Raw genomic sequence first — 114,622 nt, 5'->3', positions numbered from 1 at the left:
TAACGGCGATGAAGTCGTCTACAGCAAAACTTATTATTCCATCGGCGGCGGTTTTATCGTCGATGAAGAACACTTTGGTCAGGATGCCGCCAACGAAGTGAGCGTGCCGTATCCGTTCAAATCTGCCACCGAACTGCTCGCGTACTGTAATGAAACCGGCTATTCGCTGTCTGGTCTCGCTATGCAGAACGAACTGGCGCTGCACAGCAAGAAAGAGATCGACGAGTATTTCGCGCATGTCTGGCAAACCATGCAGGCATGTATCGATCGCGGGATGAACACCGAAGGCGTACTGCCAGGCCCGCTGCGCGTGCCGCGTCGTGCGTCGGCCCTGCGCCGGATGCTGGTTTCCAGCGATAAACTGTCTAACGATCCGATGAATGTCATTGACTGGGTAAACATGTTTGCGCTGGCAGTTAACGAAGAAAACGCCGCCGGTGGTCGTGTGGTAACTGCGCCAACCAACGGTGCTTGTGGCATTGTTCCGGCAGTGCTGGCTTATTATGACCACTTTATTGAATCGGTTAGCCCGGACATCTATACCCGTTACTTTATGGCTGCGGGCGCGATTGGTGCACTGTATAAAATGAACGCCTCTATTTCCGGTGCGGAAGTCGGTTGCCAGGGCGAAGTGGGTGTTGCCTGTTCAATGGCTGCTGCGGGCCTTGCCGAGCTGTTGGGCGGTAGCCCGGAACAGGTTTGTGTGGCAGCGGAAATTGGCATGGAGCACAACCTCGGTCTGACCTGTGACCCTGTTGCAGGGCAAGTTCAGGTGCCGTGCATTGAACGTAACGCCATTGCGTCAGTCAAGGCGATTAACGCCGCGCGGATGGCCCTGCGTCGCACCAGTGCGCCGCGCGTCTCGCTGGATAAAGTCATCGAAACGATGTACGAAACCGGTAAAGACATGAACGCCAAGTACCGCGAAACGTCTCGTGGTGGTCTGGCAATTAAAGTCCAGTGTGACTAATACTTTATCCTCGCCCATCTGCAACGGATGGGCGAATTTATCCCTGCTTTCTCGTCTGCTGTAATTTTCCCCACTACACTTCCACTGTTGCGTCAGGCGTTTGTCGCCATACGCTTACAGGGTGGCCCGCATGCAAAAAGCACAACGGATCATTAAAACCTATCGCCGTAATCGAATGATTGTTTGTACGATTTGCGCACTCGTTACGCTCGCTTCGACCCTGAGCGTGCGATTTATTTCACAGCGTAACTTAAATCAACAACGGGTAGTACAATTCGCCAATCACGCTGTAGAGGAATTAGATAAAGTACTGCTTCCCCTACAGGCAGGTAGCGAAGTCTTACTTCCGCTAATTGGTCTGCCCTGCTCTGTCGCCCATTTGCCATTACGTAAACAGGCGGCAAAACTCCAAACTGTGCGATCCATTGGCCTGGTGCAAGACGGCACACTTTATTGCTCCAGCATTTTTGGTTATCGCAATGTGCCCGTCGTGGACATTCTGGCTGAACTTCCTGCACCGCAACCACTTTTACGACTGACGACCGACCATGCCCTGATTAAAGGCAGTCCGGTTTTGATTCAATGGACGCCTGCAGCGGGCAGTAGCAATGCTGGGGTCATGGAGATGATCAACATCGACTTACTGGCGGCAATGCTGCTTGAGCCACAACTGCCGCAAATCAGTAGCGCCAGCCTGACGGTGGACGATCGGCATTTGCTCTATGGTAATGGGCTGGTAGATTCCCTTCCGCAACCTGAAGACAATGAAAACTATCATGTTTCTTCGCAACGCTTTCCTTTTACCATTAACGTTAATGGTCCGGGGGCTACGGCGCTGGCATGGCACTATCTTCCAACACAATTACCGCTGGCGGTGCTGCTAAGTTTACTTGTGGGCTATATCGCCTGGCTGGCGACCGCTTACCGGATGAGTTTTTCCCGTGAAATCAATCTGGGCCTGGCGCAACATGAGTTCGAATTGTTCTGCCAGCCTTTGCTTAATGCGCGCAGCCAGCAATGTATTGGTGTAGAGATTTTGCTACGCTGGAACAATCCACGTCAGGGCTGGATTTCACCGGATGTGTTTATTCCTATCGCGGAAGAACATCATTTAATTGTGCCACTGACCCGCTATGTGATGGCAGAAACCATCCGTCAGCGGCATGTTTTCCCAATGAGTAGTCAGTTTCATGTTGGCATTAACGTCGCACCCAGCCATTTTCGCCGTGGTGTGCTGATAAAAGATCTCAATCAGTACTGGTTTAGCGCTCACCCGATTCAGCAACTGATCCTCGAAATCACCGAACGCGATGCCTTACTGGATGTTGATTATCGGATTGCCCGCGAGCTACATCGTAAAAACGTCAAACTGGCGATTGATGACTTCGGCACCGGCAACAGTTCATTTTCCTGGCTTGAAACATTACGTCCTGACGTGCTGAAAATTGATAAGTCATTTACCGCAGCTATAGGTTCTGACGCGGTTAACTCGACGGTGACCGATATCATCATCGCACTGGGGCAAAGACTGAATATTGAACTGGTGGCGGAGGGTGTGGAAACACAAGAACAGGCGAAGTATTTGCGCCGTCATGGCGTGCATATTTTGCAAGGGTATTTGTACGCACAGCCGATGCCGCTACGTGATTTTCCCAAATGGCTGGCGGGCAGCCAACCGCCGCCCGCCCGGCATAATGGACATATCACGCCCGTTATGCCGTTACGTTAACGCTTACTCATCTTCATCGTGCGCCGGTTGCTCTTTAACAATGCGAACCAGATCAACACGATAATCATTGGCTTCAATGATGGTGATATGCAGTGGCCCTACATCAATCACATCGCCCACACGGGGAATGTGACCATTTGCCGAGATCACGAGGCCCGCGACCGTCGCGATATCATCGTCATCGGCAAGGTGCTCAACATCAAGCGCCTGCTGCAAGGCATGCAAATCTGTACCGCCTTTTACCAGCCAGCCGTCACCATCGGTAATGATTTCCGGCGTTTCGTCAGCGTCCGGGAATTCACCCGCAATGGCTTCCAGCACATCCAGCGGCGTGACCAGACCTTGTACCACACCAAACTCGTTGGTCACGATAACAAAGCTCCCGCGAGCACGACGCAGCACGCCCAACAGGTTGATCGGATCGAGGGTTTCCGGGACGATAATCGCCGGAGACGCCGAAGCAATCGCCGCCACATCAACGCCCTCTTCCAGCGCCACCAGCAGTTCTTTAGCACGTACAATACCGATGATTTCATCCAGTTCACCGCGACATACCGGGAACAGACTGTGCGGTGAAGAGAGCAGTTGCTCGCGGATTTCATCGACCCCGAGATTAGCGTCAACCCAGCTTATTTCACCGCGCGGCGTCATGATCCCGCGCAGAGAACGCGACGCCAGCGTCAGTACGCCGTTAATCATGTAACGTTCTTCTTCGGCAAATGCACCTTCCGGGATCGGCATCGGCATCGGGTTATCGGCATCGTGCTGAACATTGGCCTGACGTTTCCCGCCCATCAAACGCAGGATGGCATCGGCAGTACGCGCTCGCAGCGGCAAAGTCGACTGGTGGCGAATAAAGTTGCGACGCGCAATCTGGTTAAACACTTCGATGATGATCGAGAAGCCAATCGCGGCATACAGGTAACCTTTCGGAATGTGGAAACCGAAACCTTCTGCCACCAGACTCAGACCAATCATTAACAGGAAGCTCAGACAGAGCACCACCACCGTGGGGTGCTGGTTAACGAATCGCGTCAGCGGTTTGGATGCCAGCAACATAACCGCCATCGCAATCACTACCGCCGCCATCATCACCGGCAGATGGTTAACCATCCCTACTGCAGTAATTACCGCATCCAACGAGAAGACGGCGTCAAGGATGACAATCTGTGTGACGACCACCCAGAAACTGGCGTAGCCTTTACCGTGGCCGGAATCATGATCGCGGTTTTCCAGCCGTTCATGCAGTTCGGTTGTTGCTTTGAACAGCAAGAATATCCCCCCGAACAACATAATCAGGTCGCGTCCGGAGAAGGAGAAATCCATGACGGTAAATAGCGGTTTGGTCAGCGTGACCATCCATGAAATCAGCGACAGCAGCCCCAGACGCATAATCAGCGCCAGTGATAACCCCAGCAAACGCGCTTTATCGCGTTGTTTTGGCGGCAGTTTGTCAGCAAGAATGGCGATGAAGACCAGGTTATCGATACCCAGCACAATTTCGAGAACAACAAGCGTGAGTAGCCCCGCCCAAATTGAGGGGTCCATTAAGAATTCCATGACAAGCTCCTGCTTAAGGAATAGCTATTCGACGCCAGAAATAATGCAGGCGTAACGACAAAATGCAAACGAAAGGTGCGGCATAGAGTGCCAGAAAGGCAGGCGTTAAAAGGCCTGATGCTGAAATGACGTCGGTGACGATCCATACTGCGGGCTACTGCCCTATACTCCATGGTTGTTAAACGGGAGTTAAACATATCAGAGACACATCTGATTTGGCAAAGATTTACCTTCCTTTGCAAACGAATGTGACAAGGATATTTTACCTTTCGAAATTTCTGCTAATCGAAAGTTAAATTACGGATCTTCATCACATAAAATAATTTTTTCGATATCTAAAATAAATCGCGAAACGCAGGGGTTTTTGGTTGTAGCCCTTATCTGAATCGATTCGATTGTGGACGACGATTCAAAAATACATCTGGCACGTTGAGGTGTTAACGATAATAAAGGAGGTAGCAAGTGACCATTGCTATTGTTATAGGCACACATGGTTGGGCTGCAGAGCAGTTGCTTAAAACGGCAGAAATGCTGTTAGGCGAGCAGGAAAACGTCGGCTGGATCGATTTCGTTCCAGGTGAAAATGCCGAAACGCTGATTGAAAAGTACAACGCTCAGTTGGCAAAACTCGACACCACTAAAGGCGTGCTGTTTCTCGTTGATACATGGGGAGGCAGCCCGTTCAATGCTGCCAGCCGCATTGTCGTCGACAAAGAGCATTATGAAGTCATTGCAGGCGTTAACATTCCAATGCTCGTGGAAACGTTAATGGCCCGTGATGATGACCCAAGCTTTGATGAACTGGTGGCGCTGGCAGTAGAAACAGGCCGTGAAGGCGTGAAAGCACTGAAAGCCAAACCGGTTGAAAAAGCCGCGCCAGCACCCGTTGCCGCAGCACCAAAAGCGGCTCCAACTCCGGCAAAACCAATGGGACCAAACGACTACATGGTTATTGGCCTTGCGCGTATCGACGACCGTCTGATTCACGGTCAGGTCGCCACCCGTTGGACCAAAGAAACCAATGTCTCCCGTATTATTGTTGTTAGTGATGAAGTGGCTGCGGATACCGTTCGTAAGACACTGCTCACCCAGGTTGCACCTCCGGGCGTAACAGCACACGTAGTTGATGTTGCCAAAATGATTCGCGTCTACAACAACCCGAAATATGCTGGCGAACGCGTAATGCTGTTATTTACCAACCCTACAGATGTAGAGCGTCTCGTTGAAGGCGGCGTGAAAATCACCTCTGTTAACGTTGGTGGTATGGCATTCCGTCAGGGTAAAACCCAGGTGAATAACGCGGTTTCGGTTGATGAAAAAGATATCGAGGCGTTCAAGAAACTGAATGCGCGCGGTATTGAGCTGGAAGTCCGTAAGGTTTCCACCGATCCGAAACTGAAAATGATGGATCTGATCAGCAAAATCGATAAGTAACGTATTGTGTTGATTATCACTCAGTTTTCACACTTAAGTCTTACGTAAACAGGAGAAGTACAATGGAGATTACCACTCTTCAAATTGTGCTGGTATTTATCGTAGCCTGTATCGCAGGTATGGGATCAATCCTCGATGAATTTCAGTTTCACCGTCCGCTAATCGCGTGTACCCTGGTGGGTATCGTTCTTGGCGATATGAAAACCGGTATTATTATCGGTGGTACGCTGGAAATGATCGCGCTGGGCTGGATGAACATCGGTGCTGCAGTTGCGCCTGACGCCGCTCTGGCTTCCATCATTTCTACTATTCTGGTTATCGCAGGTCATCAGAGCATTGGTGCGGGTATCGCACTGGCAATCCCTCTGGCTGCTGCAGGTCAGGTACTGACCATCATCGTTCGTACTATTACCGTTGCTTTCCAGCACGCTGCGGATAAGGCTGCAGATAACGGCAACCTGACAGCGATTTCCTGGATCCACGTTTCTTCTCTGTTCCTGCAAGCAATGCGTGTGGCTATTCCAGCCGTCATCGTTGCGCTGTCTGTTGGTACCAGCGAAGTACAGAACATGCTGAATGCGATTCCGGAAGTGGTAACCAATGGTCTGAATATCGCCGGTGGCATGATCGTGGTGGTTGGTTATGCGATGGTTATCAACATGATGCGTGCTGGCTACCTGATGCCGTTCTTCTACCTCGGCTTCGTAACCGCAGCATTCACCAACTTTAACCTGGTTGCTCTGGGTGTGATTGGTACTGTTATGGCAGTGCTCTACATCCAACTTAGCCCGAAATACAACCGCGTAGCCGGTGCGCCTGCTCAGGCAGCTGGTAACAACGATCTCGATAACGAACTGGACTAACAGGTGAGCGAAATGGTTGATACAACTCAAACTACCACCGAGAAAAAACTCACTCAAAGTGATATTCGTGGCGTCTTCCTGCGTTCTAACCTCTTCCAGGGTTCATGGAACTTCGAACGTATGCAGGCACTGGGCTTCTGCTTCTCTATGGTACCGGCAATTCGTCGCCTCTACCCTGAGAACAACGAAGCTCGTAAACAAGCTATTCGCCGTCACCTGGAGTTCTTTAATACCCAGCCGTTCGTGGCTGCGCCGATTCTCGGCGTAACCCTGGCGCTGGAAGAGCAGCGTGCTAATGGCGCAGAGATCGACGACGGTGCTATCAACGGTATCAAAGTTGGTTTGATGGGACCGCTGGCTGGTGTGGGCGACCCGATCTTCTGGGGAACGGTACGTCCGGTATTTGCAGCGCTGGGTGCCGGTATCGCGATGAGCGGCAGCCTGTTAGGTCCGCTGCTGTTCTTCATCCTGTTTAACCTGGTGCGTCTGGCAACCCGTTACTACGGCGTAGCGTATGGTTACTCCAAAGGTATCGATATCGTTAAAGATATGGGTGGCGGCTTCCTGCAAAAACTGACGGAAGGGGCGTCTATTCTCGGCCTGTTTGTCATGGGGGCATTGGTTAACAAGTGGACACATGTCAACATCCCGCTGGTTGTCTCTCGCATTACTGACCAGACGGGCAAAGAACACGTTACCACTGTCCAGACTATTCTTGACCAGTTAATGCCGGGCCTGGTACCACTGCTGCTGACCTTTGCTTGTATGTGGCTGCTGCGCAAAAAAGTTAACCCGCTGTGGATCATCGTTGGCTTCTTCGTCATCGGTATCGCTGGTTACGCTTGCGGCCTGCTGGGACTGTAAGACTGTTGTACACTACCGGGGCCTTTTGGCCCCGTTTTTTTATCTGGAGGATTAATGACAATCACGGACCTGGTACTGATTCTTTTTATCGCCGCACTCCTGACCTTCGCGATCTACGATCAGTTCATCATGCCCCGCCGCAACGGCCCCACCCTGCTGGCAATTCCTTTGCTCCGACGTGGCCGCATCGACAGCGTTATCTTCGTAGGACTGATTGTCATTCTTATCTATAACAACGTCACGAATCATGGCGCGCAAATAACGACATGGTTATTAAGTGCACTGGCTCTAATGGGGTTTTATATATTCTGGATCCGCGTTCCGAAGATCATCTTTAAACAAAAAGGTTTTTTCTTCGCCAATGTCTGGATTGAATATAGCCGAATCAAAGCGATGAACTTGTCGGAAGATGGCGTGTTGGTGATGCAATTAGAACAGCGCCGGCTGTTAATTCGCGTTCGAAATATCGACGATCTGGAAAAAATTTATAAGCTTCTCGTTTCAACTCAATAAGTTATCAATTTAGCCAAAGCTATGTTTAGTGTATTTTTAATAATCAGACATAGCTTAGGCTATATTACCCCTTCCCTTATTTGTTATTTATTTTAACGTTTCATTGATATATAAATCTAAATGACAATCGTTATCAATTAACTGCTGAAATAATATATCCCAACAGTTGTTTTATATTCTAAAAATATGTTAATGTTGCGCCCTCATTTGGGGAGTAGCCGATTTCCAGATTCCGGAAATGTACGTGTCAACATACTCGTTGCAAAACGTGGCACGTACGGACTGAACACTTTCAGTCAGGCGAGACCATATGCACATCAATCGCTATGCCTGCATGAACGCGAAAATCATCGCAGTTTGTTGTTCATGTATGCATGTTTGCTGGGGGCGATGATGTGTTTTATGGATACCCCGGTCAGGACGTTGTCATGAATATCACTGCTACTGTTCTTCTTGCGTTTGGTATGTCGATGGATGCATTTGCTGCATCAATCGGTAAAGGTGCCACCCTCCATAAACCGAAATTTTCTGAAGCTTTGCGAACTGGCCTTATTTTTGGTGCCGTCGAAACCCTGACGCCGCTGATCGGCTGGGGAATGGGCATGTTAGCCAGCCGGTTTGTCCTTGAATGGAACCACTGGATTGCGTTTGTGCTGCTGATATTCCTCGGCGGGCGAATGATTATTGAGGGTTTTCGTGGCGCAGATGATGAAGATGAAGAACCGCGCCGTCGACACGGTTTCTGGCTACTGGTAACCACCGCGATTGCCACCAGCCTGGATGCGATGGCTGTAGGTGTTGGTCTCGCCTTCCTGCAGGTCAACATTATCGCGACCGCATTGGCCATTGGTTGTGCAACCTTGATTATGTCGACATTAGGGATGATGGTTGGTCGCTTTATCGGCTCAATTATTGGGAAGAAAGCGGAAATTCTCGGTGGGCTGGTACTGATCGGCATCGGCGTCCAGATCCTCTGGACGCACTTCCACGGTTAATAAGAACGCTGCCAGAGGTGAATATTAAAGTCCGTCTGGCAGTCGAACACTTCTTTTGCTGCCAGCGTTTGCCAGACTTCTGGCTTCGCACGCCAGGCAAACGGCGTCATCTGCAATAACGCGACGGCTTCGTCACCGCGAAGACGCATCGGATAACACAACTCATCACTCTGCTGTAATGTAAAACCTTCCAGTTGTTCTGCATGAGGTGCGTGAAGATGTACTTCATTGTAAATCAGCCCCTTCAGCTCCATCAAATGTCGCGGTCCCGGCGTGGCAGTAATGACCCAACCGCCGGGCTTCACTACTCGCGCTAATTCTTCTGCTTTACACGGCGCGTAAATACGTATTATGGCGTCCATACTGGTATCGGAAAACGGCAAACGGTGGCTGGAAGCAACACAAAAAGTGACCTGCGGATAGCGTTTCGCCGCCGCTTTTATCGCTACCTTCGAGACATCCAGGCCAAACGTGGTGATTTCGGGCAGCGCATCGGCAAATGCGTGTGTGTAATACCCTTCACCACAGCCAATATCCAGCACCGCCGTGGCCTTTTCATCAAGCCGTTCCCGCAGTTGGGCGACAATTGCATCACGCAGCGGCTGATAATGTCCGGCATCTAAGAATGCGCGGCGTGCTTGCATCATTTCCGCGCTGTCGCCCGGATCACGAGACCGTTTATGCTGAACGGGCAGCAGATTGACATACCCTTCTTTCGCCATATCAAACTGATGTCGCTGGGGACAGATATAGCTGTTTTTTTCACGCGAAAGAGGCTGATGGCAAAGTGGACAGGAAAACGACATGACAACTCCGGCAGGATACTAAAGGCCGCAAGTGTAACGCGAATCACGCGGCGGGCAAATATCCGAACGCCAGGAGCGAAGATAAAACAAAGTAAAAAGCCTCGCATTCGACGAGGCTTTATAGCGAGATTGAAGTGTCTTCACACTTCAGATCAGTGGATTCGATCAGATAGCTGTTACGTTAACAGCTGCCGGACCTTTCTGACCGTCCTGAATTTCGAACTCAACGTTCTGACCTTCAGCCAGAGTTTTGAAGCCATTACCCTGGATAGCGGAGAAGTGTACGAACACGTCTTTGCTGCCATCAGCCGGAGTAATGAAGCCAAAACCTTTAGACTCGTTGAACCACTTAACCTGACCTTTAATCTTTGCCATTTGAAAAATTCCTTAGATTGTTTTCTTCGCCCGCAGGCATAACATAGATAAAACTGACACATTACTGCATGAGGCACCAATATAAGGCTCGGCAGAGAAGCGGTATTCAACGTCAACGTGTTTACTCAGGACTTCTTTACTGAAAATGCCACACATAAACAGAACTGTACCTCGTTTAACCCGAAATCTGTTATCACATACAACGTTAATTATGGCAAGCCATTTTTAAACATGTCTCGATCAGACGCACAAATCTCGATACGTCTTCCACTTTTTTTGCACACTTATGCAACGGAATACGCGCCGATATATCATTGTGCTTAACCTTGCCAGTTCAGGCAGATACTTAAACTGACGTATTTTCTAACATAGTTCAATAAGTTCAGTTGTTCCAGGCCAATGGGAGAAGTTATTACATAGTGCGTGCAATATCACATTTTCTGCTATGCAATGAATAAAAAGTTATATCACTTTTTCTCATAAAACAGTCAGTTAACGGCTATCAATCACCCCAAAGAGAAGTCAATCCCCAAAGGTATTGTAAATTTAAAATAAGAAAAATTGATGAATGCGCAAAAAAATCAAGAGAGAAACGTTTCGCTAATAAATAATAACACGCTTAATCACAAATCCGATGTAAACATCCTAATAAATTAATGGGCTAAATATCTTTTTCTGATATCCCGTTACGCAAATAAATAATATGATAATTATTTGAAGTCAGACCAGAGTTTTAAATTGAAGCAGTTGCACCATGACAGTGCGTATAATCAGGATGAATTGAGTAACCCTTCAACGACGGGGTTACTCAAGATTGAGGAAGGATTACCGTTCGGCGACCAGACGAATAATATCTTCGTCTTCAACCGATTTTTGACTCTCAACGGTCTTTTTATCTGCTTTCTCAGGTTCGTTTGCTTCGCACAAACGACGTAACAGTGCATTTTGACGTTTTTGCTGATCCAGCAACGCCTCAAGCAGTTCAATCTGTTCGTTAGTTCGTGAACTGGCACGATTGATAAAAAACCACAAGATGAGCCCGATAAGAAGAACCACCACCGATACAACCAAAGACGCAATGTTCATCACGCCTGAATTTACAACTTCGTTCATTTCACCACCTCTGAGTAGAGGCGCTATTCTACCACTGCTGGAGAGGAAGAAAATCTAGTGCTGAAAAAATGATATCACCACGGGATAAACTGGTTAATGGCACAAATTCCGCTGAAAAATTGTACATCCTGATCGCACATCATGTTGAATACCTGCGCCCAAAGCAGCAAGCAAGCCAACACCACGACAACCAGAACGACCCATCGAAACTTTTTCACTCCAATCTCCGTTTCACCTACCTTATGTCATTAAACTAGCATGTGTTAGTTAAACAGCGCCTAACTATGTCGATATTCGTGCTTTTTCAGAATGAGTCGCTTGCTTCAGCGCATATTGCCGCTACGATTAAGCGAACATAAAAAGAGAAGAGGTTGTAATGCGATTCATCATTCGCACAGTTATGCTGATAGCACTGGTATGGATAGGATTATTACTCAGCGGATATGGCGTTTTGATTGGAAGCAAAGAGAATGCCGCGGGATTAGGTTTGCAATGTACCTATCTGACCGCCAGAGGCACCAGCACGGTACAATACCTGCACACTAAAAGTGGTTTTCTGGGGATAACAGATTGCCCGTTGTTACGTAAAAGCAATATTGTGGTCGATAATGGTTAAGGGTAATAAATAACCAGATTCTCACTCATAAGTAAAATATTCTTATCGCAAGTGCGTTTAATATAACGCCACCTTCAACTTTATTTTTCTCATGCTAAATAAAGAACCTGTCTGTTTGATATTCAGACAGGTTCTTACTCTCATCAGAACGGATAGTCGTGATAACCCATTTGGGCAGAAATTTTGCGCGCCGCGGTATGCAACATTGCGACATATTCCTGTAAACGCTCTTCAGAGAAACGCAACGTCGGGAAGGAGATGCTCAGACCGGCAATGACCACGCCAAAGCGATCAAATACCGGAACCGCAATGCAACGCAGTCCTTCTTCCTGCTCTTCGTTATCTTCGCCATACCCCTGCTCGCGCACCTGGTCCAGAACGGGTAATAACGCTTCTGTACTGGTGATGGTCCGTTCGGTACTGCGTTTATACTCCACGCCCTCGAGAATTTGCTTCACTTCATCGCGATCGCGCCATGCCAGCAGTACCTTACCAATCGCGGTGCTGTACAGCGGATTACGACGACCAATCCGTGAATACATGCGCAAATTGTACATAGAGTCAATTTTGTGGATGTAAACAATACTGTCTTCGTCCAGTGCGCCGAGGTGGATAGTTTCTTTCGTCAGGCGGGAGATCTCACGCATCTGGATATCTGCGCTACGAATTAAATCGACGTTTTGTAACGCGCGAGCGCCCAGTTCAAACAATTTCAAGGTCAGCGAATATTTCTCCGACTCCCCTTCCTGCGCCACATAACCCAGGGTTTTCATGGTCTGTAAAAAGCGATAAACGGTGCTTTTTGACATCATGACGCGCTGCGACAGCTCGGTTATCCCTATTTCGCGCTCTTCACCCAGCGCCTGCAAAATGCCAAAAACTTTCAGCACGGAAGATACAGAATCAGGCTGTTTATCCAGATCTGCGTTAGCCATTTATCACCTCGTTGCGAGTGTTTTATAAAAATCAGAACTGTTTTTTATTATAATTTCGCACCTGGGTGGTCGCAATCCATCTTTTGCCGGTTAGTTACAATTCTGCGACATCCACCGTGAATATCAGTGCTAGAATCTTACCCCTGTTGATTATTCACCAAAGATATAAAATTCCTATGCCAAAAGTTCAGGCCGACGGCCTGCCGTTGCCCCAGCGATACGGTGCGATATTAACCATTGTGATTGGTATTTCGATGGCTGTGCTTGACGGCGCAATCGCCAACGTCGCCTTGCCAACAATCGCCACAGACCTTCATGCCACACCGGCCAGTTCCATCTGGGTAGTGAACGCCTATCAAATCGCCATTGTCATCTCCCTGCTCTCGTTTTCGTTTCTGGGCGATATGTTTGGCTATCGACGTATTTATAAATGCGGTCTGGTCGTTTTTCTGTTGTCTTCACTGTTCTGTGCCCTTTCTGATTCGCTACAAATGCTCACCCTTGCGCGTGTCATACAAGGTTTCGGCGGTGCAGCGTTGATGAGCGTTAATACCGCACTTATCCGCCTGATCTATCCACAACGTTTTCTGGGTAGAGGGATGGGCATAAACTCGTTTATTGTTGCCGTCTCTTCTGCTGCCGGGCCGACAATTGCTGCAGCAATCCTCTCCATCGCATCCTGGAAATGGTTATTTTTAATCAACGTACCGTTGGGTATTATCGCCCTGCTTCTGGCCATGCGTTTTCTGCCACCCAATGGCTCTCGTGCCAGTAAACCCCGTTTCGACCTGCCCAGCGCCGTGATGAACGCGTTAACCTTCGGCCTGCTTATTACTGCATTGAGTGGTTTCGCTCAGGGGCAATCGCTGACGTTGATTGGCGCGGAACTGGTGGTAATGGTTGTCGTTGGTATTTTCTTTATTCGCCGCCAGCTTTCTCTTCCCGTACCGCTGCTACCGGTGGATTTACTGCGTATCCCGCTGTTTTCACTTTCTATTTGCACATCTGTTTGCTCTTTCTGCGCACAAATGCTGGCAATGGTTTCCCTGCCCTTTTACCTGCAAAACGTGCTCGGGCGTAGTGAAGTCGAAACAGGTTTACTTCTGACACCGTGGCCGTTAGCAACAATGGTGATGGCTCCGCTGGCAGGCTATTTGATTGAACGCGTACATGCAGGATTGCTGGGTGCTTTAGGGTTGCTCATCATGGCTGCTGGGCTTTTTTCCCTGGTTCTGCTGCCCGCGTCACCTGCGGATATCAATATTATCTGGCCGATGATCTTATGTGGCGCTGGATTTGGCTTATTCCAGTCACCCAATAACCACACCATTATTACCTCCGCTCCGCGCGAACGTAGCGGTGGGGCCAGTGGCATGTTAGGGACGGCTCGTCTATTGGGTCAGAGTAGTGGCGCGGCGCTGGTGGCGCTGATGCTAAATCAGTTTGGTGATAATGGTACACACGTCTCGCTGATGGCTGCGGCTATTCTGGCAGTGATTGCTGCCTGTGTCAGTGGCTTACGTATTACCCAGCCACGATCCAGGGCATAAAAAAAGCGCGTCGATCAGGACGCGCTTTTTAGTATTTACTTCATATTACTTCAGGTATTCACCCGTACGCAGAGCTTCAATACGTTTATCCAGCGGCGGGTGAGTCATGAACAACTCACTGAGCGATTTCGACTTCCCGTTAATACAGAAAGCCATCATGCTGGTTGCTTCTTGTGGTTCATAGCTGGTTTTCAGGCGTTGCAGCGCGGCAATCATTTTCTCACGACCAACCAGTTTTGCTGAACCCGCATCGGCGTGGAATTCACGGTGACGCGAGAACCACATGGTGATAATGCTCGCCAGAATACCAAACACCAGTTCCAGAACCGTTGCAACCGCAAAGTAGATCAGTGGGTTGCCGTTGCTCTCTTCACCTTCGTCACGGTTACCGCCCATGAAGCCAGCAGCCAACTGCGCCAGAATACGGGAAATAAAGATAACGAAGGTGTTCACCACGCCCTGAATCAGCGTCATGGTGACCATATCACCATTGGCGATGTGACTGATTTCGTGAGCAATTACCGCCTCAGCTTCATCCGGGCTCATGTTCTGCAGCAAACCGGTGCTGACAGCAACCAGAGAGGCATCACGGCGCGCACCGGTTGCAAAAGCGTTGATGTCCGGCGCATGGTAGATAGCCACTTGCGGCATAGCGATCCCCGCCTGACGAGCCTGGGTTGCTACAGTATTGACCAGCCAACGTTCCCTTTCGTTACGCGGTTGCTCGATCACTTCCCCGCCAACAGATCGTAATGCCATCCATTTGGACATCAGAAGCGAAACGAAGGAACCACCAAAACCGAACAGCAAGGCCATGATCATCAGCCCCTGAACGCTGCTCGACTGTATCCCTGTCAGGCTCAGTACCAGCCCGAAAACGACCATTACGGCCAGGTTCGTTAGCAGGAAGAGCGCGATTCGCATCATAATTTTCTTTTTACCTCAGTTTAACAAAACGCAATATGCGATACCCACATCGTATGGGTTACGCGACTATTTTCAAGTCTGGATAGTGCGTAAGTCACCAGAAAGACACAACTTTACATTTTGTAGCATCTGATTTACGGCATCTTGCCGCTGTTAAAAAATCAGGCACAATTTCTTGTGCCTGATTGATGTTACTTGACGGGAGCGGGTTGTTCCGCGGGTCTGGCTTTTTCAAGCTTCGCCAAATCGAGTGCGATATTCACCGTCTCATCCAGATAAGGATCCGGTTCCTGGTAATCTTTCGGTAGATCATCCAGCTTCTTCAACTCCGGTTTACCTTCGCGTTTAAAGCGTTCGTTCAAACGCGCCAGACGCGTCGCATCATCTTCATTATTCTCTTTCTCACGCACCGCGTAATTTAGAGAAACGATATTGCGCTTGTCCTTCATGGCGTTGAAGCGCGCGATATCCTTCATGATGTTCTGGAACTCAGGATCTTTCGCGATACGCGCATTATGCGCCTTCAGCAACTCCGGTTCAAAGGCCGTTAAATCGCCTGATTTCACATAGGTTGCAGCATCAATGCTATCCCACGGCAGCGCGTTATCTTCAAATTTCTCTCCCGTTTCCGTTTCTTCATTACCTGTCGGCATGATGATGTCTGGCGTTACGCCCTTACGTTGCGTACTGCCGCCGTTAACGCGATAGAATTTCTGGATCGTGTATTGAACAGAACCCAAAGCTGGCCATTCAGGACGTAACATCTGATCGTAAATACGGTTCAATGAACGGTACTGCTGGACAGTGCCTTTACCAAATGTCGGTTCACCCACAACCAGCGCACGACCGTAATCCTGCATTGCCGCAGCAAAGATTTCTGAAGCCGAAGCACTAAAGCGGTCAACCAGCACCACCAGCGGGCCTTTATAGAAGACCTGACCGTCGGTATCGCTGTCTTCACGAACTTTACCGTTGTTATCACGAACCTGAACAATCGGACCTGCAGGAATAAACAGGCCTGAAAGCGATACTGCCTCGGTCAACGCCCCACCGCCATTGCTACGCAGGTCGATGATCACACTGCTGACATTCTGTTTTTCCAGTTTCTGCAGTTGTACTTTGACATCATCTGTCAAACCCACATAGAAGCCAGGAATATCCAGCACGCCAACTTTCTCTTTACCGACGGTCTTCACCGACATTTTAACCGCGCGGTCTTCGAGGCGAATACGTTCACGGGTCAACGTTACAGTACGGGTCTTGGTCCCTTTACCAGCAGGTAAAATTTCCAGACGAACTTTACTGCCCTTCGGCCCTTTAATTAAGGCAACCACGTCATCAAGACGCCAGCCAATCACGTCAACCATCGGCTTGCCTGTTTGACCAACACCGACAATTTTGTCACCAACGCTGATAGCTTTACTCTTCGCTGCCGGGCCACCTGCCACCATCGAATTGATAACGGTGTAGTCATCATCCATTTGCAGCACTGCGCCAATACCTTCCAGCGACAAACTCATTTCAGTGTTGAACTGTTCGGTATTACGCGGGGAAAGATAGTTGGTATGCGGGTCGATTTCACGTGCAAACGCCGTCATTGCCAGCGAGAAAACATCTTCGCTGTTGGTTTGCGCCAGACGACGAATAGCAAATTTATAGCGGCGAGTCAGGGTTTCACGAATTTCTTTATCCGTTTTTCCTGTCAGCTTAAGACTTAACTCGTCGAATTTGACTTTACTGTCCCACAGCGCGTTCAACTCAGCCTCGTTTTTCGGCCAGGGCGCTTTGCTGCGGTCAAGGTTATAAGTGTCGTTGCCGGTGAAATCCATCGGCTTTTCCAGTACCGACAAAGCGTACTGGTAACGTTCAAAACGGCGCTTTTGTGCCAGATTGTAGAGACCGTAGAAAACGTCGAGTTTGCCTGAACGCAGTTCATCACCCAACTCGGTTTTCTTTTTTGCGAACTGTTCAACATCGCTTGCCAGCAGCACGTTGTGGCTGTAATCGAGCAGATTCAGGTAGCGGTCAAAGATTTTAGCCGAAAATGCCTGATCGAGGTCGAACTGGCGATAATGAGAACGGGTGAAGCGCGACGTTACGCGCTCACTCACCGTCGCATGCTGCGTCTCTTCCTTTAACACCGGAATTTGATCAGCACGCGTGATATCTTCTACAGCGAAGGTCTGGCCTGCTATTGCAAGCAGGCCAGCTAACGCGGTAAGCCTAAAAAACATGTTCATGCCTGGCCCGGCCTCCGTTTCAGAACACCAGGTGTTCTGCGCGCACAATCAAAGACATACCCGAATTCAGTTGGACGCGGACGCCGTCTTTGGTGATTTCTAATACGGTGGCATCCATCGCGTTTTGACCCGCTTTCACCTTCAGGGCTTGTCCGACAGTCAGAGCTGAAATGTCAGAAACTGGGGTGTGCTGTTCTTCGCGAGGTGCTTTTGCTGTTTTTGGCGCTTTCTCTACCGGCTTTTGCGCACGTGGTTTACGCTCAGCGCCTTCTTTGCGGCGTGGCGTGGTCGGACGTGGCTTGCGTTCACGGCGCGGTGCGTCTTCTTTCTCACCAGCAGCTGCGGCAGCTTCGCGTTTTTTCGCTTGCTGCTCAGCACGCTGTGCCTGAACACGTGCTTTCGCTTCTTCAAGCTGCTTGCGAGCATGCTCTACATGTTGCTCGTCCAGCTCACCGCATGGGTTGCCGTCAAGATCGACACGCGTTGCGCCGGGTTTAACACCGTAAAGGTAACGCCAGCTCGAGGTATAGAGACGTAAAGCGGATCGCAATTGCGTTTTGCTCAGGTTCATTTCCCCGGCAACACGATCGACCAAATCCTGAAAAATACCGATTTTCAGCGGACGCGCTTCACCTTCCGCACTGAAACAGTGGGGAAAACGTTCGGCCAGAAACGCGATTACTTCTTTACTGCTATTCAACTTAGGTTGATTTTCCATGAAATTTCCTGATTACAACGGACGTAGCCAACAAGCGCAGGCATGAACAGGCGTCATTATAATGACGCCATCAGTAAATGCTACGTTATCCGTTGATTATCCTGCGACGCTCGCAAAGAATTTTTTGTAATCCGTCATTGCAAGCACCTTTTCAAGCTGTGCCACAAGCTGACGTAAGCCCTGCTCGTCCTCGTCTGTAAAGCGACCGAAGACGGTACTGTCGATATCGAGAACACCAATAATCTGATTTTTCACCACCAGCGGTAGGACAATTTCAGAATTACTTGCTGCATCACAGGCAATATGTCCGTCAAAAGCGTGAACATCCTCGATTCGCTGCACTTCATTACGGGCAACTGCAGTGCCACACACACCTCGCCCGACGGGGATGCGTACACAAGCAATTTTGCCCTGAAACGGTCCGAGAACCAACGTCTCGTCCTCAAGTAAATAAAAACCTGCCCAGTTTACGTCAGTGAGACGCTCATATAACAACGCACTGGTGTTTGCCAGCGTTGCCAGAAAACTGGTTTCTCCTGCCATCAGCGCGTTAAAGTCACGGTTTAAATCCGCGTAAAATTCTGTTTTGTTCATTATATAATCACTTGGTTGTCTTACCTGGAACTGCCAGCCTATTAAAATAAGCATTAAATGCGTTAATGCTCAAGATCATTCCCATCATGGGTTAAGATTAATGTTAATTCTTATTACATTTGGCACGTCATGGCTCTTAACACACCACAAATTACGCCGACAAAAAAGATAACAGTGAGGGCAATTTGCGAGGAACTGCCGCGTGGTGATTACCAACGTTGCCCGCAATGTGACATGCTGTTTAGCCTACCCGAGATAAACTCTCATCAAAGTGCCTATTGTCCGCGCTGTCAGGCAAAAATTCGTGACGGGCGCGACTGGTCGCTAACGCGCCTGGCAGCAATGGCATTCACCATGCTGTTGCTGATGCCGTTTGCCTGGGGCGAACCGCTGTTGCATATCTGGCTGTTAGGTATTCGTATTGACGCCAATGTCATGCAAGGCATCTGGCAAATGACCAAACAGGGCGATGCAATAACGGGGGCGATGGTCTTTTTTTGCGTTATTGGTGCCCCCCTTATTCTGGTGACCTCCATAGCTTATTTATGGTTTGGTAACCGACTGGGAATGAATCTACGCCCGGTACTGCTGATGCTTGAGCGATTGAAAGAGTGGGTGATGCTGGACATCTATCTGGTCGGTATTGGCGTTGCTTCTATAAAGGTGCAGGATTATGCGCACATTCAGGCGGGTATTGGTCTGTTCTCTTTTGTTGCATTAGTGATATTGACCACGGTGACGTTGTCACATCTTAATGTCGAGGAACTGTGGGCGCGATTTTATCCACAGCGCCCCGCTACGCGTAGGGACGAGAAACTTCGTGTCTGCCTGGGATGCCATTTTACCGGCTATCCCGATCAGCGTGGTCGCTGCCCGCGTTGCCATATCCCGCTACGCCTGCGTCGCCGTCATAGTCTGCAAAAGTGCTGGGCGGCGCTGTTAGCATCAATCGTGTTGTTGTTACCTGCCAACCTGTTACCTATTTCTATCATTTATCTGAATGGTGGCCGGCAGGAAGATACGATTCTTTCCGGGATTATGTCGCTGGCAAGTAGCAACATTGCGGTCGCCGGAATCGTGTTTATCGCCAGTATTCTGGTGCCATTTACCAAAGTGATCGTCATGTTCACTTTACTGTTGAGCATTCATTTTAAATGCCAGCAAGGTTTACGCACACGGATTCTGTTACTGCGGATGGTGACCTGGATCGGTCGCTGGTCGATGCTCGACCTGTTTGTCATATCTTTAACCATGTCGCTGATTAATCGCGATCAGATCCTCGCTTTTACTATGGGACCGGCTGCGTTTTATTTCGGCGCAGCGGTAATTTTGACTATTCTTGCTGTGGAATGGCTGGACAGCCGCTTACTTTGGGATGCACATGAGTCAGGAAACGCCCGCTTCGACGACTGAAGCGCAGATTAAAAATAAACGCCGTATCTCACCTTTCTGGCTGCTGCCGTTCATCGCGCTTATGATTGCCGGTTGGCTGATTTGGGACAGTTATCAGGATCGGGGTAATACCGTCACCATCGACTTTATGTCGGCGGACGGTATCGTCCCGGGCCGCACACCTGTTCGTTATCAGGGCGTTGAGGTCGGAACAGTGCAAGATATCAGCCTGAGCGACGATCTTCGTAAGATTGAAGTCAAAGTCAGCATCAAGTCCGATATGAAAGATGCGCTGCGCGAGGAGACACAGTTCTGGCTGGTGACGCCAAAAGCCTCGCTGGCAGGAGTCTCCGGGCTGGACGCCCTCGTCGGGGGTAACTATATCGGCATGATGCCGGGTAAAGGTAAAGAGCAGGATCACTTTGTCGCACTCGATACCCAACCGAAATATCGGCTGGATAACGGCGATCTGATGATCCACCTGCAAGCCCCCGATCTCGGTTCACTGAACAGTGGTTCATTGGTATATTTCCGTAAGATCCCGGTGGGTAAAGTCTACGACTATGCCATCAATCCCAATAAGCAAGGCGTAGTGATTGATGTCCTGATCGAGCGACGTTTTACCGATCTGGTGAAAAAAGGTAGCCGTTTCTGGAACGTTTCCGGCGTTGATGCCAACGTCAGTATCAGTGGCGCAAAAGTGAAACTGGAAAGTCTGGCGGCACTGGTTAACGGTGCAATTGCCTTCGATTCGCCAGAAGAGTCAAAACCTGCCGAGGCGGAAGATACCTTTGGTCTGTATGAAGATCTCGCCCACAGCCAGCGTGGCGTAATAATAAAACTGGAACTGCCGAGTGGGGCCGGATTAACCGCCGACTCTACGCCGTTAATGTATCAGGGGCTGGAAGTCGGACAGCTGACTAAACTGGATTTAAATCCTGGCGGTAAAGTCACCGGAGAAATGACCGTTGATCCCAGCGTCGTAACGCTGTTACGGGAAAATACCCGCATCGAATTACGTAATCCAAAATTATCCCTTAGCGATGCTAATCTCAGTACCTTGCTGACCGGCAAAACCTTCGAGTTGGTGCCGGGCGACGGTGAGCCACGTAAAGAGTTTATTGTTGTTCCTGGCGAAAAAGCCCTGCTCCATGAGCCAGATGTTCTGACGCTGACCCTGACTGCGCCGGAAAGTTACGGTATTGATGCTGGTCAGCCGCTCATTCTTCACGGCGTGCAGGTAGGCCAGGTTATCGATCGTAAACTCACCAGCAAAGGCGTCACCTTTACCGTCGCCATCGAGCCTCAGCATCGCGAACTGGTAAAAGGCGATAGCAAATTTGTCGTCAACAGCCGTGTCGACGTGAAGGTGGGGCTGGATGGCGTTGAGTTTCTCGGTGCCAGCGCCTCAGAATGGATTAACGGCGGGATACGTATTCTGCCAGGCGATAAAGGCGAGATGAAAGCCAGCTATCCACTGTATGCCAATCTGGAAAAAGCGCTGGAGAACAGCCTTAGCGATTTACCCACCACAACCGTGAGTTTGAGTGCAGAGACGCTGCCGGATGTGCAGGCAGGATCGGTAGTGCTGTACCGTAAATTTGAAGTTGGTGAAGTTATTACTGTGCGTCCGCGAGCTAACGCGTTTGATATCGATCTGCATATTAAGCCGGAGTATCGCAACCTTCTGACCAGCAACAGCGTGTTCTGGGCAGAAGGTGGGGCGAAAGTTCAGCTAAATGGTAGTGGTCTGACTGTACAGGCATCCCCGCTCTCCAGAGCATTAAAGGGAGCTATTAGCTTCGATAACCTCAGCGGTGCCAGCGCCAGTCAGCGTAAAGGCGACAAGCGTATTCTGTATGCTTCCGAAACAGCGGCCCGTGCGGTTGGCGGGCAAATTACGCTTCACGCTTTCGATGCCGGAAAACTGGCGGTCGGGATGCCAATTCGCTATCTCGGTATTGATATCGGGCAAATCCAGACGCTGGATCTGATTACCGCGCGCAATGAAGTACAGGCAAAGGCGGTACTCTATCCGGAATATGTCCAGACCTTTGCACGCGGTGGTACACGCTTCTCAGTGGTCACACCGCAAATTTCGGCAGCTGGCGTTGAGCATCTTGATACTATCCTCCAGCCGTATATCAACGTCGAACCAGGCCGGGGCAATCCTCGCCGCGACTTTGAATTACAAGAGGCCACCATAACTGATTCGCGTTACCTGGATGGCTTAAGCATTATTGTTGAAGCGCCGGAAGCCGGTTCGTTAGGCATCGGTACGCCTGTGCTGTTCCGTGGTCTGGAAGTCGGTACGGTTACCGGAATGACGCTGGGGACATTGTCAGATCGCGTGATGATTGCGATGCGCATCAGTAAACGCTATCAACACCTGGTGCGTAACAATTCCGTCTTCTGGTTGGCATCGGGTTACAGTCTGGACTTTGGTCTGACGGGCGGCGTCGTGAAAACCGGCACCTTTAACCAGTTTATCCGTGGCGGCATCGCCTTCGCTACGCCTCCGGGTACGCCGCTGGCACCGAAAGCCCAGGAAGGCAAGCACTTCCTGTTGCAGGAAAGTGAACCGAAAGAGTGGCGTGAATGGGGAACAGCGCTTCCCAAATAATGCCCACTGCTCCGGCGTGCCTGCGCCGGAGCGTTTATGCTAAACTGCGCACCTGTTTTTTTTGCCAGTGGTACATGCTCGTGGCCCAACACACCGTTTATTTCCCGGACGCCTTTCTGACACAAATGCGCGAAGCAATGCCTTCGACGCTCTCATTTGATGATTTTCTTGCCGCCTGTCAGCGCCCGTTGCGCCGCAGTATTCGCGTTAATACGCTGAAAATCTCCGTTGCTGATTTCCTGCAATTAACCGCCCCTTATGGCTGGACGCTTACGCCAATTCCGTGGTGTGAAGAAGGTTTCTGGATTGAACGCGACGATGAAGATGCCTTGCCATTGGGTAGTACCGCCGAGCATTTAAGTGGCCTGTTTTATATTCAGGAAGCCAGTTCAATGTTGCCCGTCGCCGCCTTGTTTGCTGACGGTAATGCACCACAGCGGGTGATGGATGTCGCTGCCGCGCCCGGCTCCAAAACGACGCAAATTGCCGCGCGGATGAATAACGAAGGGGAGATCCTTGCCAATGAGTTTTCCGCCAGTCGGGTAAAAGTGTTACATGCCAATATCAGCCGCTGTGGCATCCGTAATGTTGCGCTCACGCATTTTGATGGCCGTGTATTTGGTGCGGCAGTGCCAGAAATGTTCGATGCCATTTTGCTGGACGCTCCCTGCTCCGGCGAAGGCGTGGTGCGTAAAGATCCCGATGCGCTAAAAAACTGGTCACCAGAAAGCAATCAGGAAATCGCAGCTACCCAACGGGAACTGATCGACAGCGCCTTTCATGCATTACGCCCTGGCGGTACGCTGATTTACTCGACCTGTACCTTAAACCAGGAAGAAAATGAAGCCGTCTGCCGGTGGCTGAAAGAGACTTACCCCGACGCAGTAGAGTTTATACCGCTTGGCGATCTCTTCCCTGGTGCAAATAAGGCGCTGACCGAAGAAGGCTTTTTGCATGTTTTCCCACAAATTTACGACTGCGAAGGCTTCTTCGTTGCTCGTCTGCGTAAAACTCAGGCGATCCCCGTCTTACCCGCCCCAAAATACAAAGTGGGCAATTTCCCGTTTAGCCCGGTGAAAGATCGCGAAGCCGGTCAAATTCGTCAGGCGGCTGCAAGTGTTGGCTTAAACTGGGATGGAAACCTGCGACTCTGGCAACGCGACAAAGAACTGTGGTTGTTCCCGGTGGGCATTGAAGCCTTGATCGGTAAAGTCCGATTTTCTCGGTTGGGGATTAAACTTGCCGAAACACATAACAAAGGTTATCGCTGGCAGCATGAAGCGGTTATTGCCCTTGCCTCCCCCGACAATGTGAACGCTTTTGAACTGACACCGCAGGAAGCGGAAGAGTGGTATCGCGGGCGCGATGTTTACCCGCAAGCCGCGCCAGTCGCGGATGATGTATTGGTTACTTTCCAGCATCAGCCGATTGGTTTAGCCAAACGGATTGGTTCGCGACTGAAAAACAGCTACCCGCGTGAACTGGTGCGGGACGGGAAACTTTTTACAGGTAACGCCTGACAGCGCACAAAAAAAGCGCACTTTTTGACTGGCACATTCGGCTGCCTCAACTAGGCTGAAAAATGGTGCGATCGGACTGGTCGTACCACAACCGGCAGCTAAATGGAGAGCACGAAGATGAAAACCAGTGTGCGCATAGGCGCTTTTGAAATCGACGACGGCGAATTACACGGCGAATCGCCGGGTGATCGAACGTTAACCATTCCTTGTAAATCAGACCCCGATTTATGTATGCAACTGGATGCCTGGGATGCTGAAACCAGTATCCCTGCCCTACTAAATGGCGAACACTCTGTCCTTTACCGTACCCGTTACGATCAACAATCTGATGCCTGGATTATGCGTCTTGCCTGATCCAAAAAGAACCCGTCGGCATGGCGGGTTATTTGTCCTGGTTATTCCCCCGTTGTAAAATCTCTCCTAAACTTAACGGTACGGCACCACACTTCGGGGATGAAATGTTCGCGCTGGTACTTTTTGTTTGCTACCTGGATGGCGGTTGTGAAGATATTGTTGTGGATGTCTACAACACGGAACAACAGTGTCTTTATTCTATGAGCGATCAACGGATCCGCCATGGCGGTTGTTTTCCGATTGAGGATTTTATAGATGGTTTCTGGCGACCTGCACAGGAGTACGGTGATTTTTAATTATTGCAATTGCACAAGAGTCAGTTCTCCCCCAAAGACAGCACCGGTATCAATATAATGCAGGTTGCCAATATCCACGCGATGGCGCAACGGTGTATGACCAAACCAGAAATGATCAGCACCTGTAATTCCCTGCCCTTTTTGGCCTTCAAGTAATCGTGAGCGGCTCCACAAGACCTGATGCAAATCGACGTCCTTTTGCCATTCATAAACATCATCCGGATAATCGGCATGGGCAATAACATGTTTGCCGGTGCGACTGTGTACTTCAAGAATAAAGGGCAAATACTGACATTTTTCCAGCGCCGTTTTCGCTTGTTTCTGTTGATTATCTGCCAGCGCAATAAACCAGTCGCCGCCATTCATCAACCACAAAGACATCTGCTGGGATGCCAGCGCATCCATCGCCATCTGTTCATGATTGCCTCTTACCGCACGAACCCAATGTTGTTCCAGTAACTGCAGGCAACGTAAACTTTGCGGCCCACGATCGATAACGTCTCCCACTGAGATAAGTAAATCTCGCCACGGTTCAAAACGACAATGCCATAATTTGCGGCGCAACTGCTCAAGACAACCGTGTATATCGCCTGAAAGCCAGATATGTCGCCATTGATGACCCGCAATTCTCTGATAAACGGGCGCAGGCTGTTTCATCAATATTTTCCTCCCGCGCTAAAGATCACATAATCTTAACAAGAATGTTAAAAAACGCTGGACTCAGACAGTAGAGTGTGTGTTATGGTTGACTATAAAGTCAGCGAAGGGAATGCTTCTGGCTTTTAACAGATAAAAAGAGACCGAACACGATTCCTGTATTCGGTCCAGGGAAATGGCTCTTGGGAGAGAGCCGTGCGCTAAAAGTTGGCATTAATGCAGGCTTAGTTGCCTTGCCCTTTAAGAATAGATGACGACGCCAGGTTTTCCAGTTTGCGTGCAAAATGGTCAATAAAAAGCGTGGTGGTCATCAGCTTAAATGTTAAAAACCGCCTGTTCTGGTGAAAGAACTGAGGCGGTTTTTTATTGGAAATCAAAAGGCTATTTTAGGTAATTAACAGAGTTTTTCAGCTCGCTCTATAAACGGTGCCAGACTCATTTTTTCACCTGGATTGTTAGGATCATCAATCTGAATCACCGAAATGGGCTGGGCATTGGTCTTCCCGCTGGCGACTTCCTTTTGTGCGATATCGTTCAAAGGATACTGCACGAGGGTACTCGGATTAATAACATACAACGCATGGCCCGGTCGGCATGTCAGCATCACCTCTTCGCGGTTAAATGCCCATTTGTCTTTACCCACTTCAAAACGACTGACGGTAATCACCTGCGGTGCCGCCAGCGCCGCTGCAGAACTGGTGAGTAACAGAAACGCCAGAATACTTTTTTTCATCATTTTCGTAATCCATCAAAAAGGTTCGAGAGTCGCAAGCAGGCTGATGATCACCAGCACTACCGCACCTATCGCCCATTCGAGTTTAGTCATCCACACAAACCAGGGAGCCGCACGATCTTCATCCTGCCTCATGCGCGGTACAAGAACATAACGATTAGCCAGCGCGATGACCACCATAATCATCACCAGTATGGCTTTGAGCAATAAGAGTTGGCCCCAGTAAGTCGTAAGCGTGGGGGGAAATCTGGTAATCAACAATGCATTAAGCACGCCGCTTGCCAGTACGCCGATCACCGCAAAATGCCCGCACCAGGAAAAACGCATCAGCGCCTGAATAGCCTGGTGTCGCCAACGGCCTTTGATGAGTTGCATACACCAGAGCACCGGAAGTAATCCTCCAAACCACGCCGCCGCACAGATCAGGTGAATCGCGTGATTAGTCTGATGGATTTTCGCCGTTACCCCTTCATTCAGCGTCGCATGCCCGACTCCCGCCAGCAGAATAAATTGCGCGGTAGTGAGCATAAACAGCAAACGTGGCATATTCCGCGGTTGCATAAGGGCGACGATCAACGTTACGAGGGCGAGAACAATTTGCCATAACCAGACACCACCAAACTGCGTTTGCAAAACAGCCTGCCAAATGTTTGGCGAAAATACATCTGACCATCCCGTTCCCATCAACCCGCCCTGAACGGCGAGCATTGCAGTGGCACTGATCAAACTCCAGACGGCAGCGTGCTGTTGTAAACGCAGAAAACGCTTCGTCAGCAAGCGACGAATCGTTAAGGGGGCCAGCCAGGCACCGTACATTGCGAAGCCAAAAACCAGCATCAGCGAGGTGAAATGGATAAATCGCAGCGCGATCCAGGTAAACGCCAGCATGATTTATTTCACGCTAAAGGTGTAGTGTCCTTTCGTTTTATGCCCGTCCACCGAAACAACATGCCAGTCAACGGTGTAGGTTCCGGGTTTCAGCGAATCGGCCAGTGGAACAATCAGTTGCTTTTGGTCCTGCTCATTCCGCTTCGCCGGTAATGTTTTAATATTTTCGTTTTTTGGCCCCGTGATTTTTGCACCACTGAATCCTGTTTCAACGCCTTCCGAGAAGTTTAAAGTGATTGCCTGCGGGGCAGCTGTCACTTGCGCGTTTGCCGCAGGATACTGATGCGTTAAATGCGCATGTGCCCAGACGGAAGGTGTCACCAACGTAGTGGTCAGGATTGCCAGCGCGTAGCGAAGGGAGCGTGCAGTTGAAGTCATATTATCTATTCCTTTTTGTAATAACTTTTTTACAGAGCATAACCTTGTCTAATGTCTGAGTCGAGGATCATCAATTCCGGCTTGCCATCCAGGCTCACTCTTAGTAACTTTTGCCCGCGAATGATGAGGAGATTAAGAATGCTGAAGAATCTGGCTAAACTGGATCAAACAGAAATGGATAAAGTGAATGTCGATTTGGCGGCAGCCGGGGTGGCATTTAAAGAACGCTACAATATGCCGGTGATCGCTGAAGCGGTTGAACGTGAACAGCCTGAACATTTGCGCAGCTGGTTTCGCGAGCGGCTTATCGCCCACCGTTTGGCTTCGGTCAATCTGTCACGTTTACCTTACGAGCCCAAACTTAAATAAAACTTATACAGAGTTACACTTTCTTACATAACGCCTGCTAAATTATGAGTATTTTCTAAACCGCACCCATAATTTGCAGTCATTTTGAAAAGGAAGTCATTATGTCGTTCTGGAAAGTTGCAGCAGCGCAATATGAGCCTCGTAAAACCTCACTGACCGAACAGGTAGCTCATCATCTGGAGTTTGTGAGGGCCGCTGCCAGGCAACAATGTCAGCTGTTAGTTTTTCCATCGCTTTCTTTACTGGGGTGTGATTATTCGCGACGTGCCCTTCCTGCCCCACCCGATCTCTCGCTGTTAGACCCGCTTTGTTATGCTGCAACGACCTGGCGAATGACCATCATTGCCGGCCTTCCCGTTGAATATAATGATCGCTTTATTCGTGGAATTGCGGTGTTCGCACCGTGGCGAAAAACGCCAGGGATCTACCATCAGAGTCATGGTGCATGTCTGGGCCGTCGTTCCAGAACCATCACGGTGGTCGATGAACAACCGCAAGGTATGGATATGGATCCGACCTGTTCACTATTTACGACAGGGCAATGTCTGGGGGAACCCGACCTGCTGGCGTCGACCCGCCGCTTACAATTTTTTTCACATCAGTACTCAATTGCCGTGCTGATGGCAAATGCCCGTGGTAACAGTGCACTATGGGATGAACATGGTCGTCTCATCGTTCGCGCCGATCGTGGTTCATTATTGTTAGTCGGTCAGCGTTCATCACAGGGTTGGCAAGGCGATATCATTCCATTACGCTAGGCTTTTTCGGCCTGGAGCATGCCATGTTGCGCATTATCGATACAGAAACCTGCGGTTTGCAGGGAGGGATCGTTGAGATTGCCTCTGTTGATGTCATTGACGGAAAAATCGTCAACCCCATGAGCCACCTGGTGCGCCCCGATCGTCCTATTAGTCCACAGGCGATGGCGATTCATCGCATCACCGAAGCCATGGTCGCCGATAAACCGTGGATTGAAGATGTGATCCCGCACTATTACGGTAGTGAATGGTATGTCGCGCACAACGCCAGCTTTGACCGCCGCGTACTGCCTGAGATGCCCGGTGAGTGGATTTGCACTATGAAACTGGCCCGTCGTCTGTGGCCAGGGATCAAGTACAGCAATATGGCGTTATATAAAACACGGAAGCTCAATGTACAGACGCCGCCGGGCCTGCATCATCACCGCGCGTTGTATGACTGTTATATCACCGCTGCGTTGCTTATCGATATTATGAACACCTCCGGCTGGACGGCAGAACAGATGGCCGATATCACCGGACGTCCATCGTTGATGACGACCTTCACCTTTGGCAAATACCGTGGCAAAGCGGTTTCCGACGTTGCCGAACGCGATCCGGGCTATCTGCGCTGGTTATTTAATAACCTGGACAGCATGAGCCCGGAGCTGCGTTTAACACTGAAACATTATCTGGAAAATACTTAATCTACTGGCTTAGCGGGTAATGTTCCCTGTGCCAGCGCGACCAGAAAAGCATATTCCATCGCTACGCCTTCATACGATTTAAAGCGACCAGATTTACCGCCATGGCCTGAGTCCATGTCGGTACAGAGCAATAAAAGATGGTTATCGGTTTTCAGCTCGCGCAATTTAGCGACCCATTTTGCCGGTTCCCAATATTGCACCTGAGAATCGTGCAAACCGGTCGTTACCAGCAAATGCGGATAAGCCTGGGAGGTAACGTTGTCATACGGGCTGTAGCTTTTCATGTACTCGTAATATTGCGGATCCTGCGGATTCCCCCACTCTTCAAACTCACCAGTGGTAAGAGGAATTGATTCATCAAGCATCGTTGTTACAACATCAACAAATGGTACCTGGGCGATAACGCCGTGGAACAATTCCGGGCGTTGATTAATTGCAACGCCCATCAACATGCCCCCCGCACTCCCGCCCATCGCATAACAGAGCGAAGGAGAGCCATAGCCCAGTTTTAACAATGCATCGCAGGCATCAAGATAATCATTAAACGTATTTTTCTTCTTCAGAAATTTTCCGTCTTCGTACCATTGTTGCCCCAGCTCACCACCGCCGCGAACATGGACAATGGCGTAGACAAATCCACGATCCAACAAACTCAAGCGGCTAAAACTGAAATCGGCATCAATACTTGCGCCGTAAGAACCGTAGCCATACACCAGTAGCGGGTTATGTCCTTTGCGAAAATGTTTGCGATGATAAACCAGCGAAACCGGGACTTCGACGCCATCACGGGCGACTATCCACAGGTGTTCACTGCGGTAATTCGCCGCATCAAAACCGGGAACTTCCGTTTGTTTTAATACACGACGCTCACCGGTATTCATATCCAGTTCAAACAAAGTATCTGGTGTGGTCATGGAAGAATAACCATAACGCAATCGCGCGGTTTCAGGTTCTGGATTGTAGGCAATCCAGGTCACATAGGCTGGATCATCAAAGGCAATGCCAATGACTTCCCGGGTCTTGCGGTTGATTTGGCGCAAACTGGTTAACCCGCGCTGACGCTCTTCAACCACCAGCCAGTCGGTAAACAGCGTAAACCCTTCCAACATAATGTTATCGCGTGGCGGAATTAACTCTTCCCACTGTTGTTCATCACGCATACGGGTACGGTATAAGCCAAAGTTTTTGCCGTGGCGGTTGGAACGCAGATAAAACCGATGCTGGTAGTGATCAAGGCTGTATTCGTGATCTTTGCGTCGCGGCAGAAAAACAAACGGCTCGGCATCGGCCATTTCCGCGTCCAGCAGGCGAACTTCACTGGTGGTGGCGCTGGCCAGATGAATGACTACATAGTGCTTCGAGGTCGTTTTATGCAGGCTGACGTAATAGGTATCGTCTTTTTCTTCGTAGATCAGTTTATCCTGCGATGCTGGCGTACCGATGGCGTGACGCCAGACCTGATAAGGCAGCAGTGTCACCGGATGCTTACGTACGTAGTAAAACGTCCAGGAGTCATTCGCCCAGACAAAGCTGGGTTCAACGTTATCGAGCAGTTCCGGGTACCAGTTACCTGTTTCCAGATTACGAAAACGAATGCCGTACTGGCGTCGGGAAAGAAAATCTTCTGCCAGTGCCATAATGGTGTTATCGGGCGTAATCGCCATTCCGCCCATCGAATAAAACTCACTGTGCGCCGCGCGCTTGTTGGCATCGAGCAATGTTTCCCACTCATCCCACTCTTCGCTGAACGCCGATTGACGCTGGTAGATAGCATATTCACAGCCTGGTTCATAAATATGCCGATAGCGGTAGCCATTTTTGATGTAGGGCGCAGAAACTTCTCTTTGCGGAATGCGGTCGATGATTTCCTTTAAGATGCGATCCTGTAAGGCTTGTTGCGAGGCCATCACCCGATGACCGTAACTATTTTCTTGCTGCAGGTAGTCCAGGACTTCCGGCTGAGAACGCGTATCGTCCCGCAGCCAGTAGTAATTATCGATGCGCGTATCGCCATGAAGCGTCATGGCGTGGGGAATGCGAGCGGCTTTTGGTAGCATGTTATTGTTCTTTCTGGTTGAAACATCTTATAAGGGTGGCAAAACTCACCGGGGATGCAAGCGAAACAGGGGAGTCATTGCTTAGATGATGACAGGTAATGGCGCGGATTTCGAATGTTATGCAGACAGAGAAGATCAGCCTGTTCAAATGGCTGTGCGGTTCTGGATAGCCCGAAATAGTCAACTTCAGGCTATCCAGAGAGCGGAATTATTCCGCCAAAGTACGTTTTTGCTGTTCGAGATCGCGTTCAATACCTTCACGAACATCCTGGGGGATTTTCAGCGCGTCACCCAGGGCATTCAGGTAACTGCGTTCCATAAAATGGTCAATATCAATAGCCGCGCAGCTCAGGAAATAGATTTCCAGCGCCTCTTCTTCATTGCGGACCCCGGTAGCCAGGCGTTGTGGATCCAGCGGTTGTTCGATTGCCTGCTCAATGAGTAAACGCCCCTGCTCTTCCACGCCGGCTTCACGCAATTGCTGGTCGATTACCGCACGTTCTCTGGCATCAATATGACCATCACTTTTAGCGGCAAAGACCAGCGCAAGGATCAAACGTGCCGTACGCTCATCCAGCGGCGTACTTTGCGCGCCAAACTGCGGTTCGTCCTGATGCGCCGCGCGAATTTTATCTTTGTATTTATTCCACAGCACCGTACCCGCTACCGCTCCGCCGCCAAGCAGCAACGCGTTGGTGCCATATTTCGTAAGAAGTTTACGTGCTGATTTATTTGCGACCAGCAGCCCAGCCAGTCCGCCTAATGCGCCAGGCACTAAAAGTTTGCCCAATCCCTGATCCGCAGACGAGGAGGTAGAAGAACTGCTTTGCCCAAGCAGGGATTGCAGTTGATTTAACCAGTTAGCCATATTTGCTCCTCAATAACCATTTTTAGTGCCTGTAGCATAGCGGATGAGGATGTCAGAAAATGTATATCGAGACAAAAGATGCGCAAATAAGCGGGTCGGCAGGCCGTTATTCAAAGAAATTCGCGCCAGGTAAGGTGTTCACTGTATATCAGGTGATAAGGGTATTTTAGGTGAACGTAATTTGACGTTTTGAGTGGCATTGTTTGATGCTGATTGCCCGATGCGACGCTGTTGCGTCTTCTCAGGCCTACAATTGAGGTGCCTTGTAGGGCGGACCAGGCACTCGCGCCGCATCCGCCGACGGTCAATCGAATTATCAGAGGCCATTAACGCCGCTGATATTCCGCCATTCCCGCTTTGCAGTCCACGCTGACCTGGTAATGAATATCGGCACTTTTACCACGCACGGTTAGCGGTACTGACCATTTATCATCTTTACCCTGAATGTCCTGCAAACTGACCCATGCCACAGGATCGGCCTGACCGACAATTTTTTGATCATCTGCCCAGCGCGCCACGCGATTTTGTTGATAATCACGTTTTACGCTCGCGGCAATTCCGGCAGCATCCAGACCTTCACACTTTGGGAAAGTGACCGACTTGCTGGTTTCATTATTGGCAGCGAAAACTGATGCGCAGGCAGAAACCAACAACAGCCCTAAAAACGCCCCTCTTTTTTTCATGTTTTTCTCCATAGCACAATGATTCAGGAGAAAGCATGGTACAAATTGTCAGGAGCGCAAGTTGCTTCAGGCCGCGTGTGAGGCATCTTCCTCTTCGGATTCAGCACCGACGACCTGTGGGGACGGTAATTTGCCGGTTTTCAGAATGGTGCTCAGCACATCTTTTTGTTCTGCCAGCCATAGCGAAAGGGCTTCACGTTGCTCGTCTTCCATTTGCACTGGAGAATTTGTCAGCCAGGTGTCAAGCAGATCCGCCGTATCAAGCATTTTGTCATAAGCATCGGCTTCCTTTTTGCTGGTAAACGACATTTTCTCTTCGCCCTCACGAATGACTACGTATTTAACTTCAACCGCCATTTGCAGCCTCTCATAATAACTGTGATTTTATACAGTATATTTCTTCTCGATTGGGAAATCAACATCAACAATAAAGACACGCGCAAACGTTTTCGTTTATACTGCGCGCGGAATTAATCAGGGGATATTCGTTATGACGTTATTAGGCACTGCGCTGCGTCCGGCAGCAACTCGCGTGATGTTATTAGGCTCCGGTGAACTGGGTAAAGAAGCGGCAATCGAGTGTCAGCGTCTCGGCGTAGAGGTGATTGCCGTCGATCGCTATGCCGACGCACCAGCCATGCATGTCGCGCATCGCTCCCATGTCATTAATATGCTTGATGGTGATGCATTACGCCGTGTGGTTGAACTGGAAAAACCACATTATATCGTGCCGGAGATCGAAGCTATTGCCACCGATATGCTGATTCAGCTTGAAAAGGAAGGACGGAATGTTGTCCCCTGCGCTCGCGCAACGAAATTAACGATGAATCGCGAGGGTATCCGTCGCCTGGCGGCAGAAGAACTGCAGCTACCCACTTCAACTTATCGTTTTGCCGATAGTGAAAGTCTTTTCCGCGAAGCAGTTGCCGCTATTGGCTATCCCTGCATAGTTAAACCGGTAATGAGCTCTTCCGGCAAAGGGCAGACGTTTATTCGTTCCGCCGAGCAGCTTACACATGCGTGGGAATACGCTCAGCAAGGTGGACGCGCCGGAGCGGGCCGCGTGATTGTTGAAGGCGTCGTTAAGTTTGACTTCGAAATTACCCTGCTAACCGTCAGCGCAGTGGATGGCGTCCATTTCTGTGCACCGGTAGGTCATCGCCAGGAAGATGGCGACTATCGTGAATCCTGGCAACCGCAGCAAATGAGTCAGCTGGCTCTGAAACGTGCGCAGGAGATTGCCCGCAAAGTAGTACTGGCACTGGGCGGTTATGGTCTGTTTGGTGTCGAGCTGTTTGTCTGTGGTGATGAGGTGATTTTCAGTGAGGTCTCCCCTCGCCCGCATGACACCGGGATGGTGACGTTAATTTCTCAGGATCTCTCGGAATTTGCCCTGCATGTGCGTGCTTTCCTCGGACTTCCGGTTGGCGGGATCCGCCAGTATGGCCCTGCAGCTTCTGCCGTTATCCTGCCACAACTGACCAGTCAGAATGTCACGTTTGATAATGTGCAGAATGCCGTAGGCGCAGGTTTGCAGATTCGTTTATTTGGTAAGCCGGAAATTGATGGCAGCCGTCGTCTGGGTGTAGCGCTGGCGACCGCTGAGAGTGTTGATGAAGCGATTGAGCGCGCAAAGCACGCCGCAGCACAGGTAAAAGTACAAGCTTAACCCCGGCGAAAAACGCTACAAAAATGCCCGATTCACGATCGGGCATTTTGACTTTTATAGCTTAGCGCCTTCTACAGCTTCACGCGCCAGCTTAGTAATGCGGTCGTAATCGCCCGCTTCCAGCGCATCTGCCGGAACCAGCCAGGAACCACCGATGCAGAGCACGCTTTTCAGCGCCAGGTAGTCACGGTAGTTAGCCGGAGAAATACCACCAGTCGGGCAGAAACGGACCTGGGAGAACGGACCCGCGATCGCCTGCAGGGCTTTCACGCCGCCGTTAGCTTCAGCCGGGAAGAATTTGAACTCTTTCAAACCGTAGTCCATACCCAGCATCAGTTCGGAAACAGTGCTGATCCCCGGAATCAGAGGAATAGTCCCTTCGGTAGCAGCTTTCAGCAGCGGCTCGGTCAGACCCGGGCTAATTGCGAACTGTGCACCCGCTTCGGTGACTTCTGCCAGCTGCTGTGGATTCAGCACCGTACCGGCACCCACAATCGCTTCAGGCACTTCTTTGGCGATAGCACGGATAGCGTCAACTGCACACTCGGTACGCAGAGTCACTTCCAGAACGCGCACCCCACCAGCAACCAACGCTTTTGCCATCGGCACCGCGTGTTCCAGTTTTTTTACCACGATAACCGGTACAACCGGGCCGGTGGTGAGGATTGATTCTGCACTTGTTTTCCAGTTTTTCATCAGAGTTTTCTCTCGCCTGATTACAAATTTGTCGTCTTAAAAAGTGATACAGGTTGCGCCCTGTTCGGCACCGGACAGTTTTTCGCGCAAGGCGCTGAATAATTCACGTCCTGTTCCCACGCGTGACGCGCTCAGGTCAGGAATGTGTGGTTCGCGAGCAGCCAGTTCCGCTTCGTCTACCAGCAGCGTCAGTTCGCCTGTCTGTCCATTCACACGAATGATGTCCCCGTCGCGCACTTTTGCCAGCAGCCCGCCATCGTAGGCTTCTGGTGTTACGTGGATAGCTGACGGCACTTTACCTGAAGCGCCGGAGAGTCGTCCATCGGTAACTAACGCAATTTTGAAACACCGGTCCAATAATACACCAAGTGGCGGCATGAGTTTATGTAATTCTGGCATTCCGTTCGCTTTTGGCCCCTGATGACGGACAACAACGACACAATCGCGGTCCAGCAAACCCGCTTCAAAGGCCGGCATAACGTCATGCTGGCTTTCAAAAACAACCGCAGGCGCTTCAATCACCTGGTTCTCTACCGGCACGGCAGAGGTTTTCATAACCGCTCGGCCCAGGTTACCGCTTAACACTTTTGTCCCGCCATGATGAGAGAAAGGTTGTTCGAAGGAAGCGATCACATTGTTGTCGAGTGATTTTTCTGCCCCTTCCCGCCAGTCCAGTTCACCATTATTCAGCCATGGTTCAAGGGTATAACGAGACAGACCAAAGCCTGCCACCGTATTGACATCTTCATGCAGCAGGCCTGCTTTGAGCAGTTCACGCACCAGAACCGGTACGCCACCTGCCGCCTGGAAGTGGTTAATATCGGCCGGACCGTTCGGGTAGAGACGTGCCATCAGCGGTACAACATCAGAAAGGTCAGAGAAGTCATCCCAGTTAATCTGAATACCGGCTGCGCGCGCCATCGCCACCAGGTGCATGGTGTGGTTAGTGGAACCACCGGTCGCCAGCAGTGCAACGATACCGTTCACCACCACTTTCTCATCGATCATCTTACCGATCGGCATCCATTCATTACCATTGCCGGTCATGCGTGTAACCTGGCGCGCAGCGGCAGCGGTCAAAGCATCGCGCAGCGGGGAGTCCGGATGAACAAAAGAAGAGCCCGGCAACTGCATCCCCATAAACTCCACCACCATCTGATTCGTATTGGCGGTACCGTAGAAAGTACATGTCCCTGGAGCATGATAAGACGCAGCTTCTGACTCCAGCAGCGCCATGCGGTCCACTTTACCTTCAGCATAAAGCTGGCGAATCCGCACTTTTTCTTTATTTGGCAAACCGCTTGCCATCGGACCTGACGGCACAAACACCGCAGGCAAATGCCCAAACGACAGGGCTGCCATCGTCAGCCCGGGGACAATCTTGTCGCACACACCGAGGAACAGCGCACCATCAAACATGTTATGGGACAGCCCCACCGCCGCAGACATCGCAATCACTTCGCGGCTTAACAGCGACAATTCCATTCCATCCTGCCCCTGGGTGACACCATCACACATCGCCGGAACACCGCCCGCAACCTGACCAACCGCATTCGCTTCATGCAGGGCTTTACGAATGATTTCTGGATAGTGTTCATAAGGCTGGTGTGCGGAGAGCATGTCGTTATAGGAAGTGATGATGGCGATATTGTTACGCAACATGCTTTTCAAAGAGGCTTTGTCTTCTGGCTGGCAGGCAGCGAAACCGTGTGCCAGGTTACCACATGCCAACTGCGAACGATGAACGGTCGAAGTTTTCGCTTGTTCTATCCGGGCGAGGTAAGCAGAGCGAGTCTCGCGCGAACGTTCAATGATTCGATTTGTTACGCGTAACAATTGTGGATTCATAAAGGCTCCTGAAATTGAGTTGTCAGAGCAGGATGATTCACAACGCGTTTCATTCAGAGGATTTATGACTGAAACGCCTGTAACCGGAGCTCATAGGGCAAAAACGTTTCAGTCAGTGTAATAAAAAAAGCCTCGTGGGTGAATCCACACGAGGCCTGAAAGTGTAAAAATTGTTCTACAATCTGTGCAAGATCATGTTACCGGTAAAATAACCATAAAGGATGAGTGCAGATATTACTCAAACTCATTCCAGGAACGGCCATCACGAGTAATCATCGCCACCGAGGCAACCGGCCCCCAGGTTCCGGCCTGATACGGTTTCGGCGCATCATTGTCCATCGCCCACGCCTCAGTAATGGAGTCCACCCATTTCCAGGCTTCTTCCACTTCATCGCGACGTACGAACAGTGCCTGAATACCACGCATGGTTTCCAGCAGCAGACGTTCATAGGCATCTGCCAGATGCGTTTGATTAAAGGTTTCTGAATAGCTCAGATCCAGCTTGGTGATTTGCAGGTTATGTTTGTGGTCAAGGCCAGGAACTTTATTCAGTACCTGGATATCCACGCCTTCATCAGGTTGCAGACGGATAGTCAGTTTATTCTGCGGCAGATCCTGCCACGACTCTTTGAACAGATTCAGTTCAGGTGTTTTGAAATAGACCACGACTTCAGAACATTTGGTCGGTAGACGTTTACCAGTACGCAGGTAGAATGGCACACCGGCCCAGCGCCAGTTATCAATGTCGACGCGGATCGCCACGAAGGTTTCTGTATTGCTGCTCTTGTTCGCGCCCTCTTCTTCCAGGTAGCCCGGAACTTTTTTGCCCTGGGCGAAGCCCGCTGTGTATTGCCCACGGACGGTTTTTTCGCGTACGTTGGAGCGATCGATGCGGCGCAGAGACTTCAGTACTTTCACTTTTTCATCGCGGATGCTGTCTGCACTCAAATCAGACGGCGGAGACATCGCAATCATGCAAAGAATTTGCAGCAGGTGGTTTTGGATCATATCGCGCATCTGACCGGCTTTATCAAAATAGCCCCAGCGCCCTTCGATCCCCACTTCTTCTGCCACGGTAATCTCAACATGATCAATAGTGCGATTGTCCCAGTTATTCACAAACAGGGAGTTAGCAAAACGCAGCGCCAACAGGTTCAGCACCGTTTCTTTACCAAGATAGTGGTCGATACGGTAAACCTGGCACTCCTCGAAGTATTCGCCAACTTGATCGTTGATTTCCCGCGAGGTCGCCAGCGACGTCCCCAGCGGTTTCTCCATAACTACGCGTGCCGGTTTAGCATTCAGTTTTGCCTCGCCAAGCCCTTTGCAGATTGCACCAAAAGTGCTGGGCGGCATGGCAAAGTAGTTAATGGTGATACGATTTTTTTGATCCAGCATCGCGCCGAGACGGCTGAATGCAGCTGTGTCATTGACATCGAGATTACAAAAATCCAGACGTGCACTCAGGGTGTCCCATAAACCTTCATCAATGGTTTCTTTCATGAAAGTTTCGAGCGCCTCGCGGACAACTTTGGTATAAGCCGCTTTATCCCAGTCAGCACGCCCTACGCCGATAATCCGGGTGTCCGGGTTGAGCTGACCGGCTTTTTCCAGTTGATACAGGGAAGGCAGCAATTTACGACGCGCAAGGTCGCCTTTCGCGCCGAAAATGACCAGGTCACAGGCCTGGGCTGTTTGCGTTACCGCCATATCATTCTCCTTAAGTTAACTAACCCGGTACTTAAGCCAGGGTATACTTGTAATTTTCTTACGGTGCACTGTACTGCTTTTACGAGCTTGCGAAAACTGTAAACGCTTATCCACCCGTGCGATTACAGTAAAAGCGCGCAAAGTGCGGCAAAACTGATAAAAAAATCATCGTTTTCCATTGGGTAAAAATCTGACACTGATCATGTTATGAAAAAAAATAACAACTTTTTTATCTGCTTTTGTCATTAACACAGCGCACAGGCGTAATATCTGTCAAAACTGCATTTCGATTTCTTTCAGTGCGGAAATCGTCATTACCCGTGAGTCTCTTTACATCATGAATATGCTGGAAAAAATCCAGTCTCAGCTGGAACATTTGAGCAAATCAGAGCGCAAAGTTGCCGAGGTCATTCTGGCTTCGCCCGATAACGCGATCCATTCGAGTATTGCTGCTCTGGCGCTGGAGGCCAATGTTAGTGAACCGACGGTGAATCGTTTCTGTCGCAGTATGGACACGCGCGGTTTTCCTGATTTTAAACTGCATCTGGCACAAAGTCTGGCGAATGGCACCCCCTATGTTAATCGCAACGTCAATGAAGATGACAGCGTTGAATCATACACGGGAAAAATATTTGAGTCGGCAATGGCGACGCTCGATCATGTCCGTCATTCACTGGATAAATCTGCCGTTAACCGCGCCGTCGACTTGCTCACTCAGGCCAAAAAAATCGCGTTTTTTGGATTAGGCTCTTCTGCCGCCGTTGCCCACGATGCGATGAATAAGTTCTTTCGTTTTAATGTTCCGGTGGTGTACTCCGATGATATCGTGCTGCAACGCATGAGTTGTATGAATTGTAGCGACGGAGACGTGGTGGTGCTGATTTCTCACACTGGAAGAACAAAAAATCTGGTCGAGTTGGCGCAGTTGGCACGGGAAAACGACGCCATGGTGATTGCCCTCACCTCTGCGGGTACCCCGCTTGCCCGAGAAGCAACGCTAGCAATTACCCTCGATGTACCGGAAGATACTGACATTTATATGCCCATGGTTTCTCGACTTGCACAGCTGACCGTGATAGATGTGCTGGCAACAGGTTTTACTTTGCGACGCGGTGCAAAATTCAGAGATAACTTGAAGCGGGTCAAGGAAGCGCTGAAGGAATCGCGTTTTGATAAGCAGTTACTTAATTTAAGTGACGATCGCTAAAAACGACTGTCACTGTTCTAATCTTATACGACATCCGAATGAGATTACTTTATCGCCATAACGGCGTTATTTCATTCGGATTTCATGTTCAAGCAACACCTGGTTGTTTCAGTCAACGGAGTATTACATGTCCAGAAGGCTTCGCAGAACAAAAATCGTTACCACGTTAGGCCCAGCAACAGATCGCGATAATAACCTTGAGAAAGTTATCGCTGCGGGTGCAAACGTTGTACGGATGAACTTTTCTCACGGCTCTCCTGAAGATCACAAAATGCGCGCGGATAAAGTTCGTGAGATTGCCGCAAAACTGGGGCGTCATGTGGCTATTCTGGGTGACCTCCAGGGGCCCAAAATCCGTGTATCCACCTTTAAAGAAGGCAAAGTTTTCCTCAATATTGGGGATAAATTCCTGCTCGACGCCAACCTAGGTAAAGGTGAAGGCGATAAAGAAAAAGTCGGTATCGACTACAAAGGCCTGCCTGCTGACGTCGTGCCGGGTGACATCCTGCTGCTGGACGATGGTCGCGTCCAGTTAAAAGTACTGGAAGTTCAAGGCATGAAAGTATTCACCGAAGTGACCGTCGGCGGTCCGCTCTCCAACAATAAAGGTATCAACAAACTCGGCGGTGGTTTGTCGGCTGAAGCGCTGACCGAAAAAGACAAAGCAGACATTAAGACTGCGGCGTTGATTGGCGTAGATTACCTGGCTGTTTCCTTCCCGCGCTGCGGCGAAGATCTGAACTATGCACGCCGCCTGGCTCGCGACGCAGGTTGTGATGCGAAAATTGTTGCCAAGGTTGAACGTGCGGAAGCCGTTTGCAGCCAGGATGCAATGGATGACATCATCCTCGCCTCTGACGTGGTAATGGTTGCTCGCGGCGACCTCGGTGTGGAAATTGGCGATCCGGAACTGGTCGGCATTCAGAAAGCGTTGATCCGTCGTGCACGTCAACTAAACCGCGCGGTAATCACTGCGACCCAGATGATGGAGTCAATGATTACTAACCCGATGCCGACGCGTGCAGAAGTCATGGACGTAGCAAACGCCGTTCTGGATGGTACTGACGCTGTGATGCTGTCTGCAGAAACTGCTGCTGGTCAGTATCCTTCAGAAACCGTTGCAGCCATGGCGCGTGTTTGCCTGGGTGCGGAAAAAATCCCGAGCATCAACGTTTCTAAACACCGTCTGGACGTTCAGTTCGACAATGTGGAAGAAGCTATCGCCATGTCAGCAATGTACGCGGCTAACCACCTGAAAGGCGTTACGGCGATCATCACTATGACCGAATCGGGTCGTACCGCTCTGATGACCTCCCGTATCAGCTCCGGTCTGCCGATTTTCGCTATGTCGCGCCATGAACGTACGCTGAATCTGACTGCTCTCTATCGTGGCGTTACGCCGGTGCACTTTGATAGCGCCAATGACGGCGTCGCAGCTGCCAGCGAAGCGGTTAATCTGCTGCGCGATAAAGGTTACTTGATGTCTGGTGACCTGGTGATTGTCACCCAGGGCGACGTGATGAGTACCGTGGGTTCTACTAATACCACGCGTATTTTAACGGTAGAGTAAGTACGTTGCCGGATGCGGCGAAAACGCCTCATCCGGCCTACAGTTCAATGATAGTTCAACAGATTTCGAATCTTCTGAAGCAAACTTGAACTTATCACACGGCGGAAGCCTCTCCTCGCGAGAGGCTTTTTTTATTTGATGGGATAAAGATCTTTGCGCTTATACGGTTGGATTTCGCCCGGTTTGCGAGTTTTCAGCAATTTTAATATCCAGGTGTATTGTTCTGGTCGCGGACCAACAAAAATCTCGACTTCTTCATTCATCCGCCGCGCAATCGTATGGTCATCCGCCTCTAACAGATCATCCATCGGTGGGCGCACCTGAATCGTCAGACGATGCGTCTTGCCATCATAAATTGGAAACAGCGGTACAACGCGCGCACGACACACTTTCATCAAACGACCAATCGCGGGCAACGTCGCTTTATAGGTGGCAAAGAAATCAACAAATTCGCTGTGCTCTGGACCATGATCCTGATCGGGTAAATAATATCCCCAGTAGCCCTGACGTATCGACTGGATGAATGGTTTAATACCATCATTTCTCGCATGCAGACGACCGCCAAAGCGACGACGCACCGTGTTCCAGACATAATCAAAAACCGGGTTGCCCTGATTATGGAACATCGCTGCCATTTTCTGCCCTTGCGAGGCCATCAGCATGGCCGGGATATCGACGGCCCAACCGTGCGGCACCAGAAAAATCACTTTCTCGTTATTACGCCGCATCTCTTCGATGATCTCCAGCCCTTGCCAGTCAACGCGCGGCTGAATTTTCTCCGGCCCGCGTATTGCCAACTCAGCCATCATTGCCATCGCTTGCGGCGCAGTGGCAAACATCTCATCAACAATCGCTTCGCGTTCAGCTTCACTACGTTCTGGAAAGCAGAGCGACAGATTGATTAACGCACGACGGCGTGAGCTTTTTCCCAGTCGTCCGGCAAAACGTCCCAGCCGTGCCAGAATGGGATCGCGGAACTTTGGCGGTGTTAAAGCGATACCCGCCATCGCTGCTACGCCCAGCCATGCTCCCCAGTAGCGAGGATGGCGAAAGGATTTATCAAACTCAGGAATGTATTCGCTATTATTTTTTTTCGTTTCCATGCTTTTCCAGTTTCGGATAAGGCAAAAATCAATCTGGTGATAGTGTAGCGGCGCAACTTGCCCCGCACCAAATAAAAAAGCCGGTACTGACTGCGTACCGGCTGCGAATGGATGTTAATTAATCAAACCGTAGCTGCGGCACAATCTCTTTGGCCTGCGCCAGGAATTCGCGACGATCGGATCCAGTCAGTCCTTCGGTACGCGGCAGTTTTGCCGTCAACGGGTTTACGGCCTGCTGGTTGATCCAGACTTCATAGTGCAAATGCGGCCCGGTTGAACGCCCAGTATTACCGGAAAGCGCGATACGGTCGCCACGTTTCACTTTCTGTCCTGGTTTCACCAGAATCTTACGCAAGTGCATATAACGCGTGGTGTAGCTACGACCATGACGAATAGCCACATAATAACCTGCTGCGCCACTGCGTTTGGCAACCACCACTTCACCGTCACCCACTGAAAGCACTGGCGTACCCTGTGGCATGGCGAAATCAACACCTCTGTGCGGTGCAACGCGACCAGTCACCGGGTTAGTACGACGCGGGTTAAAGTTAGAAGAGATACGGAATTGTTTCGCCGTCGGGAATCGCAAGAATCCTTTCGCCAGACCAGTGCCGTTACGGTCGTAGAATTTGCCATCTTCAGCGCGGATTGCGTAATAATCTTTACCTTCAGAACGCAAACGTACGCCCAGCAGCTGACTTTGCTCACGTTTGCCATCAAGCATTTCTCGTGACATTAACACCGCAAATTCATCGCCTTTTTTCAGTTTGCGGAAGTCCATTTGCCACTGCATAGCTTTAATCACAGCGCTCACTTCGGCGCTGGTTAAACCGGCGTTTCTGGCGCTGGCAACAAAACTTCCTCCGACGGTACCTTTCAGCAGATTGTTAACCCATTCCCCTTGCTGCATTTCGCTGGTCATTTTAAAACCGTTAGCGGCAGTGCGGTCATAGGTTCGGGTTTCCCGACGAGATACTTCCCAGGTAAGGCGCTGCAATTCGCCGTCCGCGGTTAATGTCCAGGAAAGTTGTTGACCGATTTTCAGGTTACGCAATTCTTTGTCGGCAGCAGCCAGTTGGGTGATATCACCCATATCAATACCATACTGATTGAGAATGCTGCTTAGCGTATCGCCAGTGGAAACAACATATTCATGCACGCCCGCTTCACCGGCGATTTTGTCATCCAGTTCATCCTGGGGAATGGCTTCATCTTCTTGTGCAGCTTGATCAATCGGCTCACTGGCTTCAGGTAAGAGCGAACGAATTTCGTTCTGTTCCAGCTCAATGGTTTTGACAATTGGCGTGGCATCGCGGTGATAAACATAGGGCCGCCAGACAGCGACGGCCAGAGTAAGAACGGTGAGCGACCCCAACATAACGCGGTGTGGTCGCGGTAAATTATTAAACGCCAGGGCGACAGAGCGGGCTATCTGTTGCACGTAATCACTTCCTCATTAATCTCCTTTCAGGCAGCTCGCATACTGGTTGGCTAATTGATTCAGGAATTCTGAATAGCTTGTTTTACCCAGTTTGATATTCGTCCCCAGGGGATCCAACGTTCCCATACGAACGGATGTCCCTCGTGCGACGCTCTCAACGACCGCTGGCCTGAACTGTGGCTCAGCAAAAACGCAGGTTGCTTTTTGCTCAACCAACTGTGTTCTTATTTCATGTAAACGCTGCGCGCCAGGTTGAATCTCAGGGTTAACGGTAAAATGACCAAGCGGTGTCAGTCCGAACTGTTTTTCGAAATAGCCGTAAGCATCGTGAAAAACGAAATAACCTTTCCCCTTGAGCGGCGCGAGCTCGTTACCAACCTGCTTTTCGGTTGAGGCTAATTGTGCCTCAAAATCCTTCAGGTTGGCGTCAAGTTTGGCTCGACTTTGCGGCATAAGTTCCACTAATTTTCCATGGATTGCAACCGCTGTAGCCCGCGCTATCTCTGGGGAAAGCCAAAGATGCATGTTGAAATCGCCGTGATGGTGATCTTCGTCACTTTTTTCCGCGTGGTCGTGATCATCATCATCGCCGTGAATACTTTTCATCAGCAGCGGTTTCACATTCTCTAGCTGCGCAATCGTTACCTGTTTGGCTTCAGGTAATTTACTTACCGGTTTTTGCATGAACGCTTCCATCTCCGGGCCAACCCAAACAACTAAGTCCGCGTTCTGTAAGCGTTTTACATCTGATGGACGCAGTGAATAATCATGTTCTGAAGCGCCGTCAGGAAGTAAAACCTCCGTTTCTGTTACCCCATCAGCAATGGCAGATGCGATGAACCCAATGGGTTTAAGCGAAGCGACAACGGCAGCATCTGCGGCCTGTGTTGCACCACCCCAAAGAGCGGCGGATAATGCTGCGAAAAGAAGCGTTTTTTTATGTAACATAATGCGACCAATCATCGTAATGAATATGAGAAGTGTGATATTATAACATTTCATGACTACTGCAAGACTAAAATTAACATGACAAGTCTGGTTTCCCTGGAAAATGTCTCGGTTTCTTTTGACCAACGCCGCGTCCTCTCTGATGTGTCGCTGGAACTTAAACCTGGAAAAATTTTGACTTTACTTGGGCCAAATGGCGCAGGTAAGTCGACACTGGTACGGGTAGTGCTCGGACTGGTAACACCCGATGAAGGGGTTATCAAGCGCAACGGAAAACTGCGCATCGGCTACGTACCGCAGAAGCTGTATCTCGACACCACATTGCCACTGACCGTAAATCGATTTTTACGCTTACGCCCTGGCACACATAAAGAAGATATATTGCCTGCACTGAAACGTGTCCAGGCCGGGCATCTGATTAACGCACCGATGCAAAAGCTCTCGGGTGGCGAAACACAGCGTGTATTGTTAGCGCGAGCATTGTTAAATCGACCGCAATTATTAGTGCTGGATGAACCCACTCAGGGCGTGGATGTGAATGGTCAGGTGGCGTTATATGACCTTATTGACCAGTTGCGTCGCGAACTGGATTGTGGCGTTTTAATGGTGTCTCACGATCTGCATTTGGTAATGGCAAAAACCGATGAAGTGCTTTGCCTGAATCACCACATTTGTTGTTCCGGCACACCGGAAGTTGTTTCCCTGCATCCGGAGTTTATTTCTATGTTTGGTCCTCGTGGTGCTGAACAACTGGGTATCTATCGCCATCATCATAATCATCGTCACGATTTACAGGGACGAATTGTTTTGCGTCGGGGAAATGATCGCTCATGATTGAATTATTATTTCCTGGTTGGTTAGCCGGGATCATGCTCGCCTGTGCCGCGGGTCCGCTGGGTTCGTTTGTGGTCTGGCGTCGTATGTCTTATTTCGGTGATACGCTGGCTCATGCCTCGTTACTTGGCGTCGCGTTTGGTTTGCTGCTGGACGTTAATCCATTCTATGCGGTGATTGCGGTTACGCTGCTGCTTGCGGGTGGTCTGGTATGGCTGGAAAAGCGCCCACAGCTGGCGATCGACACGTTATTAGGGATTATGGCACACAGTGCCCTCTCGCTGGGCCTGGTAGTCGTTAGTCTGATGTCTAACATTCGTGTTGACTTGATGGCTTACCTGTTCGGTGATTTGCTGGCAGTGACGCCAGAAGATCTCATCTCTATTGCGATTGGCGTGGTCATCGTGGTAGCGATTTTGTTCTGGCAATGGCGTAATTTACTGTCGATGACGATTAGCCCGGATCTGGCGTTTGTTGATGGTGTGAAATTACAGCGCGTGAAATTGTTGTTGATGCTGGTGACAGCATTGACGATTGGTGTAGCGATGAAATTTGTCGGCGCGTTGATTATTACTTCGCTGCTGATTATTCCTGCAGCTACAGCGCGTCGCTTTGCCCGCACGCCGGAACAGATGGCCGGTGTCGCTGTTTTGGTGGGAATGGTGGCAGTAACTGGCGGTTTAACCTTTTCCGCATTTTACGATACGCCGGCGGGTCCGTCGGTAGTGCTATGTGCGGCACTGTTATTTATTATCAGTATGATGAAAAAGCAGGCCAGCTAATCTGTCGCTGAACACATTTGTCGGATGCGGCGCGAGCGCCTTATCCGACCTACGGTTCGCTACTTTTGGTAGGCCTGATAAGACGCGAACAGCGTCGCATCAGGCTTATCGCCAATGTCGGAAGCGGCTTGAATGCCTTATTCAACTTAAGGCATTTCTGGTGGCGTGATGCCGAAGTGGTTCCACGCCCGCACTGTCGCCATACGCCCGCGCGGTGTACGCTGCAAAAAGCCTTGCTGAATCAAATAAGGTTCCAGTACATCCTCAATGGTTTCACGTTCTTCACCAATGGCTGCCGCCAGGTTATCCAGGCCTACCGGCCCACCAAAGAACTTATCGATTACCGCCAGCAACAATTTGCGGTCCATATAATCGAAACCTTCAGCATCAACATTCAGCATATCCAGTGCCTGGGCGGCGATATCCGCCGAGATGGTGCCATCGTGCTTCACTTCGGCAAAATCGCGAACACGACGCAGCAGACGGTTGGCAATACGTGGCGTACCACGCGCCCGGCGAGCAACTTCCAACGCGCCATCGTCACTCATCTCAAGCCCCATAAAACGGGCACTACGACTGACGATATATTGCAGATCCGGCACCTGATAAAACTCCAGACGTTGCACAATACCAAAACGATCGCGCAGCGGTGATGTCAGCGAACCTGCGCGCGTGGTTGCACCAATCAGAGTAAACGGCGGCAAGTCAATTTTAATGGAGCGTGCCGCCGGACCTTCACCAATCATAATATCCAGTTGGTAGTCTTCCATTGCCGGATACAACACCTCTTCCACCACTGGCGAAAGACGGTGGATCTCATCAATAAACAGCACGTCATGCGGTTCAAGGTTAGTGAGCATCGCTGCCAGATCGCCCGCCTTTTCCAGTACTGGACCGGAAGTCGTGCGTAAATTCACGCCCATTTCATTGGCGACAATGTTGGCAAGCGTAGTTTTACCTAAACCCGGAGGACCAAAAATCAACAGATGATCGAGGGCATCGCCGCGCAGTTTCGCTGCTTTGATGAAAATCTCCATCTGTGAACGAACCTGCGGCTGACCAACATACTCTTCCAGTAATTTGGGGCGAATGGCGCGATCTGCCACATCTTCCGGCAAAGTGGTACCGGCAGAAATCAGACGGTCTGCTTCAATCATCCTTTACCTCATAACGCGGCGCGCAGGGCTTCGCGAATTAATGTTTCACTGCTGGCGTCAGGGCGAGCGATTTTGCTCACCATGCGGCTTGCTTCTTGTGGTTTATAGCCCAGCGCCACCAGCGCGGCAACCGCTTCCTGTTCAGCATCGTCGGTCGCCGGGCTCGCAGGTGACGTGAGTACCAGGTCGGCAGCTGGCGTAAAGAGATCGCCATGTAAACCTTTAAATCGGTCTTTCATTTCGACAATCAAGCGTTCGGCGGTTTTTTTGCCAATACCCGGCAGTTTCACCAGAGCCCCGACTTCTTCACGCTCAACGGCATTAACGAACTGCTGCGCTGACATTCCGGAGAGGATTGCCAATGCCAGTTTAGGCCCAACGCCGTTGGTTTTGATCAACTCTTTGAACAACGTGCGCTCTTGTTTATTGTTAAAACCGTACAGCAGTTGCGCGTCTTCACGCACCACAAAGTGGGTGAAAACGATCGCTTCCTGACCCGCTTCAGGGAGTTCATAAAAACAGGTCATCGGCATATGCACTTCATAGCCTACGCCGCCCACTTCAATTAATACCAGCGGGGGTTGTTTTTCAATGATGATGCCTCTGAGTCTGCCTATCACATGACGCTCCTGCGTAATGAATCAAAGATAATGCTGTATGATAAAAAAATGCTGGATAGATATCCAGCGAGGGATGATATTAAATCATTTCAGAACTGATAATCCTTTGGCTCACGGTATCTGAAATTTTCTATGAATCACCTTACATCGCACTCTTTCTTTGACTTCTAATGGCCAATTTTTCCACGTTCCTTGCTGGCGTGCTTCCATTCGCGGCATTTTTTTAGTTGGTGAAGGAGTAAGACCGCAAATATAAATGCGCTTATTGCCCATATAGCTATCAGAATCGGCAAAGGGCTGATATTGAAAAACACGTTTTCACAGGGTTTCCCGATGGCGGGGCGATCTTTTACAACCTTCACGCACATGGTGATTCCTGGTTTTATACGCTTGTCCTCAACATGCAAATTCCAGGTCTTACCGTCAATCTGCCAGGTCAGGTCATAGGCATACAGCCCCGAGCAATCAATCCTTCCTCCCCGCAGTAAATTGCAGGAGTGCGAGGCGCTACGCTTAAAATTACTGGTATAACGAATCGAAGAAACTTTTGCGAGCGTAGTCAAGCTATTGCGGTGGTACTCATACTCCTGAACGGCAGCATAACTGGTATAAATCGCTAAAAAGAAGTAAAAGAGCGCAATTGGCTTCCTGAAACGTGGGTAGTGAGCTTTCATGAGATAGCTGCTTAATATCAACGTCCCGGCAAGAGCAAATGAGATTAAAAGCTGATTGAATACGCTTGATAAATTCATCCGCGCCTCTGTATCTGGCAAGCAGGTAGAGGACGATTCATTCAGCGAGTCCCTGAACGCTGAATTTTTCCGGGATCATTCCGCTATCAATTCGCCACTGATAGGACTCCGTATGTGCTAACTCGTCACCATTAAGATCAATCGACACCTGGTTTGAGTAAATTCGATACTCATCCATTCTTTTATCCCCCGAGTATTCAGGCAGTACATAAGTCCCTGCCATTAAATCCCACTTCGACACCCTTTCATAACTTTTTAGCACATAGCCATATCGCCAGTTAATCAAATCAAAAAGAATGCTTTCGGCGTCCTCTCTTGCAAAAATATCATCCCCGACTCTGATGATAAAACTTCCGGCATTAATTTTATAATGATGTTTTCCCGGCAGAAATTCAAAAGCCTGAGTGAGTGAAAATGATTCTTTATAATGATCACCCGCAGGAATAACTTGCCAGCCATCGACCCCATCATAAATTCCACACATCCCATCAAGGACAATGTTGCTTGTTGTGATGTCAAAGGCTTTATTGCAAGGCATCAAACCACCTTCAAAGATATAAGCAGGTTGATTATTGCTATTGTAGAAATCCAGTAAAGCATTCACCACCTGCCCCTGCTGTATAACGCTAAGCCTCACGGCGACACCACTTTGCGCCATTCTCGCATCGTTAAGGCTTGCACCAGCTTCACCCACGCCGTAGATATCATCACGCATATGAATAATTTGAGGCACAAACTCATTATTCTCATTTAAAGAAATACGTCCATATCGCCAGGGATAGCGGATGACATTATCTTGAGCAAATACATTCACGCATTGACTGATCGAAACTATAATTATCACATTAATAAATAACCGCATAAAACATTCCTTGTCATTATTATAATACAATGCTAATGCTTTACCATCACGAAAGATAGATGCTGTTTTATATATAAATAATGGATTGATATAGTGAAAATAAATTACCCAGCTAAATATGAAACCGGTGATATTGTTTTTACCTGCATCGGTGCTCGCCTGTTTGGGCAAATCTCTGCAGCCTCGAAATGCTGGAGCAACCATGTGGGGATAATCATCGGACATGACGGTGATGATTACCTGGTTGCGGAGAGTCGAGTTCCGCTCTCCACAATCACAACTTTGTCACGATTTATTGAACGGTCGACCGATCAACGCTACGGTGTTCGCCGCCTCGCAGGAGGTTTAACCGCAGAGCAAAAACTTGCTCTGGTCGAAAAGGTCCCCGGACGGTTGCATAAGCTCTACCACACCGGCTTTAAATACGAATCTTCCCGCCAGTTCTGCTCAAAATTCGTTTTTGATATTTATAAAGAGGCGTTATGTATTCCGGTGGGTGAAATAGAGACGTTTGGAGAACTGCTAAATAGCAATCCGAACGCAAAACTCACTTTCTGGAAATTCTGGTTTTTAGGTTCGATTCCGTGGGAGCGTAAAACCGTAACACCAGCCAGTTTGTGGCATCATCCGGGTTTGGTGTTGATTCATGCGGAGGGAGTAGAAACGCCTCAGCCTGAATTGACTGAGGCGGTATAACTTAACGCAGTCGCCCTCTCGCCAGGTTCAGCCGCGATTCGCTCATCTGCATCGCATTCTGACTAACGTGGCAGTGGGTGATGGCAATTGCCAGCGCATCAGCGGCATCCGCCTGAGGATTAGCGGGGAGTTTCAGCAAGGTGCGAACCATATGCTGCACCTGGCTTTTTTCGGCACTACCAATACCTACCACCGTTTGCTTTACCTGACGTGCCGCGTATTCAAATACCGGTAATTCCTGATTCACCGCCGCCACAATCGCCACGCCACGCGCCTGCCCCAGCTTCAGGGCCGAGTCGGCATTTTTAGCCATAAAGACTTGTTCAATGGCGAAATAATCAGGCTGGAACTGGGTGATGATTTCCGTCACGCCCGCATAGATGAGCTTAAGACGAGACGGTAAATCATCTACTTTGGTGCGTATACATCCGCTACCCAGGTAGGACAGCTGCCTGCCCACCTGGCGGATGACGCCATAGCCGGTCACGCGCGAACCCGGGTCAATGCCGAGAATAATAGCCATCACGCGTCTCCGTTTTGCTGTTTAGCAGGCCTCATCAGAGAGTCGCTGCAACCTCATCAGAGATTTCACCGTTATGGTAGACTTCCTGCACGTCGTCGCAATCTTCCAGCATATCGATCAGACGCATCAGTTTCGGTGCGGTTTCTGCATCCATATCAGCTTTGGTGGACGGGATCATGGAAACTTCCGCGCTGTCTGCTTTCAGACCTGCCGCTTCCAGAGCGTCGCGTACTTTGCCCATTTCCTCCCATGCAGTGTAGACGTCAATCGCGCCATCATCATAGGTCACAACATCTTCAGCACCAGCTTCCAGAGCTGCTTCCATGATGGTGTCTTCATCGCCTTTCTCGAAGGAGATCACGCCTTTTTTGCTGAACAGATAGGCTACGGAACCATCAGTACCGAGGTTACCGCCACATTTGCTGAATGCGTGACGCACTTCAGCAACCGTACGGTTGCGGTTATCAGACAGACATTCAATCATGATTGCCGTGCCGCCAGGACCGTAACCTTCGTAGATGATGGTTTCCATGTTTGCATCATCATCACCGCCCACACCACGTGCAATTGCGCGGTTCAGGGTGTCACGGGTCATGTTGTTAGACAGTGCTTTGTCAATGGCTGCTCGCAGACGCGGGTTAGCATCCGGATCTCCACCGCCCAGCTTCGCCGCGGTTACCAGTTCACGAATGATTTTAGTGAAGATTTTACCGCGCTTAGCATCCTGCGCAGCTTTACGATGTCTGGTGTTGGCCCATTTACTATGACCTGCCATAAAAATATCTCCAGGTAGCCCTGCCTGTTCAGGCAGCGTTAATTACAAACTGTTCAATCGCCTGCCGGTTGCTCCATGACTTTGTGAGCGCCGCCGCAGCATGCGCATCAAGCCACTTGTAGGCCAGATGTTCAGTGAAAACGATCTGGCGCTCGTGCGGGAGTGCAAGACAGAACCAAGATTCCGTATTACGCGTTACGCCCGGCGCATAGCGATGACGTAAATGTGAAAAAATTTCAAACTCCACCGTGCGCTGACAGTCAATTAAGGTCAGTTGTTCAGCGACAACATCAATGGTGACCTCTTCCTTTACTTCGCGCATGGCGGCTTGCGGCGCGGTTTCCCCCTCTTCCACACTGCCGGTTACCGACTGCCAGAAATCGGGATCATCACGCCGCTGTAACATCAGCACCCGTTTCGTATCTTGCGCATAAATAACCACCAGAATAGAAACGGGACGCTTATAAGTCATATCAATTATTCTCTGCCTTCTTCACAACCTGAATGCTCAGCTCGGACAGGGCAGTCGGGTTAGCAAAGCTTGGCGCTTCGGTCATCAGACATGCTGCCGCCGTGGTTTTCGGGAAGGCGATAACGTCACGGATGTTGTCGGTACCGGTCAGCAGCATGGTCAGACGGTCAAGACCGAATGCCAGACCTGCGTGCGGCGGAGTACCGTATTTCAGGGCATCGAGCAGGAAGCCGAATTTCTCGCGCTGTTCCTCTTCGTTGATCCCCAGAATGCCAAACACCGTCTGCTGCATATCACCATTATGGATACGCACAGAACCACCGCCCACTTCGTAACCATTGATGACCATATCGTAAGCGTTCGCCACCGCATTTTCCGGTGCAGCTTTCAACTCTGCCGCCGTCATGTCTTTCGGTGAGGTGAACGGATGGTGCATTGCCGTCAGGCCGCCTTCACCGTCGTCTTCAAACATCGGGAAGTCGATAACCCACAGCGGTGCCCATTTGCTTTCGTCGGTCAGACCAAGGTCTTTACCCACTTTCAGACGCAATGCGCCCATCGCGTCGGCAACAATTTTCTTGTTATCAGCACCGAAGAAAATCATATCGCCATCTTGCGCGGCAGTACGATCCAGGATGGCTTCGATGATTTCAGCGTTGAGGAACTTCGCTACCGGGCTGTTGATACCTTCCAGACCTTTCGCACGTTCGTTAACTTTGATGTACGCCAGACCTTTCGCGCCGTAGATTTTAACGAAGTTACCGTATTCGTCGATCTGCTTACGGGTCAGCGATGCGCCACCCGGAACACGCAGAGCAGCAACGCGGCCTTTCGGATCGTTCGCCGGACCTGCGAATACCGCGAACTCAACGGATTTCAGCAGATCAGCAACGTCAGTCAGTTCCATCGGGTTACGCAGATCCGGTTTATCAGAACCATAACGGCGTTCTGCTTCCGCAAAGGTCATTACAGGGAAATCACCGAGATCCACGCCCTTCACTTCCAGCCACAAATGGCGTACCAGCGCTTCCATCACTTCACGCACTTGCGGCGCGGTCATGAAAGAGGTTTCCACATCGATCTGGGTGAATTCAGGCTGACGATCAGCACGCAGGTCTTCGTCACGGAAGCATTTTACAATCTGATAGTAGCGGTCAAAACCAGACATCATCAGCAGCTGTTTGAACAACTGCGGAGACTGCGGCAGTGCGTAGAATTTCCCTTTGTGCACACGAGAAGGCACCAGGTAGTCACGCGCGCCTTCCGGCGTGGCTTTGGTCAGCATCGGAGTTTCGATGTCGAGGAAGCCGTGGTCATCCATAAAACGGCGCACCAGGCTGGTGATTTTAGCGCGGGTTTTCAGGCGCTGAGCCATTTCCGGACGACGCAGGTCGAGGTAGCGGTATTTCAGACGCGCTTCTTCGGTGTTGACGTGGTTAGAGTCAAGCGGCAGAACGTCTGCGCGGTTGATGATGGTCAGCGAGGAGGCCAGCACTTCGATTTCGCCGGTCGCCATATCGCGGTTGATATTTTTTTCGTCACGCGCACGTACGGTGCCCGTGACCTGAATGCAGAACTCATTACGCAGTTCAGAGGCCAGCTTTAACGCGTCCGCACGATCCGGATCGAAAAATACCTGCACGATACCTTCGCGGTCGCGCATATCGATGAAGATCAGGCTACCAAGATCACGACGACGGTTGACCCAACCACACAGAGTCACCTGCTGCCCCACGTGGGACAAACGGAGCTGTCCACAATATTCTGTACGCATGAGATATCCCTTAACTTAGCTGCCGGCGGATGCCCCCTGCTGCGCAGGTGACCAAGTCGCAGCGTTAGCTGTATGTCACAACTGAATGAAAAAAGGCGGCTATTATACTGGAAATTCTGCCGCACCGTAAGAGCCTGGCCCGCGCTGGAACGCCTCGTTACCACTTTATATCGGGCCTGAAATCAGACTCTACGCCAGTTTGCTATAAAGGTGTTGCCCGAACTCATAAAAATTAACAAAATTTGTCGTTCCGCCATCGGCTAATTGCATTAAGGTGAGAGGCACGATTTTGTTTTGTCAGGAGTCATCATGCTTGAACTGAATGCTAAAACCACTGCGCTGGTGGTAATTGACTTACAAGAAGGCATCTTACCTTTTGCCGGTGGTCCTCATACTGCCGATGAGGTGGTTAATCGAGCAGGGAAGCTGACGGCGAAATTTCGCGCGAACGGTCAGCCCGTGTTTCTGGTGCGCGTTGGTTGGTCTACCGATTACGCCGAAGCATTAAAACAGCCGGTTGATGCCCCCTCCCCCGCTAAAGTGTTGCCCGAAAACTGGTGGCAACATCCTGCTGCATTAGGTGCAACCGACAGCGACATCGAAATCATCAAACGTCAATGGGGTGCGTTTTACGGTACGGATCTGGAGTTGCAGTTACGCCGCCGGGGTATCGATACAATAGTGTTATGTGGGATCTCGACCAATATCGGTGTTGAATCCACCGCCCGCAATGCCTGGGAACTCGGTTTTAATCTGGTGATTGCCGAAGACGCCTGCAGCGCCGCCAGCGCCGAGCAGCACAATAACAGCATCAACCATATCTACCCACGCATCGCCCGTGTGCGCAGTGTGGAAGAGATCCTCAACGCATTATGATTTACATCGGTCTGCCGCAATGGTCGCATCCTAAATGGGTGCGGTTGGGGATCACCAGCCTTGAAGAGTATGCCCGCCACTTTAACTGTGTGGAGGGCAACACCACGCTTTACGCCCTGCCAAAATCCGAGGTTGTCCTGCGCTGGCGTGAGCAGACCACAGATAATTTTCGCTTCTGTTTTAAGTTTCCGGCGACCATTTCGCATCAGGCAGCATTACGGCATTGCGATGATTTAGTAACTGAATTTTTGACTCGCTTGTCACCGTTAGCGCCGCGCATTGGGCAATACTGGCTGCAACTGCCTGCCACATTTGGCCCACGGGATCTGCCTGCGCTTTGGCATTTTCTCGACTCTCTTCCCGGCGAGTTTAATTATGGTGTGGAAGTCCGCCATCCACAGTTTTTCGCCAAAGGGGAAGAGGAACAAACGCTTAATCGCGGTTTACATCAGCGCGGCGTTAATCGGGTGATTTTAGACAGCCGCCCGGTTCATGCAGCACGCCCACACAGTGAAGCTATTCGCGACGCTCAACGGAAAAAACCTAAAGTTCCCGTACATGCTGTGCTGACGGCGACAAATCCGCTGATCCGTTTTATCGGTAGTGATGATATGACGCAAAACCGAGAGTTGTTTCAGGTTTGGTTACAAAAATTAGCGCAGTGGCATCAGACCACTACGCCTTATCTTTTTTTACATACGCCAGATATTGCCCAGGCACCGGAACTGGTACATACCCTGTGGGAAGGCTTACGTAAAACACTTCCAGAGATCGGAGCAGTTCCGGCTATTCCACAGCAATCTTCTCTTTTCTGAATTTGCCACCTATCATAGACAGGTGCCATCGGCCATTTTAAAGGGAGTTTGTATGGTAAGCGCGCTGTATGCCGTTTTAAGTGCGTTGTTATTAATGAAGTTCTCTTTTGATGTCGTTCGCCTGCGTATGCAGTACCGCGTTGCCTATGGTGACGGCGGTTTTAGCGAACTGCAAAGCGCTATTCGCATTCATGGTAACGCGGTGGAGTATATTCCCATCGCGATTGTGTTGATGCTGTTTATGGAAATGAATGGCGCCGAAACCTGGATGGTGCATATTTGCGGCATCGTTTTGCTTGCTGGTCGTCTGATGCATTATTACGGTTTTCATCACCGTCTGTTCCGCTGGCGACGTTCTGGCATGAGCGCCACCTGGTGTGCGCTGTTGCTGATGGTGCTGGCGAATCTTTGGTATATGCCCTGGGAGTTGGTTTTCTCCCTGCGTTAGCGCACAATACGCCACTTTCTTTTTCCCGGATTTTTACGTTATGTCTCACCGCGACACGCTATTTTCTGCCCCTATCGCCAGACTGGGCGACTGGACCTTTGATGAACGGGTAGCCGAAGTCTTCCCGGATATGATCCAGCGTTCCGTTCCCGGCTACTCCAATATTATTTCCATGATTGGTATGTTAGCCGAACGCTTCGTTCAACCTGGTACGCAGGTTTACGATCTGGGTTGTTCTCTGGGCGCGGCGACGCTCTCAGTGCGTCGCAATATTCATCATGATAATTGCAAAATTATCGCCATCGACAACTCTCCGGCGATGATTGAACGCTGCCGTCGTCATATTGACGCTTATAAAGCCCCTACGCCAGTAGACGTTATTGAAGGTGATATTCGCGATATCACCATTGAAAACGCATCGATGGTTGTGCTGAATTTTACCCTGCAATTCCTGGAACCTTCAGAGCGTCAGGCGTTACTGGATAAAATTTATCAAGGGCTGAACCCGGGCGGTGCGCTGGTGCTTTCGGAAAAATTCAGTTTCGAAGATGCCAAAGTTGGTGAATTGCTGTTCAACATGCACCACGACTTTAAACGTGCCAACGGTTACAGCGAACTGGAGATCAGCCAGAAGCGCAGCATGCTGGAAAATGTGATGCTAACCGATTCTGTGGAAACCCATAAAGCTCGCCTGCATCAAGCCGGTTTTGAACATAGCGAGCTATGGTTCCAGTGCTTTAACTTTGGTTCACTGGTGGCATTAAAAGCAGAGGACGCTGCATGATCGACTTTGGTAACTTTTATTCTCTGATTGCCAAAAATCATCTTTCACACTGGCTGGAAACGCTGCCCGCGCAGATTGCCAGCTGGCAGCGCGAACAGCAGCATGGTCTGTTTAAACAGTGGTCCAATGCGGTGGAATTTCTGCCTGAAATTAAACCGTATCGTCTTGATTTACTGCATAGCGTGACGGCAGAAAGCGAAGAGCCACTGAGCGCAGGGCAGATTAAGCGCATTGAAACACTGATGCGCAACCTCATGCCGTGGCGCAAAGGGCCGTTTTCGCTGTATGGCGTTAACATCGATACCGAATGGCGTTCTGACTGGAAATGGGATCGTGTTCTGCCCCATCTTTCTGATTTAACCGGGCGCACCATTCTTGATGTCGGCTGCGGCAGCGGTTATCACATGTGGCGCATGATTGGCGCAGGCGCACATCTGGCGGTGGGTATCGACCCTACGCAACTGTTCCTATGCCAGTTTGAAGCGGTGCGTAAACTATTGGGTAACGACCAACGGGCGCATCTGTTGCCCTTAGGGATTGAACAACTTCCGGCGCTGAAAGCCTTTGATACCGTCTTTTCGATGGGCGTACTTTATCATCGTCGTTCACCGCTGGAGCATCTCTGGCAGTTAAAAGATCAACTGGTGAATGAAGGTGAACTGGTGCTGGAAACACTGGTTATTGATGGCGATGAAAATACCGTCCTGGTGCCAGGCGATCGTTACGCGCAAATGCGTAATGTTTATTTCATCCCGTCAGCCCTGGCGTTGAAAAACTGGCTGAAGAAGTGTGGTTTTGTTGATATCCGCATTGCGGATGTGAGCGTTACCACGACCGAAGAGCAGCGACGCACCGAATGGATGGTCACCGAGTCTCTGTCCGATTTCCTCGACCCACATGATCCGGGTAAAACGGTGGAAGGCTATCCTGCGCCTAAACGCGCGGTACTGATTGCGCGCAAGCCGTAAAGGTCTGGTATTACTGCCGGATGCGGCGTGAACGCCTTATCCGGCCTACAAAGCCTTTTTAATTCAATATGTTGCAGGGACTATGTAGGTCTGATAAGCATAGCGCATCAGGCAGTTTTACGTTTGCATAACCTCAGCGCCCGTTTCCGGGCGCTTTTCACGTCTTATGCCTGAACAGCTGGCTGATCAAACGCCGTTAACTTCGGTGCATTGCCCGTATATTTTTCGATATACACCAGCGCAGAGTTACCGGCACAGGCATTTGCCAGCTGAGAGCTGGGGATATCCGCCGTTAACACGTTCGCACTGCCGTTTTTACACAAGCCATTTTCCAGATCTGGCCATGCACCTTCATGCACGCATACCACGCCTTTTTTGATCCCGTCAGTCACCACCGCGCCTGTCAGAATCTGACCACGTTTGTTCCAGACACGCACCAGATCGCCATTCGCAATACCAAAGCGAGCAGCATCTTCGGTGTGAATAGTGATCGGTTCACGATCGGCAACCGCATATTTTTTACGCAGTTCCGCATAGTTAAGCTGACTGTGTAAACGGTGTGCCGGATGTGCGGTCAGAAGCTGCAACTGCTTCTCGTCGGCGGAACCTTTCCACTCATCAGGCGCAAGCCAGGTTGGGTGTGCCGGGCAATCCTTATAGCCAAATTTTTCCAGCGTTTTGGAGTAAATCTCAATTTTGCCGCTTGGCGTACCCAGCGCATTTTTCACCGGATCGGCGCGGAAATCAGCATAACGAACGTACTGTTCGTTCTTCTCGCTGCGGCGCATTTCGATCAGTTTATTTTGCTGCCAGAAAGCATTAAACATCGGCATAGTCACGCGTTGCGCACGCGCACCTTTCTGAGCGGCATCATAGAAAAATTTCAGCCACGCCATTTCATCTCTACCTTCGGTATAGATCTCTTTTCCGCCAGGTTTGAGTAATTCAGCAAGATCGGCAAACACATCAAAATCGTTACGCGCTTCAAATTGCGGAGCGACAGCCTGCTTCATCGGTACAATATGCTGGTTGCTGTAATCACCGGTCATCGTCAAGTCATTGCGCTCAAACGATGTGGTGATCGGTAATACGATATCTGCATGTTTAGCAGCTGCGGTCCAGTAGCATTCAGAAACGACGATCATCTCCGGTTTCTGCCATGCTTTAATCAGACGATTAGTATCCTGGTGATGGGTAAAGTTACCGCCACCCGCCCACCAGATCATTTTGATATTCGGATACGTTTGTTCTTTACCGTTATGCTGATATTTGCCGCCAGGATTTTCCAGCGCATCGACGATACGGGCAACAGAAATCGCCGTCATTCCGCCATCATCAGCGGCCTCGCTGGCCTGTCCGGCAATCGCCGCAGACATTTCCGGCAGCACTCCGCCAACACGCGTCGGGTTGCCACCGTTTGAGTAATGATAAGAGAAACCAAACCCGCCGCCCGGTGTACCAATCTGCCCTAACATCGCCGCCAGCGTCACCAGCATCCAGTGTTTCTGTTCACCATATTGCTGGCGCTGAATTCCCCAGCCTGCCATCAGCATTGTGCGATTTGCCGCCATCAGTTCAGCGAGTTTGACTATCTGCGCTTCCGCTACGCCAGTAATTTCCGCCGCCCAGGCCGCGCTCTTCGGCGTATTATCGCTCTTACCTGTCAGATACTCTTCAAACTGCGGATACCCGGTGGTGTATTTTTCAAGGAACACTTTATCGTGTTTGCCTAGTGTCATCAGGGTATGTGCAATCCCCAACATCAGCGCCACGTCGGTGCCCATATTTGGCGCGATCCAGGTAGCATTGTCGCCAAAGAATTCGATGGTTTCGGAGCGGATAGGATCAATGGCAATCACTGGTTTGCCAGATTTTTTCAGCTGATGGAAGTATTCCAGCCCTTGCTCATCGGTACTGCTCCAGGCAATTTTTAAGGTATTCAGCGGGTTCATCCCCCACAACACCACCACCTGACTGTTTTCCAGAATCAGTGGCCAGGAGGTCTGCTGTTCATACACCTCCACGGAACCCACCACATGCGGCATGATTACCTGTGCCGCCCCGGTTGAATAATCGCCGCTATGCCCTGAATAACCGCCCGCAAGATTCATATAACGTTGCAGTAAGGTTTGCGCTTTATGTAACACGCCAGAAGAGCGCCAGCCGTAAGATCCGGCAAAAATGGCCGATGGTCCGTTAGCTTTGCGAATGCGATCGTGTTGCTCATGAATAAGTTTTAATGCTTGTTCCCAGCTCACCTGTACATAAGTATCTTCGCCACGACCTTTCGCCGGTTGTAGTGGATTATCGAGATAGCTTTTTCTCACCATCGGATGCTGAATACGCGCCGTTGTATGTACCTGATCCGCCGCCGTAGACTGTAAGGAGTTCGGTATGGTTTTCGCCAGCGCGCCTGTCGAAGAAACAATCTTCCCGTCCTTCACTTCTACGTTCATCGCTCCCCAACGGCCCGCGGTGAGGATTTTGCCCCCCTTCTCTTCTGCCCATGCGGGTAGCGGTGCAGCCGATGTCACCACCAGCGCCCCAGCGGCAATACCGCTGTGTTTAATAAATTCACGTCTTGTTAATGTCATAACTTCCTCCCTGATCAACGAGGATCACTGTTTCTCGGTAATATCTTTGGCGTTGTACTGGAAGTACCGCGTCAAAATGTCCAGTTCGTTTTCGCTCATGCTGGTTCGCGCACCCATTCCTTTGGCAATGGACGGCCATGCATTGACGGTGTAATGGTCGGAGGCAATAGGGGCATGGCAACCAGCGCAATAGGTATCGTCAAGTTTTTCAGCGTATTGCCATAGCGGTTTACGGTCCGCTAATGCGGGATCGGTAAGCACACCCTGTAAAGACGCCTGACGCCATTGATTGCCGTATTCGTCAGCCTGCCATTCCCCGTTTACCGTTAACGCCTTGATACCTTCTTCACTTAATGTGGCTAGCGCCAGCCGTTGACCTGCCGACAGGTAGAGCGTGTTTTCACTGCCCTGCATTTGATAACCCTGCAACAGAACGATCGGCTGTTTGCCACTGGCATCAACGACGGTGAGATCGGTACCAGGATTCACGGTAGCCAGCTCGCCTATGCGAGAAGTTTTGAAAGGATAAATATGTGCGCCATTGGTAACTGAAGTAGCGGCCTGACTTTCCAGCTCATGCGCCGCGTTGTCATCCATTTTTATTTCTGGTGGAAAATGGGCAATGCCTTTATGACAATCGATACAGGTTTCGCCGTCCTTTTGCGCTTTGTTATGCATTTTCTGCGCAGATTCACTTTGCGAGGCAATATCCATGGCATCAAAAGAATGGCAACTACGACACGTTGCAGAATCAGTTGCTTTTAATTCTTTCCATACTGTTTCGGCCATTTCCTGACGATGCGCTTCGAACTTATCGTCACTGTCTATTTTGCCGCTAACAAATTCATGATAAATATCTTTAGAAGCTTTTAATTTAGCAAATAAATAATCCACCCCTGACTTTGGAATATGGCAATCGGCACATTCCGCACGTATCCCTTTCTGGTTAGAAAAGTGGACAGTTCCCTGATATTCCTCAAAAGGTTTACTCATCGAGTGGCAGGAAAGGCAAAATGCGGTATCCGACGTTTTATGTAAGGCTTTTTGCGCCAGTAATAACCCGCCGCCACCAACCACAACCGTTATCAGCAAAAATAATAACCCAATGCGTTTTTTCCCTCGCATAGATTCCTCTAATTAATTCCAGAACACCGAAATCATTGTATAATTAAATACACAACGAATTGACCGCTTGCATAATTCGGCACAACACTGCCTGAAATAATCGATAAAGAATATGATTTATTACAATGTAATCATTAATTGCTAAGGAATAACCCAGTTGTTATTTAGAATATATATTTGTCAGTTTTAGTAATTTAAATTACATAATTAATATGAATATATAAAAATTTTTAGCACAACGCTATGCGCACTGTCACGCGCTCAACTGATCACAGAAATCGTTCGTTTTTTATACTTCTCGGGGATAAAAAAAGGCCCCTGTTGAAATTGCAGGGGCCTGGTACGAGCAAGCATCATATTGGGCGACATGATGCAACGGTAAAAATCATTTGGCCTGACGGCGTTCAATGATTCCTTTCATTTCAGCAACCGCCGCCCCGTCTACGACATAACGCGAATACTCGTCCGCGTGTGCATCTGATGACATGGACAATCCTTGATTACGATAACGCATTGGTGAGGCTTGCCACGCTCCCGCGGAGCTATGGACTTCCAGCACTCCGGCATCGAGGAAGTGGTGCAGGTTTTCTGCACGGACTCCTGCTCCGGCCATAATGATTGGAGCATCACCATGGGCAATAAGTTCCATAATTTTTGATAAACCTTGCAGTGCGTCTGATTTTTGCCCTGATGTCAGTACCCGAGCAACGCCCAATTCCGCAAGATTATTGAGTGTATTTAAAGGGTTAGCGCACATATCGAAGGCGCGATGAAAAGTCACTGCCAGCGGACCGGCAACAGCCATTATTTTTTCCATTCGTGGCATATCGACATTCCCGTCAACATCGAGAACGCCCGTCACCAGTCCAGGAAAACATAATTCGCGGACTGTGCGCACATCCTCAAGAATGGCGGCAAACTCACCGTCGCTGTAGCAAAAATCACCACCGCGTGGGCGAATAATTGGATGCACAGGGATCGTCACCCGCTGGCGCACGGATTTCAATACCCCCAACGACGGCGTTAAGCCCCCCTCTTTTGGGGCTGCGCATAATTCAACTCTGTCTGCGCCGTTTTGCTGCGCCGTTAGCGCGCATTCCATGCTGTAACAGCAAATTTCCAGTAATGCCATTTTTGCTCCTTAATTACGCCGGCTGCTCGCTGGCAACGATCTCTTCAATGGACCACGGATGAAATTTAATCGTCGTTTTGCTATCGGTGACCGCCAGTGTCGGATTCGGTAATCGCTCATGCTCACCTTTTGGCGAACTGGTTTTAACCGAGATCCCCGGAAGGCTGAGTCCTTCATCAGAAAGCAATGCCAGCGCACGGGCATTCAACGTTTCAGGATCACCTGGCAGAACGATTTCAATATGTTCCCAACCTTCGTGCGGGTAACGTTTTTCCCCAGGCCACGGTAGCTCTACAATTGAAAACTGCCAGTGCGCAACCTGTACCGGTTCATGCAATTTAAACAGACAAATCGGCCTGCCATTGATCATATTTTCTGACAAAAGCTCGCCGCACTGTTCAAACCCGCGACGCCAGCGTTCAGCGGTGACGTTTTGATGGCAACGCAAAGAAATGTGATCGGCAGTCAGTGGAGTGATATCCAACCCCAGACGGCGGGAAAGTTCATCTAATGCGTGGGTAAATCGCGGTAAATCCGATGCAATATCCTGCAGCTCGTCGATAGATTGCCAGTTCGCCATAATCACTCTTCGTCTTTCAGTAAAAGCGTTAATTTACCCTGTTGCCCTGCGCCAACCAACCGCTGATTTCACGCCACTTCTGATGCAATGGTGAAAACGGCAATACGCCACGCGCACGTTGCTGACGAAAACAGCCATTTGCAGTATACTCCCGCCCTAATTTCTTTAACTGGTGCGGGTAATTTTTGCTCGCTTCATCAATGTAAGGTATTCCGGTGAATATTCAGGCTCTTCTCTCAGAAAAAGTCCGTCAGGCCATGATTGCGGCAGGCGCGCCTGCGGATTGCGAACCGCAGGTTCGTCAGTCAGCAAAAGTTCAGTTCGGCGACTATCAGGCTAACGGCATGATGGCAGTTGCTAAAAAACTGGGTATGGCACCGCGACAATTAGCAGAGCAGGTGCTGACTCATCTGGATCTTAACGGTATCGCCAGCAAGGTTGAGATCGCCGGACCAGGCTTTATCAACATTTTCCTTGATCCGGCATTCCTGGCTGAACATGTTCAGCAGGCGCTGGCGTCCGATCGTCTCGGTGTTGCTACGCCAGAAAAACAGACCATTGTGGTTGACTACTCTGCGCCAAACGTGGCGAAAGAGATGCACGTCGGTCACCTGCGCTCTACCATTATTGGTGACGCAGCAGTGCGTACTCTGGAGTTCCTCGGTCACAAAGTGATTCGCGCAAACCACGTCGGCGACTGGGGCACTCAGTTCGGTATGCTGATTGCATGGCTGGAAAAGCAGCAGCAGGAAAATGCCGGTGAAATGGAGCTGGCTGATCTTGAAGGTTTCTACCGCGATGCGAAAAAGCATTACGATGAAGATGAAGCGTTCGCTGAGCGTGCACGTAACTACGTGGTAAAACTGCAAAGCGGTGATGAATACTTCCGTGAGATGTGGCGCAAACTGGTCGACATCACCATGACGCAGAACCAGATCACCTACGATCGTTTGAACGTGACGCTGACCCGTGATGACGTGATGGGCGAAAGCCTGTACAACCCGATGCTGCCGGGTATCGTGGCTGATCTCAAAGCCAAAGGTCTGGCTGTAGAAAGCGAAGGCGCAACCGTCGTATTCCTTGATGAGTTCAAAAACAAGGAAGGCGAACCGATGGGCGTGATCATTCAGAAGAAAGATGGCGGCTATCTCTACACCACCACTGATATCGCCTGTGCAAAATATCGTTATGAAACATTGCATGCCGATCGCGTGCTGTATTACATCGACTCCCGCCAGCATCAACACCTGATGCAGGCGTGGGCTATCGTCCGTAAAGCAGGCTATGTGCCGGAATCCGTACCGCTGGAACATCATATGTTCGGCATGATGCTGGGCAAAGACGGCAAACCGTTCAAAACGCGTGCTGGCGGTACGGTGAAACTGGCCGATCTGCTGGATGAAGCCCTGGAACGCGCACGCCGTCTGGTGGCAGAGAAGAACCCGGATATGCCAGCCGATGAGCTGGAAAAACTGGCTAATGCGGTTGGTATTGGTGCGGTTAAATACGCAGATCTCTCCAAAAACCGTACCACTGACTACATCTTCGACTGGGACAACATGCTGGCGTTTGAGGGTAATACCGCGCCATACATGCAGTATGCTTACACGCGTGTATTGTCCGTGTTCCGTAAAGCAGAAATTGACGAAGAGCAACTGGCTGCAGCTCCGGTAATCATCCGTGAAGATCGTGAGGCACAACTGGCAGCTCGCCTGCTGCAGTTTGAAGAAACCCTCACTGTGGTTGCCCGTGAAGGCACGCCGCACGTGATGTGTGCTTACCTGTACGATCTGGCCGGTCTGTTCTCTGGCTTCTACGAGCACTGCCCGATCCTCAGCGCAGAAAACGAAGAAGTGCGTAACAGTCGTCTGAAACTGGCACAACTGACGGCGAAGACGCTGAAGCTGGGCCTGGATACGCTGGGTATTGAGACAGTAGAGCGTATGTAATCGATTTTTCGTGAGAGTGAAGCCTGATCAGGGTTACCTGATCAGGCTTTTTTATTGCCATCTAAATGTATTCTGAAAATGGACATGCCACTGTTTTCTCACTATTGGATAAGAGGCCAGAAGCGTAATATCCGGCCCCAGGGAAACGATAACGGTTGAATTTAAGGAATACCGCAGTGTTTAAATTTCTTGTATTAACATTAGGCATTATCTCTTGCCAGGCTTACGCAGAAGATACGGTTATAGTCAATGACCATGACATTTCAGCCATCAAAGATTGTTGGCAAAAAAATTCAGATGATGATACTGACATTAACGTGATCAAATCATGCCTGCGACAAGAATACAATCTCGTCGATGCGCAATTAAATAAAGCTTATGGTGAAGCTTATCGTTATATAGAACAAGTACCACGCACAGGTGTCAAAAAACCTGATACCGAACAACTTAACTTGCTTAAAAAATCACAACGAGCCTGGCTGGATTTTAGGGACAAAGAATGTGAATTAATCCTTTCAAATGAAGACGTTCAGGATTTAAGTGCCCCTTATTCTGAATCAGAATGGCTCTCATGTATGATCATACAGACCAATACGCGAACTCGCCAGTTGCAGTTATACCGTAACTCTGAAGATTTTTATCCAAGCCCTTTGACAAGAGGATAATTCACATATTTTTGGCATGTTTTGTTGCAAGCTATTCCTGATAAATAATTGCAACAAAACATCGAGCCTTTTTCACTGAGTTATTAAACATGCCGCGAGCGCGTAATTTTTATTTGTCCTTCAGCGATAATTCACAATCACTTCATTACGTTGTACTTTTAGCGGCGGAGTTAACCGCCCGCCGCCAGGCACTTCCCAGATAAATCGCAACGGTTCTGCCGCCGGTATACCGGAAAAGGCCACGGTGGTTCCGCTCTGCCCCTCTAATTCGACACAACGAGATTGTGAACACAAGCGAACCCGCAGCCCTACGGGAGTTGGGCCGATAAGCTGATAACGCCACGCAACCAGCGTCATCAATCCTGATGCAGGTTGTCGCGAAGAAAGAGGCGCTGACGACATCGATTCACCACGGTGATTTAACGTAACGCCCACACTGCTCGCCTGCCACATCCCCTCCCCGGCGGCTTGCGCCAGCAGCGGAAACAATAATATTGCTAATAAGGCTCTCATTATTTGCCGCCAATCGTCGCCGTCATACGGATATGTCGGTTATCTGATAGTTCCAGATTCGACAGCACCACTAACTGCGGCAGGCTGCGACGCAGGAAGCGAGACAATAATGGTCGCAGCGCGTGGTTCACCAATAATACTGGCGGCGCACCCAGCATCTCCTGACGGGATAGCGCTTCCTGAGTTTGTGCCAGTAAACGATCCGCCAGCCCAGGCTCCAATCCGCCCCCACCCTGCAAGGCCTGTAGTAACAAACGTTCCAGCGGTGTATCGAGGCCAATAACATGGACTTCATCTTTGCCAGGAAACCACTGCTGGGTTATAGCCCGTCCTAACGCCACGCGCACGACGGCGGTTAATTCATGTGGATCGCTTTGGATGGGCGCATGTTCCGCCAGCGTTTCGAGAATAGTGCGCATATCGCGAATCGGGACTTTTTCATCGAGCAGATTTTGCAGCACTTTATGCAGTGTGGTGAGCGTGACGACGCCAGGCACGAGATCTTCCGTCAGCTTTGGCATCTCCTGAGCGACACGATCCAGCAACTGTTGCGCCTCCTGACGACCAAACAGCTCTGCGGCATGCTGGCTTATGAGGTGGTTAAGATGCGTAGCCACCACCGTGCTGGCCTCAACCACGGTATACCCTTGAATCTGCGCCTGTTCTTTTAGCGCACTTTCAATCCAGATAGCATTCAGACCAAATGCCGGATCGACGGTCGCCTCTCCAGGTAACGTTCCAGCTGCGGTACCTGGGTTTATTGCCAACCAGCGCCCCGGATATGCATCACCACTGCCTATCTCCACGCCTTTCATCAAAATACGGTAGCGGGCAGGTTGCAGATCCATATTGTCGCGAATGTGTACTACCGGCGGCAGAAAGCCCATTTCCTGAGCAAATTTCTTGCGAATACTGCGAATACGACCCAGTAGTTCACCATCCTGCTGAAAATCGACCATCGGGATCAGTCGATAACCCACTTCCATTCCCAGAGAATCTTCCAGTTGAACATCGTTCCACGTTGCTTCGACAACGGCATTATTCTCTGCCATTTTTACCGGTTTTGGTTCGGCAGGCGCTTTTTGTTCGCGTCCGCGGATCCACCAGGCCAGCCCCAGCAATCCGGCAGTGAACAGCAAAAATACCAGGTTCGGCATTCCAGGCACCAGGCCGAGTAAACCGAGCACGGCGGCGCTTAACAACATAACGCTCGGGTTACTGAAAAGCTGATTCACCATCTGTTCGCCAACATCCTGATCAGTGCTGACGCGCGTAACGATAACCCCCGCGGCGGTAGAAATCACCAGCGCCGGGATTTGTGCTACCAGACCGTCACCAATGGTCAATAGCGTATAACTTTCCGCCGCATGTCCCATGCTCATGCCATGTTGCAGCACACCGACCAGCAATCCGCCGACAACGTTAATGACCATGATGAGGATCCCGGCGATGGCATCGCCGCGAACAAACTTACTTGCTCCGTCCATTGAGCCGTAAAAATCGGCTTCCTGAGTGACTTCACTGCGGCGTTTTTTCGCCTCATCTTCACCAATCAGTCCGGCGTTAAGGTCGGCATCAATCGCCATCTGCTTTCCTGGCATACCATCGAGAACAAAGCGCGCGCCTACTTCTGCGATACGCCCGGCACCTTTGGTAATAACCATAAAGTTGATGATCACGAGAATGACGAACACCACGATACCGATAGCGAAATTGCCACCAACGAGGAAGTGACCGAACGCTTCGACCACCTTCCCTGCCGCCGCCGCGCCAGTATGCCCTTCCATCAAAATGATACGGGTTGAAGCCACGTTAAGTGCCAGACGTAACAGGGTGGTAAACAACAGAATGGTCGGAAACGCAGCAAACTCGAGCGTGCGCTGGGTAATCATCGCGACCAGCAACACCATGATCGACAAGGCAATATTGAAGGTGAACAGCAGGTCGAGTATGAATGCGGGCAGTGGCAGCACCATCATCGACAAGATCAACAGGATCAAAATCGGTCCGGCAAGGATCTGCCATTGTGTCGATTTCAGGTTTGCGGGCAGGCGCAGCATCGCGGCCAGATTACTCATGGGTCGGTTTCTCGTTAATAAAATCCAGGGCTTCCGGCACCGGAAGATGAGTAGGTTGTACAGGGCGCTGTCCACCAGCCAGACGCCAGCGTTTCAGTTGCCAGACCCAGGCCAGCACTTCCGCCACTGCGGCGTACAGTTGGCCTGGGATTTGTTGACCGATCTCCGCATGTCGATACAGCGCTCGCGCCAGCGGCGGCGCTTCAAGCGTAGGGACGTTATTTTCAGCGCCAATTTCACGAATGCGCAGTGCGACCAGCCCTGCACCTTTAGCGACCACTTTCGGTGCGCTCATTTTGTGTTCGTCATACTGCAACGCTACCGAATAGTGGGTCGGGTTATTGACAATGACATCCGCTTTCGGCACATCGTTCATCATCCGACGCCGTGCGGCAGCTCGCTGCATCTGACGGATCCGCCCCTTAACATGAGGGTCGCCTTCGCTTTGTTTAAACTCATCACGAATATCCTGCCGCGACATACGCAGTTTTTTCAGGTGGCTAAAGATTTGGAAAAAGACGTCAAATCCCACCATCGGAATAACACCAAGCACCACCAGCAGTGCGCATAGCCCAACCAGATCCATCGCATTACCCATGGCAGTAATCGGAGACTCAGCCATTAAGCGCATCATCTGCGGCCAGTGATGCCAGAGATAAAACCCCGTCACGCTGCCAACCAGGATGGTTTTCAAAATCGCTTTAAGCAACTCCGCGCCAGTCTGTGCCGAGAACATCCGTTTAATTCCCGGTAGCGGGTTGAGTTTGGAAAACTTTGGCTGCAAGGATTTGCCGCTAAATACCAGCCCCCCCAGCATGACCGGAGAAATGAGCGCCACCAGCACCACGCCGCTAATCAGCGGCAGCAGCCCCAACATGGCTTCTCTGATCAGCAGAATAATCTGCCCGAGGATCAGATTCGGGTCATTGATAATATTGTGATCAAAATGCAGCCCAGCGGAGAGCATGCCCGACAATCGACGGGCCAGCGACACACCGCCAAACCAGATAACACAGACGCCCACCAACAAAATCAGCAGTGAGGTCAGTTCACGGGAACGCGGGATCTGCCCCTCCTCCCGCGCTTTTTCAAGTCGGTGGGGTGTGGGGGCTTCTGTTTTGTCGTCGCTCTCGTCAGACACGTCGCCAATCCTGGAAAGAGTATTAAGCGTGAATGATGCCAGAGCGAAAAGCGTTCAATGGTCTGAGTAAGGGGCAAAACAGGGGGGATTTAGGGCTTTTGCTGCACACATCAAGCATGGTGTGCGTTTGTCGGATGCGGCGTCATCGCCTGATATGACGCGGTTACGCCACATCAGGCAATACAAATCAAAATCCAAGACTATCCAACAAATCGTCCACCTGATCCTGACTGGCTACCACACCGGCTTTGCTGGTATCAACCTGAGGTCCATTAAGCAAACTCTGGTTTTCACGTTTTGGACGCGACTCCTGTTCCGGGATGTTTTCCAACAGCACCATCAGCAATTGACGTTCGATCTCCTGAATGACATCCATCATCCGCTTAATGACCTGTCCGGTGAGATCCTGAAAATCCTGCGCCATCATGATTTCCAGCAGTTGCGCGTTAGTAAAGCTGGTATGCGCGGGGACATCTGCCAGAAATTGCCGCGTATCTGTCACCAGTTCACGGGCACCGGCAAGGTCAATCGGATCGGCAAACCAGTCATCCCAACGTTGGGTTAATGCTTTTGCTGATTTCTCCATTTGATCTTGATGTGGTTGTGACGCTTCAACACTGTTCAGCGCCCGCTCTGCAGCCTGGGCAGTCATCTGCACAACATAGTACAAACGATCGCGGGCATCGGGGATGGCTTCCGCCGCTTCGGCAATTGCCTGATCCAGCCCCAGCTCGCGCAAACTGTCGCGCAACATACGCGTCAGGCTGCCGATGCGCGCAATGATATCGCCAGCTGAATGCTCGTCAGCAGGTTTGATTGATGGTTGCATCATAGTCGCATCCTCACATGCCCAGTTTCTCAAAGATTTTGTTGAGTTTTTCCTCCAGCGTCGCGGCGGTAAATGGCTTCACCACATAGCCACTGGCCCCCGCTTGCGCCGCAGCAATGATGTTCTCTTTCTTGGCTTCTGCAGTCACCATTAACACCGGCAATGCCGACATCGCGCCATCCGCACGAATCGTTTTCAGCAATTCCAGGCCATCCATGTTGGGCATGTTCCAGTCGGAGATAACAAATCCATAACCGCCTGCCTGCAACTTATTGAGGGCGTCGACGCCATCTTCCGCTTCCTCAACATTATTGAATCCCAGCTCTTTCAGCAGGTTACGCACAATGCGTCGCATGGTGGAAAAGTCATCCACAACCAAAAATTTAAGTTCTTTATCCGCCATTTCACACTCCTGATTTAAATACGTATCGCCTGTCCGGCACTGATTTTCGCCAGCATTTGCTGGCTTACCTGGCTAAGATCGACCACTTCGCAAACACCACCCATATTGATGGCCTCGCGCGGCATGCCGAACACCACGCAACTTGCTTCGTTTTGTGCAAGGGTCCATGCTCCCGCCTGACGCATCGCCAACATTCCCGCCGCGCCGTCGTTGCCCATACCGGTCAGGATCACCCCAACCGCATTACGCCCCGCCTGTTTGGCGACAGAATGGAACAACACATCTACCGAAGGCCGATGACGGTTAACCGCCGGGCCGTCGTGAATTTTGATTTGATAATTCGCGCCACTACGCGCCAGCTCCATATGCCGATCGCCCGGCGCAATATAGGCATGCCCCGGCAAGACACGTTCTCCGTCTTCGGCTTCTTTAACCCCGATCTGGCACAGCTTATTAAGTCTGTCGGCAAAAGAGCGGGTGAAACCGGGCGGCATATGCTGGGTAATTAACAGTGCCGGGCTGGAAAGCGGTAACGGTTGCAGGACGTGACGAATTGCCTCAGTTCCCCCCGTTGAAGCACCAATCGCAATCAGTTTTTCAGAACTCAACAACGGCCCCGCTTTCAGCGTTGTCGGTGCCGACAATGGTTTATGTGCCGCAAGGCTCGCCTTTGCTGCCGTGCGTACCTTTTCAGCAATCATTTCGCTATACGCCAGCATTCCTTCGCGAATACCCAACTGCGGTTTGGTGACAAAATCTATCGCCCCCAGCTCCAGCGCGCGCAGCGTAACTTCTGACCCTTTGCCGGTCAGGGAAGAAACCATCACAACGGGCATTGGACGCAAACGCATTAATTTTTCGAGAAAATCCAGTCCGTCCATCCGCGGCATTTCAACATCCAGCGTCAATACATCGGGATTGAATTTCTTAATCAAATCACGCGCAACCAGCGGATCAGGGGCGGTCGCCACCATTTCCATGTCGCTATGGCTGTTGATGATTTCTGTCATGATCTGGCGCATTAGTGCCGAATCATCGACAGATAACACCCTGATTTTGCTCATCGTTAATCCTTACTTAGCGCATACACCGTCTGACCACGCAGCGTGAAGCGGCGCTCAAGGTGGCTAAAGTTTTCAGAGTGACCCGCAAACAGCAATCCGTCGGGTTTAAGGAGCGGAACAAAGCGGCGCAAAATCTCCTGCTGGGTAGTTTGATCGAAGTAGATCATGACGTTACGACAGAAGATCGCATCAAACGGCCCCGGCACGGTGTATTGTTTCGCCAGTAAATTCAGCGGGGCAAAATCAACATAGTTCGCCAGCTCCTGACGCACACGCACCAATCCTTCATGCGGTCCCGTCCCCCGCATGAAGTACCGCTGCAGTTGCTGCGGCGTCAGGTTTTTCAACTCTTCATGGCGATAAATACCGCTTCTGGCTTTTTCCAGCACTTCGGTGTCAATGTCGCTGGCAAACACTTTCCAGCGTCCGGGCGCGGTGCCCAATGTGTCAGCCAGTGTCATCGCAATGCTGTACGGTTCTTCGCCGGTCGAAGCCGCCGCGCTCCATACACGATACTCGCCAGAACGACGCCGGGCATGATCCGCGAGCAGAGGAAAATGGTGTGCCTCACGGAAAAATGCTGTCAGATTCGTGGTCAGCGAATTGATAAACGCCTGCCACTCACCGCTGTGCTGATTAGATTCCAGCAAGTTCAAGTAATGGCCGAAATCTGTCAGTCCCAGCGAACGCAAGCGACGAACTAATCGGTTGTAGACCATATCGCGTTTATGGTCGGCCAGGACGATCCCGGCTCGTTGATAGATCAATTGACTTATCCGCCGAAAATGCGCGTCGGAAAGCGCCAGGCGCTCGGTCATCTGTAACAATAAAGACGTTTGCCCACAGGGCAGAGATGAAGTCATAGCGCCTTCTCAATCACTTCAGGATACCACTGGCGCAATCTGTAACTGCGCCGACTCATGTCTTGCTACTTCATGTTCTTCAAGGGTAAATGCCGCCACGCGCGACGAAAGATTGTCAGCCTGGTTCGCCAGTTGTTCCGTTGCCGCCGCCGCTTCTTCTACCAGCGAGGCGTTCTGCTGTGTCACCTGATCCATCTGGCTAACAGCCTGTGCAACTTGTTCAATCCCACGCCGTTGTTCTTCCGACGCCGAGGCAATTTCTCCCATAATGTCGTTCACGCGGGTTACTGAACTGACAATATCGGTCATGGTCGCGGCGGCGTTATTCACCAGTTTCGAACCCTGCTGGACACGATTGACAGACTCTTCGATCAGTCCTTTGATCTCTTTTGCCGCCTGGGCGCTACGGCTGGCAAGATTGCGCACTTCACCTGCCACTACCGCAAAACCACGCCCCTGCTCTCCGGCGCGAGCCGCTTCCACTGCCGCATTCAGCGCCAGAATATTGGTCTGGAAAGCAATGCCGTCGATAACGCTGATAATGTCGCCAATTTTTTGCGAGCTGGTGGCGATTTCCTGCATGGTGTGAGTCATGGTACTGACCTGGACACCCCCCGCCTGCGCCGTTGTGGCGGCTTTTTTTGCCAGTTCCGACGCCTGTCGCGCGTTATCGGCGTTTTGCCCTACCGTGGCGGTTAATTGCTCCATACTGGCGGCCGTTTGTGACAACGATGCCGCCTGCTGTTCGGTACGACTTGAGAGATCGTTATTGCCTGCGACAATCTCCGCGATACCAATGTGCATCTCCTGGCTTCCCTTACGCACATCACTCACCGTCCCACGTAAAGCCTGCTGCATGGTCTTCAGGCTGGCAAAAATGGCGGTGATCTCATTGCGACCATATACCGCAATCGGACGCGCCAGATTACCCGCAGCAATGCTGTCAAAATGGCTACCGATGATGGCCAGTGGTTGAACAATCATCTTGCGCGTCCACCACAGCGCACTGCTGATGTAGAGCGCTGCAACAATAATCATGCTGATAAACACCAGCGCCGAAATCTGATAGTTACGCTGGCTTTGCGCACTGGCGGCTTCCAGCACATGGTTGATCTCCTGCTGCCAGGCCTCAAAGTTAACGTCAAACGCATTCTGTGATTCCTGCACCGGCGCAGTGAGGAAATCCGAAAGTTGATTACTTTCAAGCCAGGTCGCCTGATGTTCGAGATCGTTGTGCCAGCGGGCAAAACTTTTCTCCGTCTCTTTTTGCAACGCCCTGACGTGCTCGTTGCCCGCAGTCATCGCCATAAAACTTTTAAATAACGTAGAGGATTGCGTCAGACTGGCGCGCGCCGTCGTCATCAACGTTTTAATGTCATCTGCCGGATAGCTAAGCGCCGTCAGAGTGCCCGCTTTATTCAGCGCGGTGCTGGCCTGTAACATCACCGCCCGAGTTTGCGCTAATGCCGCACGTTGCTGATTGCTCTGCTCGACCTGATTCAATCGTTGCAAATCATCGCGAAATGCCCAAAAAGACATGCCGTTACTGCCAATCTGCAAGATCCCGCAGAGAATCAAAATTAAAAACAGCGTGGTCGAAATTCGAATACGATTAAACATCAACGCTCCCCATCAGGCGGCAATGACCGCGTTAGTCAATGCTCGTTAAAATGTTTCCCAGTTTGGATCTTGTTCAGCAATTCGCAGTCGTGGCTGTGCCGGTGGTTGCTCACTGGCAGGACGAGATGATGTTTGCGTTTTATTGGTGAGTGGGCTGGCTGCCAGATGGAACGCAGAAACCGCTTGTGTTAAACGACTGGCCTGTTCTTCCAGCGCAGCGGCGGCAGCAGCTGATTCCTGCACCAGCGATGCGTTCTGTTGCGTGACGCGATCCATTTCCGAAACCGCCAATGCGACTTGATCGATGCCGCGGCTCTGTTCATCTGATGCCGATGCAATCTCGCCCATAATGTCAGTCACGCGAGTGACAGCATTGACGATATTGTTCATTGTTTCCCCGGCGCTTTCGACCAGCACCGAACCGGTATCAACGCGCGAAACGGAGTCTTCAATAAGTGCTTTGATCTCTTTTGCCGCCTGGGCGCTGCGACTGGCAAGATTACGCACTTCGCCCGCCACCACGGCAAAACCACGGCCTTGTTCACCCGCTCGCGCGGCTTCAACAGCGGCATTCAGCGCGAGGATATTAGTCTGGAAGGCAATACCGTCGATAACGCTGATAATGTCGGCAATTTTCTTCGAACTATCGGCGATCTCATGCATCGTTTTCACTACACCATCCACCACTTTGCCGCCATGCTGGGCGGTGTCGGAGGCACTTTGCGCCAGTTGTGAGGCCTGGCGGGCGTTATCGGCGTTTTGCTTCACTGTCGCGGTGAGCTGCTCCATGCTGGCGGCAGTTTCTTCCAGCGCGGATGCTTGCTGTTCAGTACGAGAAGAAAGATCGGTATTGCCCGCCGCAATTTCACGGGTGCCAGCATAGATGGCATCAGAGCCTTCGCGCACATGAGTGACGGTGTCAGTCAAAGAGCGTTGCATATGTGAGACGCTCTGCGCCAGATCGCCCATTTCACTGCGCCCATCAATGGTCAGGGTATTCGCCAGGTTACCACCGGCGATTTCGCGAATATGAGCAATAATTTTTGCCAGCGGTGTAAGCAACATACGGCGAATGCCGTACCACGCCACCAGCAGAATCATTACCACCACCAGCGCGATAACCGCCAGTTGCCACTGGGCAAATCGATAATCATCTGCGTTGTCAGTGACGATATCGCGATACATTTTTTCACTGCTGAGGGCGTACTGAGCAAACGCTTCGCCCATTGCATTTTGCATTCCCTGGGTTGGCTGAGCGAAATAAGCTCCAGTATTGCCATAATCAAGATAATCAATCAGTTCAGTTAATGCTGTGTGATAGTTTTTATATTTTTCATCAATATTACGACTGGTAGCGACCATTTCAGGTAACGGCGCCATGCTTTTGAATTTTTTATAATGTGTCGCGGCCTGGGCCAAAGTTTTCCTGGCGCTATCGAGCAATTCAACTTTGGCGTTACTTTGTTGATTGGAGGAATCCATCATCATCCGCACCGCTGATCGACTCAGGTTAATGCGCGTTTGCAGCATTAAATCCCAGGTTGACGTCAGCTCGCCCTGCTGTTCCCGTAATTGATTGGAAACCACAAAGCTCTTCTGGCTATGGTGAAGGGAGGAAAAAAACAGACTGCCGGAAATAAGTTGTAACAGTGCGAATACCCCCAGCACCATTACCAACAGCGTGACTACGCGGATACGGTTAATCATAAGGCACCTTCCTGAAAACAAGTTGATCTCGTTATCGGCAAGAAGGAGGGAAACTTTATTAATGATGCCATCCACCGCAAAATTGACATAAAAAACCCGATGCGCAGATCATCGGGTTCATTTCAATTGAGGAAATCGGGATAATTACGCCACTTCTGACGCCGCGCTATCTAACAGCGCCATCTCTTCACTGTTCAGCAGTTTTTCAATGTTCACCAGAATCAACATGCGGTCGCCCAGTGCGCCGAGTCCAGTGAGATATTCTGTTGAAAGCGTCACGGCAAATTCCGGTGCCGGACGAATTTGCTCCGCCGTCAATGAAAGCACATCTGAGACGCCGTCAACCACGATGCCGACTACCCGCTGCCCGAGATTCAGGACGATAACTACTGTGTTGTCGTTATAGTCCACATCCACCTGACTGAACTTAATTCGTAAGTCGACAATCGGCACAATAACACCGCGCAGATTAGTGACACCTTTGATAAACGCTGGCGTGTTCGCAATCCGTGTTACCTGATCATAGCCACGGATCTCCTGCACTTTCAGAATATCAATACCGTACTCTTCGTCACCAAGGGTAAATACCAGGAATTCCTGGCCTGACGGCTCGCTGGCCAGCTTTGTTACATTCGTCATACCGGTCATATTGTTACCTTTTTACTCATTCAGGCGGCGGTGTTCGCCATACGTTGTTCGCGGTTTATCGCCTGCAAGGCGGAGACATCAACAATCAGTGCCACGCTGCCGTCGCCAAGAATGGTCGCAGCAGAAATGCCGGGGACTTTGCGATAGTTACTTTCAAGGTTTTTAACCACAACCTGGTGTTGACCAATTAATTGATCCACCAGCAAGGCGTAGCGGCGACCGCCACTTTGCAGGATCACCACAATTCCCTGGGTGGCTTCGGTTTTCGCGCCCGCGACGTTGAATACTTTCCACAATTCAACGATGGGCAGATATTCACCCCGCACTTCCAGCACCCGCTCGCCGCCGGCCAGTGGATGGAGATCAGCTTCACGGGGTTGCAGTGATTCCATGACCGCATTCAGCGGCAGAATGAAAACTTCATCCGCAACGCGTACGGACATGCCGTCGAGGATTGCCAGCGTCAGCGGCAGTAAAATGCGGATGGTAGTACCTGTGCCCTGCTTCGACTGGATTTCGACATGCCCCCCCATCTCCTGGATATTACGTTTAACGACATCCATACCGACGCCGCGCCCGGAGACGTCGGTGACCTGTTCCGCAGTGGAGAAGCCAGGCGCAAATATCAGCATCGCGACTTCATCGTCGCTCATGCTTTCGCTGACAGTCAAACCTTGCGAGGCCGCTTTTGCCAGAATTCGCTCACGGTTTAGCCCCGCACCATCATCGGTCACTTCAATGCAAATGTTGCCGCCCTGATGTTCGGCAGACAGAATTAAATTTCCGACACTGTTTTTACCTGCGGCGAGCCGTTTTTCTGGCAGTTCAATACCGTGATCGAGGCTATTGCGTACCAGGTGGGTCAGCGGGTCGATAATGCGTTCTATCAGGCTCTTGTCGAGTTCGGTAGAACTCCCCACCAGCGTCAGTTCTACCTGCTTGCCGAGTTTTCCCGCCAGATCACGCACCAGCCGGGGATAGCGACTAAAGACATACTCCATCGGCATCATGCGAATCGACATCACTGATTCCTGCAAATCACGGGCGTTACGTTGTAACTGCCCCATGCTGGTAATCAAATCACCATGATTAACCGGGTCCAGTTCGCTGGAACGCTGGGCAAGCATGGACTGGGTGATGACAAGCTCGCCGACGAGGTTAATTAATTGATCAACCTTTTCTACCGCTACACGGATGCTGGTGGATTCACTGCTGCGCGTCGTTTTTTCCCGCTCCACGCGACCGGTTGGCGCTTGTTCGGCTGCCAGTTTAAGCACTGGTGGGGGAGATGTTTTTGGCGAGACTTCTACTGTTTCAAAGGTAATCTGATCGGCCTCGATCACAAAACAGAGTACCGCTGTGATGTCATCTTCGGCAATGTCGCCCGGTAATATTGCCGAGAGAGAATCCGCCCCCTTTACCACGTCAGTTAGGGTTGTCAGATGTCCCAGCTCTTCTTCCAGCAGGTCGACTTCCCCGGCCTTCAGGCGCGAGAGGATAATTCGACGCGGTGACTGACAGCGACTCTGCTCATCTTGCGGTTCACTTTTGGTAACCACACTTAATCGGGCCACTGCGGATGGCATTTCGCCTTTCGCTTCTAATGCCAGTTGACGCAAGGCCTGGCAGATATAATCGAAGCTGTCGGCATCCGGCTCTTGCGACTGTTTATAAGCGTCGAGCTGTTCTTGCATGATGTCCTTCGTTTCCAAAAACAGATTGATAATGTCGGTGTTGAGTTGCATCTCACCTCGTCTGGCTTCATCGAGCAGGTTTTCCATCAGATGCGTGGTTTCCTGCAAAACGCTGAAGCCAAAAGTTCCTGCCCCTCCCTTGATCGAGTGGGCAGCCCGAAAGATGGCATTCAATTGTTCGGCATCTGGCGCTTCCGGCTGCAAAACCAGCAGATGCTGCTCCATATCAGCCAACAGTTCGTCCGCTTCATCAAAAAAAGTCTGATAAAAATCGCTTATATCCATGCTCACGCTGTCACCTCGGTTCGGCTGATGGCATTGTGGGAACACTGACCTGTGGTGCAACCTCAGGTTTTTCCAGGGCGCTTACTGGCTCATTCTGGCTTTCGGCGTTTTCATGCAAAATGGCCTGTTCGGCTTGTTTGTTCAGTACCAGCAGGCTGATACGACGGTTGACAGCATCATCAGGACCGCGATCGCTTAAGCGCATCGTTGCCGCCATGCCGACGACACGTAACACTTTGCCGCCATCCAATCCGCCAACCATCAGTTCGCGGCGGGATGCATTGGCCCGATCGGCAGAAAGCTCCCAGTTGCTGTAACCTTTCTCACCACTGGCGTAAGGGAAATCATCGGTATGACCCGAGAGGCTTATACGATTGGGAATACCGTTCAGTACGGGCGCGATGGCGCGCAGAATGTCGCGCATATAGGGTTCGACGTCGGCACTGCCGGTTCTGAACATCGGGCGATTCTGGCTATCGATGATCTGAATACGTAGACCTTCCTGGACCAGATCGATTTTGAGATGTGGACGTAACGCCCGCAGTTTCGGATCGGATTCAATCAACTGGTCGAGATCGCCACGCAATTTCCGCAATCGACTTTGCTCCATGCGTTTTTTCAGCTCTTCGATGTTCGGCTGCTTATTCACTTCCCCCTGGCTTTGGGTGTAATCATCACCCCCACCGGGAATTGGGCTTTCACTATTAGAAATGCGATCGCCGCCCGTAACCGCAGTCGCCAGTGGAGTCCGGAAGTACTCCGCAATCTGAATCAGCTCTTTTGGGCTGGAGATGGAGATTAGCCACATCACCAGAAAAAAGGCCATCATCGCGGTCATAAAGTCGGCATAAGCAATCTTCCACGATCCATGTGCTGCCCCGTGGCTTTTGGCTTTGCGTCGTTTGACGACAATAATCGGATGCGCTTGATTCTTCATGCTTCCTCGGTTGTCGTCTGTTGTTGCGGATTTTTCACCGCACGCACATGCTCTTCCAGTTCAATAAACGACGGACGTTCGCTGGAATAGAGCGTTTTGCGACCAAACTCAACGGCGATAGGCGGTGCGTAACCGTTCAGATTAGAAAGCAGTGTGACTTTCACGCATTGCATCATTTTGCTGGTTTCGGCGCTTTTCTGACGTAAAACACTCGCTAATGGGGAAATAAATCCGTAAGCCAATAAAATACCGAGGAAAGTCCCCACCATCGCATGTGCGATAAGCGCCCCCAGCTCGGCGGCAGGACGATCGGCTGAACCTAACGCGTGAACGACCCCCATCACAGCCGCGACAATACCAAACGCCGGAAGTGAGTCCCCGACCAATGCCAGACTGTTCGCTGGGACTTCTGCTTCGCTTTCGTGCGTCTCAATCTCTTCATCCATCAGGGCTTCAATTTCGAAGGTATTCATGTGACCGCTGATAATCAGGCGCAGATAATCGACGATAAAATCAAGCATGACGCTATCCGCAAGGATGCGTGGGTAGCTGGCGAAGATCTCGCTCTCACGGGGATTTTCAATATCGCGTTCCAGCGAAAACATCCCCATCTGCCGCGATTTCGCCATCAACCGATAAAGCAGAGCCAGCAGATCCATATACATTGCTTTGGTATATTTGGAGCGACGAAATAGTAACGGCAGCGCCTTCAGCGTGCCTTTAATCGCTTTGCCATTATTGCCGACGATAAACGACCCAATCCCTGCACCGGCAATAATCACCAGTTCAGCGGGTTGATAGAGTGCTCCAAGGCTTCCACCGGTCATCAGATAACCGCCGAAAACTGTACCGAGAACAACCAGGTAACCTAATAAGATAAGCACGACATCATCCTTCCACTGTTGACCATGACAGGATGTTCAGTCGTCAGACGTTAACGCGCGATTGGGGCAAAAAAAAGCAGCGGTACGTCGTTACCGCTGCTGGAATGTTTCGCCACACCGTATCAGTTAAACAGCCTGTACTCTCTGTTCATCCAGCAGTTGTGGGATAATATCGGCAGGATTCTGGGAAAGTTTACGTCTTTTTACTGCCCGGGATGGCGGCTGACATAAGCTGCAGGCAAAGCTGCCAACAGGCTGGTGAGCGTGGGTAATAAAATTGCCGCCGCAGCAGTTGCAGCTGGAAAGTTGCAGTAATCCACTTTCAACAAACCGTACCAATGTCCAGGCACGGGTTAATGCCAGTAGCGGTCCTTCTTCTGCTTGCGGGCACTGTTCAAGGTATAAACGGTAGGCTTTGATTACCGCATCGACGCCATTACACAAGCCGGTTTTCAGTAAAAACTGCCATGCGTTACAGAACATCGAAGCATGAACGTTTTGTTCCCAGGTCATAAACCAGTCGGTTGAGAATGGCAGCATGCCTTTCGGCGGTGGGCTTCCGCGCAGTTCTTTATAGAGTTTTATCAGGCGTCCGCGACTTAACTGTGTTTCGCTTTCCAGCATCTGCAAACGAGCGCCCAGGGTGATCAATTCCATTGCCAGCTGAATATCCCGCGCTTCCTGAACAATGCTTTTTTCACTCATGATCACGCCCTTTTCTTGCGCAGCGATTCTTCAGGCTGATTAACATCATTCAGCAAGCGTGTTGAGAGCATGATGCCGGTATGAATTTGCTGGAGATCGTCAACGCGGGAATCTTGCGTCAACTGAGTAATCGTCTGGTGGCTGTCAAAACGAAAGTGACAAACCAGTTGATTGGTTTCTGCCAGCTTAACCATTTGCGGAAGAGTCAGTGCCGCTAACGTTGTCGCCATTTCTTCATTTATGCCGAGACGAAACATTGCGGACGCTTTGTCCTGAACAATCAGACGCTGTGCAAGTAGTAAATATGACAAGTTGATGTCATAAATGTGTTTCAGCAACTCGGAGGTATGCATTATTCCCACCCAGAATAACCAACTTTATTTTTATGCGGTCTCACCGCACCCCGTGATGTCGCCGGGAAGCCCCGGTAAAAAGTAATTAGCATTAGAATAGTTGCGATAAGCTGCAATAAAACAGCCCCCACCTTATTGGGTTTAATAGGTCCTTACAAATAGAGGGGGTACTTTACACTTATCTAAGATTTTTCCTAAATCGACGCAACTGTACTCGTCACTACACGCACATACAACGGAGGGGTACTGCGATTTTCAATAATGTGTGATGCAGATCACATAAAATACTCAATTACTTAACATAAATGTATAAGTCATACTTTTGTTTTGGATGTATTTCAATCTGTTAAAAAGTTTTTCACACCGATGGTAAGCAAAAGTGAAACCGTAATAATCGAAATGAGATGTTTCGCACAGTTAAAATAACTCACCGTAAATAATCATCTGCTATAAATAATTGGTCAAATCCAAAATCAGTTAATCTATTTACAAACAGGCACTTACAACACAATAAACTGATTTAAGGCAAAGACAGGCAACAACCCACTTAATGTTAACAAAATGTTTTAGATATATTAACCACTTGTTTAATATGGAGAATCAGTACAATATTTTCTTATAATTACAGTTGAAATCATATGATCACCGAGAGTGATTGATTAATTGTATTTACTAATAATCACACTAATATTTACCTGTTTGACTGAGTTGGGATTGCGTCGATTCTCCATTAGGAGTAAAGCTTTAATGTCACCTGAAGTTCACAGAATAAGGAACAGGTTATGAGCTATAGCAATATTCTTGTCGCCGTTGCGGTTACACCGGAAAGTCAGCAACTGCTAGCAAAAGCGGTATCTATCGCCAGGCCAGTAAAGGGACACATCAGTTTAATTACTCTCGCTTCCGACCCGGAAATGTACAATCAATTAGCCGCGCCGATGCTTGAAGATTTACGCAGCGTGATGCAGGAAGAAACGCAAAGCTTTCTTGATAAGTTAATTCAGGATGCGGGGTATCCCGTTGACGAGACGTTTATTGCCTACGGTGAGTTAAGCGAACATATTCTGGAGGTTTGTCGCAAACATCATTTCGATTTGGTGATTTGCGGTAATCACAATCACAGTTTCTTTTCGCGAGCATCCTGCTCGGCGAAAAGAGTGATTGCCTCAAGTGAGGTCGATGTGCTGTTAGTTCCACTTACGGGAGATTAACCGCACTTACGCAAGCTTAGGAAAGGTAGCAACTTTATCGCGCTGCTGGCTTTCCGCGCTTCGCGGAACTATCTGCTTTAGGTCGCTAATGAAGCACTCCTGCCAGTGGTTAATATCGTTTTTCACGATAACGTCCAGCATTTCTGCATGACGGGAAATACGTTCCGCCAGCGACATAGTCAATGCACGATCCAGCGCAGCTGCAACTTCGTCACGATCGTAGGGATTAACAATTAACGCCGACGTTAACTCGTTTGCCGCTCCCGCAAATTGCGAAAGAACAAGTACGCCCGGGTTGGCTGGGTCCTGAGCAGCAACATACTCTTTTGCCACCAGGTTCATCCCGTCACGCAGTGGCGTCACTAAGCCCACGTCAGAGTAGCGGAATATTTTCATCAGTAATTTACGGTCAAAATGCTGATTCAAATAATAAAGCGGCGTCCAGCCTAATTGCCCATATTTACCATTAATTCGTCCGGCTTCATTTTCGAGCTGATGACGAATATCCTGATAGGCTTGCACATCACCACGCGACGTTGGCGCAATCTGGGTATAACGAATTTTACCGTGATGTTGCGGATATTTTTCCAGTAACGCTTCATAGGCGAGAAAACGCTCCGGCAAACCTTTGGAATAATCCAGTCGTTCAACAGAAAAGATGTTCTGTACGTTTTTCAGTTCCGCTTTGAGTTGCGCCAGTTTTGGCGGCAGTGGTCCGGCAGCCTGTTTCGCTATTTCTTTCGGTTCAATGCCGATCGGGTAAACTTCCGTTCGAAACGCTTTGCCCCACGCCGTATGGCTTTTTGCGCTACGCGTCGTGACGCGGGTCAGGTTAGAAAGGCAATCCAGGAACGCCAGACGATCGTTTTCTGTCTGGAAACCCAGCAAATCATAATCACAAAGCTGTTCAAGCAAGGTGTCATATGTCGGCAGCGCGTTGAAGATTTCCGGTGTCGGGAAAGGAATATGCAAAAAGAAACCAATGCGATTATTCACCCCACGTTTGCGTAATTCATGCGCAAAGGGCAACAGGTGATAATCGTGGATCCAGATAATGTCATCGTCTTGCAACAGCGGCAGTAATTTATCTGCCAGCAACGCATTTACGCGTAGATAGCCGTCCCAGGCAGGACGCTGAAATTGCACCAGATCGAGCCGATAATGAAAAGCAGGCCAGAGAACGGCATTGGAGAATTGGTTGTAGTATTCGTCAAGATCCTGTTCGCTGAGGTTAAAAGAGGCCCACGTAATGTTACCCTTTTTCACCTTTTTTAGTGGCTGATCCTCATTTCCTGTTTCGCCACTCCAGCCAAACCACAGTCCACCTGCGGCTTTCAGTGCCCCCAGTATGCCGACAGCAAGGCCACCGGCACTGGCGGCGTGCTCGTCTGGTGGTGCAATCCGGTTAGATACTACGACTAAACGACTCATAGTCATCACTCCTGTTATTTTCTCTTTTTTGTTGTAATGCGGTGGTTATCATTTCAAGCCAGCTCCAGACATCCGGCACGCCCGCCAGTCGCCATGATGCCTGAGTTGCGCCTGTGCCAATTTTTACTGACATTCCGCCCAGCCGGTTAACGACAGCGAAGCCAGATTCATCGGTTAAATCATCGCCCAGAAATACCGGCGTTCGCCCGATAAAGGGAGCTTCCTGCATAAAGGCAGCAATCGCCTCACCTTTACTGGTGCCTCGCGGCTTGATCTCGACAACACACTTTCCCTGCTGTAACGCCATTTGTGGCCAGATCTGAGTAATACGTTGCGCTAATGTCATTAATGCGTCTTCATGCTGCGGAGCCTGACGATAATGCAGCGCAAAGGCCATCCCTTTCGTCTCCAGCTCCGCGCCGGGAAGCTGGGCGATAGCCGTATGCAGTTGCACGCTAATATCACGCGCAATCGCATCCGGCAGATGAACGATATGCGTTTTACCATTGATGTCACGGCGCTCCGCCCCATGCACGCCCGCTAACGGGAAGCGATAAGGTTTTGCCAAAGCGTCAAGCTCTACCATTGAGCGCCCTGATATCAATGCCAATGCACCATCACTTGCGGTTGCCAGTAGCTGAAGTCCTTGCAGAATATTGTCAGGCACGACCACCTGATCGGGATGCGGTTTAATTTCCGCCAGCGTTCCATCGAGATCAAAAAACCAGGCATATTTCGCGGATAGTTCAGGGGTTTCGGTTAACGGTTCTGTCACCCGGTTCTCCTCCTTCTCTTTTCTTATTGTGTTGCGCAGAACGCGCTTTACAGACATGTAAGTATAGACAGTGTGACGGGGGTCGCCATTTGTAACGAAGAACAGCCAACCGTTGTGGCGGCTGGCTGTGGTGGGAAAAAACGCTAAATTGTTGCAGAAAAAAGCATCAAACAGTGCGTTTCGCTTTTTGCTTGTAACGGTCGAAGATCACCGCTGCCAGCAGGATTAAACCGCGAACAACGTACTGCGCGAAAGGAGAAATATTAAGCAGGTTCATGGCGTTTTCCACGGTACCTAAAATTAAGATACCCGCCACCACATATGAGATTTTTCCGATGCCACCTTTCAGAGAAACGCCACCTAAAACGCAGGCGGAGATAACAATCAGCTCATAACCAATCGACGTCATTGGCTGCCCACTGGTCATACGTGAAGCCAGAATAATTCCGGCTATCGCTGATACCAGACCAGAGAGAACAAAGATAATAATTTTGGTGCGAACAACCGGTACACCCGCCAGACGCGCAGCCTCTTCGTTCCCGCCAATCGCCAGGGTGTTACGCCCAAAGGTGGTTTTATTCAACAGCAAACCAAAGACAATCAGACACGCGACGGTAAGCCAGATTGGCGCAGGCAGACCGAACCAGTTGGCGTAACCAAGGGCAAAGAAGCTTTCATCTTCGATACCGACCGCTTTACCGTCTGAAATGATGTACGCCAGACCTCGAACAATCTGCATCGTTGCCAGTGTCGTGATCAGGGCATTTATTTTCAGTTTGGCGATAACAAAGCCATTGACCAGACCACAGAGAACGCCCAGCAACAAACCCGCTGCCACGCCAATCCACAGGCTTTCAGTCAGGTTGATAACCACCGCCGTGGTGACACCCGCACAGGCAATTACGGAGGCGACAGAAAGGTCAAAGTCACCGGAAGCAAGGCAGAACAACATGCCACACGCCACCATCCCCGACATAGAAATTGCCAGGCCCAACCCTTTCATATTAATGAAGGTGGCAAAATTTGGGACAAAAATGGCACAGGCGATAAAAAGCACCGCAAACACCACCAGCATGCCGTACTGATCCCAGATACGCCCAAAGCTGAAAGACGACTTAGGTGCGCCAGAACCCGATGTAGAAACAGAAGACATCATACTCTCCTTACTCAGGCAACTGCCTGGCTGACTTTAGGCATCGCAAGGCTTAATGCCTGACGCTCATCTGCCTGCTCGTGTAACAATTCACCGGCGATTTCGCCTTCGCGCATCACCACAATCCGGTCGGCAACTCCGAGGACTTCAGGTAAGTCGCTGGAGGCAAACAGCACCGCCACGCCCTGCGCTGCCAGCGCATAAATCACGTTGTAAATTTCATGCTTAGCACCAACATCAATGCCGCGCGTAGGTTCATCCAGCAAAATGACCTTCATCTCTTCCGATAACCAGCGACCCAGAATGGCTTTTTGCTGATTTCCGCCTGAGAGATTCATGATCAGTTGCTCAGCGCCCGGCGTTTTGATGTTGAGCGAGCGAATATGGTGATCCGCATTGTTTTCTTCCCAACCGTTGTTGATTACACAACCGCCGAGCACATGTTTACGTCTGGCACTGATGTTGATATTGTCGCGAACGGAGTGCACAGGAATAATGCCTTCCGCTTTGCGATCTTCCGGGCAGAGCATCATGCCTGCGGCAATAGCGTGGCTCGGTTTACGAATATCAATCGGCCGTTGGTCGATATAAACCTGACCGGCGGTGATTTGCGTACCGCCAAACATGCCTTTCATTAATTCGCTACGCCCAGCCCCGACCAGACCAAACAGACCGACAATTTCTCCACTGCGAACCGCCAGACTTATTGGCGTACGCACGCCTGGTGCTTTCACAGCATCAAGACGCAGCCGCTCCTCGCCATAACTACGCGGTTGCCAACCGTAGATATCGCCGATGTCGCGCCCGACCATCGCCTGCACCAGGGCGTCGTGGTCAACCTGCTGCATATCAGTAAAGGTTTTGACATAACGCCCATCTTTAAAGACGGTGATGGCATCGCTGAGGGCAAATATTTCTTCCATACGGTGAGAAACGTATAAGATCACCCGCCCCTCTTTTCGCAGTTCACGAATAACGCGGAAAAGATTGTCGATTTCACGGGCAGAGAGGGAGCTGGTTGGCTCATCAAAGGCGATAATTTTGGCGTTACGCGCCAGCGCTTTGGCAATTTCAACCATCTGCCACTGACCAATGGAGAGATATTTCAGCGGCGTGTCCGGGTCAATATCCATACCAAGATGTTTAAGTTGTAAACCCGCCTCATAATTCAGCAATGAGCGATTCACAATGCCGCCTTTATGCGGCAGCTGGCCGAGATAGATGTTTTCCGCGACGGTCATTTCCGGCACGAGATGCAGTTCCTGGTAAATAATCGCCACACCCGCGTTAAGTGCTGCGGTTGTGTCGGAAAAGGACATTTCCTGCCCATTAATCACTACAGAACCCGTGGTTGGCGCATAGTTGCCGCTGAGGATTTTTAAGAGAGTTGATTTTCCTGCGCCATTTTCACCCATCAACGCATGAACCTGACCGGCATAGCAGTCAAAACTAATATCCGTCAGCGCCTTAACGCCGGGAAACGTTTTACCGATGCCGCGAAATGAGAGATACGGGGTAGACTGTTGCATAACGTCTCCGAGAATCACTGGTCGTTCACACCCCCTCTGCATCATACAGAGGGGAATTTTTTCGGCAGATTACTTACCGCCTAACCCTTTTTTCTCCAGTTCTTCTTTAAAGTTGTCACGCGTGATCAGCACCACGTCGGTAACTTCGGTGAATTTGGTCGGTTCGACACCTTTTGCGACCCAGTTGTAAAGCATTTCGCTGGACTTATAACCATGTACATCCGGGCTTGGCAGCAGTGATCCGTAGAAGCCGGTTGCCTGTGCCTTAGACAGTTCGCTCACCGCATCCACACCGTTAATACCGATACCGATAATATCGGCCGCTTTAAAGCCCTGACCTTCCGTCGCGCGTACGCCGCCCAGCACGGTGCTGTCGTTCATACCGACGATCAGCCAATGTTTAACTTCCGGATGTTGAACCAGCATTGAGTTGGCAGCGTCAAATGCCCCCGGGATGTCGTTAGATTTGGTAGGTACCTGATAAATTTGTTTTTCCGGGAATCCTGCAGCTTTCAGCGCATCCATAGAACCCGTAGTACGGCGACGAGCCGTATCCAGTTCGTTGGAGGTAATCGCCATCACCGCGCTTTCTTTGACATCCCAGCCACGTTTCTGCATCTCTTTATACAGTTCCTGGCCCTGACGTTCGCCAATTTTGGTCGCTGCCATCATCACCAGCGGAACGGTATCCATTGGCTTGCCTTTGGCGTTAACAAACTGGTCATCCACGGCAATGACTTTCATATCGTAGCCACGCGCTTTCGCCACGATGGCAGAGCCGAGTTTCGGGTCCGGAGTACAAATAACGAAACCTTTCGCGCCACTGGCAGCCAGGCTGTCGATAGCGTTCAATGTTTTTTCGCCATCCGGCACGGCAATCTTAATAACTTCAAACCCTAAATCCTTCCCGGCTTTATCGGCAAACTTCCATTCGGTCTGGAACCACGGCTCTTCCGGTTGCTTCACCAGGAAACCGAGCTTCAGGTTCTCCGCCATAGCGGATTGTGACATAACGGCTGCCAGACCAATGGCTGCCAGGGCTTTAGTAAATTTGTGCATGGTTCTCTCCAGCTTTAGTGTCGTTTTGTGTAGGGCAAAAACGAATAACTCTCGTTAATTTAATCGGAAAACAAAGCATTACCTTTTAACTAAAAGATAAGTGACTGTGTTGACATAGTTTTAGCGAGAAATTAATTCTCCATAGGAGAGCAATATCACATCGCAGAATTACAGTGAGAACGTGCATAAATTTAGCGGGAAAAGACATAAGGAAAAGCTTATTTGTCAGACAAATCACCGAGCACGCAGCAGATTAATCCATAAGATTAGCCTGGAAATCCTTGTTGTCTTTGGTACCCATGCGGGATGTCTTCTTTTTAACCAGTCAATAGGCTGCATTACCTGGCGTTGAGTTTTTGAAATGGTGTAATAACCGCAACTCAAAGATGTGGAAAATGAGCGTCATTCATTTCGCCATTAATTATCACCGTGCTCATTAATTAACAGAACACGTATACTGAGAGCCATATCGCAAAAATGAAAAAACGTTTTAAAAAATCATTGCTTCATCATGAATTCAAATCCCCCTATTAATATCAACAAGATACAAAAAGCATCATCATTAAAATTCATTGCAGTTACATTGATTTCATCAATGAAATGTAAAAATATATAAACTTGATGATTTAAGCATTTTCTTATACCCGTTCAGACGTTATTCTTATTTCAGATCATCGTCAGAATTGACTCCACGATCACATTTCGGACCGGCAGAAAGGAATTATTCTGCAAACAGTAATTATGGTGTTTTGATTTATCTTGCACCTCTCCACTTCTGGATATAAGGATATTAGGTATGGCAACCGCTGGAATGCTTCTCAAACTCAACTCTCAAATGAACCGCGAGTTTTACGCATCCAATCTCTACCTTCACCTGAGTAACTGGTGTTCTGAACAGAGTCTGAACGGCACCGCCACTTTCCTTCGCGCCCAGGCACAGAGTAACGTGACCCAAATGATGCGCATGTTTAACTTTATGAAGAGTGTCGGCGCTACTCCCATCGTTAAAGCCATTGATGTTCCCGGTGAAAAACTGAACTCACTGGAAGAACTTTTCCAAAAAACGATGGAAGAATACGAGCAACGTTCAAGCACGCTGGCACAGTTAGCCGATGAAGCTAAAGAACTGAATGATGATTCAACCGTCAATTTCCTGCGCGATCTGGAAAAAGAGCAGCAGCATGATGGCCTGTTGCTGCAAACCATTCTTGATGAAGTGCGCAGTGCGAAACTTGCTGGTATGTGCCCTGTGCAGACCGACCAACATGTTCTGAATGTCGTGTCGCATCAGCTGCATTGATCATCATCGGCGCTAATGCATTGCGCCGATGAAGTTTTTGAGAAACCGCTGCCTCATCTTTTTGAAGCAGCGGTTTTTTAATGGGATTCGCCCTGTGGGGTAAACTTGAGTTCAATCAGCGCGATGGCTTTTTGGATTGCCCGCATGGTGACCGGGTCTGCGGCGGCGGGATGGTGAGTAAAGTCGATATTCTTCAGCTGGCTGGACATTTTTTCGCGAACTTCAACGGGTGCGATCACATCGAGAACGTCGAGAATTTGTTTGATAACCAACTGGCAAGCAACCACATCAGAAACCAGTTCCTGATCGGCATTCAGCGGCTGGGACATCGTAAACTCCTGATAGCATTTTGAAAGCCGTTATAGTAGCGGCTTCACATCTTCAGCGATAGTCACATACACCGTCATCAGGACACAAAAAAACCTGCCGGAGCAGGTTTTTTGTTATCGGAACATATTGCCTGGCGGTACGTCTTTGAACGTCTTGCAATAGTTATTGAACATACTTTTCAGGATCTTGCGCAGTTTCATCGCGGCACTCCGACTATTTGTTATGCAGGTGTTATTGTCTTTGCACTTATAATATGACAACCATCACAAAAATCAATCTTTATGTGATGCAAATCACATAAATACCCCTTTAATGTTATAAAAATGATAATCAAAAGGCAGCACCCCCATTTCTGACACATACAGATGGCGAGAAATAGCGCCTGCCAGGCGTCTTTTCCGGCCATTGTCGCAGCGCTGTAACGCGTAAAATACTGCTTTCTTTTACTCTTCTGGCTGGACCATGAGACTTCTGATTCTGACTCTTTCATTAATAACGCTGGCGGGGTGCACAGTTACTCGCCAGGCTCATGTGGGCGAAGTTGACGCGGCAACAGGTATTGTTCGGTTGGTTTATGATCAGGCTTTTTTGCAGCATGCCCGTACCGATCGTTATGTCAGTCGCGGGATCGCCGATCGCGCATGCCAGCTGGAAGGCTATACCCACGCTATCCCCTTTGGTCAGCCAGTAGGCAACTGTAGCCTCTTTGCGGGTTCCTTATGTTTGAATACGGAATTCACTTTGTCATATCAGTGCCATCATTCCGCCTTCCCTGTCTTTCTCTAAACGTTTTAATCAGCGAGGGGGATCTTCGCTGATTAAATAAATAGCGGTAATGCGTTTTATTCCCATTCGTATTTTTAATAAATGATGTTTATATTTTACCTTTTGCAAATAATAAAATAACAAATTATAGTGACGCCACAGCAACAAATATAACCTTTGTGGAGCACTATCATGCTGAAACCAGAAATGATTGAAAAACTTAATGAGCAGATGAACCTGGAACTGTACTCTTCACTGCTTTATCAGCAAATGAGCGCCTGGTGCAGCTATCATACCTTCGAAGGTGCTGCCGCGTTCCTGCGCCGTCACGCCCAGGAAGAGATGACGCATATGCAGCGTCTGTTTGATTACCTGACTGATACCGGAAACTTACCGCGTATTAATACCGTTGAATCTCCGTTTGCTGAATATTCTTCACTTGATGAATTATTCCAGGAAACCTATAAACACGAACAATTAATCACGCAGAAAATTAACGAACTGGCTCATGCTGCAATGACCAATCAGGACTACCCAACATTTAATTTCCTGCAATGGTATGTTTCTGAGCAGCATGAAGAAGAGAAACTGTTCAAATCGATTATTGATAAATTAAGTCTGGCAGGCAAAAGCGGCGAAGGTTTGTATTTTATCGACAAAGAACTCTCTACCCTCGACACACAAAACTAATGTTCTCCGGCGGCAGGTTTACTGCCGCCGTTTCAAATCAGTGACGGCAAATCTTACTCTGATCGGTCGAAAAACCTTCTTCCGAAGGTATAAATTTGCCTTTTGCTGCCAGAAACGCTACCAGCTCTCCCGCTGTCATCCCTTCTGCCGAGCAAGTGTGAAAACGTACCTGTTCACCAAAACGCGCTTTAATCGCAGCTTCCAGACTGGCATGCGTATATTGCTCACCTGATTCAATCATCATATTTAACACTTCATGACCGTGAATAGAGTCCATCGTTCCTCCTCAAAAAAAGGCTAGCGTAGCGATTGCCGCTTACCAAGACTTTGCGCCAGCGCAGGACTGAACGCATTTTATTGTACATTTATATTTACACTATATGTAACGCCGGTTTGACGAAGCAGCCGTTATGCCTTAACCTGCGCCGCAGATATCACTCATAAAGATCGTCAGGACAGAAGAAAGCGTGAAAAACAGAACTCTGGGAAGTGTTTTTATCGTGGCGGGAACCACAATTGGCGCAGGTATGCTGGCAATGCCGCTGGCTGCGGCAGGTGTTGGTTTTAGCGTCACGTTAATCTTGTTGATTGGGCTTTGGGCGTTGATGTGCTACACGGCGCTATTACTACTGGAGGTGTACCAGCATGTCCCGGCAGATACCGGTCTGGGCACGCTGGCAAAACGCTATCTGGGACGATACGGTCAGTGGCTGACGGGCTTCAGTATGATGTTCTTAATGTATGCTCTGACTGCGGCATACATCAGCGGTGCTGGTGAATTGTTGGCTTCCAGCATCAGCGACTGGACAGGTATTTCAATGACGGCAACCGCTGGCGTGCTGTTGTTCACTTTTGTTGCCGGTGGCGTGGTTTGTGTCGGAACTTCGCTGGTCGATTTATTTAACCGTTTTCTGTTCAGCGCCAAAATTATTTTTCTGGTGGTGATGCTGGTACTGCTACTTCCGCATATTCATAAGGTGAATCTTTTAACCCTGCCGTTGCAACAGGGGCTGGCACTGTCTGCAATCCCAGTGATTTTTACATCGTTTGGTTTTCACGGTAGCGTGCCGAGCATTGTCAGTTATATGGATGGCAATATTCGTAAGCTACGCTGGGTGTTTATAACCGGTAGTGCGATCCCCCTGGTGGCATATATTTTCTGGCAGCTGGCGACGCTTGGCAGCATTGATTCAACAACCTTTATGGGATTGCTGGCTAATCATGCCGGATTAAACGGGCTGTTACATGCGTTAAACGAAATGGTGGCCTCACCGCATGTTGAACTGGCGGTGCATTTATTTGCTGATTTGGCCCTCGCCACGTCCTTCCTTGGTGTAGCATTAGGTTTATTTGATTATCTGGCCGATTTGTTTCAGCGTTCAAATACCGTTGGTGGACGATTGCAAACTGGTGCAATTACCTTTTTGCCGCCACTGGCGTTTGCACTGTTTTACCCACGAGGTTTTGTGATGGCGCTGGGTTACGCCGGTGTGGCGCTGGCGGTACTGGCATTGATTATCCCTTCGCTGCTGACCTGGCAAAGCAGGAAACACAATCCTCAGGCGGGTTATCGGGTGAAAGGTGGTCGTCCGGCGCTGGTGGTGGTGTTTCTCTGTGGTATTGCTGTGATTGGCGTGCAATTTTTGATTGCGGCAGGCTTGTTACCAGAAGTGGGATGATTAGATCTTATTGGGTGCCAGAATTAACGCTGACACCCAATTTGACCTCTTAATGCAGGCAGCACTGCTTAAATTTCTTACCACTGCCGCACGGACAAGGATCGTTACGACCCGGTTTCTCTTCTGCTTTGATCGGTTGCTGAACAGCTTTTTCCTGCGGATGCGCCATCCAGTATGCATGTAAATCAAGCGCCGCCAGTCGAATGGCATCTACGCTCTCTTCAAACGCTTCTGGCGACATCTTCTCTACCCGCTCGAAGTTTTCCTCAGTGCCGTGCAGCGCAATCGCCTCCAGCGCCGGTTTTAACGAATCGGGCAACGTTGACCAGTCAGAAAGTGCCACGCCCCGCATATAGCCAAAGCACCACTCCTCAACAATCGTCAGCTCGCTGCCATCGACTTCTCGCAAGCCGAATAACGGCTCAAACTGCTCCGGGAATTCGTTCAGACGCTCTGCGGTATCGGCCATATGCTGAAAAGCCAGGTTCATAAAGCGCGTCATCTCTTTCTCTGACGCCCAGCGTGGCACATAGTCAGCCCCACCCCATACGGCAACCAGCCACTGTGCCGGTTCAATCTCTTGCGGAGAACTCAACACCGCCGTCAATAAACCGTCCAGCTCCGCCACATCAAGAATGGCGTGGTCAGTGTTGTATTTGGTCAGAATATCGTCCAGCCATTCCAACTCACTTTCGTTTAACGGTCCCGTTTTCATACGCTTTTCCTTGTGGATCTCAACTCGCCAACACCTATCTTACATGTCGGTCCGTATCAGAGATACTTTTTGAGTGGCTTTGCCGGTGATTAAAAATTAAGGAGGGTGTAACGACAAGTTGCAGGTACAAAAAAACCACCCGAAGGTGGTTTCACGACACTGCTTATTGCTTTGATTTTATTCTTATCTTTCCCATGGTACCCGGAGCGGGACTTGAACCCGCACAGCGCGAACGCCGAGGGATTTTAAATCCCTTGTGTCTACCGATTCCACCATCCGGGCTCGGGAAGAAAGTGGAGGCGCGTTCCGGAGTCGAACCGGACTAGACGGATTTGCAATCCGCTACATAACCGCTTTGTTAACGCGCCAAATTCTTCAGGCCTTTCAGCCGGACATCCGCTGAAGCCGATGTCTTTTAAACTGGAGCGGGAAACGAGACTCGAACTCGCGACCCCGACCTTGGCAAGGTCGTGCTCTACCAACTGAGCTATTCCCGCATTCATCAAGCAATCAGTTAATCACTTGATTTTATTATCGTCTGGCAATCAGTGCCGCCGTTCGATGCGTTGCATTCTACTTACCTGGCGCGATGAGTCAACGATATTTTTCACCACTTTTGATCGTTTGCTGAAAATTGCGCCGAAACGATCACTGATCAAGCAAATCTGCACGCGCAGCGCTCAAATATTGCAACATTGACCACAGAGTCAGTACCGCAGCCACAAAGAAAAGTGCAATACCGGCGTACTCAACCCAAATGTTCGGACGCCACAGCAGCCAGGCCAGCGCTACCATCTGGGCAGTGGTTTTCACTTTCCCAATCCAGGAGACAGCCACGCTACTGCGTTTACCCAACTCTGCCATCCATTCGCGTAGCGCAGAAATAATAATTTCACGGGCGATCATCGTTGCCGCCGGTAATGTCACCCACCAGCTGTGATAATGCTCGGTTACCAGCACCATGGCGATAGCCACGAGAACTTTATCTGCTACAGGGTCAAGGAAAGCACCAAACCGGGTACTCTGGTTCCAGCGGCGTGCCAGAAAACCATCGAACCAGTCAGTCACCGCCGCGACGCAGAAAATGAGCGCGGCGGCAAACGGCGACCAGGTGACAGGCAGATAAAAGACCAATACAAAGAATGGGATAAGGATGACACGGAACAGTGTAAGCAACGTAGGGATATTAAATTGCATAATGACGGGTAACTATCTGTTGTCAGTAAGATTACCCCTATGTTGCTACAGAGACATCAATGTTTCAACGACCAGAAGATCTTTTCTGCCAGACCTTGCGAAATACCCGGCACTTTTGCAATTTCCTCGACGCTGGCGTTACGTAAACCTTGCAAACCGCCCATATATTTCAACAACATTTGCCGACGTTTTGGCCCGACGCCTTCAATGGTTTCCAGGGAACTGGTATTTTTGACCTTCGCCCGTTTTTTGCGGTGCCCGCCAATCGCGTGATCGTGTGATTCGTCGCGAATATGTTGGATAACATGCAGCGCGGGAGAATCTGGCGGCAAACTGAATCCCTCACCTTCCGGCTCAAAGAACAGCGTTTCTAGCCCAGCCTTACGATCTGCTCCTTTGGCAACGCCAAGTAGCAGCGGATGATTTTTATCCCATGAGACATCCAGTTCGGCGAAGACATTTTTCGCCTGTGCAAGCTGGCCTTTGCCGCCGTCGATAAGGATCACATCCGGGATCTTACTGTCGTCGATGGCTTTACCATAACGCCGACGCAGCACCTGATTCATCGCCGCATAATCATCGCCCGGCGTAATGCCAGTAATGTTATAGCGCCGATACTCCGCACGCAGCGGGCCGTTAGCATCAAATACCACACAGGAGGCGACGGTTTGTTCACCCATGGTATGGCTGATGTCAAAGCACTCCATCCGCTTCACTTCTGGCAATTTCAACACGCTGGCAAGCGCGGTCAGTCGCTGGTGAACGGTAGATTGCTGCGAAAGTTTGCTGGTTAAGGCCGTCGCCGCATTGGTGCGCGCGAGTTTCAGATAACGCGCCCGATCGCCGCGAGGTTTGGTTTGAACATTAATCTTGCGTCCCGCCAGTTCTGAAAGGGAATCGGCGAGCAGCGTTTTATCGCTAAGATTAAAATCGAGCAGGATCTCACCCGGTAAGGTGCGCATCTGGCTGCCTTGTAAATAGAACTGACCTACGAAGGTTTCCACCACCTCGCTCAGTTCCGTACCGCCCGGCACTTTCGGGAAATAGCTGCGGCTGCCGAGCACTTTACCCTGACGAATGAACAATACGTGGACACAAGCCATGCCCGCATCGAACGCCACACCAATAACGTCAAGGTCGTCGCCGGTATTGGACACAAACTGTTTTTCGGTGACGCGTCGCACCGCCTGAATTTGGTCGCGAATACGTGCCGCTTCTTCAAACTCCAGATTCTGGCTGGCAGTTTCCATACGGCTAATGAGTTGCGTAAGCACCTGATCATCTTTGCCAGACAAAAACAGGCGCACATACTCGACCTGCTGAGCGTATTCTTCTTCACTCACCAGTCCTTCAACGCACGGTCCCAGACAGCGCCCTATCTGATATTGCAGACACGGACGCGAGCGATTGCGATAAACACTATTTTCGCACTGGCGAATGGGGAATATCTTTTGCAGTAACGCCAGTGTTTCACGTACGGCATAGCCATTCGGGAACGGGCCGAAATATTCACCTTTGGCATGCTTCGCACCACGATGCATCGCCAGACGCGGGTGGGTATCGCCACTCAGGAAGATAAAAGGATAAGATTTATCATCGCGTAGCAAAACGTTGTAACGCGGCTGATAGAGTTTGATGTAGTTGTGTTCCAGCAACAGCGCTTCGGTTTCTGTATGAGTAACCGTTACATCAATTTGCTGGATCTGGGCGACCAGCGCTTCGGTTTTGCGCGAAGCGAGGTTGCTACGGAAATAGCTGGAAAGCCGTTTTTTCAGGTCTTTCGCTTTGCCGACATAGATAACCGTACCACCAGCATCGTACATGCGATAAACGCCTGGCTGGCTGGTTACGGTTTTTAAAAACGCTTTTGCGTCAAACTGATCACTCACTGACTTGATAATGTCTCCGCATTACACAGACCATGGCGAATTGCCAGGTGAGTCAGCTCAACATCGCCATGAATGTTTAGTTTACTGAACATACGATAGCGGTAGCTGTTCACCGTTTTCGGACTGAGATTGAGCTGTTCTGAGATCTCATTGACCTTCTGGCCCTTGGTGATCATCAGCATAATCTGCAATTCACGTTCAGACAAACTGGCAAATGGGCTTTCTGTTTTTTCTGGTTCGATCTGGCTTAACGCCATTTGTTGAGCGATGTCAGAAGCAATGTAACGCTGCCCAGAATAGACAGAACGGATCGCACTCACGACTTCCTGCGGAGCCGCGCCTTTGCTGAGGTAGCCAGCAGCACCGGCCTGCATGACTTTCGCTGGTAAAGGGTTTTCTGTATGGACCGTAAGCATGATGATTTTTACATCAGCTGTGGAACGCGCGATTTTACGCGTCGCCTCAAGACCGCCAATGCCCGGCATACTCATGTCCATTAGCACCACGTCAACGGCATTTGACCGGCACCACTTAACGGCGTCTTCACCGCACGATGCCTCACCGACGACTTTTATACCCTTTATATCTTCCAGAATGCGTCGTATCCCTGCGCGCACCAGTTCGTGGTCATCAACAAGTAGAACGTTGATCAAAGGAATATCTCCAGAAATAGGGATAACGCTACTGATAGTTAGTCATTCGTATATTAGCGGTTTTTATTGCAACTTTGAAACGTTAAAAATGGTGGGTATTCGATTTTTCTCTCGTTTTTGTCAATTCGATTGTCCACAGTTATGGTCACGCCCGTCACCAACGGCTTACCGGATCGTTTCACAGTAAGCCCTGCGACGAAATGTGACAAAAATTACCTTTATTCAGCAAAAATGAAAATCAGCCCGCTGAATATGTAACATTAATTAACCCGAACAATACGGGCAAAAAACATTCATGATAAAAATATTTATTGGTCATTATATTAACGCATTTAATAGCACCGTTGACGGCACGCTCAAAAAACAACCACTGCTATTTTTAGCAAAGCTTATGGTATACTCCGCCGCCTTAACATTTTTCACCGCAAATTTTCATTGCAACATGACGAGGAAAATAAATGAGTACGCCTGATTTTTCTACTGCCGAGAATAATCAAGAACTGGCAAATGAAGTCTCCTGCCTGAAAGCGATGCTGACGCTGATGCTGCAGGCGATGGGACAAGCTGACGCGGGCCGCGTGATGTTAAAGATGGAAAAACAGCTTGCGCTGATCGAAGACGAAACCCAGGCTGCAGTATTTTCCAAAACGGTTAAGCAAATTAAACAAGCCTACCGTCAGTAATATAAAACCGGCTGAGAGCGTGCCTTTCAGCCGGTTTTTGCATCTGGCACGCAGAAAGAAAAGCGATCAAATTAAGCCAGTAGCGGCCGCGTAACAGGCCACCTGGGTCTTATTCGGTGCATTGATTTTTTTCTGCATGTTTTTCTGATGGAAATTGACCGTATTCTCAGAGATTGACAAAATCATCGCTATCTCTGCTGATGTCTTCCCTTCCGCCGTCCATTTCAGAATTTCTTTTTCGCGCTTGCTGAAATTCATCTCTGGCGTCATCACTATTTCATCATTTAAACGCATCAGAGCCATCAGACTTTCGCGCACCAGTAACTGCATTTTTAATTGCAGTTCATCACTAAGAATGGGTATTTCGCGCGTGCTGCAACGGGAAAAGGACAAAAAGCCCAGCGCCCGATTTGGCAGCATTAAATACTGAGTGACACCGCGGCGTAAACCATGTGCGCGCGCGGCTTCCCATAATGGCTGTGCTTCGCTGAATAAGTCATCATTCCACATTAAATGGCCCTGACTAAAGTTTTCAGGGTTCAGCACAGGATCAATGGCGAGAAAGTTTTTTGCCTGATAATAACTCACCCACGACTCAGGGTAATTGGTGTAGAAAGCTACTTTAGGTCGCGTGAATGGTACCGGGTGGCGAACACATAACGAATAGTAATCGTACTCCAGCTGCTGAGCCTGAAGCTCTATTTCATGGTAGACCTCTTCTGCGGCCTCCATCCTCTGAAAACGCAACAGCATCGTGCGACGCCAGCTGAAAAAATCCGTATCCTGCATAGTAAACCGCAACGCCCCTGAGAGTGAGTATCATTTATAATGATAATTCAAACTATCACATAAATAAGATTTATATATAATTTATATTATTCAGGCAATGAATTACTTTTGCAAGCCATCGCATTCTCTTATGTTATTAATAAGTTATGCTGATTTGTTAAGCAGTTTTATCACGTTTGAAGTGGCGTCCCGCCCCGACTGGTAAATCGTCGGGGCTGATTTTTTCTTATTATTGCAGCAGAAACTTCTCGAGGAACTGGCGGGTGCGAGGCAGCTGAGGATCGGCAAATAACGCTTTTGCGGCCCCCTGCTCGACTATCCGCCCCTGGTCCATAAAGATCGCCCGGTCCGCAACATCCCGGGCAAAGCTCATTTCGTGCGTCACAATCACCATCGTGCGCTTTTCCTGCGCCAGCTGGCGGATGGTGTTCAGGACTTCGCCCACCAGCTCTGGATCCAGCGCTGACGTTGGCTCGTCAAACAAAATCACCTCAGGACGCATTGCCAGCGCACGCGCAATTGCGACACGCTGCTGTTGACCGCCAGACAAACGACGTGGATAGCTGGTTTCTTTGCCTGCCAGCCCAACTTTCGCCAGCAGCTCGCGAGCGCGCGCCGTGGCCTCTTCTTTCGGTTCGCCTTTGACGATCACCGGCCCTTCAATAATGTTTTCCAGCACCGTACGATGCGGAAACAAATTAAAGTTCTGGAAGACAAACCCGACGTGCTGACGCAACTGGCGAATCAGCGATTTTTGCTGACTTAATGAACGTGCAGTATCAATGGTGATATCGCCAACGGTGATGGTTCCCGCTTCCGGTTGTTCCAGCAGATTTATGCTGCGTAGCAACGTGGTTTTGCCGGAACCGCTCGGACCGATAATTGCCACTACTTCGCCAGGCTTCACCTCAAGGTCGATACCGTGCAGCACCGTCTGACCGTGGAATTTTTTCACCAGGTTCTTAACTTCAATGGCACTCATTTTGGTTCTCTCTCCTGGCGATTAAGTTGATTCTCAAAATGGTTCTGCAACGTCGATAACACTGTCGCCATGATCCAGTAGATGAGCGAAGCCGCCAGATACATGGTGAACACCTCCAGCGTACGCGAGGTAATCAACTGCGCCTGACGGAACAGCTCCGGCACCTGGATTGTCGCGGCCAGCGACGTATCTTTTACCAGGCTGATAAAGCTGTTCGACAGCGGCGGCAACGCCACCCGCGCCGCCTGTGGCAAAATCGCGCGACGCATGGTCTGCCACGGCGTCATACCAATACTGGCAGCAGCTTCCCACTGACCTTTATCAATAGAAGAAATGGCGGCACGCAGCGTTTCGGCAGCATAGGCGGCAGTGTTTAGCGACAGACCAATCATTGCTGACGGAATGGGATCTAGTTCGATGCCAAACTGCGGCAAGCCGTAATAGATCATAAACAGTTGTGCGATGAGTGGCGTACCACGAAAAATAGAGATATAAAAACGCGCCAGCCAGCGCACGGGCCAGATTGGCGAAAGGCGCATCAGCGCGAGAATAAACCCTAGCAGTAAGCCAAAAAACATGCCGCCGATACTGAGTTGCAGCGTATACCCAGCCCCTTTCAGCAGGAACGGCAAGGAATCAATAACCAGTTGTATACTTTCTTGCATGAGCGTTTCCGGAGCTAAACGTGGGGATGATAGGCGAACAGCGCAGGCGCGCCGCCGGTATGAATAAACAGAATCGGCCCTTCATCTTTGAAGCGTTTCTGACTGATACCGTCAATCAGCCCCGCCATCGCTTTTCCGGTATACACAGGATCAAGCAGAATGCCTTCCAGCCGCGCCAGCAATTTCACTGCTTCCATGCCTTCGTCGTTCGGCACGCCGTAGCCAGGTGCAAAATAGTCATCCCAGAGTAAAATTTCCGCTGATGCGGTCAGCTCCAGTTCTTTCGCAATCGCCTGTTGGAGGTTAACCACTTTCGGCAATTGATCGGCAACGGAACGCGACACGGTCACGCCAATCAGTTCGCTTTCAGGCATCAGGTGTTCCAGCCCAACAGCCAGTCCGGCGTGAGTTCCGGCACTGCCCGACGCGACCACCACCGACGAAATATTAACCGCCCCTTCACACTGTTGCGCGATTTCCAGCGCACTCTCCACATAACCCAGCGCACCCAAAGCATTAGAACCGCCAACCGGAATGACATACGGGCGAAAGCCTTGTGCTTCGACTCGCGTCGCCAGGTCCTCCAGTTGGGCATTGGGATCGGTCAGTGCGTCGCACATTTCAATCTGGGTATTGAACAGATCCAGCAACAAACGATTGCCGTTGGTTAAATAGTTTTCTGCGGTTGTGCCAATAGGATTTTCCAGCAGCGCCACGCAGTGCAGACCGAGTTTCGCAGCGACTGCGGCAGTCTGGCGCACATGGTTAGACTGGATCGCCCCGGCAGTAATCAGCGTATCGGCACCTTCGCGCAGAGCATCTGCCGCAAGAAATTCCAGCTTACGTAATTTATTGCCGCCCATTGCCATGGGGGTGACGTCATCCCGTTTGATGAAAATTTCCCGTCCAAGATAATCAGAAAAGCGTGGCAGATATTCGAGCGGCGTTGGCGCGCCGATAAATTCCAGCCGTGGAAAACGGGTTAAATTATGCAGTGGCATAACAGCCTCCGATGTGTGTTGTTGTGATTTTCTTATTATGCACGCTGAAAACGCGTAAATAAAAAAGGCGCTAGTGAAAGCGCCCTTTTTTGTCATTATGCTGATTATTTGGTCACATCAGCACCAAACCATTTTTCAGAAAGGGCTTGCAGAGTGCCATCTTTTTGCATTTCCGCAATTGCATCATTCACCGCTTTCAGCAGGTCTTCATTTCCTTTACGCAGCGCTACGCCAGACTCCTGACGGGAGAATGCTTCACCGGTTACTGCCAGCGTATCGTTGGTTTTCTTCACCAGATCCAGCGCAGCCAGACGGTCAACGAGGATCGCATCAATACGGCCTACGCGCAGATCCTGATATTTGGTCGGGTCATCATCATAGGTACGCACATCGACGCCCTGAACATTTTGGCGCAGCCACTCTTCATAGTTGGTGCCCAGACCGACACCCACTTTTTTGCCTTTCAGATCATCAGCCGTTTTAATGCTGCCTTCGTTACCTTTTTTCACCAGCGCCTGAATACCGGAAATGGTGTACGGGGTAGAGAAATCGTATTTTTTCTTGCGCTCGTCAGAAATAGTGACCTGGTTAATCACCACATCAATGCGTTTAGAGTCCAGCGACGCCAGCATACCGTCCCATTTGGTCGGTTTTAGTGACGCCTCAACGCCAAGATGTTTTGCCAGCTGTTGGGCGAATTCCACTTCAAAACCGGTTAATTTGCCGTCATCCCCCTGAAAACTGAACGGCGGATAAGTTCCTTCCAGCCCTACGAGCAGCGTACCGCGCTCTTTAACTTTATTAAGCAGACCTTCATCTGCAAAACTTTTAACGCTCATGCCCGCAACCAGCGCCACGGCCATCACACCCATCAATGCCTGACGTCCCAGATGTGCTAATTTCATATTCACCCCGAATGTTGTTATGTCTGTTTGCAGTGTAGAGCCATTGTTTGTAAACACAAAAACAACTCCGCTACATCTTATTCTTATTTAATATATATCAGAAGCAGGCAGGCTGGAGGATTTCTGCACAAGTCCGGTACACGTTTGACGCTGATAGTGTTGATACTTCCGTAATGCGATGCGGTAATTGTTGGTGCTGGTGGTGGGCAGCCACGGGGCGAGGATTTCATCAAGGAAACCACCCTGCAGCTGTTCGAGGGAAATATTTTGCTCGTGTAGATGATTCCCCAAACGGCGCAGACGAACGACATATTCACGCACCGTACCTGGGCTCATTTCAGTTTGCTCAAAAAGAAATTGCTTAAAGCCGATAATATCGAAAAAATCACTCTGTGTTTTGCAATGTAAATCACCGCAGAATCGGCACAATGCCGCCCATGATTTTTGTTCCACTTGCCAGCCATTTTCATCAAGCAGCGTGTCCAGGCGGGAAATCTCGATTTTATTCACTATTTTGCCGTCGCGAACGAGGGTAATGCGATCGAGTAATTTACGGCAATGCGCGCAATGGGTCTGGCTGTGTTTAAAGTCTTTAAGATAGCGGCTTAATGGCCGTCTTTTCAGGTGCTGCACCATCATTAAGAACTCCTGGTAGTCAAAATTAAAGTGCGGCATTTACTGACGTTATAACTTACCCAGTTTAGTGCGTAACCGTTTAATGGCCTGGCTGTGTAACTGACTGACCCGCGATTCCCCGACCTCCAGCACCGCGCCAATCTCTTTAAGATTCAGCTCTTCCTGGTAATAGAGGGTTAATACCAGTTTTTCGCGCTCCGGCAACGTTTCGATGGCTTCCATCACCCGCTGGCGCAGATTACTGTCCAGCAGTTGTTGTAGCGGGTTTTCTCGCTGATGATCATCAGTAACCAGTTCGATGCTATCGCCGTGCTCTTCGCGCCACTCATCGTAGGAGAAGAGCTGGCTGTTATTGGTGTCGAGCAACATTTGGCGATAGTCGGCAATATCGATCCCTAAACGTTCCGCTACCTCAGTTTCCGTGGCGTTGCGGCCAAGTTCCTGCTCCAGTTGCCCTATTGCCTGTGCCACTTCACGCGCGTTGCGTCGCACGCTGCGCGGCACCCAGTCACGGCTGCGAAGTTCATCCAGCATAGCGCCACGGATACGCTGCACTGCGTAAGTTGTAAATGCCGTTCCTTGTAGGGCGTCATAGCGTTCGACGGCATTAAGTAACCCAATGCCGCCCGCCTGTAGCAGATCGTCAAGTTCCACGCTCGCGGGCAGTCGAACCTGCAGGCGCAATGCTTCGTGACGCACCAGCGGGACATAACGCTGCCACAGCGAGTGTTTATCCATTACACCTTCAGCGGTATAGAGTGAATTCACGATAAACAGCCCTGCGTTATATGAGTTATCGGCATGATTATCCGTTTCTGCAGGGTTTTTAATCGGACGATTAGTGGGTGAAATGAGGGGTTATTTGGGGGTTACCGGTAAATTGCGGACAGAAAAAACCCCGCCGGTGGCGGGGTTTGAGAGGCATTCAGACGATTAACCCTGCAGCAGAGACAGAACCTGCTGCGGTACCTGGTTGGCTTTTGCCAGCACGGAGTTACCGGCCTGCTGGATAATCTGCGCTTTCGACATGTTGGACACTTCGGTCGCATAGTCGGCGTCCTGAATACGGGACTGCGCTTCAGACAGGTTGGTAGTGGTGTTGTTCAGGTTAGTCACCGCAGAATCCAGACGGTTCTGGATAGCACCCAGGGATGAACGGAATTTGTCGATGGAGCTGATAGCGTCGTCCAGGGCAGCCAGAGGATCTTTGGTTGCAGTGCCTGCACTGGTGGTTTCAGTGGTCAGTTTACCTGTAGAGTTAACATAAGCCTGTGCCCCAACAGTAGCTGCAAATTTACCAGTTGCACCTGCGCCATTTGAAGCTACAGTTACTGTACCGGTATCCTTATCGACGTTGTAGTTGATAGTGTAAGATGCGGTTGTGGTGAGCTCTTTGTCTGCATCAGTATAGGTGTCATTCGAATTACCAGCACCATTAGTATTCGCACCACCGAAAGACGCAGTTGCAGACTGAATACCTGTATTATACTTAATTGTCGCACCAGTAACTGCTGTGTTAGCCGTTGCAGCACTCTGTACTGTGCTCAGAACAGTATCAGCACTTACCGTTTTGGTGTAGGTTACGCCAGAAGTTGCCGCAGCACCAAAGTTATAAGTTGTGCCAGACAGCTGGATAGAACCAGTTGTCGCTAAAGTACTACCGCTAGCAAACAGATCGGACAATTTCGCTGAAGATGCAATGCCGGCGTTGTTTGTAGATAGGTTACCAGTGGCGTCCAGGTACGCGGCTTTACCACCGATGGTCACATCGCCATTAGCATCTACATCAAACTTCACATCACCAGTACTACGAGTATAAACACCTGATGCAGTAGTGCCAGCCGCTGGTTTCAGAGTATTTGCAAAGTTAACAACATCACCATCTGCAACTGTTGCTTGAGTGGTGAAGTTCCCTTTAGCCGCATCATAAGTATAGGTCGCAGCACTCGAGCCAGTAGTAGTAACTGTATCTCCGGTTTTCAGGCGAGACAGTGCATCGCTAGCGCTGAGAGCTGTATTGTTTGTGGTCACAGCATAAGGACCTGTTCCCGTTGCACCAGCAGCGGTCAGATCGCTGACTGTAGCAGCTTTGTTCGCAATAGTACCTTTGCCGTTAACGTTAAACCCATTCAGCCCCAGCGTATCAGAGTCAATTTTCTTCAGATCAATAGTGATAGTCTGGCCGTCATTCGCACCAACCTGAATTTTCATCGAACCGTCTTTTGCCAGTACGTTCACGCCGTTGAACTGGGTCTGGCCGGATACGCGGTCAATTTCGTCGAGACGGGATTTGATTTCGTCCTGGATGGAGTCCAGGTCAGAATCGGAGTTAGTCCCTGTAGTGGCCTGAACCGTCAGTTCACGAATACGCTGTAAGTTGTTGTTGATTTCGGACAGCGCGCCTTCAGTGGTCTGCGCAACGGAGATACCGTCGTTGGCGTTACGGGCCGCCTGAGTCAGGCCTTTAATATTAGAAGTAAAACGGTTAGCAATCGCCTGACCCGCTGCGTCATCCTTCGCGCTGTTAATACGCAAGCCAGAAGACAGACGCTCGATAGAACTCGACAGCGCAGACTGGTTCTTGTTGATATTATTTTGAGTGATCAGCGAGAGGCTGTTGGTATTAATGACTTGTGCCATGATTCGTTATCCTATATTGCAAGTCGTTGATTACGTATTGGGTTTCCACCCGTCGGCTCAATCGCCGTCAACCCTGTTATCGTCTGTCGTAAAACAACCTTTAGAATTTTTTTCACAAACAGCCATTTTTTGTTAGTCGCCGAAATACTCTTTTCTCTGCCCCTTATTCCCGCTATTAAAAAAAACAATTAAACGTAAACTTTGCGCAATTCAGGCCGATAACCCCGGTATTCGTTTTACGTGTCGAAAGATAAAAGGAAATCGCATGGCAAGTATTTCATCGCTGGGAGTCGGGTCAGGTCTGGATTTAAGTTCAATCCTCGATAGCCTCACCGCCGCGCAAAAAGCGACGCTAACCCCTATTTCAAATCAGCAATCGTCGTTTACCGCTAAACTTAGCGCCTACGGTACGCTGAAAAGCGCGCTGACGACTTTCCAGACCGCCAATACTGCATTGTCTAAAGCCGATCTTTTTTCCGCCACCAGCACCACCAGCAGCACCACCGCGTTCAGTGCCACCACCGCGGGTAACGCCATCGCCGGGAAATACACCATCAGCGTCACCCATCTGGCGCAGGCGCAAACCCTGACCACGCGCACCACCAGAGATGATACGAAAACGGCGATCGCCACCAGCGACAGTAAAATCACCATTCAACAAGGCGGCGACAAAGATCCGATTACCATTGATATCAGCGCGGCTAACTCATCGTTAAGCGGGATCCGTGATGCTATCAACAACGCAAAAGCAGGCGTAAGCGCAAGCATCATTAACGTGGGTAACGGTGAATATCGTCTGTCAGTCACATCAAATGACACCGGCCTTGACAATGCGATGACGCTCTCGGTTAGCGGTGATGATGCGCTACAAAGTTTTATGGGCTATGACGCCAGTGCCAGCAGCAACGGCATGGAGGTCTCGGTCGCCGCCCAGAATGCGCAGCTGACGGTCAACAACGTCGCCATTGAGAACAGCAGCAACACCATCAGCGACGCGCTGGAAAACATCACCCTGAACCTGAACGATGTCACCACGGGCAACCAGACGCTAACCATCACTCAGGACACCTCCAAAGCGCAAACGGCAATTAAAGACTGGGTGAATGCCTATAACTCGCTAATAGATACCTTCAGCAGCCTGACCAAATACACCGCCGTAGATGCGGGGGCTGATAGCCAGAGTTCTAGCAATGGCGCACTGCTCGGCGACTCCACGTTGCGGACGATTCAGACGCAGTTGAAATCGATGCTGAGTAATACCGTTAGTTCTTCCAACTATAAAACGTTGGCGCAGATTGGTATCACGACCGATCCCAGCGATGGCAAACTGGAACTGGATGCCGACAAACTCACCGCTGCACTGAAAAAAGATGCCAGCGGCGTAGGTGCATTGATTGTTGGCGATGGTAAAAAAACCGGCATCACGACCACCATCGGCAGCAACCTGACCAGTTGGCTTTCGACAACGGGCATTATTAAAGCCGCTACCGATGGCGTTAGTAAGACCCTGAATAAGTTAACTAAAGACTACAACGCCGCCAGCGATCGCATTGATGCGCAGGTCGCTCGCTACAAAGAACAATTTACCCAACTGGACGTTTTAATGACCTCGTTAAATAGCACCAGCAGCTACTTAACGCAGCAGTTCGAAAACAACAGTAATTCCAAGTAATCAATATTCATCGGGAGACAGGTCATGTACGCGGCAAAAGGCACCCAGGCCTATGCACAAATTGGCGTCGAAAGCGCCGTAATGAGCGCCAGCCAGCAGCAGCTGGTCACCATGCTATTTGATGGAGTGCTGAGCGCACTGGTTAGAGCGCGCCTGTTTATGCAGGACAACAATCAGCAAGGCAAAGGCGTCTCTTTGTCAAAAGCGATCAACATCATTGAGAACGGGCTGCGGGTGAGTCTTGATGAAGAGAGCAAAGACGAACTAACCCAAAACTTGATTGCTCTTTATAGCTATATGGTCAGGCGCTTGCTGCAAGCCAATTTACGCAACGATGTCTCCGCAGTCGAAGAAGTGGAAGCATTAATGCGCAATATTGCCGATGCCTGGAAAGAGTCTTTACTCTCCCCTTCTTTGATTCAGGACCCAGTCTGATGAACCATGCACCGCATTTGTATTTCGCCTGGCAACAACTCGTCGAAAAAAGCCAGCTCATGTTACGCCTGGCAACTGAAGAACAATGGGACGAACTCATCGCCAGCGAAATGGCGTATGTGAATGCGGTGCAGGAGATTGCACATCTGACTGAAGAGATTGATCCGTCCACCACGATGCAGGAGCAACTCCGCCCGATGCTGCGCCTGATTCTCGACAACGAAAGCAGGGTAAAGCAGTTATTGCAGATTCGGATGGATGAACTGGCGAAACTGGTCGGTCAGTCATCGGTGCAAAAATCGGTGTTAAGTGCCTATGGCGATCAGGGCGGCTTTGTGCTGGCTCCGCAGGATAACCTCTTTTGAATCTTAACGAGCTGATGGCTCGCGAATAATCCGATTACGGCTACGCTTCTAATGTTCCCCTTGAATGGAGTCGAAGAATGCGTAATCCCACGCTGTTACAATGTTTTCACTGGTATTACCCGGAAGGCGGTAAGCTCTGGCCTGAACTGGCCGAGCGCGCCGACGGTTTTAATGATATTGGTATCAATATGGTCTGGTTGCCGCCCGCCTATAAAGGCGCATCGGGCGGGTATTCGGTCGGCTACGACTCCTATGATTTATTTGATTTAGGCGAGTTTGATCAGAAAGGCAGCATCCCTACTAAATATGGCGATAAAGCACAACTGCTGGCCGCCATTGACGCCCTGAAACGTAATGACATTGCGGTGCTGTTGGACGTGGTAGTCAACCACAAAATGGGGGCGGATGAAAAAGAAGCTATTCGCGTGCAACGTGTAAATGCTGATGACCGTACGCAAATTGATGAAGAAATCATTGAGTGCGAAGGCTGGACGCGTTACACCTTCCCCGCCCGTGCCGGGCAATACTCGCAGTTTATCTGGGATTTCAAATGTTTTAGCGGTATCGACCATATCGAAAATCCTGATGAAGATGGCATATTTAAAATTGTTAACGACTACACCGGCGAAGGCTGGAACGATCAGGTTGATGATGAACTCGGTAATTTCGATTACCTGATGGGCGAGAATATCGATTTTCGCAATCATGCCGTGACGGAAGAGATTAAATACTGGGCGCGCTGGGTGATGGAACAAACACAATGCGACGGTTTTCGTCTTGATGCGGTCAAACATATTCCGGCGTGGTTTTATAAAGAGTGGATCGAACACGTACAAGAAGTTGCGCCAAAGCCGCTGTTTATTGTGGCGGAATACTGGTCGCATGAAGTCGATAAACTGCAAACGTATATTGATCAGGTGGAAGGCAAAACCATGCTGTTTGATGCGCCGCTGCAGATGAAATTCCATGAAGCATCGCGCATGGGACGCGACTACGACATGACGCAGATTTTCACTGGGACGCTGGTGGAAGCCGATCCTTTTCACGCCGTAACCCTCGTTGCCAACCATGACACCCAACCGTTGCAAGCCCTCGAAGCGCCCGTCGAACCGTGGTTTAAACCGCTGGCGTATGCGTTAATTTTGTTGCGGGAAAATGGCGTTCCTTCGGTGTTCTATCCGGATCTCTACGGCGCGCATTACGAAGATGTCGGCGGTGACGGGCAAACCTATCCGATAGATATGCCAATAATCGAACAACTTGATGAGTTAATTCTCGCCCGTCAGCGTTTCGCCCACGGTGTACAGACGTTATTTTTCGACCATCCGAACTGCATTGCCTTTAGCCGCAGTGGCACCGACGAATATCCCGGCTGCGTGGTGGTTATGTCAAACGGGGATGATGGCGAAAAAACCATTCATCTGGGAGAGAATTACGGCAATAAAACCTGGCGTGATTTTCTGGGGAATCGGCAAGAGAGCGTAGTGACCGACGAAAACGGCGAAGCGACCTTCTTTTGCAACGGCGGCAGCGTTAGCGTGTGGGTTATCGAAGAGGTGATTTAAATTCATCCCCGGCGGCAAGCCGGGGAGATTTCATTACGGCAGTGGCGTCGGTAACGGCGCTTTATCCAGCGCGGCGGCACACTCTGCCGTCGGGCGATCCACACGCTCCATCGTCATACCATCGTACTCAATGGTGTTACCGTCACGCTCAACCTCGTACAGCTCACGTTTTACGGTAACGTTAGTGAGATCGTCAGACATCAATGTCAACTTACCCGGCACAGCAATCACCCGCTGCCACTGACGGCAATCCAGGGTATCGCCCTCTTTAGTGACAATCAGGCTGCCTATCGCTTCCGGACTGACCAGCGCACTTTGCGGCCCTTTGGTCTGCCAGTAGCCCGCCAGCCAGTCCGGCGCGGGGGTTTTAACGACATTGTTATAGTTTTCGACTTCGGCACAGCCCGCCAGCAACATGAGCGCGCCTGCAATTGCGAGTTTTTTCATCATTCGTCCTGCATGAGAAGAAAAGAGGATTGTGGCATTAAAGCCCTGATGTCGCCAGCCTTTCCAGGTTCAGAGAGAAATTTGATCTAACCATTATTTTTGTGAATTATTACCCCGAAAATAAATTTGCATGGTGTATGATCCGCGACTCTTGTTTCAAACCTTCTGAGTTCAGAGGCTACATTCATGTCATGGCAGCAATTCAAACACGCCTGGTTGATTAAATTCTGGGCGCCCATCCCCGCGGTCATCGCGGCGGGTATTCTCTCCACTTACTATTTTGGCATCACTGGCACCTTTTGGGCAGTCACGGGTGAATTTACCCGTTGGGGCGGTCAGGTTTTGCAGCTGTTTGGCGTCCATGCTGAAGAGTGGGGTTATTTTAAAATTATTCATCTGGAAGGATCGCCATTAACCCGCATCGACGGAATGATGATCCTCGGTATGTTTGGCGGCTGCTTTGCTGCAGCGCTGTGGGCCAACAATGTCAAACTACGCATGCCGCGCAGCCGTATCCGCATTATGCAGGCCATCATTGGCGGCATTATCGCCGGTTTTGGCGCGCGTCTGGCAATGGGCTGTAACCTGGCGGCGTTCTTTACCGGCATTCCTCAGTTCTCGCTGCATGCCTGGTTCTTTGCCATCGCCACTGCCATTGGTTCATGGTTTGGCGCGCGCTTTACCCTGCTGCCCATCTTCCGTATTCCCGTGAAAATGCAGAAAGTTTCTGCCGCCTCACCGCTGACGCAAAAACCGGATCAGGCGCGGCGTCGTTTTCGTCTCGGGATGCTGGTCTTTTTCGGCATGCTGGGCTGGGCGCTACTGACGGCGATGAACCAACCAAAACTGGGGCTGGCAATGCTGTTTGGCGTCGGCTTTGGTTTACTGATTGAACGTGCGCAAATCTGCTTTACTTCGGCGTTCCGCGATATGTGGATCACCGGACGTACCCACATGGCGAAAGCAATTATTATCGGTATGGCGGTAAGTGCCATCGGGATCTTCAGTTACGTACAGTTAGGCGTTGAACCCAAAATCATGTGGGCAGGTCCAAACGCGGTAATTGGTGGTTTGCTGTTTGGATTTGGCATCGTGCTGGCAGGCGGCTGCGAAACCGGCTGGATGTACCGCGCGGTAGAAGGCCAGGTGCACTACTGGTGGGTCGGTCTGGGCAATGTGATCGGCTCAACGATTCTGGCGTATTACTGGGATGATTTCGCTCCGGCGCTGGCCACCGACTGGGACAAAATCAACCTACTGAAAACCTTTGGTCCGATGGGTGGCCTGCTGGTGACATATTTGCTGCTGTTTGCTGCGCTGATGTTGATTATCGGCTGGGAAAAACGCTTCTTCCGCCGTGCGGCACCGCAGACAGCCAAGGAGATCGCATGAAAAATATCGTTCCTGATTACCGCCTTGATATGGTGGGTGAACCCTGCCCTTATCCGGCAGTTGCAACCCTTGAGGCGATGCCGCAGTTAAAAAAAGGTGAGATCCTGGAAGTGGTGAGCGACTGTCCGCAGTCGATCAATAATATTCCACTGGATGCGCGTAATCACGGCTATACGGTGCTGGATATTCAGCAAGACGGGCCGACCATTCGTTATTTAATTCAGAAGTAATCCCTCATTCCCGCTGTGGCCAACAGCGGGAACATCGTTACCTCTGTATCACATAGATTTTACCCGCCCCCTCTCCTATTCTTTTCAGTATGATCTCAGGAGGTTGCTATGTGTGGACGCTTTACCCAATCCCAAACGCGTGAAGATTACCTTGCGCTTCTCGCGGAAGATATTGAACGCGATATTCCCTACGATCCCGAACCTATTGGCAGATACAACGTCGCGCCGGGAACCAAAGTTCTTCTGCTCAGTGAACGTGATGAACACCTTCATCTGGATCCGGTTTTCTGGGGATATGCTCCCGGATGGTGGGATAAACCGCCGCTGATTAACGCCCGCGTAGAAACTGCGGCAACCAGTCGTATGTTTAAACCGCTCTGGCAACATGGTCGGGCAATCTGTTTTGCCGATGGCTGGTTTGAGTGGAAAAAAGAAGGCGACAAAAAACAGCCTTATTTTATCTATCGCGCTGATGGACAACCTGTTTTTATAGCCGCGATAGGTAGCACACCGTTTGAGCGTGGTGACGAAGCCGAAGGATTTTTAATTGTCACTGCAGCAGCAGACCAGGGTCTGGTAGATATTCATGACCGCCGCCCGCTGGTACTGTCGCCAGAAGCTGCGCGGGAATGGATGCGGCAAGAGATTAGCGGTAAAGAAGCCTCTGAAATTGCTGCCAGTGGCTGTGTTCCAGCAAACCAGTTCACCTGGCACCCTGTGTCGCGCGCGGTGGGTAATGTCAAAAACCAGGGCGCGGAGTTAATTCAACCTGTTTGTTGACATCCTCCACGCCCTGAAGGACGTGGATCCCTGCTACGTTCAGGCTGTCGCCTGAATCATTTCGGTGGGTTCCTGCTTCAACGGGCGGCCTGACTGCACCATCTCTCCACAGGCAAGAACGGCGTGCCCCGCCGCTAAAATGTTACGAGCGCCGTTTACATCGGCGTTCGCTGTATATCCACATACCTGGCATCTGAATTTACTTTGTGACAGGCGATTTTCTTTCGCTGTATGACCACAGCACGCGCAACGCTGGCTTGTGTACGCTGGCGGAACAGCAAGCACCTGACCGCCACGCCAGAGCTGCTTGTACTCAAGCTGGCGGCGCATTTCATACCAGCCCTGATCCAGTATCGTACGGTTTAAACCTGATTTTGCCCGGACATTGCGCCCCGGCTGGCTGACCGTACCCGCTGCTGACTTTGACATGTTGCTGACCTTCAAATCCTCAATGACTATCATTGCGTGGTTTTTGCTGACGGTCGTTGTGACTTTGTGAAGGTAGTCCCTGTGGATATTTGCGATACGGGAATGCAGTCGCTGTATTTTGCGTTTCTGCTTCTGCCAGTTATTGCTGAATTCGACCTTGCGGCTTAACTGTCGCTGAAGTCTCGCCAGCGTCTTCTGGTTTTTCTGAAAACTGTTTACAGGCTTAAAGACTGTGCCATCTGACAGCGTGGCGAGTTTAGCCACGCCAGCATCCAGCCCGACCATTGATGCTGAAGGATGAACCGGAGTTGATACTTCACTTTCTGTCTGAATACTGATGTACCACTTACCGCAGGACTGGCTGACAGTGACATTTTTCACAACACCCGTGACCTGACGGCTATTCCGGTAGCGCATCCAGCCAAGTTTCGGCAGAAAAATACGGCTGTTTTCCTGATCGAGCTTAA

General features: G+C 50.2%; 121 protein-coding genes and 3 tRNA genes (1 of these 124 cut by a window edge). 45 read left to right on the top strand and 79 right to left on the bottom strand.

Annotated elements, in window-relative coordinates:
- Both sdaA and BEB42_RS09285 read left to right on the top strand, forming a co-directional pair.
- On the top strand, positions 1–970 hold the 3' portion of the coding sequence (sdaA, locus tag BEB42_RS09290; protein WP_000624298.1) for an L-serine ammonia-lyase. It extends 395 nt beyond the left edge of the window; the window shows 970 of its 1,365 coding nt (coding positions 396–1,365); its start codon lies beyond the left edge, outside the window; it ends in the stop codon at positions 968–970.
- A 130-nt stretch (positions 971–1,100) separates the two neighbouring features.
- On the top strand, positions 1,101–2,699 hold the full coding sequence (locus BEB42_RS09285) for an EAL domain-containing protein (RefSeq protein WP_001353154.1): 1,599 nt from the start codon (positions 1,101–1,103) through the stop codon (positions 2,697–2,699).
- 3 nt (positions 2,700–2,702) lie between these two features.
- Here BEB42_RS09285 and yoaE read toward each other — a convergent pair whose 3' ends face one another.
- Positions 2,703–4,259 (bottom strand): CNNM family cation transport protein YoaE, encoded by a 1,557-nt coding sequence (yoaE, locus tag BEB42_RS09280; protein WP_000394983.1) that lies wholly within the window; start codon positions 4,257–4,259, stop codon positions 2,703–2,705.
- Positions 4,247–4,405 carry a protein YoaL gene (locus BEB42_RS27000; protein ID WP_001327808.1) on the bottom strand — a complete coding sequence of 53 codons (159 nt, stop codon included), beginning with the start codon at positions 4,403–4,405 and terminating at the stop codon, positions 4,247–4,249. The genes yoaE and BEB42_RS27000 overlap by 13 nt, the downstream gene beginning before the upstream one ends.
- Before the next feature lie 316 nt (positions 4,406–4,721).
- On the opposite strand from BEB42_RS27000, the gene manX reads away from it, so the two are divergent.
- From manX to mntP, 5 genes are all read left to right on the top strand, one after another.
- Positions 4,722–5,693 carry a PTS mannose transporter subunit IIAB gene (gene manX, locus BEB42_RS09265; protein WP_000150550.1) on the top strand — a complete coding sequence of 324 codons (972 nt, stop codon included), beginning with the start codon at positions 4,722–4,724 and terminating at the stop codon, positions 5,691–5,693.
- Positions 5,694–5,755: 62 nt separating this feature from the next.
- Complete coding sequence (gene manY, locus BEB42_RS09260) at positions 5,756–6,556, top strand: PTS mannose transporter subunit IIC (RefSeq protein WP_000406926.1); 801 nt, start codon at positions 5,756–5,758, stop codon at positions 6,554–6,556.
- Between the two features lie 12 nt (positions 6,557–6,568).
- Positions 6,569–7,420 (top strand): PTS mannose transporter subunit IID, encoded by an 852-nt coding sequence (gene manZ, locus BEB42_RS09255; protein ID WP_000228655.1) that lies wholly within the window; start codon positions 6,569–6,571, stop codon positions 7,418–7,420.
- A 54-nt stretch (positions 7,421–7,474) separates the two neighbouring features.
- Positions 7,475–7,933, top strand: a complete 459-nt coding sequence (locus BEB42_RS09250) for a DUF986 family protein (RefSeq protein WP_000156290.1) — start codon at positions 7,475–7,477, stop codon at positions 7,931–7,933.
- A 428-nt stretch (positions 7,934–8,361) separates the two neighbouring features.
- A complete protein-coding gene (mntP, locus tag BEB42_RS09240; protein ID WP_001296134.1) occupies positions 8,362–8,928 on the top strand; it encodes a manganese efflux pump MntP in 567 nt (188 codons plus the stop codon).
- Here mntP and rlmA read toward each other — a convergent pair.
- The 5 genes from rlmA to mgrB form a co-directional block, all read right to left on the bottom strand.
- Positions 8,925–9,734 carry a 23S rRNA (guanine(745)-N(1))-methyltransferase gene (gene rlmA, locus BEB42_RS09235; RefSeq protein WP_000010122.1) on the bottom strand — a complete coding sequence of 270 codons (810 nt, stop codon included), beginning with the start codon at positions 9,732–9,734 and terminating at the stop codon, positions 8,925–8,927. The two genes, mntP and rlmA, sit on opposite strands and share 4 nt — an antisense overlap.
- Positions 9,735–9,899: 165 nt before the next feature.
- Complete coding sequence (cspE, locus tag BEB42_RS09230; RefSeq protein WP_001062678.1) at positions 9,900–10,109, bottom strand: transcription antiterminator/RNA stability regulator CspE; 210 nt, start codon at positions 10,107–10,109, stop codon at positions 9,900–9,902.
- A gap of 12 nt (positions 10,110–10,121) precedes the next feature.
- Positions 10,122–10,265 carry a DUF2627 domain-containing protein gene (locus BEB42_RS09225; RefSeq protein ID WP_001295496.1) on the bottom strand — a complete coding sequence of 48 codons (144 nt, stop codon included), beginning with the start codon at positions 10,263–10,265 and terminating at the stop codon, positions 10,122–10,124.
- A 669-nt stretch (positions 10,266–10,934) separates the two neighbouring features.
- On the bottom strand, positions 10,935–11,222 hold the full coding sequence (locus BEB42_RS09215) for a YebO family protein (RefSeq protein WP_001006866.1): 288 nt from the start codon (positions 11,220–11,222) through the stop codon (positions 10,935–10,937).
- Positions 11,223–11,296: 74 nt separating this feature from the next.
- Positions 11,297–11,440, bottom strand: a complete 144-nt coding sequence (mgrB, locus tag BEB42_RS09210) for a PhoP/PhoQ regulator MgrB (RefSeq protein WP_000714550.1) — start codon at positions 11,438–11,440, stop codon at positions 11,297–11,299.
- A 158-nt stretch (positions 11,441–11,598) separates the two neighbouring features.
- Between mgrB and BEB42_RS09205 the strand changes: the two genes are divergently transcribed.
- Positions 11,599–11,838: a YobH family protein gene (locus tag BEB42_RS09205; protein ID WP_001211011.1), complete on the top strand. Its 240-nt coding sequence runs from the start codon at positions 11,599–11,601 to the stop codon at positions 11,836–11,838.
- A 143-nt stretch (positions 11,839–11,981) separates the two neighbouring features.
- Here BEB42_RS09205 and kdgR read toward each other — a convergent pair whose 3' ends face one another.
- On the bottom strand, positions 11,982–12,773 hold the full coding sequence (gene kdgR, locus BEB42_RS09200) for a DNA-binding transcriptional regulator KdgR (RefSeq protein WP_001262182.1): 792 nt from the start codon (positions 12,771–12,773) through the stop codon (positions 11,982–11,984).
- A gap of 176 nt (positions 12,774–12,949) precedes the next feature.
- Here kdgR and BEB42_RS09195 point away from each other — a divergent pair, with 176 nt between their 5' ends.
- Positions 12,950–14,323 (top strand): MFS transporter, encoded by a 1,374-nt coding sequence (locus BEB42_RS09195; protein WP_105267304.1) that lies wholly within the window; start codon positions 12,950–12,952, stop codon positions 14,321–14,323.
- A gap of 45 nt (positions 14,324–14,368) precedes the next feature.
- Here BEB42_RS09195 and htpX read toward each other — a convergent pair whose 3' ends face one another.
- The 4 genes from htpX to msrC all read right to left on the bottom strand — a co-directional run bounded on the left by htpX (position 14,369) and on the right by msrC (position 18,802).
- A complete protein-coding gene (htpX, locus tag BEB42_RS09190) occupies positions 14,369–15,250 on the bottom strand; it encodes a protease HtpX (protein ID WP_000984517.1) in 882 nt (293 codons plus the stop codon).
- Positions 15,251–15,441: 191 nt separating this feature from the next.
- On the bottom strand, positions 15,442–17,490 hold the full coding sequence (prc, locus tag BEB42_RS09185; protein WP_105267303.1) for a carboxy terminal-processing peptidase: 2,049 nt from the start codon (positions 17,488–17,490) through the stop codon (positions 15,442–15,444).
- A gap of 19 nt (positions 17,491–17,509) precedes the next feature.
- A complete protein-coding gene (gene proQ / locus BEB42_RS09180; protein WP_000431368.1) occupies positions 17,510–18,208 on the bottom strand; it encodes an RNA chaperone ProQ in 699 nt (232 codons plus the stop codon).
- A gap of 96 nt (positions 18,209–18,304) precedes the next feature.
- Positions 18,305–18,802 carry an L-methionine (R)-S-oxide reductase gene (msrC, locus tag BEB42_RS09175; RefSeq protein ID WP_001043890.1) on the bottom strand — a complete coding sequence of 166 codons (498 nt, stop codon included), beginning with the start codon at positions 18,800–18,802 and terminating at the stop codon, positions 18,305–18,307.
- 129 nt (positions 18,803–18,931) lie between these two features.
- Here msrC and yebS point away from each other — a divergent pair, with 129 nt between their 5' ends.
- From yebS to BEB42_RS09150, 5 genes are all read left to right on the top strand, one after another.
- Positions 18,932–20,215, top strand: coding sequence for a membrane integrity lipid transport subunit YebS (gene yebS / locus BEB42_RS09170; protein WP_105267302.1), 1,284 nt, complete (start codon positions 18,932–18,934; stop codon positions 20,213–20,215).
- Positions 20,184–22,817: a lipid-binding membrane homeostasis protein YebT gene (gene yebT / locus BEB42_RS09165; protein ID WP_105267301.1), complete on the top strand. Its 2,634-nt coding sequence runs from the start codon at positions 20,184–20,186 to the stop codon at positions 22,815–22,817. The genes yebS and yebT overlap by 32 nt, the downstream gene beginning before the upstream one ends.
- Positions 22,818–22,897: 80 nt before the next feature.
- Positions 22,898–24,337, top strand: a complete 1,440-nt coding sequence (rsmF, locus tag BEB42_RS09160) for a 16S rRNA (cytosine(1407)-C(5))-methyltransferase RsmF (protein ID WP_105267346.1) — start codon at positions 22,898–22,900, stop codon at positions 24,335–24,337.
- Positions 24,338–24,454: 117 nt separating this feature from the next.
- On the top strand, positions 24,455–24,691 hold the full coding sequence (locus BEB42_RS09155) for a YebV family protein (RefSeq protein ID WP_001295499.1): 237 nt from the start codon (positions 24,455–24,457) through the stop codon (positions 24,689–24,691).
- Between the two features lie 104 nt (positions 24,692–24,795).
- On the top strand, positions 24,796–24,987 hold the full coding sequence (locus BEB42_RS09150) for a YebW family protein (protein ID WP_001296140.1): 192 nt from the start codon (positions 24,796–24,798) through the stop codon (positions 24,985–24,987).
- Here the strand turns inward: BEB42_RS09150 and pphA are convergent, their stop codons facing one another.
- From pphA to yobA, 4 genes are all read right to left on the bottom strand, one after another.
- Complete coding sequence (pphA, locus tag BEB42_RS09145; protein WP_105267300.1) at positions 24,988–25,644, bottom strand: protein-serine/threonine phosphatase; 657 nt, start codon at positions 25,642–25,644, stop codon at positions 24,988–24,990. It lies immediately after the preceding gene.
- A gap of 394 nt (positions 25,645–26,038) precedes the next feature.
- Positions 26,039–26,380 carry a YebY family protein gene (locus BEB42_RS09140; RefSeq protein ID WP_000976467.1) on the bottom strand — a complete coding sequence of 114 codons (342 nt, stop codon included), beginning with the start codon at positions 26,378–26,380 and terminating at the stop codon, positions 26,039–26,041.
- Positions 26,381–26,392: 12 nt separating this feature from the next.
- Complete coding sequence (copD, locus tag BEB42_RS09135; RefSeq protein ID WP_000879324.1) at positions 26,393–27,265, bottom strand: copper homeostasis membrane protein CopD; 873 nt, start codon at positions 27,263–27,265, stop codon at positions 26,393–26,395.
- A gap of 3 nt (positions 27,266–27,268) precedes the next feature.
- Positions 27,269–27,643, bottom strand: coding sequence for a CopC domain-containing protein YobA (yobA, locus tag BEB42_RS09130; RefSeq protein WP_000204701.1), 375 nt, complete (start codon positions 27,641–27,643; stop codon positions 27,269–27,271).
- 138 nt (positions 27,644–27,781) lie between these two features.
- On the opposite strand from yobA, the gene holE reads away from it, so the two are divergent.
- The 3 genes from holE to exoX all read left to right on the top strand — a co-directional run bounded on the left by holE (position 27,782) and on the right by exoX (position 29,456).
- Positions 27,782–28,012, top strand: coding sequence for a DNA polymerase III subunit theta (holE, locus tag BEB42_RS09125; RefSeq protein ID WP_000916763.1), 231 nt, complete (start codon positions 27,782–27,784; stop codon positions 28,010–28,012).
- Positions 28,013–28,113: 101 nt separating this feature from the next.
- A complete protein-coding gene (yobB, locus tag BEB42_RS09120) occupies positions 28,114–28,770 on the top strand; it encodes a carbon-nitrogen hydrolase family protein YobB (protein WP_000011660.1) in 657 nt (218 codons plus the stop codon).
- A gap of 23 nt (positions 28,771–28,793) precedes the next feature.
- Positions 28,794–29,456, top strand: a complete 663-nt coding sequence (gene exoX / locus BEB42_RS09115; protein ID WP_000944256.1) for an exodeoxyribonuclease X — start codon at positions 28,794–28,796, stop codon at positions 29,454–29,456.
- Here the strand turns inward: exoX and ptrB are convergent.
- The 4 genes from ptrB to yebG all read right to left on the bottom strand — a co-directional run bounded on the left by ptrB (position 29,453) and on the right by yebG (position 33,421).
- Positions 29,453–31,513, bottom strand: coding sequence for an oligopeptidase B (gene ptrB, locus BEB42_RS09110; RefSeq protein WP_105267299.1), 2,061 nt, complete (start codon positions 31,511–31,513; stop codon positions 29,453–29,455). The two genes, exoX and ptrB, sit on opposite strands and share 4 nt — an antisense overlap.
- A 208-nt stretch (positions 31,514–31,721) precedes the next feature.
- The gene (locus BEB42_RS09105) at positions 31,722–32,381 is read right to left on the bottom strand and encodes a tellurite resistance TerB family protein (protein ID WP_105267298.1); all 660 of its coding nucleotides are present in this window, start codon (positions 32,379–32,381) and stop codon (positions 31,722–31,724) included.
- 326 nt (positions 32,382–32,707) lie between these two features.
- Positions 32,708–33,064 (bottom strand): protein YebF, encoded by a 357-nt coding sequence (gene yebF, locus BEB42_RS09100; RefSeq protein ID WP_001295500.1) that lies wholly within the window; start codon positions 33,062–33,064, stop codon positions 32,708–32,710.
- A 66-nt stretch (positions 33,065–33,130) separates the two neighbouring features.
- Positions 33,131–33,421: a DNA damage-inducible protein YebG gene (gene yebG, locus BEB42_RS09095; RefSeq protein ID WP_000257738.1), complete on the bottom strand. Its 291-nt coding sequence runs from the start codon at positions 33,419–33,421 to the stop codon at positions 33,131–33,133.
- Between the two features lie 133 nt (positions 33,422–33,554).
- Between yebG and purT the strand changes: the two genes are divergently transcribed.
- A complete protein-coding gene (gene purT, locus BEB42_RS09090) occupies positions 33,555–34,733 on the top strand; it encodes a formate-dependent phosphoribosylglycinamide formyltransferase (protein ID WP_105267297.1) in 1,179 nt (392 codons plus the stop codon).
- Positions 34,734–34,787: 54 nt separating this feature from the next.
- On the opposite strand, the gene kdgA is transcribed toward purT, so the two are convergent.
- The 3 genes from kdgA to zwf form a co-directional block, all read right to left on the bottom strand.
- Entirely contained in the window at positions 34,788–35,429 is a 642-nt protein-coding gene (kdgA, locus tag BEB42_RS09085; RefSeq protein WP_000800512.1) for a bifunctional 4-hydroxy-2-oxoglutarate aldolase/2-dehydro-3-deoxy-phosphogluconate aldolase, read from the bottom strand.
- A gap of 36 nt (positions 35,430–35,465) precedes the next feature.
- The gene (gene edd / locus BEB42_RS09080; RefSeq protein WP_001069461.1) at positions 35,466–37,277 is read right to left on the bottom strand and encodes a phosphogluconate dehydratase; all 1,812 of its coding nucleotides are present in this window, start codon (positions 37,275–37,277) and stop codon (positions 35,466–35,468) included.
- A gap of 234 nt (positions 37,278–37,511) precedes the next feature.
- Positions 37,512–38,987 (bottom strand): glucose-6-phosphate dehydrogenase, encoded by a 1,476-nt coding sequence (gene zwf / locus BEB42_RS09075; RefSeq protein ID WP_000301730.1) that lies wholly within the window; start codon positions 38,985–38,987, stop codon positions 37,512–37,514.
- 337 nt (positions 38,988–39,324) lie between these two features.
- Between zwf and hexR the strand changes: the two genes are divergently transcribed.
- Together hexR and pyk are read left to right on the top strand one after the other, a co-directional pair.
- Positions 39,325–40,194: a DNA-binding transcriptional regulator HexR gene (gene hexR / locus BEB42_RS09070; RefSeq protein WP_001056701.1), complete on the top strand. Its 870-nt coding sequence runs from the start codon at positions 39,325–39,327 to the stop codon at positions 40,192–40,194.
- Between the two features lie 127 nt (positions 40,195–40,321).
- Positions 40,322–41,764, top strand: coding sequence for a pyruvate kinase (gene pyk, locus BEB42_RS09065; protein WP_000091148.1), 1,443 nt, complete (start codon positions 40,322–40,324; stop codon positions 41,762–41,764).
- Positions 41,765–41,895: 131 nt separating this feature from the next.
- On the opposite strand, the gene lpxM is transcribed toward pyk, so the two are convergent.
- From lpxM to znuA, 3 genes are all read right to left on the bottom strand, one after another.
- Positions 41,896–42,867 carry a lauroyl-Kdo(2)-lipid IV(A) myristoyltransferase gene (gene lpxM, locus BEB42_RS09060; protein ID WP_010364183.1) on the bottom strand — a complete coding sequence of 324 codons (972 nt, stop codon included), beginning with the start codon at positions 42,865–42,867 and terminating at the stop codon, positions 41,896–41,898.
- 118 nt (positions 42,868–42,985) lie between these two features.
- A complete protein-coding gene (mepM, locus tag BEB42_RS09055) occupies positions 42,986–44,308 on the bottom strand; it encodes a murein DD-endopeptidase MepM (protein ID WP_001184045.1) in 1,323 nt (440 codons plus the stop codon).
- A 15-nt stretch (positions 44,309–44,323) separates the two neighbouring features.
- Entirely contained in the window at positions 44,324–45,256 is a 933-nt protein-coding gene (znuA, locus tag BEB42_RS09050) for a zinc ABC transporter substrate-binding protein ZnuA (RefSeq protein ID WP_024212292.1), read from the bottom strand.
- 78 nt (positions 45,257–45,334) lie between these two features.
- On the opposite strand from znuA, the gene znuC reads away from it, so the two are divergent.
- Positions 45,335–46,090, top strand: a complete 756-nt coding sequence (znuC, locus tag BEB42_RS09045) for a zinc ABC transporter ATP-binding protein ZnuC (RefSeq protein ID WP_000202976.1) — start codon at positions 45,335–45,337, stop codon at positions 46,088–46,090.
- Entirely contained in the window at positions 46,087–46,872 is a 786-nt protein-coding gene (znuB, locus tag BEB42_RS09040; protein WP_000571478.1) for a zinc ABC transporter permease subunit ZnuB, read from the top strand. The genes znuC and znuB overlap by 4 nt, the downstream gene beginning before the upstream one ends.
- A 146-nt stretch (positions 46,873–47,018) precedes the next feature.
- Here the strand turns inward: znuB and ruvB are convergent, their stop codons facing one another.
- From ruvB to BEB42_RS09015, 4 genes are all read right to left on the bottom strand, one after another.
- Positions 47,019–48,029, bottom strand: a complete 1,011-nt coding sequence (gene ruvB / locus BEB42_RS09035) for a Holliday junction branch migration DNA helicase RuvB (RefSeq protein WP_000568522.1) — start codon at positions 48,027–48,029, stop codon at positions 47,019–47,021.
- A gap of 8 nt (positions 48,030–48,037) precedes the next feature.
- Complete coding sequence (ruvA, locus tag BEB42_RS09030) at positions 48,038–48,649, bottom strand: Holliday junction branch migration protein RuvA (RefSeq protein WP_000580323.1); 612 nt, start codon at positions 48,647–48,649, stop codon at positions 48,038–48,040.
- A gap of 167 nt (positions 48,650–48,816) precedes the next feature.
- On the bottom strand, positions 48,817–49,401 hold the full coding sequence (locus BEB42_RS09025) for a hypothetical protein (RefSeq protein ID WP_001054410.1): 585 nt from the start codon (positions 49,399–49,401) through the stop codon (positions 48,817–48,819).
- 37 nt (positions 49,402–49,438) lie between these two features.
- The gene (locus BEB42_RS09015; protein WP_001235961.1) at positions 49,439–50,263 is read right to left on the bottom strand and encodes a hypothetical protein; all 825 of its coding nucleotides are present in this window, start codon (positions 50,261–50,263) and stop codon (positions 49,439–49,441) included.
- Positions 50,264–50,356: 93 nt separating this feature from the next.
- On the opposite strand from BEB42_RS09015, the gene BEB42_RS09010 reads away from it, so the two are divergent.
- The gene (locus BEB42_RS09010) at positions 50,357–50,959 is read left to right on the top strand and encodes a YebB family permuted papain-like enzyme (protein WP_000701015.1); all 603 of its coding nucleotides are present in this window, start codon (positions 50,357–50,359) and stop codon (positions 50,957–50,959) included.
- Position 50,960: 1 nt separating this feature from the next.
- Here the strand turns inward: BEB42_RS09010 and ruvC are convergent, their stop codons facing one another.
- Genes ruvC through aspS form a run of 4 tightly spaced genes read right to left on the bottom strand, consistent with a single transcriptional unit; the run spans position 50,961 to position 54,503 of the window.
- A complete protein-coding gene (gene ruvC / locus BEB42_RS09005) occupies positions 50,961–51,482 on the bottom strand; it encodes a crossover junction endodeoxyribonuclease RuvC (protein WP_001295503.1) in 522 nt (173 codons plus the stop codon).
- Positions 51,483–51,516: 34 nt separating this feature from the next.
- Entirely contained in the window at positions 51,517–52,257 is a 741-nt protein-coding gene (locus BEB42_RS09000; RefSeq protein WP_000907234.1) for a YebC/PmpR family DNA-binding transcriptional regulator, read from the bottom strand.
- A 28-nt stretch (positions 52,258–52,285) separates the two neighbouring features.
- Positions 52,286–52,738: a dihydroneopterin triphosphate diphosphatase gene (gene nudB / locus BEB42_RS08995; RefSeq protein ID WP_077626310.1), complete on the bottom strand. Its 453-nt coding sequence runs from the start codon at positions 52,736–52,738 to the stop codon at positions 52,286–52,288.
- Positions 52,731–54,503 (bottom strand): aspartate--tRNA ligase, encoded by a 1,773-nt coding sequence (gene aspS, locus BEB42_RS08990; protein ID WP_001258663.1) that lies wholly within the window; start codon positions 54,501–54,503, stop codon positions 52,731–52,733. The genes nudB and aspS overlap by 8 nt, the downstream gene beginning before the upstream one ends.
- A gap of 309 nt (positions 54,504–54,812) precedes the next feature.
- Between aspS and BEB42_RS08985 the strand changes: the two genes are divergently transcribed.
- The 5 genes from BEB42_RS08985 to cmoB are packed head-to-tail and all read left to right on the top strand — an operon-like array spanning position 54,813 to position 58,394.
- On the top strand, positions 54,813–55,379 hold the full coding sequence (locus BEB42_RS08985) for a hydrolase (protein ID WP_000891636.1): 567 nt from the start codon (positions 54,813–54,815) through the stop codon (positions 55,377–55,379).
- Positions 55,376–56,194 carry a DUF72 domain-containing protein gene (locus BEB42_RS08980; RefSeq protein ID WP_000639288.1) on the top strand — a complete coding sequence of 273 codons (819 nt, stop codon included), beginning with the start codon at positions 55,376–55,378 and terminating at the stop codon, positions 56,192–56,194. Before BEB42_RS08985 ends, BEB42_RS08980 begins: the two co-directional genes overlap by 4 nt.
- Before the next feature lie 52 nt (positions 56,195–56,246).
- Complete coding sequence (locus tag BEB42_RS08975; protein WP_000252980.1) at positions 56,247–56,642, top strand: MAPEG family protein; 396 nt, start codon at positions 56,247–56,249, stop codon at positions 56,640–56,642.
- A 40-nt stretch (positions 56,643–56,682) separates the two neighbouring features.
- Complete coding sequence (cmoA, locus tag BEB42_RS08970; RefSeq protein ID WP_000019597.1) at positions 56,683–57,426, top strand: carboxy-S-adenosyl-L-methionine synthase CmoA; 744 nt, start codon at positions 56,683–56,685, stop codon at positions 57,424–57,426.
- Complete coding sequence (cmoB, locus tag BEB42_RS08965) at positions 57,423–58,394, top strand: tRNA 5-methoxyuridine(34)/uridine 5-oxyacetic acid(34) synthase CmoB (RefSeq protein ID WP_000564758.1); 972 nt, start codon at positions 57,423–57,425, stop codon at positions 58,392–58,394. The genes cmoA and cmoB overlap by 4 nt, the downstream gene beginning before the upstream one ends.
- Before the next feature lie 164 nt (positions 58,395–58,558).
- Here cmoB and torZ read toward each other — a convergent pair whose 3' ends face one another.
- From torZ to BEB42_RS08945, 4 genes are all read right to left on the bottom strand, one after another.
- Positions 58,559–60,988, bottom strand: a complete 2,430-nt coding sequence (gene torZ / locus BEB42_RS08960; protein WP_105267296.1) for a trimethylamine N-oxide reductase TorZ — start codon at positions 60,986–60,988, stop codon at positions 58,559–58,561.
- 24 nt (positions 60,989–61,012) lie between these two features.
- A complete protein-coding gene (locus BEB42_RS08955; RefSeq protein WP_001214339.1) occupies positions 61,013–62,113 on the bottom strand; it encodes a NapC/NirT family cytochrome c in 1,101 nt (366 codons plus the stop codon).
- A 385-nt stretch (positions 62,114–62,498) separates the two neighbouring features.
- Positions 62,499–63,245, bottom strand: a complete 747-nt coding sequence (gene cutC, locus BEB42_RS08950; protein ID WP_105267295.1) for a copper homeostasis protein CutC — start codon at positions 63,243–63,245, stop codon at positions 62,499–62,501.
- 13 nt (positions 63,246–63,258) lie between these two features.
- Positions 63,259–63,825 (bottom strand): VOC family protein, encoded by a 567-nt coding sequence (locus BEB42_RS08945; RefSeq protein ID WP_010365140.1) that lies wholly within the window; start codon positions 63,823–63,825, stop codon positions 63,259–63,261.
- 215 nt (positions 63,826–64,040) lie between these two features.
- Between BEB42_RS08945 and argS the strand changes: the two genes are divergently transcribed.
- A complete protein-coding gene (argS, locus tag BEB42_RS08940; RefSeq protein ID WP_001025314.1) occupies positions 64,041–65,774 on the top strand; it encodes an arginine--tRNA ligase in 1,734 nt (577 codons plus the stop codon).
- Positions 65,775–65,815: 41 nt separating this feature from the next.
- Here argS and yecV read toward each other — a convergent pair whose 3' ends face one another.
- Positions 65,816–65,860 (bottom strand): protein YecV, encoded by a 45-nt coding sequence (gene yecV / locus BEB42_RS26675; protein WP_211180499.1) that lies wholly within the window; start codon positions 65,858–65,860, stop codon positions 65,816–65,818.
- Between the two features lie 90 nt (positions 65,861–65,950).
- Here yecV and BEB42_RS08935 point away from each other — a divergent pair, with 90 nt between their 5' ends.
- Positions 65,951–66,439, top strand: a complete 489-nt coding sequence (locus BEB42_RS08935) for a lysozyme inhibitor LprI family protein (protein WP_001370468.1) — start codon at positions 65,951–65,953, stop codon at positions 66,437–66,439.
- A gap of 120 nt (positions 66,440–66,559) precedes the next feature.
- On the opposite strand, the gene flhE is transcribed toward BEB42_RS08935, so the two are convergent.
- The 15 genes from flhE to flhD all read right to left on the bottom strand — a co-directional run bounded on the left by flhE (position 66,560) and on the right by flhD (position 82,163).
- The gene (gene flhE, locus BEB42_RS08930; protein ID WP_001202067.1) at positions 66,560–66,952 is read right to left on the bottom strand and encodes a flagellar protein FlhE; all 393 of its coding nucleotides are present in this window, start codon (positions 66,950–66,952) and stop codon (positions 66,560–66,562) included.
- A complete protein-coding gene (gene flhA / locus BEB42_RS08925) occupies positions 66,952–69,030 on the bottom strand; it encodes a flagellar biosynthesis protein FlhA (protein WP_105267294.1) in 2,079 nt (692 codons plus the stop codon). Before flhA ends, flhE begins: the two co-directional genes overlap by 1 nt.
- Positions 69,023–70,171 carry a flagellar biosynthesis protein FlhB gene (flhB, locus tag BEB42_RS08920; RefSeq protein WP_001278916.1) on the bottom strand — a complete coding sequence of 383 codons (1,149 nt, stop codon included), beginning with the start codon at positions 70,169–70,171 and terminating at the stop codon, positions 69,023–69,025. The genes flhA and flhB overlap by 8 nt, the downstream gene beginning before the upstream one ends.
- Before the next feature lie 187 nt (positions 70,172–70,358).
- Positions 70,359–71,003, bottom strand: coding sequence for a protein phosphatase CheZ (cheZ, locus tag BEB42_RS08915; protein ID WP_000983615.1), 645 nt, complete (start codon positions 71,001–71,003; stop codon positions 70,359–70,361).
- Positions 71,004–71,013: 10 nt separating this feature from the next.
- Positions 71,014–71,403 carry a chemotaxis response regulator CheY gene (gene cheY / locus BEB42_RS08910; RefSeq protein WP_000763867.1) on the bottom strand — a complete coding sequence of 130 codons (390 nt, stop codon included), beginning with the start codon at positions 71,401–71,403 and terminating at the stop codon, positions 71,014–71,016.
- 14 nt (positions 71,404–71,417) lie between these two features.
- Entirely contained in the window at positions 71,418–72,467 is a 1,050-nt protein-coding gene (cheB, locus tag BEB42_RS08905) for a protein-glutamate methylesterase/protein glutamine deamidase (protein WP_000036371.1), read from the bottom strand.
- A gap of 2 nt (positions 72,468–72,469) precedes the next feature.
- Complete coding sequence (gene cheR / locus BEB42_RS08900) at positions 72,470–73,330, bottom strand: protein-glutamate O-methyltransferase CheR (RefSeq protein ID WP_000204337.1); 861 nt, start codon at positions 73,328–73,330, stop codon at positions 72,470–72,472.
- A gap of 18 nt (positions 73,331–73,348) precedes the next feature.
- On the bottom strand, positions 73,349–74,950 hold the full coding sequence (gene tap, locus BEB42_RS08895; RefSeq protein ID WP_000483194.1) for a methyl-accepting chemotaxis protein IV: 1,602 nt from the start codon (positions 74,948–74,950) through the stop codon (positions 73,349–73,351).
- 45 nt (positions 74,951–74,995) lie between these two features.
- On the bottom strand, positions 74,996–76,657 hold the full coding sequence (gene tar, locus BEB42_RS08890; protein ID WP_001353143.1) for a methyl-accepting chemotaxis protein II: 1,662 nt from the start codon (positions 76,655–76,657) through the stop codon (positions 74,996–74,998).
- A 144-nt stretch (positions 76,658–76,801) separates the two neighbouring features.
- Complete coding sequence (gene cheW, locus BEB42_RS08885) at positions 76,802–77,305, bottom strand: chemotaxis protein CheW (protein WP_000147302.1); 504 nt, start codon at positions 77,303–77,305, stop codon at positions 76,802–76,804.
- A 20-nt stretch (positions 77,306–77,325) separates the two neighbouring features.
- Complete coding sequence (gene cheA / locus BEB42_RS08880; RefSeq protein ID WP_010365122.1) at positions 77,326–79,290, bottom strand: chemotaxis protein CheA; 1,965 nt, start codon at positions 79,288–79,290, stop codon at positions 77,326–77,328.
- Between the two features lie 4 nt (positions 79,291–79,294).
- Positions 79,295–80,221 carry a flagellar motor protein MotB gene (gene motB, locus BEB42_RS08875; protein ID WP_000795625.1) on the bottom strand — a complete coding sequence of 309 codons (927 nt, stop codon included), beginning with the start codon at positions 80,219–80,221 and terminating at the stop codon, positions 79,295–79,297.
- Positions 80,218–81,105 (bottom strand): flagellar motor stator protein MotA, encoded by an 888-nt coding sequence (gene motA / locus BEB42_RS08870; RefSeq protein ID WP_000906336.1) that lies wholly within the window; start codon positions 81,103–81,105, stop codon positions 80,218–80,220. Before motA ends, motB begins: the two co-directional genes overlap by 4 nt.
- A gap of 126 nt (positions 81,106–81,231) precedes the next feature.
- Entirely contained in the window at positions 81,232–81,810 is a 579-nt protein-coding gene (gene flhC, locus BEB42_RS08865) for a flagellar transcriptional regulator FlhC (protein WP_001291603.1), read from the bottom strand.
- Positions 81,811–81,812: 2 nt separating this feature from the next.
- Positions 81,813–82,163, bottom strand: coding sequence for a flagellar transcriptional regulator FlhD (gene flhD / locus BEB42_RS08860; RefSeq protein WP_010365112.1), 351 nt, complete (start codon positions 82,161–82,163; stop codon positions 81,813–81,815).
- Between the two features lie 782 nt (positions 82,164–82,945).
- Here flhD and uspC point away from each other — a divergent pair.
- Complete coding sequence (gene uspC, locus BEB42_RS08855) at positions 82,946–83,374, top strand: universal stress protein UspC (protein WP_000122421.1); 429 nt, start codon at positions 82,946–82,948, stop codon at positions 83,372–83,374.
- A gap of 6 nt (positions 83,375–83,380) precedes the next feature.
- Here uspC and otsA read toward each other — a convergent pair whose 3' ends face one another.
- From otsA to araF, 5 genes are all read right to left on the bottom strand, one after another.
- Complete coding sequence (otsA, locus tag BEB42_RS08850; protein WP_001295646.1) at positions 83,381–84,805, bottom strand: alpha,alpha-trehalose-phosphate synthase; 1,425 nt, start codon at positions 84,803–84,805, stop codon at positions 83,381–83,383.
- Positions 84,780–85,580 carry a trehalose-phosphatase gene (gene otsB / locus BEB42_RS08845; protein WP_001353142.1) on the bottom strand — a complete coding sequence of 267 codons (801 nt, stop codon included), beginning with the start codon at positions 85,578–85,580 and terminating at the stop codon, positions 84,780–84,782. The genes otsA and otsB overlap by 26 nt, the downstream gene beginning before the upstream one ends.
- 166 nt (positions 85,581–85,746) lie before the next feature.
- Entirely contained in the window at positions 85,747–86,733 is a 987-nt protein-coding gene (gene araH, locus BEB42_RS08840) for an arabinose ABC transporter permease AraH (protein ID WP_001306740.1), read from the bottom strand.
- A gap of 14 nt (positions 86,734–86,747) precedes the next feature.
- Positions 86,748–88,262: an arabinose ABC transporter ATP-binding protein AraG gene (gene araG, locus BEB42_RS08835; protein WP_001187824.1), complete on the bottom strand. Its 1,515-nt coding sequence runs from the start codon at positions 88,260–88,262 to the stop codon at positions 86,748–86,750.
- A 69-nt stretch (positions 88,263–88,331) separates the two neighbouring features.
- Positions 88,332–89,321, bottom strand: a complete 990-nt coding sequence (araF, locus tag BEB42_RS08830; protein WP_000548680.1) for an arabinose ABC transporter substrate-binding protein AraF — start codon at positions 89,319–89,321, stop codon at positions 88,332–88,334.
- Between the two features lie 796 nt (positions 89,322–90,117).
- Here araF and BEB42_RS08820 point away from each other — a divergent pair.
- Entirely contained in the window at positions 90,118–90,621 is a 504-nt protein-coding gene (locus BEB42_RS08820; protein WP_000179469.1) for a non-heme ferritin-like protein, read from the top strand.
- Positions 90,622–90,698: 77 nt separating this feature from the next.
- Here the strand turns inward: BEB42_RS08820 and yecJ are convergent, their stop codons facing one another.
- The gene (gene yecJ / locus BEB42_RS08815; protein ID WP_000082120.1) at positions 90,699–90,950 is read right to left on the bottom strand and encodes a DUF2766 family protein YecJ; all 252 of its coding nucleotides are present in this window, start codon (positions 90,948–90,950) and stop codon (positions 90,699–90,701) included.
- A gap of 114 nt (positions 90,951–91,064) precedes the next feature.
- Complete coding sequence (gene azuC, locus BEB42_RS26210) at positions 91,065–91,151, bottom strand: stress response protein AzuC (RefSeq protein WP_010723106.1); 87 nt, start codon at positions 91,149–91,151, stop codon at positions 91,065–91,067.
- Positions 91,152–91,413: 262 nt separating this feature from the next.
- Between azuC and BEB42_RS08800 the strand changes: the two genes are divergently transcribed.
- Positions 91,414–91,737, top strand: coding sequence for a YecR-like lipofamily protein (locus BEB42_RS08800; RefSeq protein WP_001237858.1), 324 nt, complete (start codon positions 91,414–91,416; stop codon positions 91,735–91,737).
- 171 nt (positions 91,738–91,908) lie between these two features.
- Positions 91,909–92,406 (top strand): non-heme ferritin, encoded by a 498-nt coding sequence (ftnA, locus tag BEB42_RS08795; protein ID WP_000917208.1) that lies wholly within the window; start codon positions 91,909–91,911, stop codon positions 92,404–92,406.
- Positions 92,407–92,443: 37 nt separating this feature from the next.
- Here the strand turns inward: ftnA and BEB42_RS08790 are convergent, their stop codons facing one another.
- Positions 92,444–92,683 (bottom strand): YecH family metal-binding protein, encoded by a 240-nt coding sequence (locus BEB42_RS08790; RefSeq protein WP_000377231.1) that lies wholly within the window; start codon positions 92,681–92,683, stop codon positions 92,444–92,446.
- A 190-nt stretch (positions 92,684–92,873) separates the two neighbouring features.
- Here BEB42_RS08790 and tyrP point away from each other — a divergent pair, with 190 nt between their 5' ends.
- Complete coding sequence (gene tyrP / locus BEB42_RS08785) at positions 92,874–94,085, top strand: tyrosine transporter TyrP (protein WP_000797580.1); 1,212 nt, start codon at positions 92,874–92,876, stop codon at positions 94,083–94,085.
- Positions 94,086–94,134: 49 nt separating this feature from the next.
- On the opposite strand, the gene yecA is transcribed toward tyrP, so the two are convergent.
- From yecA to uvrY, 7 genes are all read right to left on the bottom strand, one after another.
- On the bottom strand, positions 94,135–94,800 hold the full coding sequence (gene yecA, locus BEB42_RS08780) for a UPF0149 family protein YecA (RefSeq protein WP_000847882.1): 666 nt from the start codon (positions 94,798–94,800) through the stop codon (positions 94,135–94,137).
- A 195-nt stretch (positions 94,801–94,995) separates the two neighbouring features.
- Positions 94,996–95,082, bottom strand: a tRNA-Leu gene (locus tag BEB42_RS08775).
- 12 nt (positions 95,083–95,094) lie between these two features.
- A tRNA-Cys gene (locus BEB42_RS08770) sits at positions 95,095–95,168 on the bottom strand.
- A gap of 53 nt (positions 95,169–95,221) precedes the next feature.
- Positions 95,222–95,297 (bottom strand) — tRNA-Gly (locus tag BEB42_RS08765).
- A gap of 151 nt (positions 95,298–95,448) precedes the next feature.
- Complete coding sequence (gene pgsA, locus BEB42_RS08760; protein WP_001160187.1) at positions 95,449–95,997, bottom strand: CDP-diacylglycerol--glycerol-3-phosphate 3-phosphatidyltransferase; 549 nt, start codon at positions 95,995–95,997, stop codon at positions 95,449–95,451.
- Positions 95,998–96,053: 56 nt separating this feature from the next.
- Positions 96,054–97,886 carry an excinuclease ABC subunit UvrC gene (gene uvrC, locus BEB42_RS08755; protein WP_001283421.1) on the bottom strand — a complete coding sequence of 611 codons (1,833 nt, stop codon included), beginning with the start codon at positions 97,884–97,886 and terminating at the stop codon, positions 96,054–96,056.
- Positions 97,883–98,539 (bottom strand): UvrY/SirA/GacA family response regulator transcription factor, encoded by a 657-nt coding sequence (uvrY, locus tag BEB42_RS08750; RefSeq protein WP_000611332.1) that lies wholly within the window; start codon positions 98,537–98,539, stop codon positions 97,883–97,885. The genes uvrC and uvrY overlap by 4 nt, the downstream gene beginning before the upstream one ends.
- A 141-nt stretch (positions 98,540–98,680) precedes the next feature.
- Between uvrY and BEB42_RS27090 the strand changes: the two genes are divergently transcribed.
- From BEB42_RS27090 to yecF, 3 genes are read left to right on the top strand one after another with little or no spacing between them, the layout of a single operon-like run.
- The gene (locus tag BEB42_RS27090) at positions 98,681–98,797 is read left to right on the top strand and encodes a hypothetical protein (RefSeq protein ID WP_001302039.1); all 117 of its coding nucleotides are present in this window, start codon (positions 98,681–98,683) and stop codon (positions 98,795–98,797) included.
- A 37-nt stretch (positions 98,798–98,834) separates the two neighbouring features.
- Positions 98,835–99,011, top strand: coding sequence for a protein YecU (gene yecU / locus BEB42_RS26205; protein ID WP_001302050.1), 177 nt, complete (start codon positions 98,835–98,837; stop codon positions 99,009–99,011).
- A complete protein-coding gene (gene yecF, locus BEB42_RS08740) occupies positions 98,998–99,222 on the top strand; it encodes a DUF2594 family protein YecF (protein ID WP_000106474.1) in 225 nt (74 codons plus the stop codon). Before yecU ends, yecF begins: the two co-directional genes overlap by 14 nt.
- Positions 99,223–99,288: 66 nt before the next feature.
- Here yecF and sdiA read toward each other — a convergent pair whose 3' ends face one another.
- From sdiA to BEB42_RS08700, 8 genes are all read right to left on the bottom strand, one after another.
- Entirely contained in the window at positions 99,289–100,011 is a 723-nt protein-coding gene (gene sdiA, locus BEB42_RS08735; RefSeq protein ID WP_001154281.1) for a transcriptional regulator SdiA, read from the bottom strand.
- A gap of 229 nt (positions 100,012–100,240) precedes the next feature.
- Entirely contained in the window at positions 100,241–100,993 is a 753-nt protein-coding gene (gene tcyN / locus BEB42_RS08730; protein WP_001272993.1) for an L-cystine ABC transporter ATP-binding protein TcyN, read from the bottom strand.
- Positions 100,990–101,658 carry a cystine ABC transporter permease gene (gene tcyL, locus BEB42_RS08725; RefSeq protein WP_001158220.1) on the bottom strand — a complete coding sequence of 223 codons (669 nt, stop codon included), beginning with the start codon at positions 101,656–101,658 and terminating at the stop codon, positions 100,990–100,992. The genes tcyN and tcyL overlap by 4 nt, the downstream gene beginning before the upstream one ends.
- 14 nt (positions 101,659–101,672) lie before the next feature.
- Positions 101,673–102,659 (bottom strand): D-cysteine desulfhydrase, encoded by a 987-nt coding sequence (dcyD, locus tag BEB42_RS08720; RefSeq protein WP_001128207.1) that lies wholly within the window; start codon positions 102,657–102,659, stop codon positions 101,673–101,675.
- Positions 102,660–102,763: 104 nt separating this feature from the next.
- Entirely contained in the window at positions 102,764–103,564 is an 801-nt protein-coding gene (tcyJ, locus tag BEB42_RS08715; protein ID WP_001353139.1) for a cystine ABC transporter substrate-binding protein, read from the bottom strand.
- Between the two features lie 87 nt (positions 103,565–103,651).
- A complete protein-coding gene (fliZ, locus tag BEB42_RS08710) occupies positions 103,652–104,203 on the bottom strand; it encodes a flagella biosynthesis regulatory protein FliZ (protein ID WP_001353138.1) in 552 nt (183 codons plus the stop codon).
- A gap of 45 nt (positions 104,204–104,248) precedes the next feature.
- The gene (gene fliA, locus BEB42_RS08705; RefSeq protein WP_001087467.1) at positions 104,249–104,968 is read right to left on the bottom strand and encodes an RNA polymerase sigma factor FliA; all 720 of its coding nucleotides are present in this window, start codon (positions 104,966–104,968) and stop codon (positions 104,249–104,251) included.
- A gap of 165 nt (positions 104,969–105,133) precedes the next feature.
- On the bottom strand, positions 105,134–106,840 hold the full coding sequence (locus tag BEB42_RS08700) for a FliC/FljB family flagellin (RefSeq protein WP_000079725.1): 1,707 nt from the start codon (positions 106,838–106,840) through the stop codon (positions 105,134–105,136).
- 265 nt (positions 106,841–107,105) lie between these two features.
- Here BEB42_RS08700 and fliD point away from each other — a divergent pair, with 265 nt between their 5' ends.
- The 4 genes from fliD (at position 107,106) to amyA (ending at position 110,877) form a co-directional block, all read left to right on the top strand.
- On the top strand, positions 107,106–108,512 hold the full coding sequence (gene fliD / locus BEB42_RS08690) for a flagellar filament capping protein FliD (protein ID WP_000146761.1): 1,407 nt from the start codon (positions 107,106–107,108) through the stop codon (positions 108,510–108,512).
- Positions 108,513–108,536: 24 nt separating this feature from the next.
- Positions 108,537–108,947 carry a flagellar export chaperone FliS gene (gene fliS, locus BEB42_RS08685; protein ID WP_000270663.1) on the top strand — a complete coding sequence of 137 codons (411 nt, stop codon included), beginning with the start codon at positions 108,537–108,539 and terminating at the stop codon, positions 108,945–108,947.
- The gene (gene fliT / locus BEB42_RS08680) at positions 108,947–109,312 is read left to right on the top strand and encodes a flagella biosynthesis regulatory protein FliT (RefSeq protein WP_001015026.1); all 366 of its coding nucleotides are present in this window, start codon (positions 108,947–108,949) and stop codon (positions 109,310–109,312) included. The genes fliS and fliT overlap by 1 nt, the downstream gene beginning before the upstream one ends.
- Before the next feature lie 77 nt (positions 109,313–109,389).
- Entirely contained in the window at positions 109,390–110,877 is a 1,488-nt protein-coding gene (gene amyA, locus BEB42_RS08675) for an alpha-amylase (protein ID WP_001245699.1), read from the top strand.
- Positions 110,878–110,910: 33 nt separating this feature from the next.
- Here the strand turns inward: amyA and yedD are convergent, their stop codons facing one another.
- The gene (gene yedD / locus BEB42_RS08670) at positions 110,911–111,324 is read right to left on the bottom strand and encodes a lipoprotein YedD (RefSeq protein ID WP_001353137.1); all 414 of its coding nucleotides are present in this window, start codon (positions 111,322–111,324) and stop codon (positions 110,911–110,913) included.
- A gap of 186 nt (positions 111,325–111,510) precedes the next feature.
- Between yedD and yedE the strand changes: the two genes are divergently transcribed.
- From yedE to BEB42_RS08650, 3 genes are all read left to right on the top strand, one after another.
- The gene (gene yedE, locus BEB42_RS08660) at positions 111,511–112,716 is read left to right on the top strand and encodes a selenium metabolism membrane protein YedE/FdhT (RefSeq protein ID WP_000118920.1); all 1,206 of its coding nucleotides are present in this window, start codon (positions 111,511–111,513) and stop codon (positions 112,714–112,716) included.
- On the top strand, positions 112,713–112,946 hold the full coding sequence (yedF, locus tag BEB42_RS08655; RefSeq protein WP_000790504.1) for a sulfurtransferase-like selenium metabolism protein YedF: 234 nt from the start codon (positions 112,713–112,715) through the stop codon (positions 112,944–112,946). The genes yedE and yedF overlap by 4 nt, the downstream gene beginning before the upstream one ends.
- Before the next feature lie 108 nt (positions 112,947–113,054).
- Positions 113,055–113,726, top strand: coding sequence for an SOS response-associated peptidase (locus tag BEB42_RS08650; protein ID WP_000334634.1), 672 nt, complete (start codon positions 113,055–113,057; stop codon positions 113,724–113,726).
- A gap of 39 nt (positions 113,727–113,765) precedes the next feature.
- On the opposite strand, the gene BEB42_RS08645 is transcribed toward BEB42_RS08650, so the two are convergent.
- Positions 113,766–114,622, bottom strand: an 857-nt coding sequence (locus BEB42_RS08645) for an RNA-guided endonuclease InsQ/TnpB family protein (RefSeq protein WP_105267293.1), incomplete at its 5' end; no start/stop codon positions are given.

It is taken from the genome of Escherichia sp. MOD1-EC5990 (assembly GCF_002965285.1).
Classification (GTDB): domain Bacteria; phylum Pseudomonadota; class Gammaproteobacteria; order Enterobacterales; family Enterobacteriaceae; genus Escherichia; species Escherichia coli_F.
Note: the sequence above shows the minus strand (reverse complement) of the source record. Positions and strands in the feature narration are given on the sequence as shown.

Excerpts from the sequence above, each read along its gene's own strand:
- yecA (WP_000847882.1), bottom strand. The coding sequence starts at position 94,800 with ATGAAAACGGGACCGTTAAACGAAAGTGAGTTGGAATGGCTGGACGAT.
- flhD (WP_010365112.1), bottom strand. The coding sequence starts at position 82,163 with ATGCATACCTCCGAGTTGCTGAAACACATTTATGACATCAACTTGTCA.
- prc (WP_105267303.1), bottom strand. The coding sequence starts at position 17,490 with ATGAACATGTTTTTTAGGCTTACCGCGTTAGCTGGCCTGCTTGCAATA.
- hexR (WP_001056701.1), top strand. The coding sequence starts at position 39,325 with ATGAATATGCTGGAAAAAATCCAGTCTCAGCTGGAACATTTGAGCAAA.
- yedE (WP_000118920.1), top strand. The coding sequence starts at position 111,511 with ATGTCATGGCAGCAATTCAAACACGCCTGGTTGATTAAATTCTGGGCG.
- ftnA (WP_000917208.1), top strand. The coding sequence starts at position 91,909 with ATGCTGAAACCAGAAATGATTGAAAAACTTAATGAGCAGATGAACCTG.
- motB (WP_000795625.1), bottom strand. The coding sequence starts at position 80,221 with ATGAAGAATCAAGCGCATCCGATTATTGTCGTCAAACGACGCAAAGCC.
- znuB (WP_000571478.1), top strand. The coding sequence starts at position 46,087 with ATGATTGAATTATTATTTCCTGGTTGGTTAGCCGGGATCATGCTCGCC.
- otsA (WP_001295646.1), bottom strand. The coding sequence starts at position 84,805 with ATGAGTCGTTTAGTCGTAGTATCTAACCGGATTGCACCACCAGACGAG.
- araG (WP_001187824.1), bottom strand. The coding sequence starts at position 88,262 with ATGCAACAGTCTACCCCGTATCTCTCATTTCGCGGCATCGGTAAAACG.
- yobB (WP_000011660.1), top strand. The coding sequence starts at position 28,114 with ATGTCGTTCTGGAAAGTTGCAGCAGCGCAATATGAGCCTCGTAAAACC.
- BEB42_RS09105 (WP_105267298.1), bottom strand. The coding sequence starts at position 32,381 with ATGGCTAACTGGTTAAATCAACTGCAATCCCTGCTTGGGCAAAGCAGT.
- aspS (WP_001258663.1), bottom strand. The coding sequence starts at position 54,503 with ATGCGTACAGAATATTGTGGACAGCTCCGTTTGTCCCACGTGGGGCAG.
- kdgA (WP_000800512.1), bottom strand. The coding sequence starts at position 35,429 with ATGAAAAACTGGAAAACAAGTGCAGAATCAATCCTCACCACCGGCCCG.
- BEB42_RS08945 (WP_010365140.1), bottom strand. The coding sequence starts at position 63,825 with ATGGCGAACTGGCAATCTATCGACGAGCTGCAGGATATTGCATCGGAT.
- BEB42_RS08800 (WP_001237858.1), top strand. The coding sequence starts at position 91,414 with ATGAGACTTCTGATTCTGACTCTTTCATTAATAACGCTGGCGGGGTGC.
- rlmA (WP_000010122.1), bottom strand. The coding sequence starts at position 9,734 with ATGTCGTTTTCCTGTCCACTTTGCCATCAGCCTCTTTCGCGTGAAAAA.
- msrC (WP_001043890.1), bottom strand. The coding sequence starts at position 18,802 with ATGAACAAAACAGAATTTTACGCGGATTTAAACCGTGACTTTAACGCG.
- cheY (WP_000763867.1), bottom strand. The coding sequence starts at position 71,403 with ATGGCGGATAAAGAACTTAAATTTTTGGTTGTGGATGACTTTTCCACC.
- BEB42_RS08820 (WP_000179469.1), top strand. The coding sequence starts at position 90,118 with ATGGCAACCGCTGGAATGCTTCTCAAACTCAACTCTCAAATGAACCGC.
- BEB42_RS09250 (WP_000156290.1), top strand. The coding sequence starts at position 7,475 with ATGACAATCACGGACCTGGTACTGATTCTTTTTATCGCCGCACTCCTG.
- cheB (WP_000036371.1), bottom strand. The coding sequence starts at position 72,467 with ATGAGCAAAATCAGGGTGTTATCTGTCGATGATTCGGCACTAATGCGC.
- ptrB (WP_105267299.1), bottom strand. The coding sequence starts at position 31,513 with ATGCTACCAAAAGCCGCTCGCATTCCCCACGCCATGACGCTTCATGGC.
- yoaE (WP_000394983.1), bottom strand. The coding sequence starts at position 4,259 with ATGGAATTCTTAATGGACCCCTCAATTTGGGCGGGGCTACTCACGCTT.
- BEB42_RS09215 (WP_001006866.1), bottom strand. The coding sequence starts at position 11,222 with ATGAACGAAGTTGTAAATTCAGGCGTGATGAACATTGCGTCTTTGGTT.
- tcyL (WP_001158220.1), bottom strand. The coding sequence starts at position 101,658 with ATGCAAGAAAGTATACAACTGGTTATTGATTCCTTGCCGTTCCTGCTG.
- BEB42_RS27000 (WP_001327808.1), bottom strand. The coding sequence starts at position 4,405 with ATGGATCGTCACCGACGTCATTTCAGCATCAGGCCTTTTAACGCCTGC.
- BEB42_RS09285 (WP_001353154.1), top strand. The coding sequence starts at position 1,101 with ATGCAAAAAGCACAACGGATCATTAAAACCTATCGCCGTAATCGAATG.
- manZ (WP_000228655.1), top strand. The coding sequence starts at position 6,569 with ATGGTTGATACAACTCAAACTACCACCGAGAAAAAACTCACTCAAAGT.
- sdiA (WP_001154281.1), bottom strand. The coding sequence starts at position 100,011 with ATGCAGGATACGGATTTTTTCAGCTGGCGTCGCACGATGCTGTTGCGT.
- BEB42_RS09225 (WP_001295496.1), bottom strand. The coding sequence starts at position 10,265 with ATGTGTGGCATTTTCAGTAAAGAAGTCCTGAGTAAACACGTTGACGTT.
- flhA (WP_105267294.1), bottom strand. The coding sequence starts at position 69,030 with ATGAGTAATCTGGCCGCGATGCTGCGCCTGCCCGCAAACCTGAAATCG.
- tcyN (WP_001272993.1), bottom strand. The coding sequence starts at position 100,993 with ATGAGTGCCATTGAAGTTAAGAACCTGGTGAAAAAATTCCACGGTCAG.
- znuC (WP_000202976.1), top strand. The coding sequence starts at position 45,335 with ATGACAAGTCTGGTTTCCCTGGAAAATGTCTCGGTTTCTTTTGACCAA.
- yecU (WP_001302050.1), top strand. The coding sequence starts at position 98,835 with ATGATAAAAATATTTATTGGTCATTATATTAACGCATTTAATAGCACC.
- yebG (WP_000257738.1), bottom strand. The coding sequence starts at position 33,421 with ATGGCGGTTGAAGTTAAATACGTAGTCATTCGTGAGGGCGAAGAGAAA.
- BEB42_RS08975 (WP_000252980.1), top strand. The coding sequence starts at position 56,247 with ATGGTAAGCGCGCTGTATGCCGTTTTAAGTGCGTTGTTATTAATGAAG.
- pgsA (WP_001160187.1), bottom strand. The coding sequence starts at position 95,997 with ATGCAATTTAATATCCCTACGTTGCTTACACTGTTCCGTGTCATCCTT.
- BEB42_RS09015 (WP_001235961.1), bottom strand. The coding sequence starts at position 50,263 with ATGCGGTTATTTATTAATGTGATAATTATAGTTTCGATCAGTCAATGC.
- znuA (WP_024212292.1), bottom strand. The coding sequence starts at position 45,256 with ATGTTACATAAAAAAACGCTTCTTTTCGCAGCATTATCCGCCGCTCTT.
- BEB42_RS09150 (WP_001296140.1), top strand. The coding sequence starts at position 24,796 with ATGTTCGCGCTGGTACTTTTTGTTTGCTACCTGGATGGCGGTTGTGAA.
- azuC (WP_010723106.1), bottom strand. The coding sequence starts at position 91,151 with ATGAAACTGCGCAAGATCCTGAAAAGTATGTTCAATAACTATTGCAAG.
- BEB42_RS09140 (WP_000976467.1), bottom strand. The coding sequence starts at position 26,380 with ATGATGAAAAAAAGTATTCTGGCGTTTCTGTTACTCACCAGTTCTGCA.
- BEB42_RS08980 (WP_000639288.1), top strand. The coding sequence starts at position 55,376 with ATGATTTACATCGGTCTGCCGCAATGGTCGCATCCTAAATGGGTGCGG.
- proQ (WP_000431368.1), bottom strand. The coding sequence starts at position 18,208 with ATGGAAAATCAACCTAAGTTGAATAGCAGTAAAGAAGTAATCGCGTTT.
- cheZ (WP_000983615.1), bottom strand. The coding sequence starts at position 71,003 with ATGATGCAACCATCAATCAAACCTGCTGACGAGCATTCAGCTGGCGAT.
- holE (WP_000916763.1), top strand. The coding sequence starts at position 27,782 with ATGCTGAAGAATCTGGCTAAACTGGATCAAACAGAAATGGATAAAGTG.
- ruvB (WP_000568522.1), bottom strand. The coding sequence starts at position 48,029 with ATGATTGAAGCAGACCGTCTGATTTCTGCCGGTACCACTTTGCCGGAA.
- fliS (WP_000270663.1), top strand. The coding sequence starts at position 108,537 with ATGTACGCGGCAAAAGGCACCCAGGCCTATGCACAAATTGGCGTCGAA.
- cmoA (WP_000019597.1), top strand. The coding sequence starts at position 56,683 with ATGTCTCACCGCGACACGCTATTTTCTGCCCCTATCGCCAGACTGGGC.
- BEB42_RS09000 (WP_000907234.1), bottom strand. The coding sequence starts at position 52,257 with ATGGCAGGTCATAGTAAATGGGCCAACACCAGACATCGTAAAGCTGCG.
- cmoB (WP_000564758.1), top strand. The coding sequence starts at position 57,423 with ATGATCGACTTTGGTAACTTTTATTCTCTGATTGCCAAAAATCATCTT.
- htpX (WP_000984517.1), bottom strand. The coding sequence starts at position 15,250 with ATGATGCGAATCGCGCTCTTCCTGCTAACGAACCTGGCCGTAATGGTC.
- BEB42_RS08955 (WP_001214339.1), bottom strand. The coding sequence starts at position 62,113 with ATGCGAGGGAAAAAACGCATTGGGTTATTATTTTTGCTGATAACGGTT.
- cspE (WP_001062678.1), bottom strand. The coding sequence starts at position 10,109 with ATGGCAAAGATTAAAGGTCAGGTTAAGTGGTTCAACGAGTCTAAAGGT.
- yecF (WP_000106474.1), top strand. The coding sequence starts at position 98,998 with ATGAGTACGCCTGATTTTTCTACTGCCGAGAATAATCAAGAACTGGCA.
- BEB42_RS27090 (WP_001302039.1), top strand. The coding sequence starts at position 98,681 with ATGGTCACGCCCGTCACCAACGGCTTACCGGATCGTTTCACAGTAAGC.
- yedF (WP_000790504.1), top strand. The coding sequence starts at position 112,713 with ATGAAAAATATCGTTCCTGATTACCGCCTTGATATGGTGGGTGAACCC.
- manY (WP_000406926.1), top strand. The coding sequence starts at position 5,756 with ATGGAGATTACCACTCTTCAAATTGTGCTGGTATTTATCGTAGCCTGT.
- flhC (WP_001291603.1), bottom strand. The coding sequence starts at position 81,810 with ATGAGTGAAAAAAGCATTGTTCAGGAAGCGCGGGATATTCAGCTGGCA.
- BEB42_RS08700 (WP_000079725.1), bottom strand. The coding sequence starts at position 106,840 with ATGGCACAAGTCATTAATACCAACAGCCTCTCGCTGATCACTCAAAAT.
- cheR (WP_000204337.1), bottom strand. The coding sequence starts at position 73,330 with ATGACTTCATCTCTGCCCTGTGGGCAAACGTCTTTATTGTTACAGATG.
- amyA (WP_001245699.1), top strand. The coding sequence starts at position 109,390 with ATGCGTAATCCCACGCTGTTACAATGTTTTCACTGGTATTACCCGGAA.
- lpxM (WP_010364183.1), bottom strand. The coding sequence starts at position 42,867 with ATGGAAACGAAAAAAAATAATAGCGAATACATTCCTGAGTTTGATAAA.
- tar (WP_001353143.1), bottom strand. The coding sequence starts at position 76,657 with ATGATTAACCGTATCCGCGTAGTCACGCTGTTGGTAATGGTGCTGGGG.
- BEB42_RS08790 (WP_000377231.1), bottom strand. The coding sequence starts at position 92,683 with ATGGACTCTATTCACGGTCATGAAGTGTTAAATATGATGATTGAATCA.
- pyk (WP_000091148.1), top strand. The coding sequence starts at position 40,322 with ATGTCCAGAAGGCTTCGCAGAACAAAAATCGTTACCACGTTAGGCCCA.
- yebS (WP_105267302.1), top strand. The coding sequence starts at position 18,932 with ATGGCTCTTAACACACCACAAATTACGCCGACAAAAAAGATAACAGTG.
- fliZ (WP_001353138.1), bottom strand. The coding sequence starts at position 104,203 with ATGATGGTGCAGCACCTGAAAAGACGGCCATTAAGCCGCTATCTTAAA.
- exoX (WP_000944256.1), top strand. The coding sequence starts at position 28,794 with ATGTTGCGCATTATCGATACAGAAACCTGCGGTTTGCAGGGAGGGATC.
- BEB42_RS09205 (WP_001211011.1), top strand. The coding sequence starts at position 11,599 with ATGCGATTCATCATTCGCACAGTTATGCTGATAGCACTGGTATGGATA.
- ruvC (WP_001295503.1), bottom strand. The coding sequence starts at position 51,482 with ATGGCTATTATTCTCGGCATTGACCCGGGTTCGCGCGTGACCGGCTAT.
- tcyJ (WP_001353139.1), bottom strand. The coding sequence starts at position 103,564 with ATGAAATTAGCACATCTGGGACGTCAGGCATTGATGGGTGTGATGGCC.
- cheW (WP_000147302.1), bottom strand. The coding sequence starts at position 77,305 with ATGACCGGTATGACGAATGTAACAAAGCTGGCCAGCGAGCCGTCAGGC.
- zwf (WP_000301730.1), bottom strand. The coding sequence starts at position 38,987 with ATGGCGGTAACGCAAACAGCCCAGGCCTGTGACCTGGTCATTTTCGGC.
- fliT (WP_001015026.1), top strand. The coding sequence starts at position 108,947 with ATGAACCATGCACCGCATTTGTATTTCGCCTGGCAACAACTCGTCGAA.
- kdgR (WP_001262182.1), bottom strand. The coding sequence starts at position 12,773 with ATGGCTAACGCAGATCTGGATAAACAGCCTGATTCTGTATCTTCCGTG.
- fliD (WP_000146761.1), top strand. The coding sequence starts at position 107,106 with ATGGCAAGTATTTCATCGCTGGGAGTCGGGTCAGGTCTGGATTTAAGT.
- BEB42_RS09195 (WP_105267304.1), top strand. The coding sequence starts at position 12,950 with ATGCCAAAAGTTCAGGCCGACGGCCTGCCGTTGCCCCAGCGATACGGT.
- purT (WP_105267297.1), top strand. The coding sequence starts at position 33,555 with ATGACGTTATTAGGCACTGCGCTGCGTCCGGCAGCAACTCGCGTGATG.
- edd (WP_001069461.1), bottom strand. The coding sequence starts at position 37,277 with ATGAATCCACAATTGTTACGCGTAACAAATCGAATCATTGAACGTTCG.
- yecJ (WP_000082120.1), bottom strand. The coding sequence starts at position 90,950 with ATGTCCCAGCCGCTGAATGCCGATCAGGAACTGGTTTCTGATGTGGTT.
- BEB42_RS08650 (WP_000334634.1), top strand. The coding sequence starts at position 113,055 with ATGTGTGGACGCTTTACCCAATCCCAAACGCGTGAAGATTACCTTGCG.
- yebF (WP_001295500.1), bottom strand. The coding sequence starts at position 33,064 with ATGAAAAAAAGAGGGGCGTTTTTAGGGCTGTTGTTGGTTTCTGCCTGC.
- copD (WP_000879324.1), bottom strand. The coding sequence starts at position 27,265 with ATGCTGGCGTTTACCTGGATCGCGCTGCGATTTATCCATTTCACCTCG.
- uspC (WP_000122421.1), top strand. The coding sequence starts at position 82,946 with ATGAGCTATAGCAATATTCTTGTCGCCGTTGCGGTTACACCGGAAAGT.
- yobA (WP_000204701.1), bottom strand. The coding sequence starts at position 27,643 with ATGACTTCAACTGCACGCTCCCTTCGCTACGCGCTGGCAATCCTGACC.
- flhE (WP_001202067.1), bottom strand. The coding sequence starts at position 66,952 with ATGAGAGCCTTATTAGCAATATTATTGTTTCCGCTGCTGGCGCAAGCC.
- BEB42_RS08985 (WP_000891636.1), top strand. The coding sequence starts at position 54,813 with ATGCTTGAACTGAATGCTAAAACCACTGCGCTGGTGGTAATTGACTTA.
- BEB42_RS09025 (WP_001054410.1), bottom strand. The coding sequence starts at position 49,401 with ATGAATTTATCAAGCGTATTCAATCAGCTTTTAATCTCATTTGCTCTT.
- tap (WP_000483194.1), bottom strand. The coding sequence starts at position 74,950 with ATGTTTAATCGTATTCGAATTTCGACCACGCTGTTTTTAATTTTGATT.
- yedD (WP_001353137.1), bottom strand. The coding sequence starts at position 111,324 with ATGAAAAAACTCGCAATTGCAGGCGCGCTCATGTTGCTGGCGGGCTGT.
- araF (WP_000548680.1), bottom strand. The coding sequence starts at position 89,321 with ATGCACAAATTTACTAAAGCCCTGGCAGCCATTGGTCTGGCAGCCGTT.
- araH (WP_001306740.1), bottom strand. The coding sequence starts at position 86,733 with ATGTCTTCTGTTTCTACATCGGGTTCTGGCGCACCTAAGTCGTCTTTC.
- dcyD (WP_001128207.1), bottom strand. The coding sequence starts at position 102,659 with ATGCCACTGCATAATTTAACCCGTTTTCCACGGCTGGAATTTATCGGC.
- pphA (WP_105267300.1), bottom strand. The coding sequence starts at position 25,644 with ATGAAACAGCCTGCGCCCGTTTATCAGAGAATTGCGGGTCATCAATGG.
- torZ (WP_105267296.1), bottom strand. The coding sequence starts at position 60,988 with ATGACATTAACAAGACGTGAATTTATTAAACACAGCGGTATTGCCGCT.
- yebT (WP_105267301.1), top strand. The coding sequence starts at position 20,184 with ATGAGTCAGGAAACGCCCGCTTCGACGACTGAAGCGCAGATTAAAAAT.
- mntP (WP_001296134.1), top strand. The coding sequence starts at position 8,362 with ATGAATATCACTGCTACTGTTCTTCTTGCGTTTGGTATGTCGATGGAT.
- cutC (WP_105267295.1), bottom strand. The coding sequence starts at position 63,245 with ATGGCATTACTGGAAATTTGCTGTTACAGCATGGAATGCGCGCTAACG.
- BEB42_RS09155 (WP_001295499.1), top strand. The coding sequence starts at position 24,455 with ATGAAAACCAGTGTGCGCATAGGCGCTTTTGAAATCGACGACGGCGAA.